The 112601-nt window shown below is 44.6% G+C and carries 119 protein-coding genes, 1 pseudogene and 1 riboswitch (2 of these 121 only partly in view); of the genes and pseudogenes, 30 read left to right on the top strand and 90 right to left on the bottom strand.

The window, feature by feature from the left end; all coding sequences use genetic code 11:
* Both ACTSEZ_RS04355 and ACTSEZ_RS04350 read right to left on the bottom strand, forming a co-directional pair.
* Window positions 1-404 carry the start of a SepM family pheromone-processing serine protease gene (locus ACTSEZ_RS04355; protein ID WP_369732960.1) on the bottom strand. Its footprint begins 619 nt before the window's first position, so 404 of the gene's 1023 nt are visible here — the first part of the coding sequence; the start codon lies at window positions 402-404; its stop codon lies off the left edge, out of view.
* The gene (locus ACTSEZ_RS04350; RefSeq protein ID WP_051827082.1) at window positions 388-1227 is read right to left on the bottom strand and encodes a patatin-like phospholipase family protein; all 840 of its coding nucleotides are present in this window, start codon (window positions 1225-1227) and stop codon (window positions 388-390) included. Before ACTSEZ_RS04350 ends, ACTSEZ_RS04355 begins: the two co-directional genes overlap by 17 nt.
* A 141-nt stretch (window positions 1228-1368) precedes the next feature.
* On the opposite strand from ACTSEZ_RS04350, the gene spoVV reads away from it, so the two are divergent.
* Window positions 1369-2583 (top strand): dipicolinic acid transporter SpoVV, encoded by a 1215-nt coding sequence (gene spoVV, locus ACTSEZ_RS04345; RefSeq protein WP_369732959.1) that lies wholly within the window; start codon window positions 1369-1371, stop codon window positions 2581-2583.
* Window positions 2584-2629: 46 nt separating this feature from the next.
* On the opposite strand, the gene coaD is transcribed toward spoVV, so the two are convergent.
* Window positions 2630-3112 carry a pantetheine-phosphate adenylyltransferase gene (gene coaD, locus ACTSEZ_RS04340; RefSeq protein ID WP_369732958.1) on the bottom strand — a complete coding sequence of 161 codons (483 nt, stop codon included), beginning with the start codon at window positions 3110-3112 and terminating at the stop codon, window positions 2630-2632.
* Window position 3113: 1 nt separating this feature from the next.
* Window positions 3114-3683, bottom strand: a complete 570-nt coding sequence (rsmD, locus tag ACTSEZ_RS04335; RefSeq protein ID WP_369732957.1) for a 16S rRNA (guanine(966)-N(2))-methyltransferase RsmD — start codon at window positions 3681-3683, stop codon at window positions 3114-3116.
* A gap of 380 nt (window positions 3684-4063) precedes the next feature.
* On the opposite strand from rsmD, the gene ACTSEZ_RS04330 reads away from it, so the two are divergent.
* Window positions 4064-4444, top strand: coding sequence for a DUF7147 family protein (locus ACTSEZ_RS04330; protein ID WP_369732956.1), 381 nt, complete (start codon window positions 4064-4066; stop codon window positions 4442-4444).
* A gap of 58 nt (window positions 4445-4502) precedes the next feature.
* Here ACTSEZ_RS04330 and ACTSEZ_RS04325 read toward each other — a convergent pair whose 3' ends face one another.
* The gene (locus ACTSEZ_RS04325) at window positions 4503-4775 is read right to left on the bottom strand and encodes a YlbG family protein (RefSeq protein WP_029285061.1); all 273 of its coding nucleotides are present in this window, start codon (window positions 4773-4775) and stop codon (window positions 4503-4505) included.
* Window positions 4776-4870: 95 nt separating this feature from the next.
* On the opposite strand from ACTSEZ_RS04325, the gene ACTSEZ_RS04320 reads away from it, so the two are divergent.
* Window positions 4871-5206, top strand: coding sequence for a hypothetical protein (locus tag ACTSEZ_RS04320; protein WP_369732955.1), 336 nt, complete (start codon window positions 4871-4873; stop codon window positions 5204-5206).
* Window positions 5207-5215: 9 nt separating this feature from the next.
* On the opposite strand, the gene ACTSEZ_RS04315 is transcribed toward ACTSEZ_RS04320, so the two are convergent.
* From ACTSEZ_RS04315 to ACTSEZ_RS04300, 4 genes are all read right to left on the bottom strand, one after another.
* Window positions 5216-5665 (bottom strand): YlbF/YmcA family competence regulator, encoded by a 450-nt coding sequence (locus tag ACTSEZ_RS04315; protein ID WP_369732954.1) that lies wholly within the window; start codon window positions 5663-5665, stop codon window positions 5216-5218.
* Between the two features lie 70 nt (window positions 5666-5735).
* Window positions 5736-6152: a hypothetical protein gene (locus ACTSEZ_RS04310; protein WP_369732952.1), complete on the bottom strand. Its 417-nt coding sequence runs from the start codon at window positions 6150-6152 to the stop codon at window positions 5736-5738.
* A gap of 102 nt (window positions 6153-6254) precedes the next feature.
* On the bottom strand, window positions 6255-6494 hold the full coding sequence (locus tag ACTSEZ_RS04305) for a YlbE-like family protein (protein WP_282033494.1): 240 nt from the start codon (window positions 6492-6494) through the stop codon (window positions 6255-6257).
* Between the two features lie 15 nt (window positions 6495-6509).
* Window positions 6510-6905 carry a YlbD family protein gene (locus ACTSEZ_RS04300; RefSeq protein WP_369732951.1) on the bottom strand — a complete coding sequence of 132 codons (396 nt, stop codon included), beginning with the start codon at window positions 6903-6905 and terminating at the stop codon, window positions 6510-6512.
* A gap of 171 nt (window positions 6906-7076) precedes the next feature.
* Here ACTSEZ_RS04300 and ACTSEZ_RS04295 point away from each other — a divergent pair, with 171 nt between their 5' ends.
* Window positions 7077-7559, top strand: coding sequence for a PaaI family thioesterase (locus ACTSEZ_RS04295; protein WP_369732950.1), 483 nt, complete (start codon window positions 7077-7079; stop codon window positions 7557-7559).
* Window positions 7560-7754: 195 nt separating this feature from the next.
* Here the strand turns inward: ACTSEZ_RS04295 and ACTSEZ_RS04290 are convergent, their stop codons facing one another.
* Together ACTSEZ_RS04290 and ACTSEZ_RS04285 are read right to left on the bottom strand one after the other, a co-directional pair.
* Window positions 7755-8792: a CAP domain-containing protein gene (locus tag ACTSEZ_RS04290; RefSeq protein ID WP_369733089.1), complete on the bottom strand. Its 1038-nt coding sequence runs from the start codon at window positions 8790-8792 to the stop codon at window positions 7755-7757.
* A 203-nt stretch (window positions 8793-8995) separates the two neighbouring features.
* Window positions 8996-9424: a CBS domain-containing protein gene (locus tag ACTSEZ_RS04285; RefSeq protein WP_369732949.1), complete on the bottom strand. Its 429-nt coding sequence runs from the start codon at window positions 9422-9424 to the stop codon at window positions 8996-8998.
* Window positions 9425-9620: 196 nt separating this feature from the next.
* Between ACTSEZ_RS04285 and ACTSEZ_RS04280 the strand changes: the two genes are divergently transcribed.
* Both ACTSEZ_RS04280 and ytvI read left to right on the top strand, forming a co-directional pair.
* Entirely contained in the window at window positions 9621-9977 is a 357-nt protein-coding gene (locus ACTSEZ_RS04280; RefSeq protein WP_029285077.1) for a YugN family protein, read from the top strand.
* 172 nt (window positions 9978-10149) lie between these two features.
* A complete protein-coding gene (gene ytvI / locus ACTSEZ_RS04275) occupies window positions 10150-11208 on the top strand; it encodes a sporulation integral membrane protein YtvI (protein WP_369732948.1) in 1059 nt (352 codons plus the stop codon).
* Between the two features lie 38 nt (window positions 11209-11246).
* Here ytvI and ACTSEZ_RS04270 read toward each other — a convergent pair whose 3' ends face one another.
* From ACTSEZ_RS04270 to cyoE, 9 genes are all read right to left on the bottom strand, one after another.
* Window positions 11247-12263 carry a sterol carrier protein domain-containing protein gene (locus ACTSEZ_RS04270; protein WP_369732947.1) on the bottom strand — a complete coding sequence of 339 codons (1017 nt, stop codon included), beginning with the start codon at window positions 12261-12263 and terminating at the stop codon, window positions 11247-11249.
* Window positions 12264-12300: 37 nt separating this feature from the next.
* Window positions 12301-12810, bottom strand: coding sequence for a GNAT family N-acetyltransferase (locus ACTSEZ_RS04265; RefSeq protein ID WP_369732946.1), 510 nt, complete (start codon window positions 12808-12810; stop codon window positions 12301-12303).
* Between the two features lie 324 nt (window positions 12811-13134).
* Window positions 13135-13596 (bottom strand): DUF420 domain-containing protein, encoded by a 462-nt coding sequence (locus tag ACTSEZ_RS04260; RefSeq protein ID WP_369732945.1) that lies wholly within the window; start codon window positions 13594-13596, stop codon window positions 13135-13137.
* A gap of 58 nt (window positions 13597-13654) precedes the next feature.
* Window positions 13655-14545 carry a cytochrome c oxidase assembly factor CtaG gene (gene ctaG / locus ACTSEZ_RS04255; RefSeq protein WP_369733088.1) on the bottom strand — a complete coding sequence of 297 codons (891 nt, stop codon included), beginning with the start codon at window positions 14543-14545 and terminating at the stop codon, window positions 13655-13657.
* Window positions 14546-14719: 174 nt separating this feature from the next.
* Window positions 14720-15049: a cytochrome c oxidase subunit IVB gene (gene ctaF, locus ACTSEZ_RS04250; RefSeq protein ID WP_369732944.1), complete on the bottom strand. Its 330-nt coding sequence runs from the start codon at window positions 15047-15049 to the stop codon at window positions 14720-14722.
* A 4-nt stretch (window positions 15050-15053) separates the two neighbouring features.
* The gene (ctaE, locus tag ACTSEZ_RS04245; protein ID WP_369732943.1) at window positions 15054-15677 is read right to left on the bottom strand and encodes a cytochrome c oxidase subunit III; all 624 of its coding nucleotides are present in this window, start codon (window positions 15675-15677) and stop codon (window positions 15054-15056) included.
* On the bottom strand, window positions 15677-17548 hold the full coding sequence (ctaD, locus tag ACTSEZ_RS04240) for a cytochrome c oxidase subunit I (protein ID WP_369732942.1): 1872 nt from the start codon (window positions 17546-17548) through the stop codon (window positions 15677-15679). Before ctaD ends, ctaE begins: the two co-directional genes overlap by 1 nt.
* Before the next feature lie 34 nt (window positions 17549-17582).
* Entirely contained in the window at window positions 17583-18662 is a 1080-nt protein-coding gene (coxB, locus tag ACTSEZ_RS04235; RefSeq protein ID WP_369732941.1) for a cytochrome c oxidase subunit II, read from the bottom strand.
* Between the two features lie 99 nt (window positions 18663-18761).
* On the bottom strand, window positions 18762-19679 hold the full coding sequence (gene cyoE, locus ACTSEZ_RS04230) for a heme o synthase (protein ID WP_369732940.1): 918 nt from the start codon (window positions 19677-19679) through the stop codon (window positions 18762-18764).
* 462 nt (window positions 19680-20141) lie between these two features.
* Here cyoE and ACTSEZ_RS04225 point away from each other — a divergent pair, with 462 nt between their 5' ends.
* Window positions 20142-21083 carry a COX15/CtaA family protein gene (locus ACTSEZ_RS04225; protein ID WP_369732939.1) on the top strand — a complete coding sequence of 314 codons (942 nt, stop codon included), beginning with the start codon at window positions 20142-20144 and terminating at the stop codon, window positions 21081-21083.
* A gap of 26 nt (window positions 21084-21109) precedes the next feature.
* Here the strand turns inward: ACTSEZ_RS04225 and ACTSEZ_RS04220 are convergent, their stop codons facing one another.
* The 5 genes from ACTSEZ_RS04220 to glsA all read right to left on the bottom strand — a co-directional run bounded on the left by ACTSEZ_RS04220 (window position 21110) and on the right by glsA (window position 29151).
* Window positions 21110-22534, bottom strand: a complete 1425-nt coding sequence (locus tag ACTSEZ_RS04220; RefSeq protein ID WP_369732938.1) for a cryptochrome/photolyase family protein — start codon at window positions 22532-22534, stop codon at window positions 21110-21112.
* 308 nt (window positions 22535-22842) lie between these two features.
* Entirely contained in the window at window positions 22843-26286 is a 3444-nt protein-coding gene (pyc, locus tag ACTSEZ_RS04215; protein WP_369732937.1) for a pyruvate carboxylase, read from the bottom strand.
* Between the two features lie 69 nt (window positions 26287-26355).
* Window positions 26356-27564, bottom strand: a complete 1209-nt coding sequence (locus ACTSEZ_RS04210; RefSeq protein ID WP_369732936.1) for an FtsW/RodA/SpoVE family cell cycle protein — start codon at window positions 27562-27564, stop codon at window positions 26356-26358.
* A gap of 263 nt (window positions 27565-27827) precedes the next feature.
* Complete coding sequence (locus tag ACTSEZ_RS04205; RefSeq protein ID WP_369732935.1) at window positions 27828-28109, bottom strand: Fpa/YlaN family protein; 282 nt, start codon at window positions 28107-28109, stop codon at window positions 27828-27830.
* A 112-nt stretch (window positions 28110-28221) separates the two neighbouring features.
* Window positions 28222-29151: a glutaminase A gene (glsA, locus tag ACTSEZ_RS04200; protein ID WP_369732934.1), complete on the bottom strand. Its 930-nt coding sequence runs from the start codon at window positions 29149-29151 to the stop codon at window positions 28222-28224.
* A gap of 134 nt (window positions 29152-29285) precedes the next feature.
* Between glsA and ACTSEZ_RS04195 the strand changes: the two genes are divergently transcribed.
* Entirely contained in the window at window positions 29286-29774 is a 489-nt protein-coding gene (locus tag ACTSEZ_RS04195; protein WP_369732933.1) for a peptidyl-prolyl cis-trans isomerase, read from the top strand.
* A gap of 58 nt (window positions 29775-29832) precedes the next feature.
* Here ACTSEZ_RS04195 and ACTSEZ_RS04190 read toward each other — a convergent pair whose 3' ends face one another.
* On the bottom strand, window positions 29833-31161 hold the full coding sequence (locus ACTSEZ_RS04190) for a PhoH family protein (RefSeq protein ID WP_369732932.1): 1329 nt from the start codon (window positions 31159-31161) through the stop codon (window positions 29833-29835).
* Between the two features lie 170 nt (window positions 31162-31331).
* Here ACTSEZ_RS04190 and ACTSEZ_RS04185 point away from each other — a divergent pair, with 170 nt between their 5' ends.
* Complete coding sequence (locus tag ACTSEZ_RS04185) at window positions 31332-31946, top strand: YhcN/YlaJ family sporulation lipoprotein (protein WP_369732931.1); 615 nt, start codon at window positions 31332-31334, stop codon at window positions 31944-31946.
* Window positions 31947-32143: 197 nt separating this feature from the next.
* Here ACTSEZ_RS04185 and ACTSEZ_RS04180 read toward each other — a convergent pair whose 3' ends face one another.
* Complete coding sequence (locus tag ACTSEZ_RS04180; RefSeq protein ID WP_369732930.1) at window positions 32144-32599, bottom strand: pyridoxamine 5'-phosphate oxidase family protein; 456 nt, start codon at window positions 32597-32599, stop codon at window positions 32144-32146.
* Between the two features lie 175 nt (window positions 32600-32774).
* Between ACTSEZ_RS04180 and ACTSEZ_RS04175 the strand changes: the two genes are divergently transcribed.
* Both ACTSEZ_RS04175 and ACTSEZ_RS04170 read left to right on the top strand, forming a co-directional pair.
* The gene (locus tag ACTSEZ_RS04175) at window positions 32775-32975 is read left to right on the top strand and encodes a YlaI family protein (RefSeq protein WP_369732929.1); all 201 of its coding nucleotides are present in this window, start codon (window positions 32775-32777) and stop codon (window positions 32973-32975) included.
* Window positions 32975-33397: a hypothetical protein gene (locus ACTSEZ_RS04170; RefSeq protein ID WP_369732928.1), complete on the top strand. Its 423-nt coding sequence runs from the start codon at window positions 32975-32977 to the stop codon at window positions 33395-33397. The genes ACTSEZ_RS04175 and ACTSEZ_RS04170 overlap by 1 nt, the downstream gene beginning before the upstream one ends.
* Window positions 33398-33406: 9 nt before the next feature.
* Here the strand turns inward: ACTSEZ_RS04170 and ACTSEZ_RS04165 are convergent, their stop codons facing one another.
* The 3 genes from ACTSEZ_RS04165 to typA are packed head-to-tail and all read right to left on the bottom strand — an operon-like array spanning window position 33407 to window position 35892.
* A complete protein-coding gene (locus ACTSEZ_RS04165) occupies window positions 33407-33688 on the bottom strand; it encodes a hypothetical protein (RefSeq protein ID WP_369732927.1) in 282 nt (93 codons plus the stop codon).
* Window positions 33685-33993: a YlaH-like family protein gene (locus tag ACTSEZ_RS04160; protein ID WP_369733087.1), complete on the bottom strand. Its 309-nt coding sequence runs from the start codon at window positions 33991-33993 to the stop codon at window positions 33685-33687. Before ACTSEZ_RS04160 ends, ACTSEZ_RS04165 begins: the two co-directional genes overlap by 4 nt.
* Before the next feature lie 54 nt (window positions 33994-34047).
* Window positions 34048-35892 (bottom strand): translational GTPase TypA, encoded by a 1845-nt coding sequence (gene typA / locus ACTSEZ_RS04155; protein WP_369732926.1) that lies wholly within the window; start codon window positions 35890-35892, stop codon window positions 34048-34050.
* 139 nt (window positions 35893-36031) lie between these two features.
* Between typA and ACTSEZ_RS04150 the strand changes: the two genes are divergently transcribed.
* Window positions 36032-36217 (top strand): YlaF family protein, encoded by a 186-nt coding sequence (locus tag ACTSEZ_RS04150; protein ID WP_029285124.1) that lies wholly within the window; start codon window positions 36032-36034, stop codon window positions 36215-36217.
* 59 nt (window positions 36218-36276) lie between these two features.
* Here ACTSEZ_RS04150 and ACTSEZ_RS04145 read toward each other — a convergent pair whose 3' ends face one another.
* From ACTSEZ_RS04145 to ACTSEZ_RS04135, 3 genes are all read right to left on the bottom strand, one after another.
* On the bottom strand, window positions 36277-36732 hold the full coding sequence (locus ACTSEZ_RS04145) for a GNAT family N-acetyltransferase (RefSeq protein WP_369732925.1): 456 nt from the start codon (window positions 36730-36732) through the stop codon (window positions 36277-36279).
* Window positions 36732-37523: an inositol monophosphatase family protein gene (locus tag ACTSEZ_RS04140; RefSeq protein ID WP_369732924.1), complete on the bottom strand. Its 792-nt coding sequence runs from the start codon at window positions 37521-37523 to the stop codon at window positions 36732-36734. Before ACTSEZ_RS04140 ends, ACTSEZ_RS04145 begins: the two co-directional genes overlap by 1 nt.
* 174 nt (window positions 37524-37697) lie before the next feature.
* Window positions 37698-37886: a YkzI domain-containing protein gene (locus ACTSEZ_RS04135; protein ID WP_369732923.1), complete on the bottom strand. Its 189-nt coding sequence runs from the start codon at window positions 37884-37886 to the stop codon at window positions 37698-37700.
* A 254-nt stretch (window positions 37887-38140) separates the two neighbouring features.
* Here ACTSEZ_RS04135 and ACTSEZ_RS04130 point away from each other — a divergent pair, with 254 nt between their 5' ends.
* The gene (locus tag ACTSEZ_RS04130) at window positions 38141-38782 is read left to right on the top strand and encodes a YktB family protein (protein ID WP_369732922.1); all 642 of its coding nucleotides are present in this window, start codon (window positions 38141-38143) and stop codon (window positions 38780-38782) included.
* An 84-nt stretch (window positions 38783-38866) separates the two neighbouring features.
* Here ACTSEZ_RS04130 and ACTSEZ_RS04125 read toward each other — a convergent pair whose 3' ends face one another.
* The 23 genes from ACTSEZ_RS04125 to ACTSEZ_RS04015 all read right to left on the bottom strand — a co-directional run bounded on the left by ACTSEZ_RS04125 (window position 38867) and on the right by ACTSEZ_RS04015 (window position 61536).
* Entirely contained in the window at window positions 38867-39136 is a 270-nt protein-coding gene (locus ACTSEZ_RS04125; protein ID WP_369733086.1) for a UPF0223 family protein, read from the bottom strand.
* Window positions 39137-39162: 26 nt separating this feature from the next.
* Window positions 39163-40119, bottom strand: coding sequence for an NAD(P)H-dependent flavin oxidoreductase (locus ACTSEZ_RS04120; protein ID WP_369732921.1), 957 nt, complete (start codon window positions 40117-40119; stop codon window positions 39163-39165).
* A gap of 704 nt (window positions 40120-40823) precedes the next feature.
* Complete coding sequence (locus ACTSEZ_RS04115) at window positions 40824-41825, bottom strand: phosphotriesterase family protein (protein WP_369733085.1); 1002 nt, start codon at window positions 41823-41825, stop codon at window positions 40824-40826.
* Between the two features lie 5 nt (window positions 41826-41830).
* Window positions 41831-43504 (bottom strand): long-chain fatty acid--CoA ligase, encoded by a 1674-nt coding sequence (locus ACTSEZ_RS04110; protein WP_369732920.1) that lies wholly within the window; start codon window positions 43502-43504, stop codon window positions 41831-41833.
* A 515-nt stretch (window positions 43505-44019) separates the two neighbouring features.
* Window positions 44020-45195, bottom strand: a complete 1176-nt coding sequence (locus ACTSEZ_RS04105; RefSeq protein ID WP_369732919.1) for an ABC transporter substrate-binding protein — start codon at window positions 45193-45195, stop codon at window positions 44020-44022.
* Between the two features lie 88 nt (window positions 45196-45283).
* Entirely contained in the window at window positions 45284-45991 is a 708-nt protein-coding gene (locus ACTSEZ_RS04100; RefSeq protein ID WP_369732918.1) for an ABC transporter ATP-binding protein, read from the bottom strand.
* Window positions 45969-46748 carry an ABC transporter ATP-binding protein gene (locus tag ACTSEZ_RS04095; protein WP_369732917.1) on the bottom strand — a complete coding sequence of 260 codons (780 nt, stop codon included), beginning with the start codon at window positions 46746-46748 and terminating at the stop codon, window positions 45969-45971. Before ACTSEZ_RS04095 ends, ACTSEZ_RS04100 begins: the two co-directional genes overlap by 23 nt.
* Complete coding sequence (locus tag ACTSEZ_RS04090) at window positions 46748-47728, bottom strand: branched-chain amino acid ABC transporter permease (RefSeq protein WP_369732916.1); 981 nt, start codon at window positions 47726-47728, stop codon at window positions 46748-46750. Before ACTSEZ_RS04090 ends, ACTSEZ_RS04095 begins: the two co-directional genes overlap by 1 nt.
* Window positions 47725-48591 carry a branched-chain amino acid ABC transporter permease gene (locus ACTSEZ_RS04085; protein ID WP_369732915.1) on the bottom strand — a complete coding sequence of 289 codons (867 nt, stop codon included), beginning with the start codon at window positions 48589-48591 and terminating at the stop codon, window positions 47725-47727. The genes ACTSEZ_RS04090 and ACTSEZ_RS04085 overlap by 4 nt, the downstream gene beginning before the upstream one ends.
* A gap of 170 nt (window positions 48592-48761) precedes the next feature.
* Window positions 48762-49745 (bottom strand): quinone oxidoreductase family protein, encoded by a 984-nt coding sequence (locus ACTSEZ_RS04080; protein ID WP_369733084.1) that lies wholly within the window; start codon window positions 49743-49745, stop codon window positions 48762-48764.
* Window positions 49746-49753: 8 nt separating this feature from the next.
* The gene (locus tag ACTSEZ_RS04075; RefSeq protein WP_369733083.1) at window positions 49754-50533 is read right to left on the bottom strand and encodes an enoyl-CoA hydratase/isomerase family protein; all 780 of its coding nucleotides are present in this window, start codon (window positions 50531-50533) and stop codon (window positions 49754-49756) included.
* Window positions 50534-50544: 11 nt separating this feature from the next.
* On the bottom strand, window positions 50545-51309 hold the full coding sequence (locus ACTSEZ_RS04070; RefSeq protein WP_369732914.1) for an SDR family NAD(P)-dependent oxidoreductase: 765 nt from the start codon (window positions 51307-51309) through the stop codon (window positions 50545-50547).
* Between the two features lie 16 nt (window positions 51310-51325).
* Window positions 51326-52069, bottom strand: a complete 744-nt coding sequence (locus ACTSEZ_RS04065) for a 2-phosphosulfolactate phosphatase (RefSeq protein WP_369732913.1) — start codon at window positions 52067-52069, stop codon at window positions 51326-51328.
* 2 nt (window positions 52070-52071) lie between these two features.
* A complete protein-coding gene (locus ACTSEZ_RS04060; protein ID WP_369732912.1) occupies window positions 52072-53127 on the bottom strand; it encodes a phosphotransferase family protein in 1056 nt (351 codons plus the stop codon).
* 22 nt (window positions 53128-53149) lie between these two features.
* Window positions 53150-53557 (bottom strand): acyl-CoA thioesterase, encoded by a 408-nt coding sequence (locus tag ACTSEZ_RS04055; RefSeq protein WP_369732911.1) that lies wholly within the window; start codon window positions 53555-53557, stop codon window positions 53150-53152.
* An 11-nt stretch (window positions 53558-53568) separates the two neighbouring features.
* The gene (locus ACTSEZ_RS04050; protein WP_369732910.1) at window positions 53569-54345 is read right to left on the bottom strand and encodes an enoyl-CoA hydratase; all 777 of its coding nucleotides are present in this window, start codon (window positions 54343-54345) and stop codon (window positions 53569-53571) included.
* Entirely contained in the window at window positions 54342-55226 is an 885-nt protein-coding gene (locus ACTSEZ_RS04045; protein WP_369732909.1) for a 3-hydroxyacyl-CoA dehydrogenase family protein, read from the bottom strand. The genes ACTSEZ_RS04050 and ACTSEZ_RS04045 overlap by 4 nt, the downstream gene beginning before the upstream one ends.
* A 78-nt stretch (window positions 55227-55304) precedes the next feature.
* Window positions 55305-55868, bottom strand: a complete 564-nt coding sequence (locus ACTSEZ_RS04040) for a TetR/AcrR family transcriptional regulator (protein ID WP_369732908.1) — start codon at window positions 55866-55868, stop codon at window positions 55305-55307.
* A 72-nt stretch (window positions 55869-55940) separates the two neighbouring features.
* Window positions 55941-57551, bottom strand: coding sequence for a long-chain-fatty-acid--CoA ligase (locus ACTSEZ_RS04035; RefSeq protein WP_369733082.1), 1611 nt, complete (start codon window positions 57549-57551; stop codon window positions 55941-55943).
* Between the two features lie 30 nt (window positions 57552-57581).
* Window positions 57582-58334, bottom strand: coding sequence for an SDR family NAD(P)-dependent oxidoreductase (locus ACTSEZ_RS04030; protein ID WP_369733081.1), 753 nt, complete (start codon window positions 58332-58334; stop codon window positions 57582-57584).
* Window positions 58334-59509: a thiolase family protein gene (locus ACTSEZ_RS04025; protein ID WP_369732907.1), complete on the bottom strand. Its 1176-nt coding sequence runs from the start codon at window positions 59507-59509 to the stop codon at window positions 58334-58336. Before ACTSEZ_RS04025 ends, ACTSEZ_RS04030 begins: the two co-directional genes overlap by 1 nt.
* Before the next feature lie 12 nt (window positions 59510-59521).
* Window positions 59522-60298, bottom strand: a complete 777-nt coding sequence (locus ACTSEZ_RS04020; RefSeq protein WP_369732906.1) for an SDR family oxidoreductase — start codon at window positions 60296-60298, stop codon at window positions 59522-59524.
* Window positions 60299-60309: 11 nt separating this feature from the next.
* On the bottom strand, window positions 60310-61536 hold the full coding sequence (locus ACTSEZ_RS04015; RefSeq protein ID WP_369732905.1) for an acyl-CoA dehydrogenase: 1227 nt from the start codon (window positions 61534-61536) through the stop codon (window positions 60310-60312).
* A 246-nt stretch (window positions 61537-61782) separates the two neighbouring features.
* On the opposite strand from ACTSEZ_RS04015, the gene ACTSEZ_RS04010 reads away from it, so the two are divergent.
* The gene (locus ACTSEZ_RS04010; RefSeq protein WP_369732904.1) at window positions 61783-63255 is read left to right on the top strand and encodes an aminotransferase class I/II-fold pyridoxal phosphate-dependent enzyme; all 1473 of its coding nucleotides are present in this window, start codon (window positions 61783-61785) and stop codon (window positions 63253-63255) included.
* Window positions 63256-63787: 532 nt separating this feature from the next.
* On the opposite strand, the gene ACTSEZ_RS04005 is transcribed toward ACTSEZ_RS04010, so the two are convergent.
* On the bottom strand, window positions 63788-63928 hold the full coding sequence (locus ACTSEZ_RS04005; RefSeq protein ID WP_081414065.1) for a GapA-binding peptide SR1P: 141 nt from the start codon (window positions 63926-63928) through the stop codon (window positions 63788-63790).
* A gap of 196 nt (window positions 63929-64124) precedes the next feature.
* Window positions 64125-64424 (bottom strand): DUF3055 domain-containing protein, encoded by a 300-nt coding sequence (locus ACTSEZ_RS04000; protein ID WP_369732903.1) that lies wholly within the window; start codon window positions 64422-64424, stop codon window positions 64125-64127.
* A 155-nt stretch (window positions 64425-64579) separates the two neighbouring features.
* On the opposite strand from ACTSEZ_RS04000, the gene ACTSEZ_RS03995 reads away from it, so the two are divergent.
* Complete coding sequence (locus ACTSEZ_RS03995) at window positions 64580-64978, top strand: DUF1885 family protein (RefSeq protein WP_369732902.1); 399 nt, start codon at window positions 64580-64582, stop codon at window positions 64976-64978.
* Window positions 64979-65011: 33 nt separating this feature from the next.
* Here ACTSEZ_RS03995 and ACTSEZ_RS03990 read toward each other — a convergent pair whose 3' ends face one another.
* The gene (locus ACTSEZ_RS03990; RefSeq protein ID WP_369732901.1) at window positions 65012-65845 is read right to left on the bottom strand and encodes a polysaccharide deacetylase family protein; all 834 of its coding nucleotides are present in this window, start codon (window positions 65843-65845) and stop codon (window positions 65012-65014) included.
* 117 nt (window positions 65846-65962) lie between these two features.
* Between ACTSEZ_RS03990 and ACTSEZ_RS03985 the strand changes: the two genes are divergently transcribed.
* Both ACTSEZ_RS03985 and ACTSEZ_RS03980 read left to right on the top strand, forming a co-directional pair.
* The gene (locus ACTSEZ_RS03985) at window positions 65963-67498 is read left to right on the top strand and encodes a glycine betaine uptake BCCT transporter (protein ID WP_369732900.1); all 1536 of its coding nucleotides are present in this window, start codon (window positions 65963-65965) and stop codon (window positions 67496-67498) included.
* 506 nt (window positions 67499-68004) lie between these two features.
* Complete coding sequence (locus ACTSEZ_RS03980) at window positions 68005-68391, top strand: hypothetical protein (protein ID WP_369732899.1); 387 nt, start codon at window positions 68005-68007, stop codon at window positions 68389-68391.
* A 69-nt stretch (window positions 68392-68460) separates the two neighbouring features.
* Here the strand turns inward: ACTSEZ_RS03980 and lpdA are convergent, their stop codons facing one another.
* From lpdA to ACTSEZ_RS03955, 5 genes are all read right to left on the bottom strand, one after another.
* On the bottom strand, window positions 68461-69873 hold the full coding sequence (gene lpdA / locus ACTSEZ_RS03975; protein ID WP_369732898.1) for a dihydrolipoyl dehydrogenase: 1413 nt from the start codon (window positions 69871-69873) through the stop codon (window positions 68461-68463).
* 4 nt (window positions 69874-69877) lie between these two features.
* A complete protein-coding gene (locus ACTSEZ_RS03970; RefSeq protein WP_369732897.1) occupies window positions 69878-71248 on the bottom strand; it encodes a dihydrolipoamide acetyltransferase family protein in 1371 nt (456 codons plus the stop codon).
* Between the two features lie 156 nt (window positions 71249-71404).
* On the bottom strand, window positions 71405-72382 hold the full coding sequence (locus ACTSEZ_RS03965; RefSeq protein WP_369732896.1) for an alpha-ketoacid dehydrogenase subunit beta: 978 nt from the start codon (window positions 72380-72382) through the stop codon (window positions 71405-71407).
* 3 nt (window positions 72383-72385) lie between these two features.
* Window positions 72386-73501 carry a pyruvate dehydrogenase (acetyl-transferring) E1 component subunit alpha gene (pdhA, locus tag ACTSEZ_RS03960; RefSeq protein WP_369732895.1) on the bottom strand — a complete coding sequence of 372 codons (1116 nt, stop codon included), beginning with the start codon at window positions 73499-73501 and terminating at the stop codon, window positions 72386-72388.
* Window positions 73502-73964: 463 nt separating this feature from the next.
* Window positions 73965-74633: a YkyA family protein gene (locus ACTSEZ_RS03955; RefSeq protein WP_369733080.1), complete on the bottom strand. Its 669-nt coding sequence runs from the start codon at window positions 74631-74633 to the stop codon at window positions 73965-73967.
* A 237-nt stretch (window positions 74634-74870) separates the two neighbouring features.
* Between ACTSEZ_RS03955 and ACTSEZ_RS03950 the strand changes: the two genes are divergently transcribed.
* Both ACTSEZ_RS03950 and def read left to right on the top strand, forming a co-directional pair.
* Window positions 74871-74999 carry a YjcZ family sporulation protein gene (locus tag ACTSEZ_RS03950; protein ID WP_081414064.1) on the top strand — a complete coding sequence of 43 codons (129 nt, stop codon included), beginning with the start codon at window positions 74871-74873 and terminating at the stop codon, window positions 74997-74999.
* 145 nt (window positions 75000-75144) lie between these two features.
* Window positions 75145-75699, top strand: coding sequence for a peptide deformylase (def, locus tag ACTSEZ_RS03945; protein WP_369732894.1), 555 nt, complete (start codon window positions 75145-75147; stop codon window positions 75697-75699).
* Window positions 75700-75744: 45 nt separating this feature from the next.
* Here the strand turns inward: def and ACTSEZ_RS03940 are convergent, their stop codons facing one another.
* A complete protein-coding gene (locus tag ACTSEZ_RS03940; RefSeq protein WP_369732893.1) occupies window positions 75745-76515 on the bottom strand; it encodes a Cof-type HAD-IIB family hydrolase in 771 nt (256 codons plus the stop codon).
* 432 nt (window positions 76516-76947) lie between these two features.
* On the opposite strand from ACTSEZ_RS03940, the gene ACTSEZ_RS03935 reads away from it, so the two are divergent.
* From ACTSEZ_RS03935 to ACTSEZ_RS03925, 3 genes are all read left to right on the top strand, one after another.
* Window positions 76948-77157 (top strand): DNA-dependent RNA polymerase subunit epsilon, encoded by a 210-nt coding sequence (locus tag ACTSEZ_RS03935; protein ID WP_369732892.1) that lies wholly within the window; start codon window positions 76948-76950, stop codon window positions 77155-77157.
* 4 nt (window positions 77158-77161) lie between these two features.
* A complete protein-coding gene (gene rnjA, locus ACTSEZ_RS03930) occupies window positions 77162-78829 on the top strand; it encodes a ribonuclease J1 (RefSeq protein ID WP_369732891.1) in 1668 nt (555 codons plus the stop codon).
* A gap of 222 nt (window positions 78830-79051) precedes the next feature.
* Window positions 79052-79189, top strand: a complete 138-nt coding sequence (locus tag ACTSEZ_RS03925) for a hypothetical protein (protein WP_158001607.1) — start codon at window positions 79052-79054, stop codon at window positions 79187-79189.
* A 203-nt stretch (window positions 79190-79392) separates the two neighbouring features.
* Here ACTSEZ_RS03925 and ade read toward each other — a convergent pair whose 3' ends face one another.
* From ade to ACTSEZ_RS03895, 6 genes are all read right to left on the bottom strand, one after another.
* The gene (gene ade / locus ACTSEZ_RS03920; RefSeq protein WP_369732890.1) at window positions 79393-81117 is read right to left on the bottom strand and encodes an adenine deaminase; all 1725 of its coding nucleotides are present in this window, start codon (window positions 81115-81117) and stop codon (window positions 79393-79395) included.
* Between the two features lie 65 nt (window positions 81118-81182).
* Window positions 81183-81284: riboswitch (purine riboswitch) on the bottom strand.
* A 212-nt stretch (window positions 81285-81496) separates the two neighbouring features.
* Window positions 81497-81580, bottom strand: a complete 84-nt coding sequence (locus ACTSEZ_RS03915; protein WP_369733079.1) for a putative holin-like toxin — start codon at window positions 81578-81580, stop codon at window positions 81497-81499.
* 167 nt (window positions 81581-81747) lie between these two features.
* Window positions 81748-82410, bottom strand: coding sequence for a potassium channel family protein (locus ACTSEZ_RS03910; RefSeq protein ID WP_369732889.1), 663 nt, complete (start codon window positions 82408-82410; stop codon window positions 81748-81750).
* 116 nt (window positions 82411-82526) lie between these two features.
* Window positions 82527-83381, bottom strand: a complete 855-nt coding sequence (locus ACTSEZ_RS03905; RefSeq protein WP_369732888.1) for a gamma-glutamylcyclotransferase family protein — start codon at window positions 83379-83381, stop codon at window positions 82527-82529.
* Between the two features lie 101 nt (window positions 83382-83482).
* The gene (locus ACTSEZ_RS03900) at window positions 83483-83938 is read right to left on the bottom strand and encodes a DUF6884 domain-containing protein (RefSeq protein WP_369732887.1); all 456 of its coding nucleotides are present in this window, start codon (window positions 83936-83938) and stop codon (window positions 83483-83485) included.
* Window positions 83939-84109: 171 nt separating this feature from the next.
* Entirely contained in the window at window positions 84110-84622 is a 513-nt protein-coding gene (locus ACTSEZ_RS03895) for an acyl-CoA thioesterase (protein ID WP_369732886.1), read from the bottom strand.
* Between the two features lie 154 nt (window positions 84623-84776).
* On the opposite strand from ACTSEZ_RS03895, the gene mreBH reads away from it, so the two are divergent.
* Window positions 84777-85784: a rod-share determining protein MreBH gene (mreBH, locus tag ACTSEZ_RS03890; protein WP_029285227.1), complete on the top strand. Its 1008-nt coding sequence runs from the start codon at window positions 84777-84779 to the stop codon at window positions 85782-85784.
* Between the two features lie 264 nt (window positions 85785-86048).
* A complete protein-coding gene (locus ACTSEZ_RS03885) occupies window positions 86049-86903 on the top strand; it encodes a VanW family protein (protein ID WP_369732885.1) in 855 nt (284 codons plus the stop codon).
* Window positions 86904-86945: 42 nt separating this feature from the next.
* Here the strand turns inward: ACTSEZ_RS03885 and abc-f are convergent, their stop codons facing one another.
* From abc-f to ACTSEZ_RS03870, 3 genes are all read right to left on the bottom strand, one after another.
* Window positions 86946-88706, bottom strand: coding sequence for a ribosomal protection-like ABC-F family protein (gene abc-f / locus ACTSEZ_RS03880; protein ID WP_369732884.1), 1761 nt, complete (start codon window positions 88704-88706; stop codon window positions 86946-86948).
* 281 nt (window positions 88707-88987) lie between these two features.
* On the bottom strand, window positions 88988-89863 hold the full coding sequence (locus tag ACTSEZ_RS03875) for an aminoglycoside phosphotransferase family protein (protein WP_369732883.1): 876 nt from the start codon (window positions 89861-89863) through the stop codon (window positions 88988-88990).
* Window positions 89860-91026, bottom strand: coding sequence for an acyl-CoA dehydrogenase family protein (locus tag ACTSEZ_RS03870; protein ID WP_029285234.1), 1167 nt, complete (start codon window positions 91024-91026; stop codon window positions 89860-89862). Before ACTSEZ_RS03870 ends, ACTSEZ_RS03875 begins: the two co-directional genes overlap by 4 nt.
* A gap of 162 nt (window positions 91027-91188) precedes the next feature.
* Between ACTSEZ_RS03870 and ACTSEZ_RS03865 the strand changes: the two genes are divergently transcribed.
* Window positions 91189-92418, top strand: a complete 1230-nt coding sequence (locus ACTSEZ_RS03865; RefSeq protein ID WP_369732882.1) for an aminopeptidase — start codon at window positions 91189-91191, stop codon at window positions 92416-92418.
* 119 nt (window positions 92419-92537) lie between these two features.
* Window positions 92538-93452 (top strand): CobW family GTP-binding protein, encoded by a 915-nt coding sequence (locus tag ACTSEZ_RS03860; protein WP_029565528.1) that lies wholly within the window; start codon window positions 92538-92540, stop codon window positions 93450-93452.
* A 92-nt stretch (window positions 93453-93544) separates the two neighbouring features.
* On the opposite strand, the gene ACTSEZ_RS03855 is transcribed toward ACTSEZ_RS03860, so the two are convergent.
* Window positions 93545-94387, bottom strand: coding sequence for an ABC transporter permease (locus ACTSEZ_RS03855; RefSeq protein WP_369732881.1), 843 nt, complete (start codon window positions 94385-94387; stop codon window positions 93545-93547).
* Entirely contained in the window at window positions 94380-95585 is a 1206-nt protein-coding gene (locus ACTSEZ_RS03850) for a quaternary amine ABC transporter ATP-binding protein (protein WP_369732880.1), read from the bottom strand. The genes ACTSEZ_RS03855 and ACTSEZ_RS03850 overlap by 8 nt, the downstream gene beginning before the upstream one ends.
* A gap of 219 nt (window positions 95586-95804) precedes the next feature.
* Here ACTSEZ_RS03850 and ACTSEZ_RS03845 point away from each other — a divergent pair, with 219 nt between their 5' ends.
* Complete coding sequence (locus ACTSEZ_RS03845) at window positions 95805-96674, top strand: glycine betaine ABC transporter substrate-binding protein (protein ID WP_369732879.1); 870 nt, start codon at window positions 95805-95807, stop codon at window positions 96672-96674.
* 82 nt (window positions 96675-96756) lie between these two features.
* Here ACTSEZ_RS03845 and ACTSEZ_RS03840 read toward each other — a convergent pair whose 3' ends face one another.
* Complete coding sequence (locus ACTSEZ_RS03840) at window positions 96757-98376, bottom strand: ABC-F family ATP-binding cassette domain-containing protein (RefSeq protein ID WP_029565524.1); 1620 nt, start codon at window positions 98374-98376, stop codon at window positions 96757-96759.
* A gap of 162 nt (window positions 98377-98538) precedes the next feature.
* On the opposite strand from ACTSEZ_RS03840, the gene ACTSEZ_RS03835 reads away from it, so the two are divergent.
* On the top strand, window positions 98539-98799 hold the full coding sequence (locus ACTSEZ_RS03835) for a hypothetical protein (RefSeq protein WP_369732878.1): 261 nt from the start codon (window positions 98539-98541) through the stop codon (window positions 98797-98799).
* 26 nt (window positions 98800-98825) lie between these two features.
* Here ACTSEZ_RS03835 and ACTSEZ_RS03830 read toward each other — a convergent pair whose 3' ends face one another.
* From ACTSEZ_RS03830 to lepB, 3 genes are all read right to left on the bottom strand, one after another.
* Window positions 98826-99188, bottom strand: a complete 363-nt coding sequence (locus tag ACTSEZ_RS03830) for a DUF1499 domain-containing protein (protein ID WP_369732877.1) — start codon at window positions 99186-99188, stop codon at window positions 98826-98828.
* Window positions 99189-99244: 56 nt separating this feature from the next.
* Window positions 99245-100168 carry a DUF4349 domain-containing protein gene (locus ACTSEZ_RS03825; protein WP_369732876.1) on the bottom strand — a complete coding sequence of 308 codons (924 nt, stop codon included), beginning with the start codon at window positions 100166-100168 and terminating at the stop codon, window positions 99245-99247.
* 69 nt (window positions 100169-100237) lie between these two features.
* Window positions 100238-100810: a signal peptidase I gene (lepB, locus tag ACTSEZ_RS03820; protein WP_369732875.1), complete on the bottom strand. Its 573-nt coding sequence runs from the start codon at window positions 100808-100810 to the stop codon at window positions 100238-100240.
* Window positions 100811-100970: 160 nt separating this feature from the next.
* Between lepB and ACTSEZ_RS03815 the strand changes: the two genes are divergently transcribed.
* Complete coding sequence (locus tag ACTSEZ_RS03815) at window positions 100971-101618, top strand: LysE family transporter (RefSeq protein ID WP_369732874.1); 648 nt, start codon at window positions 100971-100973, stop codon at window positions 101616-101618.
* A gap of 13 nt (window positions 101619-101631) precedes the next feature.
* Here the strand turns inward: ACTSEZ_RS03815 and ACTSEZ_RS03810 are convergent, their stop codons facing one another.
* From ACTSEZ_RS03810 to ACTSEZ_RS03765, 10 genes and pseudogenes are all read right to left on the bottom strand, one after another.
* Entirely contained in the window at window positions 101632-102255 is a 624-nt protein-coding gene (locus tag ACTSEZ_RS03810) for a YdcF family protein (protein ID WP_369732873.1), read from the bottom strand.
* Window positions 102256-102626: 371 nt separating this feature from the next.
* Entirely contained in the window at window positions 102627-103820 is a 1194-nt protein-coding gene (locus ACTSEZ_RS03805; protein ID WP_369732872.1) for an ABC transporter permease, read from the bottom strand.
* On the bottom strand, window positions 103817-104503 hold the full coding sequence (locus tag ACTSEZ_RS03800; protein ID WP_369732871.1) for an ABC transporter ATP-binding protein: 687 nt from the start codon (window positions 104501-104503) through the stop codon (window positions 103817-103819). Before ACTSEZ_RS03800 ends, ACTSEZ_RS03805 begins: the two co-directional genes overlap by 4 nt.
* A complete protein-coding gene (locus ACTSEZ_RS03795; protein WP_369732870.1) occupies window positions 104500-105624 on the bottom strand; it encodes an efflux RND transporter periplasmic adaptor subunit in 1125 nt (374 codons plus the stop codon). The genes ACTSEZ_RS03800 and ACTSEZ_RS03795 overlap by 4 nt, the downstream gene beginning before the upstream one ends.
* Window positions 105621-106328: a YknW family membrane protein gene (yknW, locus tag ACTSEZ_RS03790; protein ID WP_369732869.1), complete on the bottom strand. Its 708-nt coding sequence runs from the start codon at window positions 106326-106328 to the stop codon at window positions 105621-105623. Before yknW ends, ACTSEZ_RS03795 begins: the two co-directional genes overlap by 4 nt.
* A gap of 130 nt (window positions 106329-106458) precedes the next feature.
* On the bottom strand, window positions 106459-107004 hold the full coding sequence (locus ACTSEZ_RS03785) for a hypothetical protein (RefSeq protein ID WP_369732868.1): 546 nt from the start codon (window positions 107002-107004) through the stop codon (window positions 106459-106461).
* A 130-nt stretch (window positions 107005-107134) separates the two neighbouring features.
* Window positions 107135-108955, bottom strand: a complete 1821-nt coding sequence (locus ACTSEZ_RS03780) for an ABC transporter ATP-binding protein (protein ID WP_369732867.1) — start codon at window positions 108953-108955, stop codon at window positions 107135-107137.
* Window positions 108956-108963: 8 nt separating this feature from the next.
* The gene (locus tag ACTSEZ_RS03775; RefSeq protein ID WP_369732866.1) at window positions 108964-110718 is read right to left on the bottom strand and encodes an ABC transporter ATP-binding protein; all 1755 of its coding nucleotides are present in this window, start codon (window positions 110716-110718) and stop codon (window positions 108964-108966) included.
* 222 nt (window positions 110719-110940) lie between these two features.
* Window positions 110941-111488, bottom strand: a pseudogene (locus ACTSEZ_RS03770) (flavodoxin family protein).
* The gene (locus ACTSEZ_RS03765; protein ID WP_369732865.1) at window positions 111485-112078 is read right to left on the bottom strand and encodes a GrpB family protein; all 594 of its coding nucleotides are present in this window, start codon (window positions 112076-112078) and stop codon (window positions 111485-111487) included. The pseudogene ACTSEZ_RS03770 and the gene ACTSEZ_RS03765 overlap by 4 nt, the downstream one beginning before the upstream one ends.
* A 220-nt stretch (window positions 112079-112298) precedes the next feature.
* On the opposite strand from ACTSEZ_RS03765, the gene ymaG reads away from it, so the two are divergent.
* Window positions 112299-112601, top strand: partial view of an inner spore coat protein YmaG gene (ymaG, locus tag ACTSEZ_RS03760; RefSeq protein ID WP_369733078.1) — the 5' portion only. The gene runs 3 nt beyond the window's last position; the window shows 303 of its 306 coding nt (coding positions 1-303); its start codon is at window positions 112299-112301; its stop codon lies off the right edge, out of view.

Below are 112601 nucleotides of genomic sequence, written 5' to 3'. Positions count from 1 at the left end.
TGCATGACGTAAATTCCCCTGAACAGATAATCTACTTTTTTTCCGGCTTTTTCATAAGCCAGAGCAACTGCTGATTCCTGTGAAGATTCCATCATATGAAGCTGCCGGTCCAGATACTCATCATCTGATTCACCTTCCTGGACAACGTCCTCAAGAGGAAGGATTTCGTGATACGGGAACACAGAAGCTATGGCATAAGAGAAGATGTTGGCTCTTCCAAAACCTACGGTTGTAAGGGAAAAGCTGCCTTCCTCCTCATAGCCGCCCTCCACTTCAATAATCGGCTCAAGCTCCGTGGCCATTCCGGGCTTCGTTATATAAAAAGGAAGCTTTATAAAATTCAGCACCGCTGCCAGAATGATCCCTATAAGAATCGCTCTTACCAGTTTAGTATTCTTCTTCATCCTGCTGAGACCCCTTCCAGCTCTCTATAAGCAATTTTATTTCCTCTACATGCTTTTTTGCTTCGTTTTCACCAATTTCAATGATTTCTTTAATGTTTTTAAATGCTTTGGAACTGTACTGCTCGACATGCGGACGAATCATAATGTCAGAAGCAATTTTCCGGTGATGAACAAGTTCATCCTGCATAATATCAAGGCTTTGCAGAATAACATCAAAGATGGATGTAATTTCTTCTGTCTTTTTCACGCGGGAAACGTCCACAGCTATGACTAGATCAGCCCCCATTTCTTTGACCACCGATACGGGAATACGATCGACCACTCCGCCGTCGATGAGCAATTTGCCGTCAATTTTTTCAGGAACAAATATGCCTGGAATCGCAATGCTTGCCCTCACCGCATCTGCCACAGGCCCTTTTGTAAAGATGACTTTTTTTCCTTCGTACAAATCCGTTGCCACAATAGACAGCGGGATTTCGAGATCTTCGATATTCATCCCTCTTGTAAAAACGCGGATAAATTCCTTGACGCGGTTTCCGGCTATGAACCCCATTTTCGGCACAGTAAAGTCAAGATAGTATTTCCGTTTGAACATCACTGCAAGTTTATATAAATGCTCAAATCCGAGCCCCGTTGCATAAAAACTCCCGACAAGCGCGCCCATGCTGCTTCCGGCAATCATATTGACAGGTATTCCTTCATCGTTTAATACTTTCAGTACTCCGAGATGTGCAAATCCGCGCGCTCCCCCGGATCCCAGTGCAAGACCAATTTTAGGTTCTCTTTTCAAAGAGATACCCTCCTCTGATGTCAATTCGTTCATTAGTCAATTCTATGGTCTAAAACGGTCCCCTATTCTCGTATATTGAAGTATCAAAGAGTGTACAACCCTGCAGGAAGTCTGATTTTATTTTATCACTTCCCGCTTTCAAAAGTATAGAAAGAAGCTAGAGGGGGACGCATGTTGAATTCATCTAAAATGAAGACACTCGTGCTTGGATGCTCGCTTTTCATCCTTGCATTTGCCATGATTATAAGCCCGAAGGTTTCCTTTACTGCTTCTAAGGCAGGGCTTGAATTATGGTGGGGAGTTGTTTTTCCGTCGCTCCTTCCCTTTTTTATTCTCTCCCAGCTATTGACCGGCTTCGGTGTTGTCGCCTTTATCGGCGTACTTCTTGAACCCGTTATGCGGCCGCTGTTCAGAGTGCCCGGCATTGGCGGGTTTGTCTGGGCGATGGGATGGGCTTCAGGGTCTCCCGCAGGCGCCAAACTGACTGCAGAGATGAGGAAAAAGCAGCAGCTTACTGCAGGAGAAGCCGAGCGGCTCGTTTCCTTTACAAACTCCTCAAATCCCCTGTTCATATTCGGTGCTGTCGCGATCGGTTTCTTCAACAATCAGGCACTCGGTCTCCTGCTTGCAGCTGCCCACTACTCCGGAAATCTTGCAGTAGGTCTTACGATGAGGTTTCACGGCAGGGACAGCCAATCTGAAAATCAGGACAAATCAAGAAAGATTCCGTCCATTAAAGAAGCTTTTGATGAAATGCACAGAACACGGATGGAAGACCGGCGCCCAATCGGCAAAATGCTTGGCGATGCCGTTCTTTCATCCATCCATACGCTTTTAATGGTAGGCGGCTTTATTATCTTATTTTCTGTCATAAACAAACTATTATCCCTTTTATCTCTGACAGATGCAGCGGCTGCAGGATTCAGCCTTATTCTCGCTTCTGTTCATTTATCGGCTTCTCTTGGTCTTCCACTCGTTTCGGGGTTATTTGAGATGACTCTTGGCAGTCAGCTTGTGAGCACAGTTGACACTGACTTGCTTCAAAAGGCAATCGTCGTCAGCTTTATGCTCGGCTTCAGCGGTTTATCCATCCAGGCGCAGGTGGCAAGTATCCTTGCTGATACGGATATCCGTTTTCAACCGTTTTTTGCCGCAAGGATCCTGCAGGGCATTTATGCGGCATTTTTCGCCTGGCTCTTCTGGAAACCGCTGTATGTGGGAGTTTCAGGTTCAGAGGTTTCCGTCATTCCTGTATTTTTAAGAGAAGATGCGCCGGTTGTGCTTGGTTCCGCCTGGTCCGTGCTTATGGAAACAGGTCCGGTCATTACGCTTTTCTCTCTATCTACCTATATCATCATCTACGCTAAAAGAATGCTTCAGAAAAATTGAACTATCTGCATAAAAAAGAGGCCTCAAATCATGAGACCTCTTGATTTTATTTATTGAATTTTTGTTTAAGGGCGCGTTCAACCGCTTTTGGAACAAGCTCTGAAATATCTCCCCTGTACTTGGCCACTTCTTTTACAATGCTTGAGCTCAGGAACGAATACTGATTGTTCGTCATCATGAAAAGGGTCTCAACATTCTCATCAAGCACTCTGTTCATGGATGTGATCTGCATCTCATATTCAAAATCCGATACTGCGCGAAGCCCTCTTAAGATCGTGCTTGCTTTTTTGCTGTTGGCATATTCAATCAGAAGGCCTTTAAACGACTCCACCGTGACATTCGGCATATCCTTTGTCACTTCCTGCAAAAGCTCGATGCGCTCATCCACATTAAAGAGCGGATTTTTAGAAGAATTATTCAGGACGCACACATAAACATGATCAAAAACTTTTGCTCCCCGTTTAATAATATCCAAGTGTCCGTATGTCACAGGATCAAAGCTTCCCGGACAAACTGCAATGCTCGCCATCTTACTCCCCCGTCCCTTTTTCTGTGTGTGCAAAGATGGATACCCCGCTGATGCCGTATGTTTCTTTCCTCGTCATCACAAAGGATCCGATTGTTTCCGGCAATTCAACATCATGATCATGCTCAGCCACAATGATGCCGCCTGTCTTCACAAGATTAAGCTCGTCTATCAATTCGATAAGCGCTTTCAATTTTTGTTTCTTGTACGGCGGATCCAAAAACATGAGCTCACATGACAGCTCTCTTTTCGCCATCGCTTTCAGTGCTCTCTCTGCATCATTCCGGTATACCTCAGCCTGACCCTGAAAGCGGCAGGCTTCTAAATTTTTATGTATAGTTGCGACTGCTTTTGCTTCTCTGTCTACAAATATGCACGTATCCATTCCCCTGCTGAGCGCTTCGATCCCAAGACCTCCGCTTCCTCCAAACAGGTCAACAGCAAGACCTCCGTCAAAATAAGGCCCGATGATATTAAAAATGGATTCTTTCACTTTATCTGTTGTCGGGCGCGTTGACGTACCCGGTACAGCCTTAAGCGGGCGGCCCTTGCAGCTCCCAGAAACTACTCTCATCTTTTTCACCACTGTCATTTTATGTCTTTACTGCATGAAAACAGCCTGTTTTATCGTACCATAGAGAATGGGCAAATGCATTAAAAAAACCCCGCAGGCATCCTGCGGGGTCCTTCTGAACCAAAAAAAGCAAGCTTTTTTTGGGCAGAAGGCAAAGGGAGAGGAGAAACCGGAGGAAGAACTTATGGGGAAACGTAAGTCTTCTCCGCGGTTGGCAACAACATCTCGATCGATGTTGTTACTACCATTATCCACTAATCGTCCGCGCACTATACATCTCATCTGCGTTTTTTCTTCATAAAATAAAAGCTTGACCTACCGGGCACCTCAAAAAAGTGATACATTATGGGAAGAAAGCACGAACAGGAGGAAAAACACACATGATTCAGCGCTTTATTGAACTGGGAGCAGGATTTTCCGATCTTTATGAATTGATTGAGACAACTAAAGCAAATGCGCACCGCGTTTCAAGATTCTTACTATTGGAGACAACCATTGACGGACGGAGCATGTCTTCCTTTGCCGTTGTTATGGAACCAACTGATCCGGGCCAATTTCAGGCCATTTATTTATGCCTTGAAGGGATTCCTGCAGGAGAAACGAAACGCCGCCAATTATTTCAGGAACTCTCCGAATCTCTCGCAAAACCGATGATTGAACTTACTGTGAAATCTTCTGGTGAGTTTGCTGAAAAAGATTTATATTATCAGTATCTGACAGGCATTCTCAGAATGAACAGATACCTTCCTGCCTGGCAATAAACGCAGGACTTATCCCGTAAGATCAAAAAAAGCGCAGCCATCAGGACTGCGCTTTCTCTTACAAGCCAAGTTTATAGTCATATTCTTTTGCTTTATCAATCTTCGATTCAAACTCCAGTTTAAGAAAGGGCTTATATGACGGTTCAGCATGCTTGACGAATGAAAAGGAAGAAACCTTTTCAATTGTATGTTCAACTTGCTCCATGTCACAATATAAGACGACATACTTTAATTTTTTTGATACGTAGTGGATGTTGCCGAATTTGCGGAGCATTTTAATCTGCTTTAACGAATGCATCCATATAATTATGCCTTGACGCTTATCAAACATCGTTCATATTCTCCCTTTTTATATTCTCCACTTGAAGTGTAACAATTTTCTAATTTTTTTACAATACGCAGCTTACCCGAAAGGAGCTGGCCAATTTGGATCTTGAGCAGACGTTTCAGCTGTTCCTGCAGCTTATGAATGAGGACAGACGCCTTGCGTGCTCGGTTAAAAAAACAGCAGGCATCCCGTTTCTTTATATTGCGTGCAAGGGGAATGCATCAGCAGATGAGCTTGCCTTACTGATTGAGAAGTCGGCACGGACTGCCATGCGCGGCAAAAGGCTGACGGCTGAAACCGTTTTTGTCAGAGAGGATAAAAATCTTTATGTATTCCGCCACCGTTTTTATGTGCCCCAGGAAAAGATGTTTTGCTGCGGTAATTTATGCGATGACTGCATCCGTTTAAAAAACAGACATAAAAAACGAGGCTGAGCCTCGCTTTTATGATGCTTTGCAGCCGCACGACCCGCCGGAGCCGCATCCGCCCCCGCAGCTTGAACCGGAATCAAAGAAAGGATTGCCGGTCGGCACTTTAATATTCTGTGACACGGCTGTGCCAAGTTCAACGCTGATCTCATCGAGAAGATTCTGCAGTTCTTTCTCCGCTTTTTTGAAAGCAGCCACTGTATCATGGAGATCGAGCTCCCGTTTAGCATCTCTCATCGCTTTTGTTATTTCTTTATATTGGGGATGGTATTTTCCAAAACGCTGAACATCCTCATATAAATTCTTTATCTCAACAAAACGCGCAATCACTTTCTGTGCTGATTTGTCTTTTCTTAATGTATCTAAAGTGCGGCGGTAATCTTCCGCAATTTCTGATTGTACAACTAATGCACCAAGAAGCTCAGCTTCATCGAGCAATTGAACGCTTTCCATTGTAGCTAGCATAGAAACACCACCTCAATCTACATTCTACCATGTTTGCGCCTCAATGGTAAATGGAGCGGCTCGTCCTGAATCAGATTGTGACGTTCCACGTCTTTTTCAGATGATAACGGGAAGAATCGTTGTGGAGCACTTCTATATAAATCGTATGTGTTCCTTTGTCCAGTCCTTTAATGATAAAAGCAGCTGTATGAATATCATCTGTTTTTTTTCCGTCTATATACAGATTCAGATAGCCTTCTCCGTTAACCTTTTCCCCGCGCTTATCCGAAAAGGAAAAATTAGGGATGTAGCATTCTATGTATACATTGCTTCCCTTTACATGATGAGTGACATTCAGCTGCCTCGGCTGAACGGCTGTCTCAACCGCTTCATCGCCAAGCATGCTGACTTCCATAGGGACCGTTTCCTCCCCCTCAGGCCGGGGCTTTTCATTAGAACATGCAGATAGAGCCGCAGCCAATATCAACAGCCAAATAAAATGTTTCACAATAACATCGCCTCCTTCTCACGGTAGTTTCACCAGAAAGAAGCCAAATATGTCCGGGTAAAAGAAAATAGAAGAGAAAGTCTTTACCTGACCTCTCTTCTATTAATCCTGCTGCCTCATGGACTGAAGCATGCCGAGCATCATGGAAGCCATGTTTACGGAGTTAGAAAATTGGGCTACTTTGTGCGGGATGGTTTTTTGATAATAATTCATCATCGCAAGCTTCATCGATTCGGTGTCGCCCGGGTTTCTCGACAGCTTTCTGTACCACTGCGGCTGCTCGCGCAGGAACTTTTTTAATTCATTGTCTGCTGCAATCATGTCCTGAATTTCTTTTCTCATCTCACCCGCTCCTGCTTAATCTTTTCTAAACGAAAAAGGATTGTTTTGCGTTTTTGACTGGCCGGATGAAGCACCTTTTGTCAGCCCGAATGTTGAAAACAGATTTTGAATGGAAGAGATTGTGCTGTTCATGTTGTACAGATGCTGATTCATCTGATTTGCGTCCATGTTTTTAACAGCTGTCATCATCCGGGACATAAAATCGGATTTTTTATCCTCTGCACTTTCAGCCTCAGCCGCGTCCTCCCTGTATTTTTGCCAGGAAGCATCATCTTCTCCGAGCAGATACCAGTCTTCAAATAATTCCTGCCATTTTTTATCGCCTTTTCTGACTTCTGAAATCAATTTGGGATGTTTTTTTACAAATTCTTTAAATTGTGCAATAGATGGATGTTCTTTTTTCTCAGTCATTATGATCACCTCTGCTTACATTCGCCTGCTTTATTTTATTTTTAAACGGTCAATCGGTTCGCCCAATTTTATAAAGGCAGTGTATTTTCCATCCTTCACTGGAAAATCCTGATTGCGCTCAGTTTGCAGCAGCTGATAAGATAAAAGCAGCACAGAAAGGATGAGTGAGACATGGAAAAGGCAGAAATTGCGAAGCTTTTGGCCGAGATTAAGGAGGAGGATCTTCCAGCAGCCGAGTTGTTTCTTTTGGGACTGCAAAAGAAAGCGCAAAAAGAAAACGGTACATACATAGGAGCATTCCTTGCGCCAAGGGGTGAATACCGGGAAAATGAATTTATTTTAAAAATACCGAATACCCCTTTAATTCAAAATTCACTGGAGATTGTACACGGAGGCATCACCGCTACTCTGCTTGACTCTGCCATGGGTTCTCTTGTCCATCACGTCCTGCCGAGTCATCTTGCAGCCGTCACGTCTGAAATGAAGATTAACTATGTGGCTCCGGGCATCGGCTCAGAGCTCACGTGCACCGCAACTCTTATCCATAGGGGCAGCAAAACGCTTGTGACAGAAGGCAGAGTTGCCCGCGATGACGGAAAATTAATGGCCCATTGTACAGCAAGCTTTTTTATCATCGACAGACCAACTCCATAATAGGCGGGGATCCAATGTTTCCATTTTTTAAAAAGACCTGTTATTTCTGTAAAAAGAAAGTGAAGAATTCAGAGGTTTATCTTGGGGAAAAACAGAAGAAAATCCATGTGTGCAGGCTGTGTAAAGTCTATGCCGAACGAAGAGCATACCGCAAAGTATAAGAAAAGACATCCCTCCCGGATGTCTTTTCTGTCCTTATTCAAAAGGCCTGATAAAGTTTTGTGTATAGTAAAGCTCGTTGACACCTACACCAAGCTTTGTAAATTCAGGGTTCAGCAGGGCTTCTCTGTGGCCTTTGCTGTTAAGCCAGCCTTCAACAGCAGCAATGCCGTCAATGTACTGGGCAGCAATATTTTCACCCGCAAGCTGATAAGTGACTCCCCCTTCTTTCAGTCTGTCGCCAAGACTCCCTTCAGTCGGTGATTCATGAGAGAAGTAATTGTTGACGAGCATATCATTGCTGTGACCGAAAGCAACCTCTGAAGTCATTTGATCCCATTCTACAGGCGGTACGCCGTGCCTGTCGCGGATCACGTTTGTCAGATCCAGAATCTGTTTTTCTGCGCCTTCTTCGACCGCCTTCCACTGTTCATCTGTCAGTTCTGCGGGTTCAAGAAGTTCACCTCTGTAAACCACTTCGTATGGCCTCTGCTTGATGAGGGTCTCTTTATCCAGAGCCCGGATGCTCGACAGCTCTCCATCAAATTTATCCAGATAAAGCTGAACAAAAATATCACCAATCTGCACAATAGGCCTCGTGTTCATATCTTCCTCAGACATTTCAAAACGGTAGGAGCTGCCATTCAGATCAATGGAAATGCTTGAGGATATGGAGTTTGTTTTAAAAACATCCCCGGCAGGCTGTCCGAGCTTATAAGGATTCACGTTGACATCAGGTCCAATTGCATAAACGGTGACAACCTTATTTTCCTTTACTCCAACCTGCAGATATTGCCTGCCATTCTGATTATAAATCCACCATTCATAATCGTAGGAAGACGGATCAATTCTGACTGGTTCCCCGAGTGTATTCACGATTTCATCTGATGATTTTCCAATGAAGGATAATACCCCTTCTTCCGGCACGTTCAGCTGCTCTTCAGACTGCCCGGCGAGCTGTTCGCTCTCATCCTGCTGTCTGATCGGCTGCTCATGAGTTCCATACTGAATATATAAAAAATATGAACCTGCAATAATCAGCAAAAGAAAAAACGTCTTTAATATACCGCCCAGCTTTCATCCCTCCAGGTCTTTCGTTACTGCCATTATATGAAACAGCAAAATCTATATACTAGTAAACAGTATTTCACAAGATTGGCAGATAGTATATCCTTTTATACGTCATTTAATCAAAAAACAGGTTTTTTTTCAAATCGTAAGGTTCAGAAGTGCTTTATATTTAAAAAGGAGCATGCAGCTGCATGCTCCTTTCATCTTCAGTGCAAATGGCTGCCATGTTCGGAAATGTCTGAGAGCGCTGTTCCCGCTCTTTGATCTGTCAGATGATTAAGTGACAGGTCTCCCAGTGAAACCATCCCCAGCATTCGGCCATTTTCCACAACAGGAAGCCGTCTGATCTGATGCTCGGCCATGAGCCTTGCAGCTTCTTCCGCTGTTGCATCCGGGCCGATTGTACAGAGGTGATCACTCATCACGTTTGTCACCTTGTTGGATCCCGGATGTTTTTCAGCTATTCCCCGAATAACCAAATCACGGTCTGTAATCATGCCAATCAGCTTATCCTCTTCAACTACGGGAATCGAACCTACATCCCAGTCCCTCATCTTAACAGCAGCCTCATAAACATTATCAAGCGGTGTACATACCTGAATATCTTCAGACATAATATCTTTCACTTTTTGCATCTTTTATCCTCCCTGACAAACGATTTGTGAACGAAACCGTTCCAATACACCCAGTTTGTCCAAAAACAAGATAAAGATGTAAAATAAAAGGTAAAGATTGAAAGTTCGATGCATTCGTACTATGATTGAAGGGGAGTTCATTAAAGCGCTTTACTAATGAAAATGCCGCGACAAGGTTTTTAGGAGGGAATACATAATGAAAATGGAAAACACGGGACTTGACGGGCTTACAGTTGAACTGAACAGACTGGATGAAATCATGGATGATCTTGGAATTGTCCGTGCAGGCCAATGGGATTATGAGCGCGTTACATATGACCGCAAGTTTGAAAACAAAGGGGAAACGTTCTACCTGCGCATTCCGGGCTATGCCGCTGAAGGTGATATCGGATCAAGACATGCAGTGATTAAACTCATGACTCCTCTTCTTGGAAAGCACTATTATCCTCATGGTGTTGAATACGGAGAAGGCGAGGATTTTCCAAACGCTGTTTTAAACACAAGCAAAAATCTTCTGAAACAGCTGAAAGAAGAAATCGGCCGCATCGTATAAGATCTGTTCCTGTCCAGTGCAGAAGCAGGTGCAAAAAAGCAAAAGCTCCCGCAGCTTTTGTTTTTTTATTTTCTTATTTTTATAAACTTTTTTAAGAATTCCCAAAATTCCGTTCCTTAATTCCGTACTTTCGTACTATAATTTAGAGAGTAAGATTGAAAGGAGCAAAAGATTGTCTACTATATTTACTAAGCGGCGCCTCCTCACTGCACTATTCATAGTCCTGATCGGGCTGATCATTTATTTTCTTCTGCCGATCTCAGTTCCTCTCATTATGGCTTTTCTGACTGCGCTTTTGCTGGAGCCGCTTGTCAGGCTTTTGCAGAACCGGGCAAAACTGCAGCGGAAACTGAGTGTCCTTATCACCTTTTTGCTGTTTTTATGTCTCATTGCTGTAAGCGGTTATTTCATTACGACGAAGGTTGTCGGTGAAGCAATCGTTACGATTGAAAATGCGCCTGAGTACATAAATGAAATTACGGTTGCCTGGAATGAAATTGAAGACAGATTTACACACTCAGCAAAAGACCTTCCTCCTGAATTTGTAAATGAAATCAGCAATCAGGTAAAGGAATTTCTTGAGAAAACAAAAGCAGATCTTGCAAGCTCAGTTAACATCGAAAATGTAAAGACGATCATTACGAACATTCCCGATTATATGGTCAACATGCTCGTCTTTTTAATCGCACTGTTTCTTTTCATGCTTGAGCTGCCAAATCTGAAGATGCGCATGTATGCACATATGAAGGAAAATACTGCTCAAAAAGTGAACTTTATGATTAACCGCATGTCTTATGTTATTTTCGGCTTTGCCAAAGCTCAGTTTCTTGTCAGCATCATTATTTTTATCGCTTCCTTTATTGGACTGATGCTGATTATGCCAGAGGTTGCTCTTGTCATGGCCATCATTATATGGGTGATTGATGTGATCCCGATTATCGGCTCCATCATCATTATGGGTCCATGGACGCTGTATCACCTTATCTCCGGGGATACTATTCTTGCAGCAAAACTCGGTATCCTGACTGCGGTCCTTTTAATTATCAGAAGGACAGTTGAACCGAAAGTTATGGGAAGCCATATCGGTCTTTCCCCGCTCGCAACACTGATCTCCATGTATCTTGGACTGAAACTGTTCGGCGTCCTTGGATTTTTCATTGGCCCGATGATTTTAATTGTCTACAACTCTGCAAGAGAAGCAGGTATTATCCGCTTTACATTTAAAATTTAACAACAAGAGCCGGACTGAAAATTGTCCGGCTCTCTTCTTTATAAAAAACAATACGGTTTTTCACCCGGCAATGCCTTTTCAAGAAGTCTCACATCGTGCGCAGAGCCCTTTATATACCCGGCCTCATAAAGAATGCCCGGATTCAGGCTTTTAAAAAGGACCGCAGTGAGAATACCGCTGTCAACAGACACCACACTCCTGCAGCCGGCTGATTGAACAGCTCTTCCCGTCCCGTCATCGATGCAATATATGCCGCTGTTTGCAGGCAAGGATGAATCCGTTACGTGCAAGTACAGGGGACTCTCTGCGTTCTTAAAAGGAAACACAGCCATAAAATCAGGCAGATTCGTAATTTTCCCAATAAAAACAGGAAGTTGACGGCTTGATAAAAATGGATTTTTCAACTGATATGGAAATGAATCACTCTCTTGTACTGTCAAGATTAATTCATTCGCTGGAAGCGTCCTGATTTTGTTCCATAGGGCCGGTTTAGCTTTCGGGCTGATTGCGGCCCATTCTTTTATATGAAGCTTTTGATCAGCCAGGAAACATTTCATATAGCCAATGGCTTCACCTTTGTCATTATTCGCTACAAAAAGGGAGTTTTGCGCCACACTCATGTGATCAGTTAGGTCGCCAGAAGAAGAAATCAGACAGGTTTTATGCCCGGATAATTTCCTCACAATCTGTTTTGACAAGTATTCACCGCTGATTCCATCAGCTTCAAATACTTCACAGGTACTGTTAAATGACCGTAAATAAAGGCATTCCGCAGTCATTCTCCATTCCCTTGCACTTATTAAAGTTTCAACGCCATACTTCCGTTTGAAGGAAAGAGGCACGTGATCAAAAAAAACCAAGTGACATCCCTGATTTCTCCATTCTTCAAAAAGACCCTTCATTTGCCTGTCCAACTTGCGGGACCTCCAATTAATGAAAGGTGATGCGCTTACTTGAACGGCTTTAAGCTTATGACCCGAATAAGTTAACTCTCTGATGCGGACAATTAAATCTTCCCCGGGTGCACCTTGAAAAAATGGCAGATCTGCTTCCATCCTTTTTTCGGCTCCTCCTATGCTTAACACCTCTCTTCTATGCTTTCTTTTTCAGCTCCCAGGATAAAAAAACATCCTCTTTTTTCGTGCAGATCATACCGAGCTTTTCAAACAGTTTAATGGATTTGCTGTTCTCATCCAGACACTCCATCTGAATGCCGGCTACTTTTCGTTCACTTGTCAGCCATTCCATGACAGCATCAATTGCTTCATAGGTCAGACTTTCTTCATCAGCCGCTTCATGAATGTTGTAGCACAGCTCAACTGTCCCGCTGTCATCAGGCATTCCCTGAAGAAACAAATCGCCGATAATTCTTTTTTCATCGTATAAAATGATCAGCCAAAGGCCCCATCCGTACTCCTGATCGTTTTTCTCGAGCTTTTCAATATACAGCGGGAGCATCCCTCTTACAGCAGAAGAAGGCCAGGCACAGGGTATTCCAATCGGGGACCGGGTTTCCAGTTCCTTTCTGTGGAAAATCAGCGATTTTGCAATATCCAATGAACAAGGAATAATTAAAAGCCGGTCTGTTATAATTTCAATCATCTTCCCGACACTCCCTTTCAAGAACTCCCTCATACTTTCATTTTATGGCCATAATGAGCGTCCTATACTTCCTGCAGACCGTTTTTTCCGGTTCAGAGCAAAACAAAAGCGGAAGCGCCTTGCTCAGATCCGATAGGCAGATAAGAATCCGGCGGAAAAGTCCGGGTCCCGCCTTTTTTGACGGATTTGTTCTGACAGAGGATCTAGGCGCTTCCGCTTGCCGAAGATAACTTTGTTATATTATCCACAGCCTTTTATTCTTTGTCATTACGTTAAAAATAAAAAAAGAAGCAATAGAAATCTTTCATTCTATTGCTTCCTCGTTTAAAATCCCAATATCGCTTTAAATACAGATGTCGTTTCTCCGCCTTTATATTGAATATAAAGGAGAAAATAAACAGCAACTCCTGTGATTGCAGTAAAAAACCAGATGACGCTTGTTCCGGGTCCAAGCTTTCTGTGCCTTGCGAGCCTGTTTTTAAAACCTGAGACCAGCATGATGATTCCAAGCACTGCCCCTACAGTTGCAAGAGTGATATGGAAAATCAAAAATACAGTATAGTAGATTTTAATTGAATCAGGTCCGCCGAAAGCAGTGTTCCCGACAAAGATTGTCCGTGATGCATAAACAATAAAAAAGATTACCGCAAAAACAGCGGCCGTCATCATCGCCTTTTGATGCGCCTCTATTCTCCGCTGTTTGATAAGATACCATCCAACAGCAACGGCTGCAGCGCTGAGAACGATAAAGGCTGTACTGATAGTAGGTAAAAGAGGTACGTTCATATTGGCAGCTCCTAATATAGTAATCATAGATTGATAAGCAGAAAAACCGGAGCGTATCTTATTTTACCGGCTGAGGAGCAAGACGGCTGCGTTCTTCAAGTTCGTCTTTCTCTCTTTCTTTTCGGGCCCATTTAAAGAAAATAATCCCGAGCAGTCCCCCATAGACAAATTCCTGAATAATCTTCATCATGATGCCGCCAAGCTGCTGGTCTTCCACTAAAGGAAGGGTATTAAACATTTCCGGGCCGGTCAGATCAAGTCCTGCCAGCATGCTTGCAGGAACGCACAGTTCAAGAGCGCTCGCCCAGGCAGCTGGATTCGTGTAGGTGGAATACAAAGATGTATCTGCGAAGATAATCAGCGCACATGCCGGTGTAAGCAGCATTCCATTTGCAAATATGTAGCCAATCTTCTTAATTCCGCCAAGCTCTCTCCATTCAGGAAGCTCATTTAATAGAGGCCACCACATAAGCATAGCGGCAATAAAAATAAAGATGGTAACAGCCGCATGAAGGATATGGTCTGTTTTCACCGCATCAAAAACAAGGGGAATATGATAGAGCGAAAATACGCCATTAAATACAAAAAGGGCAATCAGCGGACGGGACAGGAAGGAAACCGTCTGTTTAATAACCGGTCTGTAAATGATGGCTCTCCACATCCATACGGGCACACCATAAATCATAAGCGGCGGAACGAGCAAATATAAGAGGGCCATTTGTGTCATATGTGCACTGAACATTAAATGCCCCATTAAATCCAGAGGACTGCCTTTTACCGTATAAAGAAGAAGAATAGACGCCGTGAACAGGGCTTTCTGTTTAAAAGTGACAGGTTCACTGTCTTTAAAACGGCTTCTAAGCGGCCCGGCTGCAAGGAAATAGACCACTAGAATACTTGCTGTAAACAGAAAAAAGTACGGGCTCCACATTGCTCTAAAGCCAAACATTTCTAAATTTAACAATGAGTTCAACTCCTATTTCTGCTAGTGTTCCCTGTCCTATTATACACCTTAGATGAAGCGCTATCAATGAACGTTCTATGACAAAGACACAGGACTTCCAGCATTGCCTGAACGAAGAACATAAAAATAATCCGGCTGAAAAATCAGCCGGATCAGAACTTACCACCAAATGATTGTGACAAAAGCTAGGACTGTTAAAAACGCAACGCCGATTCCTGAATAAAGGAAAAGCGCAGGCACCTCATGTCCTTTATGGCTCATGTGCATAAAGTAGTAAAGCTGGAAAATAACCTGTACGACAGCAAGAAGAAGAATAAATGGAATCTTAAACCATTCTGCAATGCCGTCATATCCAATTGCAACAAAGGCAATGACAGTCAGAAAGATCATCAGTGCAAAGGTTACGACCTGATATTTCATGTCTTCTTTGTTTTTCTTGCGGCGATATGCAAGATCTACTTTTGGGTTTCCTGAGTTTTGATTTGCCATCAGTTTATCCCACCATTCCCATTAAGTATACAACTGTGAAGATGAATACCCATACAACGTCAATGAAATGCCAGTAAAGACTTGCAACGTAGTATTTAGGTGCGTTGTATAAATTCAGTCCTCTTTTTGCATTGCGGACCATCAATGTTGTAATCCAAAGGAGACCGAATGCCACGTGGGCACCATGTGTTCCGACAAGCGTGTAAAAGGCAGAGCCAAGTGCACTGCTTGTCATAGTGAATTTGAATTCATGAATATAATGATTGAATTCATAAATCTCAAGTGCAAGGAAGGCAGCTCCTAAAAGAACCGTGATTCCCATCCATAGCTGCATTTTTTTAAATTGAAAGTTCTTCATGTGATACATTGCATATACACTCGTCAGAGAACTTGTCAAAAGAAGCATCGTTGCAGCAAATACGAGCGGAAGCTCAAACATCTCCTGGGTTGTTGCCCCTCCGTTGTCAGAATCCCTGAGTGCCAGGAACGTGGCAAATAAAGAAGCGAACAGGACTGTCTCTCCGCCCAGGAACAGCCAGAAACCCAAAAATTTATTTTTGCCTTCAAGGGTTGCCTTTTCAGGTGAGGCAGGGAACGTTTCAGCTGTCAATTTTTCCTCAACATGCATTATGCCTTTACCCCCTTATCGTTATCATCATTCATCAAATCTTCTTTGTGGATGTGATAACCGTGATCATCAATGACAGAACGCAGGAACATACAGCCAAGAGTAATGGCAAATCCGACGATAATAACCGGAATGCCCCATGCGTGTTCTGAATGATAAAGCAGTCCGAATGCAGCAACGAACAATCCAAAAGACATGATCAAAGGAAGGATCGATCCGTTAGGCATATGAATATCGCCAAGCGGCTCGGCTGGAGTCATTCCTTTATTGCCTTCCATTCTTTCTACCCACAGTGCATCAAGTCCGCGTACAAGCGGAGTTTGTTTGAAGTTGTATTCAGGTGCCGGCGATGAAACAGCCCACTCAAGGTTGCGCCCGTCTCCCCATGCATCTCCTGCAGCTTTTTCACCTTTAATTGATGAAATAATGATGTTCCAGAGCAATACGATTGTTCCGGCTGCCATCAGGAATGCACCGACTGTACTGATTAAGTTACCCATTTCAAGTCCCTGGCCGGGCAGGAATGTGAATATACGGCGCGGCATCCCCATCAGTCCAAGGAAATGCTGAATAAAGAAAGTTAAATGGAAACCTGTAAAGAACAGGACAAATGTAACGACGCCAAGCTTTTCGCCGAGCATTTTTCCAAACATTTTCGGCCACCAGTAGTGAAGGCCTGCAAATAATCCCATGACAACTCCGCCTACAATAACGTAGTGGAAATGGGCTACAACGAAATACGTGTCATGATACTGATAATCTGTAGGAGCAGCAGCAAGCATGATTCCTGTTACTCCGCCCATTACAAATGTCGGAATGAAGGCTACAGACCAGATCATCGGAACAGTAAAGCGGATGCTTCCGCCCCACATTGTAAACATCCAGTTGAAGATCTTAATGCCTGTAGGAACAGCAATTGCCATTGTGGCAACAGCGAAAATTGCATTTGCAATAGGTCCAAGACCGGTTGTAAACATGTGATGCGCCCATACCATGAATCCTAAAAAGCCGATAAGTACAGTTGCGAATACCATTGAAGAGTATCCGAAAAGACGCTTTTTAGAAAAATGAGGAAGGACATCAGAGAAAATTCCGAATGCAGGAAGAATCAGGATGTAAACCTCAGGATGTCCGAAGATCCAGAATAAATGCTCCCAGATAATCGTATTTCCGCCAAGTTCAGGAACGAAAAACCCTGTTCCGAATACACGGTCAAACATCATAATTGCAAGACCCACAGTAAGCGGCGGGAAAGCAAATAAGATAAGTGCAGATGCAACAAACGTTGTCCAGGTAAAAAGCGGCATGCGCATATAAGTCATACCAGGCGCACGCATGTTAATAATCGTTGCCAGGAAGTTAATCCCTGCAATAAGTGTTCCAAAACCTGATATCTGAAGACCGAGAAGATAAAAATCGATTCCGTGTCCCGGTGAATTGAGGGCAAGCGACGCATAGTTCGTCCAGCCTGCATCAGGTGCTCCCCCTAAAAACCAGCCCATGTTCAGGAACAATCCCCCAAAGAAGAAAAGCCAGAATCCAAGTGAGTTCAAGAAAGGAAATGCAACGTCGCGTGCTCCGATCTGAATCGGTACAACCGCGTTCATAAATCCAAAAATCAGCGGCATCGCTGCCAGGAATATCATGGTCGTACCATGCATAGTCAATACTTCATTATATAGTCCGGCTGAGATGAAATCATTATCCGGTACAGCGAGCTGAATACGGATCAGCATCGCTTCCAGACCTCCCACGAGGAAGAAGAAGCCGCCGGAAACCAGGTAAAGGATGGCGATTTTCTTATGGTCTACCGTTGTCAGGTAGTCCCAGAGAACTGCGCCGAACCCCTTTTTCTGAGTTAACGTACTCACAGTGTTACCTCCCTTTTATTCTGCTAAGACAATCTTATTTGGCTTCTACCTTCAAGCCGCTTAAGTATTCTGTAAGAGCATCAAGTTCCTGATCATTCAGTTCCGGGTATGTTTTTGTCATTTTATTGCCCGGTTTGTACTGTTCAGGATCTTTCAGCCAGTTTCTGATGTTCTCTTCATTATGAGGAAGAATTCCTGCAACTCGTGAACGCTCGCCGAAGCTTGCAAGGTTTGGAGCAGTTCTTGCCTGTTCAGGACGCTCATCCACCGGAGTGACAGCGTGACAGCCGATACAGCTTTTTTCCTGGAACAGCTTCTCTCCTTCTTTAGCAAGGTCAGAAGATGCAACAGCTTTGGCATTCTTCATTTCTTCAGCCCACTGAACAAAATCTTCCTTGGATTTTGTTTCAACTTTAAAATCCATCAAAGCGTGTGAAGGTCCGCAAAGCTCAGCACATTTTCCGTAGAAGTATTCTCCGGCCTGCTCAGCACGGTCACCGTCAAAATTAAGCCAGAATTTATTCACATTCTCCGTGTTTGTATCCATTTTTCCGCCTGCAGAAGGCACCCAGAATGAATGCTTGACATCGGAAGCAATCAGATTAAAGTAAACCCTTTCATCTGTCGGCACAACTAAATCCTGGCTCGTGATGATCCCGTAGTCAGGATACTCAAATTCCCACCAGTAAAGGTTTGCTCTTACATTTACAACGACTGCATCTTCAGGCTTGCGGTCTTTTTTATCCATTGCCTTGACGTCTGCAAGCTCAAATGTTGCAGATACTACAGGAACCGCCAGCACAAGCAGTAAAAGAATAGGAATAACAGTCCAAATGATTTCCAGTTTATGACTTCCCTCTACTTGCTCAGGAATTTTATTTTCCTCACCTTTGCGCTGTCTGAACTTCACAACTACATAAATGAAGATCACAGTTACGACTGCGATTACAATGACCATGATGAGTGTACTCAAAATCATAAGCGAGTACTGCATATCCGCTACTTCACCAGCTGGTTGAAGAGCGGAAAGATATGGTTCACCACAGCCGGCTAGGACAAGTGTCAGCATTGCAAATACGGCAACGAGACGAAATTTTGTCAGCCTCTTTTCCATAGCTAAATCAAACCCCTCTTTCAGTAAATTAATCCCCGCATGCTAAACAGGAATTGTCAATTCCTTCTATGTAAATTCCTAAAAGAAAGAATTTCTAACCTAGTTGATCGTGAAAAGTACCATCGCCACAAAAAGGATCGTTAAGTAGTTCAGCGAATAAATAAACATCCACTTTGCCCATTTCAGGTCATCCTTAGCCCTTATGCCGGACAGGGCAAGCACTAGCCAGCCGAGGTTCAGGGCAGTTGCCAGGATGATGAATGCTGCTCCAAGCTGAAACAAGTAAAACGGCAAAGGCAATAGACAGATTACCCAGACCATCATTTGCCTTTTGGTAACAGCAAATCCGTGAATGACAGGCAGCATCGGTATCCCGGCTGCCCGGTATTCCTCAACCCGCTTCATTGCGAGAGCGAGAAAATGCGGCGGCTGCCAGATAAACATGATCATGAACAATACCCATGCCGTCACACTGAGGTCTGCATCAACAGCTGCCCATCCAATGAGAGGAGGAACGGCACCGGAGATGCTGCCGACAACTGTATTCAGCGTATAGTGGCGTTTTGTCCACATTGTATATAAAAAGACGTATGTAATTACGCCGATCAACCCGATAAGCGTTGCTGCTGCCGTTGTCATGGAGAGCATGATAAATCCGAATGCAAGCAATAAAACACCAATCCACAGTGCCTGAACTGGATTCATTCTGCCTGTGACAGTCGGTCTCGTCTTTGTCCGCTCCATAATATGGTCTATGTCACGGTCATAAAAGTTGTTGATGGCACAAGATCCTGCAATCACAAGAGCGGATCCTGACAGCGCATACAGAACTGTGTCAATATTGCCGAGAAAACTCAGCCCGTTAAAATAGAGCGCAAGCCAGATGCCAGTGAACGCGGTGATTAAATTGGAATTGACGATTCCCATTTTAATAAGGCTCAAAAAGTCTTTTAAGACGGTTGTTTCATAAACTACCTCACCGAATCCTGTTTCTTTCGAGGTCCTTGAATCAGGCACGTATGACAGTCCCCCTTTTTACTCTGCTGCCGGCTGTGCAGCTTGCTATATCATACTAAATTAAGCAATATTTTCAAAATCGCTTCCTTCTTGATATTAAACCATAATCGGTTCTTTTTTTGTGAACAAAATATGAAGAAGTTTTGTCGAAATTGTGAAGCAGAACAGGAGAGCCGGCTAATTCATTGAAAAGCAATTCATTCACTGATACTCTAAAAATAAATGGCATACCTTTATGACTACGTTAACATTCTATCATACCTGTCAGGAATTTTTTATAGATAATGGAATCTTTTGCGAAAAAATGATTCTAATGGGATTTCTCCATATCATTCCTTTTCATTCATTCTGTTTTGCCAGTATAATAAACAGTAGATAGATATTGTCAATATTTGTTGCCTGCCGGACTTTAAAGTGTCCGGTTTTCATAAGCTCATTACTACGAATAAGAAGGTGAACATCTTGCATCGAGCATTAAAAGGAATAGGTGTGCTCACAACACTTGTGATGCTTCTTGTGCTTTTAGGGGGAGCACTCGTCACAAAAACGGAATCCGGGGCAGGATGCGGAGATTCCTGGCCGCTTTGCCACGGAGAACTGATTCCGTCTGAAATTACCCCGGAGCTTGTCATTGAGCTCAGCCACAGGGTTGTCAGCGGACTTGCGGGCATTCTTGTCCTGCTGTTGGCTGTAACGTCCTGGATTAAAATCGGACATAAGCGGGAAACGAAATTTCTGGCTGCTCTTTCTTTCTTTTTCCTGATTCTTCAGGCGCTTATTGGTGCAGCCGCAGTAAAATGGGGACAGTCTGATGCCGTACTTGCCCTGCATTTCGGTATTTCTCTTATCTCTTTTGCATCAGTTCTGCTGCTCACCCTGCTGATTTTTGAAGTGGACAAAAAGTTTGATACAGAGTCCCTTATTATTGATAAAAGGATGAAATTCCACAGCATCGGCATCATTTGCTACACATATATCGTGGTCTATACAGGTGCATTTGTCAGACATAAAGGTGCAAGCCTCGCATGTCCGGAATGGCCGATGTGCAGCAACAGACCATACGGGCTGCCTGCAACTCTGCATGAGTGGATTCAGATGGGACACAGATTTGCAGCTGCTCTGATTTTCGTTTGGGTGGCATATGCTGCTTATACCGCAGTTAAACACTATAAACATCAGAAAGTTGTCTATTATGGATGGATCATAGCGTTTGCCCTTATTTCCATGCAGGTCGCATCAGGCGCGCTTGTCGTATTAACCGGGCTGAACCTTGGCGTTGCCCTGGCCCACGCACTGATTATTTCCTGTCTGTTCGGCGTGCTGAGCTATTTCATTCTGCTGATCAGCCGCAACCGGATGAACCGTGAAGCTTTGAAGAACAAAGAAGATAAGAAAGCCATATAAAAAGAGAGGCGACTATGCCTCTCTTTTTATATACCCTGAAACATTTCAATTGCTTTTACCCGCTGTTCGCTGTGTATGACTGTTGGTTCCGGATAATCGTTTCCGATGATGCAGCCAGCTTCTTTCTGTTCCCCGCTGCTCATCTTCCACGGCTCATGGATCCTTTTAGCGTCTACGTCACGAAGCTCGGGCACATATTTTTTGATGTACTCTCCGTCAGGATCAAACTTTTTTGATTGTGTGACCGGATTAAACACTCTGAAGTACGGGACCGGGTCTGTTCCGACAGATGCTGCCCACTGCCATCCTCCAATGTTGGATCCAGGCTCATAATCGACAAGTTTTTCTGCAAAGTAAGCCTCCCCGAGCCTCCAGTCAAGCAGGTAATCTTTCGTTAAAAAGGAAGCTGTGATCATTCTTAGCCGGTTATGCATCCATCCTTCTGCATTCAGCTGCCTCATTCCCGCATCAACAATCGGATAGCCTGTTTTTCCTTCTTTCCACGCTTTCAGCCTCTCTTTATCCGTATTCCATTTGATTGTCCGGTAGCGCTGATCCGCTTCTTCATTCACGCTGTTTGGGAACTGAACGTACACCATATTATAAAAGTCCCGCCAGGCAAGCTCCTTGATGAATGTTTCTTTTCCCGTATCCTGAAAATGATCCTCACTCTGCATGATGTGGTGATAGACAGTGCGGATAGAGATGCTTCCAGTTTTTAAATATCTAGAGAGTCTGCTTGTCCCCGCTTCAGCAGGAAGGTCTCTTTTTTTATGGTAATCTTCCAATTTTTCGTCTGTAAACTCCTGCAGGGTTTTAAGAGCAGCTTCTTCCCCGACGTCCTCCCTTTCTTCAAGGCTGCCGATAATCTCCTTAAGCTTTTCAGCCCCATTACCAGGGAGGTCCTGCTTTGAAACGGTGCAGGCACTGAGTTTTTTCAGATCGATTTCGGCAGGCTGTTTTTTTTCAAGCTTGCTCCACGCTTTATAATAAGGCGTGTAGACTTTGTAAAAGGAGCCGTCCTGCTTTTTAACTTCCTGAGCCCCGTGAAGGAAATGATCCTGAAACGTCCAGTACTCGACCTCATTTTCTTTCAGAACCTTTTTCACCTTGTCATCGCGTTTTTTTCCGTAGCCTGTTTCATCTTCATTAAATAAAAACAGGGTGATCTCAGGTATTTTTTCAATAATCAATTCCATTATTTCTTCTGTCTCGCCATACATCAGATGAAAGGCAATTTTATGTTCCCCGCAATGATCCATAAACGCCTTTAATGTCTGAAAAAAATAGTGATGGCGGAAGTCTGCCGGATTTTCGAGAAAAGCCGGATTCAGCTGAAAAAACAAAAACAGCTTTCCGTTATGTTCTTCTGCCCATTTTACGGCCTCTGTCAGGGCTGTATGATCCTGCAGCCTTAAATCTCTTCTGAACCAGACTGCTGCTGTCTTCATGACAATCACCTCTTTCATGATTGTACTGTTTTCCCCCGGCGAATGAAAGAAATGATAGGCTCGCTAAAGAACAAAACGTAAGCGCCAAGGCCCGCTCCGATAGGCAGATAAAAATCCGTCGGAAAAGTCCGGGTCCCGCCTTTTTTGACGGATTTGTTCTGACAGAGGATTTAGGCTCTTCCGCTTGCCGAAGATAACTTTGTTATGTTATCCACAGCCTTTTGCTCTTTATAATTTCCTTAACAACGAAAAAGACAAGAGCCGGCTTCACACCGGGCTCTTGCCTTTGCAGTTTTTTCAAGTGAGAATTACTCAGTCATTTCAATCAGCAGATCACCAGTCTGAATGGCTTCACCGTTTGAAACATGAATCTCTTTTACGGTACCTGAGAATGGAGCCTGAACGGTCGTTTCCATTTTCATAGCCTCAGTTAAAAGAAGATGATCGCCTTTGCTTACTTTTTCGCCTTTTTCAACAAGTACTTTTATCACTGTGCCGGGCATTGTCGCACCAATGTGATCCTTGTTGCCTTTATCAGCTTTCATTTTGGCGGTAACCGTCGCCTTGACGTTTTCATCGCGGATGATGACTTCACGCGGCTGGCCGTTCAGTTCAAAATAAACGACCCGCGTACCGTCCGGCTGAGGTTCGCCTATTGATACTAGTTTTACGATCAAGGTTTTACCCTGTTCAATTTCAACTTCAATCTCTTCCCCAAGTCTCATTCCGTAAAGGAATGTAGGTGTATCAAGCACAGAAATATCACCGAATTGTTCAAACGTCTTTGCATAGTCAAGGAAGACTTTAGGGTAAAGAGCATGGGCAATCGCATCAAAACTTGTCACCTGACGGCCAAGCGTTTTAAACAGGTCTTCTTTTAAAGCAGGAAAATCAACCGGCTCAAGCAGTTCTCCCGGTCTTACCGAAATTGGATCTCTGCCTTTAAGAATGATTTTTTGCAGTTCTTCAGGAAATCCGCCATGCGGCTGGCCGAGATAGCCTTCAAACAGCTCTACAACTGAATCAGGAAAATCAAGCGATTCGCCGCGCTCAAAGATATCATCTTCAGTCAGGTTGTTTTGAACCATAAACAGCGCCATATCGCCGACTACTTTAGAAGAAGGCGTCACTTTCACCAAGTCTCCAAAAAGATCGTTGACGCGTCTGTACATTTCCTTTACTTCATTCCAGCGGTCATCAAGGCCGACTCCTTTGGCCTGCTGCTGAAGATTGCTGTACTGTCCGCCGGGCATTTCATGCATGTAAACTTCAGAGTGAGGGGCATTCATGCCGCTTTCAAAATCCCGGTAATAGTGACGCACTCCTTCCCAGTACTGCGAAAGCTCTTCGAGTGCTTCAATATCAATATTCGGACGCCGCTCCATTCCCTGCAGAGCATGATAAAGGGAATTGGCGCTCGGCTGTGAAGTCAGACCTGCCATCGAACTCACTGCTGTATCCACAACATCAACACCTGCTTCAATCGCTTTGGCATATGTAAACAGGCCGTTTCCGCTGGTATCATGTGTATGAAGATGAACAGGGATATCAATTGTTTCTTTCAAAGCGGAAATCAGATCATAGGCAGCCTGCGGTTTAAGAAGACCCGCCATATCTTTAATTCCCAGAATATGCGCCCCTGATGCTTCAAGTTCTTTCGCAAGGTTCGTATAGTAGGCAAGATCATATTTTCGGCGGGAAGGATCAAGAATGTCCCCTGTGTAGCAAATAGCCGCTTCTGCAAGCTTGTTTGATTTTCTTACCGCTTCAATGGCTGGCCGCATTCCCTCTACCCAGTTCAGGCTGTCAAAAATCCGGAAAACGTCAATGCCGGCATAGGCTGACTTTTCTACAAACTCTTCAATCACATTGTCAGGATAGTTCTTATACCCTACAGCATTTGAAGCACGGAGGAGCATCTGCAGCAAAACATTCGGGACTTGTTTTCTGACTGTCAGCAGTCTGTCCCACGGATCTTCTTTTAAGAATCTGTACGCTACATCAAATGTAGCGCCGCCCCACATTTCAAGAGAAAACAAGTTAGGAAGAAGTCTTGCTGTAGGCTCTGCAATATGTTTGATGTCATTTGTTCTCAGTCTTGTGGCAAGCAGAGACTGATGGGCGTCGCGGAATGTTGTATCCGTCAGCAGCACTTCGTTTTGCTCTTTCAGCCAGTTTACAAGACCTTCAGGTCCAAGCTTGTCCAGAATCTGTTTTGTTCCCTCAGGGACCGGTTCTGAATATTTGACTTTCGGAATATGAAGCTTGTCAAATACAGGTTTCTTTTTCTTCTCAATGCCGGGAAATCCATTCACGGTCACATTGCCGATATAGGAAAGCATCTTTGTTCCCCGGTCTTTTTTCTTCGGAAAAACAAACAGCTCCGGTGTCGAGTCGATAAAAGAAGTATCGTATTCACCTGACATAAACTTTTCATGCCTGATTACGTTCTCGAGGAACGGAATGTTTGTTTTAATTCCGCGGATGCGGAACTCCCTTAAGTTTCTGATCATTTTGGCAGCTGCCTGTTCGAAGGTAAGCGCCTGTGTTGAAAGCTTTACAAGCAAAGAATCATAGTGAGGTGTAATGACAGCCCCCTGGAATCCGTTGCCGGCATCAAGTCTGACCCCGAATCCGCCGCCTGAGCGGTAGGCCATAATTTTTCCTGTATCCGGCATAAAGCCGTTCAAAGGATCTTCTGTCGTCACCCTTGATTGAATGGCATAGCCTGTTACTCTGATCTCATCCTGCTGCGGTATGCCGATTTTACTGCTGTGTAGGGCATGTCCCTGTGCAACCATAATCTGCGTCTGCACAATGTCAATGCCAGTCACCATCTCAGTAATCGTGTGCTCTACCTGTACGCGGGGGTTGACTTCAATAAAGTAGAATTCTCCGCCTGCTACTAGAAACTCAACGGTCCCTGCATTTACATAGCTGACGTTGCTCATCAGTTTCACAGCTGCATCGCAAATCTCCCGTCTGAGTTCTTCGCTTACAGATACGCTTGGTGCAACTTCCACAACCTTCTGATGACGGCGCTGAACCGAACAGTCGCGCTCATAAAGGTGAACGATGTTTCCGTGGTCATCCCCGATAATCTGAACTTCAATGTGCTTTGGATTTTCTATCAGCTTTTCAACATACACTTCGTCATTGCCGAATGCAGCCTTCGCTTCAGATTTGGCGCGCTCATAGCTTTCTTTCACCTCAGAAGCACTTCTGACAATCCTCATGCCGCGTCCGCCTCCGCCAAGGGAAGCTTTGATAATGAACGGATATCCGTTTTTGCGTCCGAAATCAACTACATCCTCAAGGCTTGCAACAGGTCCGTCGCTGCCTGGGATGACAGGGATTTCTGCCAGTTCGGCCTGTTTTCTCGCTTTTACTTTGTCCCCGAACATATCGAGATGTGCGGATTTAGGCCCAATAAAAATAATGCCTTCTTCTTCGCATCTTCTTGCAAAGTGAATGTTTTCAGACAGGAATCCGTATCCGGGATGGATGGCGTCAACCCCGTTGTTTTTAGCAATTTCAATAATGCCTTCAATATCAAGATAGGCATCGATCGGTTTTTTCCCTTCACCGACTATGTATGCTTCATCTGCTTTATAACGGTGGAAAGAGCCAGAGTCCTCCTTGGAATATACAGCGACCGTTCTGATGTTCAGCTCCGTGCAGGCGCGGAACACGCGAATGGCAATTTCACCGCGGTTAGCTACAAGTATTTTCTGAATTTTTTTCTGCGTCATAGGAATCCCCCTTAGGCTTCATCAGTTGTTCGATTAATAGTATAACACATTAGAAATTAGTATATCACTTTAATTTTGCTGAAAAGGAACCGCGTTGCCTTTGAGCTCAGCCGTTTTTTTCACTTCATCCTTTTGATAGACAGAACGGTATTTAACAAACATCGAAATGTTTATGAGCAGCCCCATTGAAAGCATCAGCAGGATCATGGATGACCCCCCGTAGCTGATAAACGGCAGCGTAACTCCTGTTATCGGAAGAAGTCCGGTCAGACCGCCGACATTTATGGCTGTCTGAATGCCGATCATGCTTGAAATGCCAATGGCAAGAAGTGTGCCGAATGCATCATCGCAGCTGCGTGCAATATGAAATCCTTTAAGCACAATGAAGGCCAGGAGAACAAGGACAAATAACACGCCGAAAATGCCAAGCTCTTCAGAAATGATGGCAAGAATAAAATCCGTGTGTGCTTCGGGAAGATAACCGTACTTCTGAATGCTTTCTCCGAGTCCAAGGCCTGTAAGTCCGCCTGAACTTATGGCGTAATAGGAATTCACAAGCTGAAAGCCCGCTCCTCCGGCATTTTCAAATGGATCCATAAAGCCTGTAAACCTGCTCATTCTTACTGGTGTAAAAATATCATTCCATTTCCAGATTATTAAAGGACTGACTATGGCAAGCATCGACAATCCAAGCACAATAAGTTTGACAATATTTTTAAGTCCCAGACCTGAACAAAGAACCATTGTCAGTGCAATCATGGCGATGATGGATGCAGAGCCAATATCCGGCTGCAGAATAATTAGCACACAAATGAATCCAGTAAAAATAATTGGAGGAAGTACTCCCCGTCCGAAATGTTCAATGTACGACTGCTTTTTTTCATATACAGCTGCGAGATAGAGAATGACGCTTAGTTTCACGAACTCTGCCGGCTGAAGCTTAAATCCGAAGAGTGAAAACCAGCTTCTTGCACCTCCTGCGACAGATCCAAACACAAAAATGGCCAGCAGCATGCCTATAGAAATGAGAACCACGCTTCTGAGAAAGAATGGCTGCAGATAGGCCCGGTATGGAAAAATCATAGTCAGCAAAAGTACAATAAGCCCTGCCGCAATAAACAGCGCCTGCCTGTTAAAGAAGTGGTCACTGGTATATTCCCATCTTGCAACTGCTGAAATCATGCTGGAACTGTATACCATGACGAGTCCGAATCCGCATAGAAGAAGAACTGCCAGGATAAGGGAGTAGTCATATGATTTTAAGATTTTTTTTATCATTTTATCGCTTCCTATCGTTACAAGTTGCTGTTTTCATGATGAAGATCTTTTTCCTTTATTGTTCGAGATTGGCAGACGGAATTCCTTCTGAAATCTTGCTTTCAGGGGCACGACTTATGGTAACCCGCTAAACAAGCGGAAACAAGTTAAAAAAGTATGTAGGTCAAAAGCTCCGGGAATGATTTACCTTACAAAAAAACTCAAACTGCATTTTTCAGGCAGTTTGAGTTTTCATTTTCATTCTGTAAGCTTTACCGCGAAGCTTATTTTTTCGTAAAAGCTTCATGTAGTGCAGACATTTCTCTCTCAAGTGTATCGAGGATCGCCTTGCCTTCTCTTTCTTCAATGAGATCAAGCCTGACAGCAAAGTCAATCTCTCTTGAAAGTCCAAACATTTGTGTATCTAAAACCTCTTCGTAAAGAGGACATTGAGGCATCGTCAAATTGTCCATTTGGACTTGAATCAGCTTCGTAATTTTATCAGCATCCGCTTTTAAAAGAGCAAGTGCTTTTTCTCGATGATCAATTGCAATCTCAGACGCCAATTGAACCCCTCCGTTCCCGAGCGATTACCTTAATCTATCTATTAATATTATAGGGTAAGCGTGAAAAAATCAAGAAAAAACAGGGTGTTTCCCGCACGCCGGCCCTCTTTTGCTAAAAGATGCTCAATTCATATTTTTCTGACAAAAGATGAAGGAGTTTAATTCCTGCAATACTGTTCCCCTTTTCATCAAGAGACGGCCCAAAGATGCCGATTCCAAACTGATAGGGGACTATCCCCATAATTCCGCCTGAGACCCCGCTCTTTGCCGGAATGCCTACTTTTATTGCAAATTCGCCCGAAGCATTATACATTCCGCACGTTACCATAAAGGTTTTGCAGATCCGGGCAATATCCTTTGGAATTACCTGCTGTTCAGTTTCGGGGTGCCTGCCGTCGAGCGCAAAAACAGCCCCTATCTTTGCCAGGTCCAAACTGTGCATCTCAATAGCGCACTGATTGGAGTATAAATCAATCAGATCCTCAACGTCCCCTTCAATGATCCCGTCTTTTTTCATGAAATAACAGAGCGACCTGTTCAGCCAGGCGGTTTCAAATTCAGACGCGGCCACATTGTTGCAGATGGTTATTTTCTTGTTAAACGTAAGCTTTCTTATGAAATCAATATACCTCAGCAGTTTTTCTTCCTTTGTCGAGCCTTTAATCATATTTGTGACCGCGAGCGCGCCGGCATTGATCATCGGATTCAGAGGGCGCTGTTTTTCGTGTGTTTCGAGTTTGACGATGGAATTAAACGGGTCTCCGGTCGGTTCCATTCCAACTTTGCTGAAAACGTACGGCTCCCCGTGATCCATTAAAACAAGGGCAAGTGTCAGTACTTTTGATATACTCTGCAGAGTGAACGTCTTTTCAATATCCCCGGCAGACATACAGGAATTTTCCACATGGTAAATGGCAACGGACAAATCATCCGCTTCTACTTTTCCAAGCTCCGGTATATAATCCGCTACATTTCCTTCTGACGTCACCTTTTTCGCTTCGTTCACGAGTTCAGCAAGCTCTTCATTCGTCTTGCACGGCATTTCCGTTCACCTCATCTGCTCATCAATATGAAACGTAGTCTGCCCAATTAAAAGTATCAGCATGAGCGGCATGACAAAATACAGGAAAGCGCTTATACTTTACAAAGAGCTTACTAAAGGAAGGACGTGCAGCAATGGAAGCCATCATTACTCTTACAGGAAATGTAGCCTATCCAATTACACTCGACCCGGGGGTCTGGATTTTTGATGACCGCAAAGTGGATCTGAACACTTATTTTGAAGAAACCAGAGACTCCATTGACGAGCTTGAGGAATACACTAAAGCTGTTTCAAAACACTGGGATCAGGAAATAAAAGAAGGTGCAGCACTGCCGGAAGAAAGAAAAGTTACAAAAAAAGAAGCGCTGCTCAACGGAACGTTCGGGATCCCATTTTTCCCGTTTCTCCAAAATGCCGAGCCGAAAGCGGGTGCACGAAAAGTCATTTTCTTCACTGGCGAAGGAGAAATTGAACTGCCTCTAAAAGAAGCCTCAAACGCCGTACTCGGCTTCAGCAGAAACGGCAAACCCCTAACTGAAGATGGGCCTGCGACTCTTTACTATGGTGACGGAAGCAATAAAGACAATCCTGTTAAAAACATAAAAAAAATAATTGTTGAGTAGAAAGCATTCTCTGCTTTCCCATAAGAAAGCCGCTGAGATCAGCGGCTTTTCGTGTTATTTATAACAAATCAGCGGCCAGCTGGGCGAGGCCTGAGCGCTCCCCTTTTACAAGTCTGACATGCCCTGCAATCTGCTGGTCTTTAAATTTCTCCACAACATAGGTTAACCCGTTGTTGTATTCATCCAAGTAAGGATGATCAATCTGCTCGGGATCCCCCATGAGGACAATTTTGCTCTTTTCCCCAACCCTCGTCAGGATTGTTTTCACTTCATGCTTGGTTAAATTCTGAGCTTCATCAATGATAATGAACTGTTCAGGAATACTTCTTCCTCTTATATATGTGAGGGCTTCTACTTCTATTGAACCCATTCCTGCAAGAATGGCATCCAGTTCCCCCGGCTTTTTGGCATTAAATAAATATTCGAGGTTATCATAAATCGGCTGCATCCACGGTCTGAGCTTCTCCTGCTTTTCCCCCGGTAAATAGCCGATATCTTTTCCGACCGGCACAATCGGCCTTGCGACCAGCAGTTTTTTAAATGATCCCAGATCCTCTGTCTGCATAAGTCCAGCGGCCAAAGCAAGCAGTGTTTTGCCTGTTCCCGCTTTCCCGATCAGCGTCACAAGAGGCATATCGTTTCTCAGAAGCAGCTCCATCGCCATTGTCTGCTGAACGTTCCTCGGTTTTATCCCCCATATATGATCATGATCAAAGACAAGACGTTTTACCTTTTTCCCGGTTTTGTCCACAATTCCAATAGCAGATGACGAACCGCCGAGAGCATTTTTCATAATGACAAACTGATTCGGATAAAATGGATGATTTGTCACCTCTGACAGAATCAGCTCATTTTTTTCGTAAAACCTGTTGAGGTCATCCCCGCTTATATACAAATCAAGATAGCCCGTGTAGATCCGGTCAATCTCAACCACTCTGTCGCTCAGAAAATCTTCTGCAATCAATCCGATTGCATCAGCCTTAACTCTGACCAGCGTATCTTTGCTTACCAATATGACAGGTCTGCCGTTTTCGGTTGTCTCTTCTTCAATTGACAGATTTTTTGCCACCGCAAGGATCCGGTTATCATTTGTTTTTTCAATGAAAATCTCCTGCAGCTCGTGAAACGAGCGGTGATTCAGTTCAATTCTTAAAAAGCCTCCGCCCGGCAGCGGTATTTTTTCATGCAGCTTTCCGATGAGCCTTAGGCTATCAATGAGTTTGGAAACATGTCTTGCATTTCGTCCTATTTCATCCATATACCTTTTTTTTGAATCGACCTCTTCTAGAACAACTGCTGGAATGACTACTTCGTTCTCTTCAAATGAAAAAATGGAATTCGGATCTTGAAGTAAGACATTCGTATCCAAAACATAGATTTTACTCAACCTTCCGCCTCCTACCTTATACGGGTTTTTAGAGCGTGCTGCGCGTGCTCGCGGTCCTGAAATAATCAAGCTGTAATTGAAGCGTTGCTAAAATATATGAAATGGTGCATAAAGATAGAAGATTTATCGGACAATAAAATTAAAAAGCATGGTCTAAAAGGAGTGATTACATGCGCAGTATGACATTTTCAGCATTGGTCCTTGTGCTTATGCTTTCAGCCTGTTCTTTTAATCAGGGATCAGAACAAAACCGTTCTGAAGATCAAAACGGAAAGCCGATGAACGTCAGGAACTCTGTCAATGAACCGGTTGAAAAGAAAACGGGCCAGCAGATTTCACGCCGACTCGTTGATCTTGCAGGCCGCGTGCCTGGTGTAAATGATGCCAGCGCTGTTGTTCTCGGGAGATATGCCATTGTAGGGATTGATGTGAACTCAGAGCTAGACAGAAACAAGGCTGAATCCATTAAATATGCGGTAGCAGAAAGCATTCAGCATGACCCGTACGGTGCAAATGCTGTTATCATTGCAGATGCTGATACGACAGTGCGTCTAAAAGCAATCGGCAAAGACATTCAGCAGGGCAAACCGATTTCAGGCATTCTTGATGAGCTTGCTGCCATTGTAGGACGCGTGATGCCCGAAATCCCGAATGATGCCCTGAACAATCAAAACCGCCATAACAGACCGACTGAACAGGACAACAATCAGCTCAACTCAAAAGAGCAAAAAGAGCTTGACCGCGAACAGAATGATCAGTCGGAGAACCACTTAAACAGAAACTAACTCAAAAGCGCAAGCGCCTTGTTCAGGTCCAAAAGGCAGATAAGAATTCGGCATAAAAGTGCGGTTTTGACTTTTATGCCGGATTTGTTCTGACAGAGAACCTAGGCGCTGAAGCTGGACGACGAAAACTAATCGTAATATTTACCGGAATCATGAATAATTCCATAACAATCACAAAAAGCTTAGTTCATCCTGAACTAAGCTTTTTTCATGGCTTCAAGAACCTGGCCGTCAAGCTTAGCTGCTGCTTTTTCATCATATGTTTTTTCATATGCTGGTTCAGCCGAAATTTTCGAACCGTAAAACATCACATCTCTTACTTCAGAGATCACCAGTTCGATCAGGGCAAGCTTTAGAGGGACAGCTTCAAGTTTTTCTTCTTTTATATGTGCATTTCCGTTAATTGTATATGTAGACTCGTTTGCAAGCAGCGTCAGAGCTGCAGCAGGATGCTTTTTGACATTTTTGACAATTCGCGAGCGGTTATCAACGGCAAGGTACACCCGCTCCTCATCAGGTGCAAAAACCCAGGAGACGGCCGAAACATTTGGAGCACCTGTTTCAAAGTCAATTGTGGCAAAAACAGCAAAACGTTCTTTCTGGAGATTGTCAAACAAAGGCTGAATCAATTTGGTTTCTGACTTATTAGCCATTTTCTTCCCTCCATATTCGTTGTATAATGCTATCATACCTTTTTTTTCTAATGCTTGCTACATTCAAATTCGGACATCCTTTTTGCCGATATATCTCCGCTGCCTGCTGAACTTACGAATGGAACGGGCGGCTTAATCCATTCATTATCTCCAAAAAATAAGAATGAGGTGTCACATGAGAGTAAAATGCGTGCTGTGCGACAAAGTTGAAACGATCCATGATGAAACACTCCAGGCGAAGCGTCTGCGCAACAGGCCTATTCATACATATATGTGCAAAGAGTGTGAAATCAGAATTGAAAACCGGACAATTGAACGGGCCAATACGGGAAATTTCAAGCTTTACAGAGATAAAAAAACAGAGGACAGCTGGTAGTGGCACTGAGAGGCGCCATCGCCGGCCTGCTGAGCGGAATTCTTTTGGGGCTTTTTCTTAAATTTGCCGAACAAGTCAGCGGCGAAAAAGTATATGTTTTACTCCTTAATATTGACTTTATATACAGCAGGCCTCTCCCTGAACTGATTGAATTCATTCTTCATTTGGCGGTGGCTGTTGCAATCGGCATCGTCTGCAGCTGGATGACCCGTGCTTTCAGGCTGTCTGCCGGAAAAGTATGGGCTGCATCTTTCCTCCTTACCCTGCCTGCAGCCCTCCTTTATTTCCCTCTTACCATTCTTGCTGTTAAAGAAACACCCGGCATCTTTAATATTGAAGCGATCAGCTGGTGGATTGCCGGCCATATTCTGTTTGCCGCGGTGCTTGCAGCATGCTTATACAAAAAGACACCTCAGAATTGAGGTGTCTTTTTAATAGTTCTTATATTTTTCAGGTTCAGCTTCGATCTGCTCAATCATGCTGTCAATCAGTTCAACGGGAAATCTGGATGTTTTATGTTCCCCGTTCAGCTTATATGCGACCAGGTACATCACATCGTCCTTTTGGACAGAAATTTCCTGTATGTCATGATTTTCTTTCAGCAGCTGATCAAAAAGGCTGAATGTATCTGCTGCTGCCGTGTCTTCAGGACGGGCGTCTGCCACTGTTTTAATGGAGAGCCAATTGTAGAGGGAGTCCTGAATCGACTTCATGTTGCGGCATCCTGCTGCTCGGCTTTTTTTGCTCTGTGGAGTCTGATTTTATAAATAATCAAAATCAGAGCAGCCACAATGAGTCCTTCTGCAACAGGCAAAAACGCTCCTAAAAACGTCAGAACCGTACAGCCGAACATCAAAAACAAGTAGATGACAATTGTCTGAAGAAGGGGAAGCTTTTTAGCAAACCCCAGCTTGAATACGACAATTGACAGTCCGAGAATGACCAGATATAAGATATTTGCCCCTGTTTGTGTATCGGGTTCAGTTGCCGTATAAATGCTGTAGGCAACCGGCCACATACTTTCGTATACGTTCATCCCGCTATCCCCTCCATTGCACGTCCAGAGTCAGACTTAAAGCAATCCTGCAAGCTTTTTCTTTTTAGCCTGCTTTTCGCGTTCGTTCTTATCAAGAATTTTCTTTCTCAAACGGATTGAAGTAGGCGTAAGTTCGCAGTACTCATCTTCGTTCAAGTATTCAAGAGATTCTTCAAGTGACATGATGCGAGGTTTTTTCATCGTGCTCGTTTGATCTTTGTTTGCTGAACGGATGTTTGTCTGCTGCTTCATTTTGCAGATGTTGACAACAAGATCGTTTTCGCGGTTGTGCTCTCCTACGATCATTCCTTCATACACGTCTGTACCTGCATCAAGGAAGATGATTCCGCGGTCTTCAATTCCCTGGATACCGTAAGTCGTTGACTTTCCGTTTTCCATTGAAATCAGTACACCCTGACGGCGTCCGCCAACCTGGCCAGGCTGCATTGGCTGGTAGCTGTCAAATGTGTGGTTAATGATGCCGAAACCGCGTGTGATAGACATGAACTCGGTAGAGTATCCGATTAATCCGCGTGCAGGCACGTTGAAAATCAGACGGACTTGACCGTTGCCGTTGTTGATCATATCAAGCATTTCGCCTTTGCGGGCACCGATTGATTCCATAACAGAACCAGTATGCTCTTCAGGAACATCGATTTGAACACGCTCAACCGGCTCACAGCGTACTCCGTCAATTTCTTTTACGATAACTTCAGGTTTTGAAACCTGCAGCTCATAGCCCTCGCGGCGCATGTTTTCAATCAGGATAGAAAGGTGAAGCTCACCGCGTCCTGAAACGATCCACGCATCCGGAGATTCTGTGTTTTCAACACGAAGGCTGACATCTGTCTGAAGCTGAGCCATTAAACGCTCTTCAATTTTACGTGACGTCACATATTTTCCTTCGCGGCCTGCAAATGGGCTGTTGTTGACAACAAACGTCATTTGAAGGGTAGGCTCATCGATGCGTAGGATAGGCAATGCTTCCTGATGCTCAACCGGGCATACTGTTTCCCCAACGTTGATGTCTTCCATTCCGGAAACGGCAACAAGGTCCCCTGCCTTAGCGCTTTCGATTTCAACGCGTTTTAATCCCTGGAATCCGAATAATTTCGTTACACGGAAGTTTTTGATGCTTCCGTCGACTTTCATTAATGAAACCTGCTGGCCGACAGTCATCGTTCCGCGGAATACACGGCCGATTCCGATACGTCCTACATAGTCATTGTAGTCAAGAAGAGCTACCTGGAATTGAAGAGGCTCATCTGTGTTGTCAACTGGTGCAGGAATGTTCTCAACAATAGAATCAAATAATGCAACCATGTTTTCTTCCTGATCAGCAGGATCCGGACTTGTGCTTGCCGTTCCATTCATGGCAGATGCAAAGATAACCGGGAACTCAAGCTGTTCTTCCGTTGCATCAAGTTCGATGAATAGGTCAAGAACTTCATCCACCACTTCTTCAGGACGTGCAAAGTCGCGGTCAATTTTATTGACAACAACAATCGGCGTCAGCTTTTGCTCAAGTGCTTTTTTCAGCACGAAGCGTGTTTGGGGCATACATCCTTCATAAGCGTCAACAACAAGAAGTACGCCGTCAACCATTTTCATGATTCGCTCTACTTCTCCGCCAAAGTCGGCATGTCCTGGTGTATCCATAATGTTAATGCGTGTATCTTTATAGTTAATTGCCGTATTTTTTGCCAAGATCGTGATTCCGCGCTCGCGTTCGAGGTCGTTTGAATCCATCGCTCTTTCTGCAACTTGTTCGTTCGCACGGAACGTTCCTGCCTGGTGAAGCAATTTGTCTACAAGCGTCGTTTTCCCGTGGTCTACGTGGGCAATAATCGCAATGTTTCGAATATCATTTCGAAGTTTCACATTTTCATCTCCTAAAAATTTAAAATAACCTAGTGTATTATACCACAAACTTTTGTAGAAAAAAGAAATCATTTTATGTAAACTGATAAAAGGGGCAGTATTTTCTGTCCAAACCGCTTTAAAGGGGATGAAAACAACGATGAAATCCGGAAAATGGATTTTCTTTCTTTTAGCTTTTACAGCGGCAGCATCAATGGTTGCAGTCGGCATCGCTGTCGGGGAAAGAAGCATAATCGGAGTCGTTCTCTCGCTGCTTGCGCTTACCGGAGCAATGGGATTTGGCTTTGCCACAAAAAAGAAAATGCGCGATAAAGGAATGCTTTAGAGAGCCTGGATATATGTCCGGGCTTTATTTTTGTTTCTTCGCCGCATGAAAAAAACCTGCTAAGCAGGTTTCACTGTAATCATATACTCTTTACCCTCCGCATCCCGTTCAAGCTTCAGCTGCTCGAAGCCGCACGATGCGAGAAATTTCAGCCAGTCAAGTTTTCCAGCCGGACAGCCGGCAAAAACGGCTTTATGGCCTGCCTTCTTCAGATTGGCTGAGATGTGCGAAACGATTTCATGTCCGTACCCTTTGTTTCGCTGATCTTCTTTAACAAGTACCGTTCCAAGCCATGGTTTCTCGTTTGAAGGAGACCAGCTGATATGAAAGGAAATGCCGATTGCTTCGTGATTGCAGCTCCAAATCTGCCATTCCCCGTTATACATCTTTTGAGAGATCATGTACTCTGAAGCCTGCTCAGGGAGGCATTCTTCCTTTTGCCATGCAGGGCTTGAAGAAATGAGCTCCTTGAAAAAATTCAGATCTGCATCCTCGTATGGTCTGCTCTCGATCATTATTTAATTAGGTACTCATTCAATATCGTTTCATGAATCCCTTTTTTCGCTACGAAAATGCTGTTTTGTCCAAGCATATTGATTGGTTTTCCATCAAGAGTGGTTGCTTTTGCTCCGACTTCCTCAAGCAGCACAAGGCCGGCTGCAAAATCCCACGGGGCAAGCCTCAAAGTGATGTAGGCGTCAAGCCTTCCCGCTGCTACATATGCGCATTCAATCGTTGCTGAGCCATATGACCTCGTCCCTCTGACCGCTTTTGCAACAGGAACAAGCTTATTATGGTCAAATCGTTTATTCTCCATGACCCAGGTAGCGTTCAGGGCTATGACGGCTTCATTCAGCGGAACATCTTCAAGCTTAGGAAGCTCCGTATCATTCATAAAGGCGCCATTTCCCTTTACTGCATGGTAAAGCTCGTCATGCACGACATCATAGATCAGGCCGACCTGTCCGACGCCGTCCTCATAAATTCCAATTGAAATGGCAAAATTGCGCTGCTGGTGAACAAAGTTCATTGTTCCGTCGATCGGATCAACAATCCAGATGACGCCGTCCATTGACTCTGGCTTGTCCCCGAAGCCTTCTTCTCCAAGTATTTTATGCCCGGGATATGTATGGTTGATTTTAGAAATTAAATATTGTTCTGTTTCTTTGTCCATGTTCGTAACGAGATCATCGGGATTTGATTTTGCCTGAACAGACAGGACCTTCTGAAAAGACTGCCTGATTTTTTCTCCTGCCTCATAAATCCACGTTTTCGCATCCTGTTCAATCTTAGTCCAATTTTCCATGTATAAACCTTCTTTCTATGTAGGTAACCTAATTGCAGGGTTAAAGGCTGTGAACGACTTCTATATAGTAAGAATAACGCAATGAATTTAAGAAACGCAAGCGCTCTGCGGGGAGGATTTGTCTGCTCAGATAAAAACGAACCCTGTGCTGAGGTTCGCTTTTGTTTGCGGCTGCTATGCCTGAAGTCTGAGCCATTCTTTTCTGAGTCTCTCAAGCTTGCGTTTGCATTCATTCTTCTTCGTTTCATCATTTTCCGTCATGGCGTCGTAAAGGGTGGCCAATTCATAGTCCAGTTCGAGCTTTAGCACCCCTATGCGATGATCTGATTCCTTTTGTCCTGTCGTTCTGACGATTTGTTTCATCTTTCTACCGCCCCTTTCAAAAATTGTCTATAATTGTTAACCGGTGACTTTTAATCGATTGACTTAATTTTCTGATATTTTTATATATGATATGAGATATGGAAATAGGATGCAACTTGGAAGTGAAAATTGTGTATTTACCTATTATTTTTTAAATACCACATTGAAGGAGTGTCGAAACGTGCAAGTTCCTTTCGAATATGCGCACACCTGTGCTAAACTGATTCCATTACCTGCAAACGGGAGGCAATCATATGGAATTTAAAGGATTTACAAATGAGGATTTTGATGTTTTTAAAATAGATGGACTTGATCAGCGGATGGAGGCACTCATTTCAGCTGTCAGACCAAAGCTTGAAGTGCTCGGGGAAGTGTTCGCGGGTGAGCTGTCGGCTATGACGGGAGAAGAGATGTTCCCTCATGTTGCAAAACATGCCCGCCGGTCGGTTAACCCGCCGAGTGATACGTGGGTGGCATTTGCAGGCAGCAAGCGCGGCTACAAAATGCTGCCGCACTTCCAGATTGGACTTTGGGAGTCACATGCTTTTGCCTGGTTTGCTGTCATATACGAAGCACCGGTAAAAGAAGAATACGGTGAAGCGATTGAAAAAAACTGGAGCAAATTGAAAAAGAATATTCCTGATCACTTTGTCTGGTCAGGTGATCATACGAAACCTCAAACCCTTGTTCAGAAAGAGTTGAGCAATACGGATCTTCAAAACCTGTTCAAGCGTCTTCAAACCGTTAAAAAAGCTGAATTGCTCTGCGGCATCAGGATTGACCGCGATGACGCAGTAAAGATGAGCGGTGACGAATTTATCAGCACGGTACAAGATGCATTCAAAACACTTCTCCCGCTTTATAAGCTTTCTCAAAAAGCTGCGGTTAAGGCTTAAAACACAGACAAAACACAGACAGGGTGCCATCCTCTCAAGGATGGCACCCTGTCTTCATTTTTGAACGGAGCATACCGCCCCTTTTTACATCTTAATCATTTCAGCATCGCTGTTATCTTTGCTTTTTTTCACAGCCCTGTAGGTAGAATAGCCGCTAATTTCCTCAAAATCATCGCAAATGTTTTTTTCCTCTGCTTTGCTCGGGACAATTTCTTTAAACCTGCGGTATTTCTTCATAAAGTCTTCTCTGCTGATCCCCTTTTCATAGGCTTTCTCCACTGCCTGAAAAAACGAGATGACGTCGATGATTTCTGCTGTCGACCAATCCGGCTGTATTGGATATTGATAATCCACTCTGTTCACCTGCCTTTATCCTGCTGCTAGTTCCATTTCCCTCTGATTTCCGAGGCTTCTGATATGATTCTTGAAAACAGCTCATCCACACTCGGAACATCCCTGATCAGGCCTGTGACCTGGCCTGCCCAGGCAAAACCATTGTCTATCATACCATCATATATGTATCTTTTGTTAGCTTGTCCGCTAATATAATCTTTCAGCTGTTCATAATCTGCCTTTTTTTGCTCCATGTCAAGAATGGTGTCCGTCCACGTACCTGCAAGCGCCCTGGCAGGTGTGCCAATACTGCGTTTAATCACGACTGTATCTCTTTCAGAGCTGTTCACAAGGGCTGTCTTGTATGCCTCATGGGCATGGGTGCATTCCTTTGTAGCGATAAACCTTGTCCCCATCTCAATTCCTTCTGCACCAAGACTTAAAGCAGCCATGAGGCCTCTTCCATCTCCAATTCCGCCTGATGCAATGACCGGAATGGAAACAGCATCCACAACCTGCGGAATGAGGACAAATGTGCCTGTATCATCCCGTCCGAGATGTCCTCCGCCCTCCTGGCCGACAACCATAACAGCATCAGCTCCGAGTTCCTCAGCTTTTTCGGCCTGCCTTCTTGCAGCCACCAGCACAAGTTTTTTCACATTTACCCCTTTTAATTGATCAAAAATGGGTGCAGGATTTCCTCCTGTCATCGTAATCACGGGAACTTCTTCATCAATAGCCACCTGAAGCAGGTCAGAATAAGGTCTGCCGTGCTGGCCGACTGCGAAGTTGACGCCAAACGGCTTATCAGTCTTCATCCTGACTTTGGCGATCTCTTCTCTCAGCAGTTCAGGCTCTCCAAGCGACATCGCAGTGATCTGCCCAAGCCCCCCGGCATTCGACACTGCCGCAGCAAGTTCCGAATAAGCGAGGTACGCAAGACCTCCCTGTATAATCGGGTACTCAATATCAAGCATATCGGTTATTCTTGTTTTCCAGTTCATCATGATCCCCCTGCCATTAATAACTTCCTCTATATCCACTTCTCTTAAGACCGCCGTTCTCCTTCTTGCTGTGGCGAAAAAAGGGGTGAATAAATAGATATCCGGGAAAATCAAGTCATCTGGATTGACGACTTCCGAAGATTTTCAAGGAAAAAGTGGCAGGACTTTTTAGAAAGACGCCACTTTCAAGGATGCGTCAGCGGTAAAACTGGCAGCACTCAACTGAATAACGCCATTTTCGAAGATCCCTCAACGGTAAAAGTGGCACCACTATGAGGAATGACGCCACTTTCAAGGATGCGTCAGCGGTAAAACTGGCAGCACTCAACTGAATAACGCCATTTTCGAAGATCCCTCAACGGTAAAAGTGGCACCACTATGAGGAATGACGCCACTTTCAAGGATGCGTCAGCGGTAAAACTGGCAGCACTCAACTGAATAACGCCATTTTCGAAGATCCCTCAACGGTAAAAATGACACCACTATGTGGAATGGCGCCACTTCCGAAGATCCTTCAACATCAAAACTGGCAGCACTTAACGGAATAACGCCATTTCCGAAAACCCTTCAACGATAAAAGTGGCATCACCCAGGGAAACGGCGTGACTAACAAGTTATTCCCAGTCAGATTAACCCATTGGAACAGAAGAAATCCGAACAGCTTAAACTGTCCGGATTTCTTGTTGATTTCCTTATGCCCCGGCCTAAAATCTGACCTTTGCCCCCACACCGGCAAACAGTCTGGAAGGATTTTTTTCTGTCATGGTTCTGATGTCCTCTTCCTGCACTCCCTTATCCCGAAGAGCTGGAATGACATTTTCAAACAGGTGGGCAGGGTGCCAGTTCTTCATTTTCTCCTGAACCTGCTTTGGGAGGATCAGCGGTCTTCCCATCCAGTAGTTTACGGTATCGTGAGACATCATAATTTGATCTGCATACCCTTTTTCAAGTAATTCCATCAGCGTCTTTATTCTTATGTCATCGTCAGGTGCTCCTACCATGCCCTGAATGCCGAAACGGTCAAAAGCGATATAACCTCCGTGCTCCAGAACAGCTGAATGATAGTCAGGATCCGTATTGCCGCACATGTGTCCGATAACAATTTTTTTCGGATCACAGCCAAGTTCAATGAGCAGTCTGATTTGTTCCGGCCCCATTGTTCCTTCCTGGGTGTGGGTAAGAATGACCGTGCCTTCTTCGCGGTGAACCCTTGCAGCCGCTCTGAAAAACATTTGCTCATAAGGCGTAATTTCACCCTTGCTTGATGCAAGCTTAATGATTCCGGGCTTGATGCCCGTTGCCCGAATGCCTTCTGTCAGCTCTTTTTTAAACATTTCATAAATTTCTTCTTCTGCCGTACCGAGGCCCTGCCTGAATTTAAAGTAAGGGGTGGCTCCTTCCCCTTCATAATAATATCCTGTGGCGCAGATAATCTGGAGACCGGTTCTTTCAGATATTTCCTTCAGCAGCTCCGGATTTCTGCCGCACTCATTCGGTGTCGGATCTACTACTGTATCGACCCCGAAGCTAAGCAGCTGAAGAGCGACGGTAATGCCTGTTTCAAGGGCATCCTGCTCATCAAATCCTCCAAGGGAATCGTCACCGTGAAAACCCGGATACCCGAAAACAAAATGTTCATGAATCAGCGTTTTGCCGAGCTGATCAGCCGGGATCGGCCCTGTAACGGTTTCAACTGTGCCGGTCATTGGCTTCACCCCATCACCCTTTGTTTTTCTTCTTCCTGAAGCTTCCGCCATAGCAGCTTTCCGCTTGAAGTCATCGGCAGACTTTCTCTGAATTCGATCATTCTTGGATACTTGTAGGCTGCCATTTTTTCTTTTGCCCAGCTGATGATTTCCTCGCCGTCAATTTTCCCCTTATATTCCTGATTCAGAATAAGAAAGGCTTTGACTGTTTCTCCCCTGCGTTCATCCGGTACGCCGACCACGCATGCCTGCATGACGGCAGGATGCTGATAAAGCATGCCTTCAACCTCTGTCGGCCACACTTTAAAGCCAGATGCGTTGATCATTCGCTTTACTCTGTCCACGATAAAGTAATAGCCTTCTTCATCGCGCTTTCCAATATCGCCGGTCCTGAAGAATTTTTTCCCGTCAAGCTCGACAAACGATTTTTCATTTTCCTCCGGTCTTCTGTAATAGCCCAAAAAGACTTGCGGCCCGTTCACGACAATTTCTCCTTCTTCTCCATTTTCAAGCTCCCGGCATGTTACGGGATCAATAATCCTTGCATCTACATCAAAAGAAGGAATGCCAAGACATTGAAGCTTCGATCTGTCAGGCGGATTAAAATGTGTCTGGGCAATGGTTTCTGAAAGGCCGTAGCCCTCGATAAATCTCAGGCCGGACAATTGGTACAGCCTTTCTCCAACCGCTGCAGGAAGAGCTGCACCTCCTCCTGCAAGATTCATCAGGCTTGCCATGTCCTCTTTTTTCAGGGAAGGATTGGCCATAAAGTCAATCAGCATCGTGCTGATTGTTATCCAGTGCGTTACTTCTTTATCCCTGATGGTATTTCTCGCAAATTCCCTGTCCCACCTTGTCATCATGATCATGGTGGCACCGGAGAGAATCGGAATGTGCATGCTGTGTACCATGCCAGTTACATGAAACAGGGGCAGAGTCGCGAGACATACGGCATCAGACGTTGCATTCAGCCAATGATAGCCTCCAAATGTATTGGCCTGAACGGTGCGGTGAGTATGCATGCACCCCTTTGGAAGGCCTGTCGTTCCGGACGTGTACGGCAGGACAGCGAGATCATCTGCTGATGCCGTCATTTGTGAAGGCACTTCCAGACTCGACAGCGCATCCTTCCAGTGAATATGCCCGGTTTGAGCAAGTTCTACCGGACCCATTCGTACCTCTTCAGGTATTTCATGGCCGGCATTATCCGCCTGCAGATAATCAGAATAGGTTGATACAATGATATTCTTCAGCGGGACTGAATCAAGCAGCGGAAGCACCTTGGAGTACAGCTCCTGCCCTACAATACCCGTCTTTAACTCGCAGTCATTTATATAAAATCTCAGTTCTTCCGAGGTGTTCATCGGATTAATCGGCACAACCACGCCGCCGGCACGGAGGATGGCGTAATACCCGATGACAAACTGGGGCGAATTTTGAACAAACAGCAGAACATTTTCACCTCTTTGAACGCCCATTTTCTTTTCAAGGAATCCGGCAAGTGCTTCGGTTTCATTTAAAAGCTGCCTGTATGTAAGTTCTGCGCCGTAATAATGAATGGCTGTCTTGTCCGGGTATCTTCTTGCAGACAGTTCAAGGTTTTCGTACAGGGTTGTTTCAGGTACTGTCAGTGTGTAGGGCACCCTGACCGGCCAATGCTTGAAATGAGATTGAATCATGTGTATTCCACCTTCCCGACTCTTAATGATAGCGCTTACAGTAATATTTCTAACTTTTCTGATAAATACCTTTTCCCTTTGAGAAAATTTTTATTTGCATCATTTCATGTTCTGGTAAATGACTGTTTTTGTTTTTGGAAATCTTACCCGTTCCCTTGCGCTCCAGTCACAAGATTACCGCGGGGAGTGCCGGAAGCTTCCTCGCTGCGCTTGCGGGATCTTCCGTGCCCTCTTCTTCCCTTAGAAAAGCGGAAGCGCCCGTTTTGCTCCGGCAGTCAGATAAGAAATCACCCGAAAAGTCCGGGTCCCGCCTTCTTAGGGGATTTTGTTCTGACAGAGGAGCCTGAGCGCTGCAGCTAGACATGGAGTCAAGTGCCTTCCGCTTCAGTCCACTGGTGTCTTATTTAAATACTTTTCAGCAACCATAAGTACGAACACAGCCTTAATTAAAGACAGTTTCCAGCTGTATACAGCGGGAAACTGTTAGATTCGAACTCACAATCTGCAGTAGATCCTTACTTATCCAGTTTCACAAGCTTTCCGTCTTCTACAACATGAATGGACGTTTTCCAGTTAAAGCCGTTGTTTTCCATTCCGGTCAGATGCCATACCATTTGCTCATCTTCAAGTTCTTTAATTCCTTTTTCCATATTCTCCATGATTTTCACCGGGTCTGAGACAGTGCCTGCTGCCTGCATTGCTTTCACTGCAACGTGAAGGGCCTGGTAGTTAAATGCACTTTCGGCTGTCGGAATGCCGTCAGTCAGCTCTGCATATTTATCAACGAACGCCTTGCCTCCCGGTGCGTCGCTTTGACTGATCGGCAGTGTGCCGATCGCTCCTTCAAGCATTTCATATCCTCCGAGGACCGGTTCCATTTCTTCAAATTTCGCCTGGTCCATAATCATGATTCCGCCTTTAAACCCAAGCTCTCTCGCCTGTTTGATCAGCAGTGCCGTCGGCTGCGACGGTCCTCCGACAAACAACACGTCAGGCTTTTCTTTAAGAGCATTTGTCATGATGGTGAAAAAGTCGGTTTCTTTGCTGAAATCCACTGAACCGTCAAAAACGATCTCTCCGCCTTTTTCTTCCCATACCGGTTTAATGGTAGCCGTCCAGTCTTTCCCGTACTGTGTAGCAGTCGGAATCAGCGCGAGCTTTTTCCCGAAGCGTTCCATCTGATAATCAGCGTACGGCTCAGGATACGCGTCATATGCAGGAGGAATGCTTAATGTCAGCTTATTGCCCTGTTCCTGGATTTTCGGTTCGCTTGTATAGGCTCCGATGATGAAGTTTTCCTGCTGGTTAAAAACCTGAGTGGCGAAAACACCGCCGCTGTGCGGAACAAAAACGATCGGTGCTTTATTCTCTTGTACCAACCTGCGCGCATTCGTACCCGTTTCATTCGGAAGGTACTTGTCATCAAGGGATACAATTTTCACCTTGTATGTTTTTCCGTCGACTTCAAAGCCTTCTTTATTAATCTCGTCTGCTGCCATCGTCAGGCCTCTCAGCGTATTCTCCCCGTAAAAAGCAGCCGGACCGGAAAGCGGGCCGCTGTATCCGATATTGACTGTGCCGTCTCCGCCTGCATCTCCCCCACTTGACGCACCGCTTGAATTGCATGCCGCAAGACCAATTAACGACACCGAAAGTCCAAGAACCATCCCGATCTTTTTAAGCGATTTCACAGAAATTCCCCCTTGTTTTTCATCAAAATCGACTCGTGCCCCAACCTATTTGCGCAGCAGACCTGCCATTTGCGAAAAAAATGCTATGTCAGGCGCCAATATAAGCTCGTTTAACCTCATCGTTATCAAACAGCTCTTTTTTGGTCCCCTCCATCACCATCTGTCCGTTCTCCATCACATAGCCCCTTGTTGAGATGGACAAAGCGGCATGCGCGTTCTGTTCAGCGAGCAGCACCGTCGTTCCGTGCCTATGAATTTCCTGAATGACTTTAAACATCTGGTCTACGATCAGCGGTGCTAGTCCGAGAGAAGGTTCATCAAGCATCAAAATCTTCGGCTTCGCCATGAGAGCCCTGCCGATTGCAAGCATCTGCTGCTGTCCGCCGCTGAGTGATCCTGCAGCATCTTTCCGCTTTTCAAAAAGAATCGGAAACAGAGCATAAATGTCTTCCATCTGTTTTTGGACAGCCTTTTTATCTCTGCGCCGGGTATAGCTTCCCATTTTCAAGTTTTCATAAACAGTCATTTCAGAAAACAGCTTTCTGCCTTCGGCGCACTGGACAATACCTGCTCTGACCAATTTATATGGCGCCATATTTTGAACCTTCCTGTCTTCAAAAAGAATGTCGCCGGAAGAAACCTTATTCAGGCCTGACAGCGTATGAAAAAGCGTGCTTTTCCCTGCCCCATTTGCCCCGAGAATGGTGACAAGCTCTCCCTGCCCGATTTCCATGGATACGTTTTTCAATGCCTGAAACCGGCCGTAAAAAACATCAATATGTTGCAGCTTCAGCATAGGCATGTCCTCCAAGATAAGCTTCAATCACGTTTGGATCTGCCTGAATATCAGACGGCAGTCCTTCTGCAATTTTTTTGCCGTGATTGAGAACCATCACTTTATCAGCCAGACTCATGACCATCTTCATCTTATGTTCAATAAAACAGACTGTATATCCGCTGCGCTTCAATTTGAGAATCAGCTCGGACAGTCCGTCTGTTTCATCTGGATTAACCCCTGCTGCAGGTTCGTCAAGAAGGATGATCTGCGGTTCAGTTGCAAGAGCAAGCGCAATGGCCACCCGTTTTTGGGCTTCCTGTGAGATAACAGAAGCCAGTTCACCTTCTAAATGCTCAACCCCGCAAAAGGCAAGAGCTTCCATCGCTTTGTCATAGCAAAGCTGCTGCTCAGACCGTTCCCTTTTCGTTTTAAATATCCCGTCAAATAAGTTAGATTTCGTTCTGAGGCGATGGCCGATCAGCACATTGTCTATCACAGTTGCATCCGAAAAAAGACTTGTCGTCTGAAACGTCCTGCCAATTCCGAGCTTTGCCATTCTGGCAGGCTTTGCTGCTGTCACATCTGTCCCGTTGAATAGAATGGTCCCTGAAGTCGGGCGGTGAAAACCGCTGATCAGATTCAGAAATGTGGATTTTCCGGCTCCATTCGGCCCTATGATTGCGGTGATTTTCCCTTTTTCAATCCCAAGATCAACTTCATTTACAGCCGTCAATCCCCCGAAGGATTTTGTCAGCTGCCTGATTTCTATCAGCATCATCCAGCCTCCTTTATTTTTCTCTTTGCATCAGCAGGTCTGCGCTGCGAGAAATACATTTTCAGAGAGTGATAGCTTCCGACAAGCCCTTTCGGATAAAAAAGCATGATCAAAACGACAATCGGACCGAATATCAGCATTCTGTATTCTTCAAGAAACTGAAGGGACTGTGTGACAGTGACAATCAAAAATGTTCCAAGAACGGGTCCTGTCATTGTTCCGATTCCTCCGACAAGAAGATACATCAGCATTTCAAACGTGACAGTTATCGCTGAGATATCGGGTCCTAGAAAACGGATAAAACCCGCATACAGCACGCCTGAGAGACCTGCAAAAAAAGCGGAAAGGACAAAGGCAAGCAGCTGATTTTTCATAATATTGATCCCGATTGTCTTTGAAAGATCCTCACTCCCCCTGATGGCATAGAGCGTTCTGCCGAAAAGCGAGTCTCTGATTCTTTTAACAGCCATGATTGTCCCAAGCAAAAAGAACAAGATAAAATAGTACTGCGATTCAATCGTGTCAAATGTCAGTGGTCCGAGAGGCGATGGCACAGGGATACCGATCAGGCCCCTGACTCCACCTGTGACCTCATCCCACTTGTCGATGACCAGGTAAATAATGAACCCCACACACATGGTGTATATGGCGAAAAAATGGTGTCTTGTCCTTAGCGCGATCAGACCGATCACAAAACTCAGGGTTACTGTAACGGCAAGCGCCGCTGCAAATGCAAGCCAGAAATTCACCTGATAAGTGGATGTCAGAATGCCGAGTGTGTAGGCTCCTGCCGCAAAAAAACCGGCATGGGCTAAAGACAGCTGACCTGTAAACCCCGAAATAATGTTAAGTCCGTAGACAGCAATGGACCAGATCATGACAAGGATGAGGATTTGCTTATGATAATGATTTTGAGACAACAATGGAAACAGCACCGCAATCAGCAATATAACCGGCAGCAGTATTTTTTGAATCTTCACGTGCGTGCCCCCTTTGAAAAAAGACCGGTGGGCTTAATGGTTAAAATGGCCACGAGGAGAAGAAATGCAAAGATGTCTTTATAATCGTTTGAAAGATAAGTAGCCCCCATACTTTCAGTCAGTCCAAGAAGAAATCCGCCCGCTATTGCCCCGGGAATACTGCCCATCCCTCCGATAATGATGATGACGAAGGCTTTCATAATGACCAGGCTCCCCATCGTCGGAAAGACGAGATTGATAGGGGAAGCTAAAGTAGCTGCTGCAGAAGCAAGAGCCGCTGCAATGGCAAAGGTCAGCATGGCCACCATGTTGGCGTTGATGCCGACTAAAAAGGCGCCATCCCTGTTTTGCGACATCGCGACAATGGAAGCCCCAATCATCGTCTTTGTCAGGAAAAAATGCAGAGCAAGCATCAGGAGGACGGATGAACCCACTACCAGTATCCGCTGCTGTGTGATGGTGAGCCCGAATATTTCCACTACACCTGAAAAAGGCGTCGGCATCTGTTTGTAATCTGTTCCCCAAATCAGCTGCGCCAGCGCTTCAAAAAACAGCATCAGGCCGATTGCAGCAACCATGACCCTCATCGGATTGACATTTCCAAGATATTTAAACACAACTTGCTCGCAGAGAATGCCGAGACCAGCAACAATGAGGATCGACAAAATGAGTGCTGTCCAGTAGTTCATGCCATACTGAGTCATAAACAAGAGACTGACATAAGCGCCGATCATATAGAACGAACCGTGGGCAAAATTCGGAATATGCAGAATGCCGAACACAAGCGTCAGCCCTAAAGCCACAAGACTGTAAACGCTTCCAATTGTAATACCGTTAAATAATTGCTGAAGAAATAATTCCATAGCGGCCCCCTTACTCATGCTTATTTTCTTCAATTGCAGTCCATCTGGAAAATATTCATGGCAGGTATAGATCCGGGTATAAGAGAGGAGTTTTTGCAAAACAGCTGCTGGATAAGGATGGATATAGTAATAGATAAGAGGCAGGGGGACTAAAGCCCCCCGCATAAAAATCAAGGCACGAGAATCAGTTTTCCTTTCGTCTGTCTGCCCTGAAGCATTTCATGAACTTCGCCTGCCTGTTCCAGCGGATAAACGCCGCCGATCGTAAGCTTCAGTTCTCCTTTTTGAAGATAGCCCAGCAGGTCAGACAAACTTTGAAGATAGATTTCTTTCTTTCTCATAATCTGAGGAAGAAAGAATCCAATGACAGACAGGTTTTGAGCCATCAGCGATGACGGATAAAGCCTTGATTGCTCCCCGCTCGCCACACCGTAAATGACCAGGCGGCCAAATGGAGCCATACAGGAGAGGGTTTTCCTGAAAACATCTCCACCAGCCATCTCAAGAGCAACATCTACACCTTTGCCGTCCGTCAGCTGAAGCACTTCCTTCTCCCAGCCTTCAAGCGTATAGTCAACAGCTTCATCTGCACCCATTTCAAGGGCAAGCCTTCTTTTTTCAGCCGTACTGGCTGTTGCTATGACTTTGCCTGCTCCAAATAATTTGGCAAGCTGGACGGCAATGGTCCCGACTCCGCCTGCAGCCGCATGAACAAGGACCGTTTCGCCCTTTTCAACACGCCCCATTGTTTTTAAGATATGATAAGCGCTCAGTCCCTGCAGAGGCAGAGAGACAGCCTGCTTAAGGTCTACTTTTCCAGGAACGGGAATCAGTCCGCGTTCTTCTGCAACGGTATATTCTGCATAGCCTGTAGCCCTGCTTGATCCAAGAAGAGTAACGACTTTGTCTCCCTTTTTAAAACGGGTAACCCCGTTTCCCGTCTCAGCGACCGTTCCTGCCACCTCTGCTCCGGGAACAAATGGAAGCGGCGTATCAATCACATACTGCCCTTCCCTTCTTGCCGTATCTGCATAATTGACGCCAATTGCTTCAATTTTAATCAGCACTTCGTTTTCAGCAGGCTTAGGGACATCTAGTTCAACTACTTTCAATACTTCCGGTCCGCCGTATTCTTTTAATTGAATCGCTCTCATCATCATCTTCACTTCCCCTGAAAGACTGGCTTGCGTTTTTCTTTAAATGCGTGTATGCCTTCCTGATGATCTTCTGTTGAGATCATCAGTGTCTGTGCAATCCGTTCCTGCTCCAGAATTTCTTCAAGTGTGCTCACCGCTGAGGCATTGATGATTTTTTTCATCATGCCATACGCTTTTACAGGTCCCTGGGAGAGCTTATGAGCATAGGAGACAGCTTCATCCTTAAGCTGCTCAAGCGGGACTACTTTGTTTACAATGCCATATTCTTCAGCCTGAACAGCAGTAATCGGTTCAGCATTGAAGAACAATTGCTTCGCCTTATAAGGTCCAATGATCCTCGGCAGAAAATAAAGGCCGCCCCCGTCTGAAATCAGCCCAACCTGTGAAAAGCTCATCACAAATTTGCTGTCTTCCGCAGCGAGAATCTGATCGCACGCCAATGCCAGATTGAAGGCTGCACCTGCGGCAAATCCATGTACGGCGGCAATGACAGGTTTATCAAGTTCTTTAAAAGCCTTGATGCATTCATTCAGGCGGCCAATATGATCATAAACCTGCTGCCCGTCAGCCTCTCCCATCGTTTTGACGTCCCCGCCTGCACTGAACGACCGTCCTGATCCTGACAGGACAACGGCTCTGATGCTGTCATCTGTTTTTGCCGCGGCAAGTTCATTCGTCAGTGATAAGATCATCTCTGCGCTGAAAGCATTCAGTCTTTCTGGACGGTTCAGTGTTAAAAACAGTACATTTCCGCTTTTTTCTACTAATAGATCGCTCATTTTTATTCCTCCCTGGTTTATGTAATCAGCCAGCCGCCGTCTGCAAGCAAATCGGAACCGGTCATATATGATGCCTCGTGAGAAGCAGCAAATGCGATAATATTCGCAATTTCTTCAGGCTTGCCGACACGCTTCAGTGCGGTATTCCGCTTAATCGCTTCTGTGAATCTTGCGTTTTGCAGACCCTGCTCTGTCAGAGGTGTTTCAACAAAACCCGGTGATACCGAGTTGACTCTGATCCCATTTCGCGCGAACTCATGCGCAAGCGCCCTCGTAAAATGAATGACGGCTGCTTTAGCTGCACTGTAATGAGGAATTTCAGCGCCCGCTTTATGTCCTGAAAGAGAAGCCACGTTGACAATTGCCCTGTTCTCATTACCCGCACCGCTGCACTCAGCCATATAGCCGCCAAGCACTTTTGAAACAAGAAAAACACTTTTCAGATTGACATTCTGTACAAAATCCCATTGTTCGGCTGTTGTATCCATAATTCGCGAGTGTACAGATCCACCCGCGTTGTTGACGAGAATATGCAAATCTCCGAATTCTTCTTTTACAAAGGAGAGAAGCGAGAGAACATCCTCTTCCTTCGTAACATCAGCCGCAAAAGGAAACGCAGCTTGCTCAGAATGATTCAGCTGCTCTGCCGCGGCCTTCAGTTTTTCCTCGCTTCTTCCTGCAAGAATGACTTTTGCGCCTTCTGATGCAAGCTTTCTTGCCGTCTCAAGCCCGATACCGCTCCCTCCGCCTGTCACAACAGCGATTTGGTTATGAAATCTCATTTTTTTCACTCTCCTTTCACGACGACTTGACCTTCAGATGGCGGTAATCGATCAATTCATCTCCATATAGGACCGGCACACATGAAAATCTGTCTCTAGTGGAAATAAAGGTGATTTCCTCCTGAAAGCCGTATTTTTTCAGCATTTTTCCAACTTTGGATTCGGCAAGAACGACGGCCGGTTCTTCTTTGCAGCCTTCATAAAACAGCTTCGCTGTCCGGGCGGCATCACTCAGTTCATAGCACCCCGCTTCAGCCAGATGCTGAATCAGGCAGCCTGCCCCGTAAAAATCCTCCAAACTGAAATGCCCGGATGAACCGGAGCAGACAAGGATGATTGTATCCTCGCGGTGGTCTTGAGCAAGGGCATCTGCCACTGCTTTGGCATTCAAGAGCGAGCAGGCGAAAATCCTTCTGGCAGGGCTGCTTTTATGGACGGCAACCGTTCCGTTTGTCGTAGATAAAATGATTTTTTTCCCTTTGGCTGAGGCCTTCAAAGCGGAGGGGTTAGGATCCAGAAACCCATCAATCGTCCTTCCCTCATATTCACCGACAAGCATGCAGTCATCCTTGTTCATTTCCGCTGCACGGCTTCGGGCCTGTTCACCGTCCAGCACAGGGATGACGGAACGGGCACCATGCTCAAGGACAGTGGCAATGGTTGAAGTAGCAAGCAGCACATCAAAGACTACCGCTATTTTGCCTTTCATTTTGGCACCATCTATTTCTTCTTTTCTGGTCACAACATGTATTTTCCCCATAGTCAGCCCTTCTGTGCCAGCCGCAGTGCATGCTGGATCAGGATTTCAGTATATGGCCCAAAGCGGGCAAAGCGCTGGTCATGTGTCTGCCCCTTTTTAAAGCGGTAATAAATCTGCTGGCAGATAACGGCAAGCTTAAAGGTGGCAAACGTAGTGTAGTAATGGATGTTTGAGACATCCCTGCCGCTTTTCATGGCATAGCTTTCTATAAATTGCTTTCTGGTATAGAAGATGCCGCTCGCAGTAACAGAAGGCCTGCCCATTCCTTTTTTCAAAGGCTCCGGATCATCCTCCTCCATCCAGTAGCTCATGGCGGCCCCAAGGTCTGCGAGAGGATCCCCGATCGTGGTCATCTCCCAGTCAAAAAGGCCGGTCATTTCTTTCAGATCACTTGAGAACAGCGAATTATTTAATTTGAAATCATAATGAATAACGGTCGGGTCAGGTGAAACAGGCAGGTTTTTCTCAAGCCACTCTGTCAGCAGACTGACTTCCGGTATATCATCTGTTTTTGCCCTGTGATAGCGGCCGATCCAGCCGTGTACCTGACGCTCCATAAACCCTTCAGGCCTGCTCAGTTTTTCAAGCGCCGTACCCTTATAAGGAACATCATGAAGGCGGACAAGCGTATCGACCATGAGTTCAGACAGCGAGCTGCCAAGTTCCCCGGTTGCTTCCATCCCTTCTGGAAGCTCAGTGTCAACCAATACTCCGTGCCGTCTTTCCATAATGAAAAAAGGGCTGCCTGCAATCGAGTCATCACTGTTGAAAACATAGGGTTTTGGCGCCAGAGGAAACAATGGGTGCAAGTCTTTTAAAATGACAAACTCCCGTTCCATATCATGCGCTTTAGGAGCCACTGGTCCAAGCGGCGGCCTTCTGAGCACCCCTTCCCAGCTCCCGATCTTAAGGGCATACGTTAAATTTGAAGCACCTGTCCCGAACTGTTTGATTTGAAGGGGACCTTCCGGCAGCTCATCTATTTCCGTTCTTAAGTATGTCTCAAGAACCCCTGCATTCAGTTCTTCTCCTGTTCTTACCGGAATAAGCTGAGACATCACGCCACCTCTTTTTGAAAATTCAGATATTTATTTTTAAAGCATGGTTCTTTAACTGTTCTATTAGATTGTCCGGCATCTCTTCTGTTTCCTGGGTTTTAAAGTTAAAGGTCACAATGACCGCTTCCCCTTCTGCAATCAGCCTTCCGGATTCCTGTTCTGTAATTTCATGATGAACGGTAAAGCTTTTTTTTCCGATTTTCATAACGGACGTTTTTATGATCAGATGTTCATTGAAGTAAGCCTGACCGCGAAAATCGCATGTTGCTCTGGCAAGGATAAACGGCCAGTCGCCTGATGACATGCAATATCCCAATGCTTCAAAAAACTGGACCCTCGCATCTTCGAGGTAAATGAAGTAGCTTGTATTGTTCACATGCCCAAGCGCATCTGTTTCACAAAACCTGACTCTCATCCGTGCTTCATGCATGGAGCATCTCCTTACTTGTGGCTGAAAGCAGGCTTTCTTTTTTCAATAAATGCCTGTACGCCCTCTTTGATATCTTCTGTCTGAAAAACCTCTTCAAACAGTCCCGCTTCAAGATCCAGGCCTTCTTCAAGCGTGCTGCTCATGCCCTCATCTACCGCTTTTTTAATTTTGGACAAGGCGGGAAGAGAGTGGCGCGTCATGCGGCCCGCAAGTTCAAGGGCTTTTTGAAGTCCTTCTCCCTTTGGTACCACATACGAGACGAGACCGATTCTTTTCGCTTCAGCTGCATCAATCGGATCTCCCGTGAACATCAGCTCTTTTGCTTTAGCTGCACCAACCGTTCTAGGAAGTCTTTGAGTGCCGCCTCCTCCGGGAAATAACCCGAGCTTAATTTCCGGAAGTCCGACCTGGGCATGCTCCTCAGCTATTCTGAGATCGCATGTTAAAGCGAGTTCACACCCTCCGCCGAAGGTCATTCCGTTTAAAACCGCAATCACCGGTTTAGGGAACTGTTCAATTTCATTTAAAAATGCATGCCCTTCAAGGAAATTGGCTTTGATGCCTTTTTTTCCGATGAGGTTCGGAAATTCCTTAATATCAGCTCCAGCCATAAACGCCCTGTCACCCGCTCCTCTCAGAATGACCGCAAGTGTCTCATTGTCTTCTCTGAGACTTGCAAAGGCTTCTTTCAGCTCTCTTGTGACCTGCTGGTTCATGACATTTAAAGGTGGATTGCTGATTGTGACAACGGCAGCTGCTCCATGTTTTTCGTATGATACAACGCTCATTTTTTCACCTCTTCTTTTTGATAGGTGTACCATCCCTTGCCCGTTTTCCGTCCAAGATCACCTTGACGCACCTTCTGCTCAATGCAGGCAAACGGCTTATCAGCAGGGTCTCCAGACTCCGCATACCTCTGCTGCATGACATAGTAGCCGACATCAATTCCGGACAGATCCATTAATTCAAACGGGCCGATCGGGTGATTCAGTGCTTTTCGGCAGATGGTGTCGATATCCTGAAAACTTGCATACCCTTCTTCATACAGGTAAACGGCTTCTCTTTGCAGGGCACCTAAAATCCGGTTGGCGATAAAGCCTGAAATCTCTTTATTCAGAAGGACGGCTGTGCGGTTGATCGTTTTACAGACATCCATCGTCAGATCAGCCGTTTCTTTTGACGTGTCCTCACTCATGACAACTTCCACACAGTCCATGACAAGCGGCGGAAAAAAGAAATGCATGTTGACAACTTTGTCTGCACGATTCGTTGCGGATGCGATCAATGAATTGACAATGGTTGAGCTGTTGGATGCAAAAATGGCATGAGGCTTTGCCATCTGATCAAGCTTTGCAAACAATTCTCTTTTAACATCCAGCTTTTCAACGACTGCTTCAATGATAAAATCAGCGTGGGCAGCAGCCTGTTCGAGTGACGTTGTAAAGGTGAGCCTTCCAAAGGCCGCTTCTTTTTGCTCCTCCGTCAGCTTCGATTTTGTTACCCATTTGTCCATCAAGTTGCGGAGAGATGCTTCCGCTTTTTCTAAAGCGCTTTCCTGAACGTCCTGAATCACCGTTTCATAACCGCCAAGGGAGCACAGCATGGCAATCTGATGGCCCATCTGACCCGCCCCAATAACTGAAATCTGCTGAATATCTTCCTTTTTCATCATCATCTCTCCTTTTAACTACTGACCAGTCGGTATAATGGGGTCGTGGAGAGCTCCGGGACGAACCCGGAACCCCCTTTACCCTGTCAGTCCTTCAAGCACCATCTTCAGAAAAATATCCGATACTTCAGCATCAGACACCCTTCCGTTTGGATCAAACCAGAAGTAGCTCCAGTTTGTCATGCCGAGAATCCCGAAGGTGACAATATCCATCGGCAAGTCAGAGCGGAATTCCCCTTCTCCGATTCCTGCTTCAAGCAGCTGCTGAATGTTCAGTCTGAACTGGTCGCGTTTTTTAATGACCTCAGCCATATCCTCTTCCGTTAAATTTCTCATTTCTCTGAAAAACACTTTTGCGCTTAAGCCTTCTTTTTCAATATCGTGAATCAGCATATAAACAATTTCATGCAGCTTTTGCTTATATGGCTTTGAACTGTCATGGATGATTTCCTCCTGTTTTCTCAGAAGCTCATCGATGTATTTTAAATGGATGGCCATAAGCAGCTCAGTTTTGCTTTTGTAATAGTAATAGAATGTGCCTTTAGTGACACTGAGTGCATCGACGATGTCCTGAATGGACGTTTCCTTAAAGCCTTTTTCTCCAAACAGCTGAATGCTTTCCTGGATGATTTTTTCCTTCATATTGGCTAATCCTCTCTAGCTTAGATTAAAAAAAGTATACCATAAGCACTTTAAGAGATTCATAGTTTCCTGTTATCTTTGAAGGGTTTCTTCCCGCAATGCCCTGCGGAGGATTTTTCCCACGCTTGTTTTTGGAAGTTCGTTTCTGAATTCAATTATCGCCGGCACTTTGTAGGCCGCAAGATTGGACCTGCAAAAAGCAATTATCTCTTCTTCTGACGCCTGCTTCCCTGCTTTTAAGACAACAAATGCTTTGACCGTCTCTCCCCTGTATGGATCAGGCACCCCGATAACGACTGCCTCCTGCACCGCTTCATGTTCATAGAGAACTTCTTCTATGTCTCTCGGGTACACATTGTAGCCGCTTGCGATAATCAGGTCTTTTTTCCGGTCAACGATGTAAAGGTATCCCTCTTCATCAACCTTTGCGATATCGCCTGTAAACAGCCAGCCGTCCCGAAGCGTATTGGCCGTCTCCTCCGGCATGTTCCAGTAGCCCTTCATCACCTGGGGGCCTTTAAGGATGACTTCTCCAAGTTCCCCGGCAGGAACTTCTTCTTTGCCTGTTGCCACATCAACAATTTTATAAGCCGTGCCCGGCACTCCGATTCCGACGCTCCCAGGCTTCCGCTTGGCAAAAGGCGGGTTGCAGTGAGTTGTCGGAGCAGCCTCTGATAATCCGTAGCCCTCAAGAATTTTAGCACCCGTTTTTCGCTCGAATTCATTCAGCAGCTCAACAGGCATCGGTGCACTGCCGCTGTTGCAGATGCGGATGCTGCTGATCCCGTACTCCTCAGCTTTAGGATGGTTGGTAATGGCCACATACATTGTCGGTACACCCGGAAAAATGGTCGGCTGTTCACGTTTGATGGTCTGCATCACTTCCTCAAGATCAAAGCGCGGAAGCAGAATCATAGAATTTCCTCTCAGGACGGTCAAATTCATGCATGAGGTCATTCCGAAGACGTGAAAGAGCGGGATTACTGTCAGGCAGCGTTCTGAGCCGGTCTGAACTTCATGCTTGAAAAATTCGAAAGACTGATAAATATTGGCGATCAAATTTCTGTGTGTAAGCATCGCCCCTTTTGGGCGCCCGGTCGTTCCTCCTGTATACTGAAGCACTGCGATATCGTGCTCAGGTTCAATTTGCACGGGAAGAACCTCTCCTGTTGAAAAAGAAAGAAACTGCGAAAACGTAAAATCTCCCTCTTCAGGTGTCATTTCCTCCTGCAGACTGACGGTAATAATCTGCTTTAAAGCCGTGCCTGCGCGGACCGCCTTTATTCGCGGATAAAGCGCATCATACACGACAATCGTTTCCGCGCCGGAATCATTCAGAATATAATCAAGCTCCCGTTCAACGAGCATCGGATTCACCTGGGTGATAATGGCTCCTGCTTTTAGGGCTCCGTAATAGGCTGCCGGATACTGCGGACAGTTTGGCAGCATAATAGCCACCCTGTCCCCTTTTTGAACGCCTTTTTTCTGAAGCGCCGATGCAAAGGCAATGGTCATCCCGTACAGCTGACTGTAGGAGATGGATTTTCCGTAAAATGAAATCGCCTCTTTATCGCCGTAATTCTCAACGGTTTCTTCAAGCATCTGCGGAATGGAAATATAGGGAATGCCGATCTCGTGACTGACAGTATCCGGATAATTAGCTAGCCATTGATCCAATTGAATTCCTCCTTATGCTAAAAAAGATATACTTTTTCAAAAGGTAATCGTTCCTCCATCTGCCAATAGAGCAGCAGCTGTGACGTATGAGGAATCATCGCTTGCCAAAAACAGCACAGCCTTAGCGATTTCTTCAGGCTGGCCGATTCTGCCGAGCGCATTGGATGTTGTATAAATTCCCCATCTTCGTTCATCATTCCGCCATTCATCCACAATGGCTGTATCAATCACACCCGGAGCAATGGCATTGACCCGGATCCCGTCTTTCCCATAATCAAGCGCGGCATTTTTAGTGAGAGCGATGACTCCGGCTTTCGAGGCGTTATAAGGAGCCATTCGCTTTTTTCCTTTAATGCCAAGCACGCTCGATGTATTTATAATCGATCCGCCTCCGCTCTGTTTCATATGCGGAACAGCATATTTCATGCCGAGGAAAACACCCTTCAAGTTAATATCAACGACTCTGTCCCATTCCATTTCTTCCATATCATGAAGCTTTACACTCTGATTTGAAACACCGGCGTTGTTAAACAGGATGTGAAGACCCCCGTATTCGGCAACAGCCTGATCCATCAGTCTTTCTACATCTTCAGCCTTTGCTGCATCTGTATGGACAAAAAGACAGGAGAAGCCTTTTTCTCTCACACCTGCAGCTGTTTTTTCCCCGGCCTCCTGATCGGCATCTCCAATCACGACATTTGCTCCATGTTCAGCAAAGAGGAACGCCGTTGCTTTGCCGATTCCTCCCGCACCCCCGGTTATGACAGCTGTTTTCCCCTCAAGCCTCATCACTCAGACTCTCTTTCAATGATGGCGGCGATTCCCTGGCCTCCTCCGATGCAGGCCGTAATCAATGCAAAGCGGCCGCCTGACCGCTGCAGTTCATAGACGGCTTTCGTCATAAGAATCGCGCCTGTCGCACCTAATGGATGTCCATGGGCAATAGCCCCGCCGTTTACATTCAATTTGCTGTGGTCAAACTGCAGTTCACGGTCACATGCCAGAACTTGAGCGGCGAACGCCTCGTTCAATTCAATCAAATCCATGTCGCTGAGTGAAAGGCCTGATTTCTCAAGTGCAAGCTTTACAGCAGGGACAGGACCTATCCCCATAATGTTCGGGTCTACTCCTGCGACTGCATACTGTCTGACTGTGCACAGCGGTTTTAGTCCAAGCTCAGCTGCTTTTTCGCGGGACATGACCACAACAGCAGATGCCGCGTCATTTAAGCCTGAACTGCTTCCTGCTGTAACGGTTCCGCCTTCTTTAAACGCAGGCCCGAGCGCTCTTAAGCCTTCAATCGTCGTATTCGGACGCGGATGCTCGTCTTTTTCAAATAGAAGCGGCTCCCCTTTTCGCTGAGGGACCGGGACGGGCACAATCTGTTCGTCAAATCTGCCTTCTTCGACAGCTGCAGCCATCCGCTGCTGGCTTCTAAGTGCATATTCATCCTGTTCTTCCCTGCTTATTTCGTATTTGTCCGCCAGATTTTCAGCCGTTATGCCCATTGGCGGATTGCCGATTTCCTTCGGTGAAAGAACGGCTGACTTAAATCTCGGTGGCGCCGGACTATATGCTTTTTTCGGCTTTTCCATTAAATATGGCGCAAGGGACATGCTTTCTGTTCCACCGGCAATGTAGACATCTCCGTCACCGGCTTTGATGGCCTGGGCAGCAAGACAGACTGCATTGATGCCTGAGCCGCACTGCCGGTCTACTGTCAGTCCCGGAATGCTGATGGAAAGGCCGGTTGTCAAGGCAGTGAGTCTTGCAATATTGCCTCCGCCTGACAGGACGTTTCCAAAAATAACGTCATCAACCATATCTGCCGTAACGCCTGCACGGTTCATGGCTTCTTTTATCACGATCGCCCCGAACTCATTCGGTTCCATGGCGGAGAGCGCACCGCCCTGCCGTCCGATGGGTGTTCTGACTGCCGCTACAATGACAGGATCTCTGTTCATTCTTCTTCCTCCTTACATGGCATGTGTTCCGCCATCAACGACGAGAACATCACCAGTCATAAAGTCTGATGCTTTAGCTGCAAGGAACAATGCAGCTCCTTTTAAATCCTGGTCCGTCCCAAATCTCTTTAGCGGCGTCATGTTAAGGAAATGGTCTTTTCCATTTTCGATAATGACCTGGGACATTTTTGTCGGGAAGAATCCCGGGGCAATGGCGTTGACATTGATGTTGTACTGCCCCCATTTCACAGCTAAATCCTTTGTAAAGGTAATAACCGCTCCTTTACTGGTGTTATAGGCAATGGTGTCCATGTAGCGCGGGTCTGTCCCGCCAAGGCCTGCAACGGATGCAATGTTGATGATTTTTCCGCTCTTTTGCCGGATCATGTGCCTTCCTGCTTCCTGTGACATCAGGAAGGTGCCCGTTACATTCACATTCATGACTTTGTTCCACGCATCAAGGGGCATGTCCTGAACGGATGCTCCCCAAGAAGCACCGCTGTTATTGACGAGAATATCAATTTTTCCGAATGTGTCCACAGCTGTCTGAACCACTTTTTTTACATCTTCCTGATTTGTCACATCACATCCAAGTGCGATTGCCTCGACGCCGTATTCACTGCTCAGCTTTTGGGCTGTATCCTCACATGCAGAGGCCTTTCTGGAGCAGAGCACAAGCGATGCGCCTGCCTGGGCAAAGCCTTCTGCCATCTGGGCACCAAGACCCCTGCCGCCGCCTGTTATGATGGCGACCTTGTCTTTCAGATCAAACAGTTCCTTGACGTGCATGATACCCCTCCTTATACAGTCTGCAGATTCACATCGTATTTTTTCAGTTCAAGTCTTGCCAGCTGTGCACGGTGAACCTCATCCGGACCGTCGGCGATTCTGAGCGTTCTTGCACCTGCCCACTGAGCCGCAAGCGGTGTATCTTCGCTTACCCCAGCTGCTCCGAATGCCTGGATGGCGCGGTCAATGACTTTCAATGCCATGTTTGGAGCAATCACTTTAATCATGGCAATTTCCGTTTTCGCCTGTTTGTTTCCAACTGTATCCATCATATAGGCGGCTTTCAGCGTCAGCAGCCTTGCCTGCTCAATCTCAATGCGGGAATCAGCGATCCATTCTCTGACAACACCCTGGCTTGAAATCGGTTTGCCGAAGGCTTCTCTCATTTGTACACGCTTACATAATTCTTCAAGAGCACGCTCTGCAGCTCCTATTAAGCGCATGCAGTGATGGATGCGGCCCGGGCCAAGACGTCCCTGTGCAATCTCAAATCCTCTTCCTTCGCCAAGAAGCATATTCTCTGCCGGAACGCGGACATTCTCAAATGTAATTTCAGCGTGGCCGTGCGGAGCGTGATCATAGCCGAACACGGGAAGAACTCTTTCTATGGTAACTCCCGGAGTATCAAGCGGTACTAGAATCATTGACTGCTGTTCATACTTTGGGGCATGAAAGTCCGATTTCCCCATAAAAATTGCAATCTTGCAGCGCGGATCGCCTGCACCAGATGACCACCATTTTCTCCCGTTGATGACATACTCATCTCCGTCACGAACAATGCTTGCCTCAATATTTGTCGCATCGGCTGAAGCCACATCCGGTTCTGTCATGGAGAAGCAAGAGCGGATCTCACCAGCCAGAAGCGGTTTCAGCCATTTTTCTTTTTGTTCATCCGATCCATACCTCACAAGCACTTCCATGTTTCCAGTGTCAGGTGCAGCGCAGTTGAACACTTCAGGAGCGAGCAGCGAACGGCCCATAATCTCACATAGCGGGGCGTACTCAAGATTCGTCAGCCCGGCACCATACTCGCTTTCAGGCAGGAACAAGTTCCACAGTCCCCGTTCCTTTGCTTTGGCTTTCAACTCCTCCATAATTGGAGGAATAGCAGCCCATCTCGTTTCCTGTTCATTTAATTGCTCTTCATATTTCTTTTCATTCGGATAGACGAATTCTTCCATAAAAGAGATTACCTGCTTCTGCAGCTCAACTACCTTTTCTGAATACGAGAAATTCAACTCTCATCACCCTTTCATCCACCTTACTAACCGGTTGGTATGTAGTTCTGTTTCTATCATAATATGATTCTGCCAAAAAAGACAACTATTATTCTAAAAATTCTGTTAAATATTCACTGTCCCTCGTATATCTGCCCGCTAAAAACTCCTTTCCAATCCTTGAAGAAAGTGATATAATTCACTTGTTTTATGTGTAAATGAACGTGATGAAAATAGATTACGCACTAAAGAAGGTGGGAATACAAATTGTCGCAATATGAAACACCGTTATTTACAGGGCTTAAAGAACACGCAAAAAAAGATCCTGTACAATTCCATATTCCTGGACATAAAAAAGGAGCAGGCATTGACCCTGAATTCAGATCTTTTATCGGGGAATCTGCTTTATCTATAGATTTGATCAACATCGGCCCACTGGATGATCTCCACTCTCCTAAAGGCATGATAAAAAAAGCCCAGGAACTCGCAGCAGAAGCATTTGGAGCTGATTATACATTCTTCTCTGTGCAGGGCACGAGCGGAGCCATCATGACCATGGTAATGGCCGTCTGCGGACCTGGAGATAAAATTCTTGTCCCGCGCAATGTTCATAAATCTGTTATGTCCGCCGTTGTTTTCTCAGGTGCAACACCGATCTTTATCCACCCTGAAATCGACAAAGACCTCGGCATTTCACACGGCATAACAACTGAATCTGTCGAACATGCGCTTGAGCAGCACCCTGATGCAAAAGGGCTGCTCGTCATCAACCCTACGTACTTTGGCGTTTCAGCTGATTTGAAAAAAATCGTAGACATTTCTCATTCTTATAACGTGCCGGTCCTTGTCGATGAAGCACACGGCGTGCACATTCATTTTCATGATGACCTGCCGCTTTCAGCGATGCAGGCCGGCGCTGATATGGCTGCTACAAGTGTTCATAAGCTCGGCGGCTCAATGACCCAAAGCTCGATCCTCAATGTACGGGAAGGACTTGTTTCGGTTCAGAGAGTCCAGACAATCCTGAGCATGCTGACAACAACGTCCACTTCCTATCTGCTTCTTGCATCACTTGACGTTGCAAGGAAGAGGCTGGCCACAGAAGGACGCGCTCTTGCTGAAAGAGCGATACAGCTTGCCAATGAGACAAGAAACAGAATCAACGCGATTGATAAAATTGAATGCATCGGAGAAGAAATCATCGGCACAAAGGCTGCTTATGACTACGATCCGACGAAATTAATTATTTCCATTAAAGAACTCGGACTGAACGGCTACGATGTAGAAAATTGGCTGCGCGAAAACTATAACATCGAAGTGGAAATGTCCGATTTATACAACATTCTCTGCATCATCACACCTGGTGACACAGAAAGAGAAACCGGAATCCTCGTTGAAGCGCTGCAGGCGCTGTCCGCGCAGTTTGCACACGCATCAGCTGATAAAGCAAAGCCGGAGGTCATGCTGCCGGATATTCCAGTATTAGCTTTAACGCCGCGTGACGCTTTCTACGCTGACACAGAAATTGTTCCGTTTTCAGAATCTGCAGGCCGGATCATTGCAGAGTTTATCATGGTGTATCCTCCGGGGATTCCAATTTTCATTCCAGGAGAAATCATTTCAGAAGAGAATCTTTCATATGTGCGCAAAAATCTTGAAGTCGGTCTTCCCGTCCAGGGGCCGGAAGATCCGGAACTCCATTACCTGCGCGTAATCAAAGAGCATAGGGCAATTAAATAAAAGAAGTATGGCGCAGGCTAAAACCCCCGGGATTCAGTTCCCGGGGGTTTGTTTTGTTTTTAAATGAGTAGTTCTGCAATTGTGCTGAAGATAACAGCGGGTGTGTGATGCTGGGCAAGCTTATATTTTGTTCATTCTGATTTATAGGGTACCATTTTTCCTTTTTGATACCCTATAATTTGCTCCGTCTGATTTATGGGGTACTATTCTCGCTTTTTGCTTACCTATTATTTGTGCCTTCTGATTTATGGGGTACCATTCTCGCTTTTTGCTTCCCTATAACTTGCTTCGCCTGTTATATAGGGTAACATTCTGGCTTTTTACTTCCCTATAATTTGCTCCGTCTGATTTATAGGGTACCATTTCCGCTTTTTGCATACCTATAATATGCTTCGCCTGATTCATGGGGTACCATTTTGACGCTTCTCTTCTCTTTCTTTTGTTTCGGCTGCTTTACAGGTTTCCATTCACCTTGTCTTTTAAACAGCAAAAAAAGCATGCAGGCCCCCCTGCATGCTTTTTAATCCTCTATTTAAACCCCTTGAATAACTGTCATTTCTCTCTCTAGTACTTGGCAATCGCAGCTTGTGCATTTACCATACAAAACACTGACCTTTTCATCCTCAAAATGATCGATCGTTCCGTTGCAGGTTTGACAGACGATTGTTCCCATTTCCATACCCCTTTTTGAATGGATTAGCACTATTTGAAAGCGCTTAATACTTTGTAAGTTTATAATAATATAACACATTTAATCCGTCAAGCCTAAATTGTATAACACATTTAATCTTTTTATCTCTAAAAGTATTCATTTTTTGAAAAGGCATAAAAAAACTGGCGAACGGATCTGTTCGCCAGTTTTTAGTTCACTATTCATATTGAGTGGTTAATTGGGCGGAAGGGATGACGTCACGGAAGAAATCTGACAGTTCTGCTGCCTGCTGCAGTGTTTCAATCCGAAAGGTGCGCATGAGGAATTCGAGGTCTTCGATATCTGATGAGTCAAGGAGAACTGATTTTCCGGTCTGAAGGCAGATGACGAGAGGTTTGCCAAAAAACATGCCTGAATACACGATGGCCATATCGTACCTTAAATCACTGGAAGCAAAACCAACATACCTGACATTCGCCTGTTCGGTATCATCATAAAACTTTTCCAATGTGTTCATGATGGCCTCCTTATTTTTATCAGATTATTCAGATTAATTATACTGCATAATTCAAGAGAGCACAATCATTTCCCCTTGAACTTGCAAGCAGGCGGATAATATGTAATATTTTAAATAATCGGACAGTTATAAAATTGTGCTTAGGAGTTGACGCAATGGCCTCACACGCTTTTATTCATTTAGTTGATGGTTCTGCTCAGCAGACAATATCCCTTGATCAGGTTGAGGAGCTCTTTCTTTATTACAAAGAGATAACAGGCAAAACGGGCGAACAGCTGCAGTTTGACTATGACCAGTCCGCTTTTCCATACGAGTGTACTCAAAAGGAAGGGTATCTCTCCCTAACTTCTGAGGAGCGCGGCTATGCGAAAATGTATATTGGCGCAGGTCCCGTAAATGAAGAGGCCTTTTCATTTCTGCAAATTACCCTGCCGGCAGATTCGAAATACGGCGACAGAAATAAAGCAAATGAATTTTCGAAGTTTCTGGCAAAAAAACTAAAAGGGGAACTGACCTTATTCAATGGAAGGAAGATGTACTATTATAAACGATGAAAAAAGCGATCATCAAAGATCGCTTTTTTTGTTCTAAAGAGGAGTTTCAATTGCATCAGGGTCAGCAATTTCATACCCTTTTTTCTTAAGTCCTGTCACAATGGCGCTTAATGCTTCGCTTGTCCACTTGCGGTCATGCATCAGCAAGTTTGCACCATTAGTCAAGTATGGAGTATTGATCATGATTTCTGTCAGTGCTTCTTTTGTCTGGTAATCACTTTCCCAGTCGTAGCCGTACGTCCAGTTCATCAGCACCATCTTTTCCTCTTCCGCAATTTTTCTGCTTTCATCTGTGTTGCTTCCAAACGGAGCTCTGAAAAAACGGGGACGTTCACCCGTTATTTGCTCAACAAGATCATTCAGACCGGCAATTTCGCTTTTCTGTTCTGAAGGGGTCAGGTCCTTAAGATTGGCATGGGTCATTGTATGATTTCCAATAGGGAAACCAAGCTGATTAATCTCTTTTAGTCTTGCTTTTTCCTCTTCCGTATCCAGAAAATGACCATTTACAAAGAAGATTGCCTTTACTCCCATCTTTTTCAATGTCTGTGCCATCCCCACACTGTACTGATCTGGAGCATCGTCGATAGTCAGAAGCACCGCTTTCGGGCTGACGTCAGGACTCAAAGGCTTAATTGACCAATTTGCCGGATCAAGTTTATATTTTGGTGTTCTATCCAATATGGCTGGCTGTTCTGCCTTTTTATCTGATTCCAAATCCGCTGCAGGCTTTGGTTTTTCCTTCCCTGCTTCATGTACCGTTTTCTTTTCCGCAGGAGGATTTTCTTCTTTATTGCCGCCGGTCCCTGATGCAGTGCATCCTGCAAGCAAAAAAGCTGCTGCCGTCATACAAAGTGCTTTTCTCACGTTCTTTCCTCCCCGGTATATTCTTTTTAGAATAATATGCCGCCGATTGCTTCACTATATAGGAAGAGGAATTAATTAACAACACTTCTTATTTCCTATTTTGAAGGAGGTCTGAATATGAAAAGACTGACACCTGTTTTTGTCCTTTCTCTCATCGTTTCTGTTCTTTTTATTGTATGGGGAGCCATTCCAAAGAGCATAATCGGAAGTGCCAATCTGGCAAACGTAACGACACTTATCCACGGATTTATTATTGAAAAATTCGGCTGGTTTTATATGCTGACCGCTTCCTTTTTTCTCATTTTTGCCATCGGATTAATATTTACAAAATACGGAAATATCAAGCTTGGAAATGATGATGATGAACCGAAGTATTCTTACCTCAGCTGGTTTGCGATGCTTTTCAGTGCCGGCATGGGAATCGGGCTTGTGTTCTGGGGAGTATCTGAGCCGATGAATCATTACAGCGCACCTCCTTCCGGTGAAGGGTTTACGGATGAATCTGCCCGTGCTGCAATGCGCTACTCCTTTTTCCATTGGGGGCTTCATCCATGGGCCATTTACTCGGTCATCGCTTTATCACTTGCATATTTTACGTTCAGGAAAAATCAAAACGGAGTCATCAGCAATATTCTCAGACCGCTTATTGGAGACCATGCAGATGGAAAGGCTGGCGTACTTGTAGACTTCCTTGCAGTGTTTGCCACCATTTTTGGAGTCGCAACGTCACTTGGACTCGGCGCCATTCAAATTGGTGCAGGTGTCTCCTACTTGTTTGATGGAATCAGCAATTCGTTTTCAACCCAGCTGATTATTATTGTGATTGTAACCTTTCTTTTCATGCTGTCTGCTCAAACAGGGCTTGATAAAGGAATTAAAATTCTCAGTAATGTAAATATTATTTTGGCTATTGCCCTCATGCTCTTTCTGCTTTTTGCAGGGCCGACAAATTTCATCATGGATTTGTTCACGACAACCATTGGCGGATATTTGCAGAATTTAACCTACATGAGCTTCCGCCTTACGCCATTTAACGAGGAAAGCACATGGGTTCAGGATTGGACAATCTTTTACTGGGCATGGTGGATTTCGTGGGCTCCGTTCGTGGGGACATTTATCGCGCGGATTTCCAGAGGAAGAACGATCAGAGAATTCCTGATTGGTGTTCTTGCTGTTCCAACCATTTTCGGGGCATTGTGGTTCTCAGTATTCGGAGGTTCTGCTTTATACCTGCAGCACTTTATGAAAAAGCCCATAATGGATATTGTCAATGACAAGGGAATGGAAGTCGCCCTGTTTGCTGTCCTTGAACAATTCCCGTTTGGCATGTTTATGTCTCTGCTTGCTATTCTTTTGATCAGCACATTCTTTATTACTTCAGCCGATTCAGCCACTTTTGTGCTTGGCATGCAGACAACAGACGGAGACTTAAATCCATCTGGCAAAATCAAATTTGTATGGGGCATCATCCAATCTGCTGCAGCTGCCGTTCTATTATGGATTGGCGGTCTTGAAGCTCTTCAGAGGGCATCGATTATTGCTGCACTTCCGTTTGCTGTCATCATGATTTTGATGGTCATTTCATTGATGAAATCATTGAGACGCGAAAAATTCCCTGTCATGAATCGGACTGAGACTAAAAAAGACACTTGATAATAAAGTGTCTTTATCTTTGTTCTTTCTTACCCTCTCATATCGTTTTTCAGTTTTCGAGGGTACGCATTCTCCTCTTTCTTACCCTCCGATATCGTTTTTCAGTTTTCGAGGGTACGCATTTTCCTCTTTCTTACCCTTTCATATCGTTTTTCAGTTTTCGAGGGTACGCATTTTCTTCTTTCTTACCCTCCGATATCGTTTTTCAGTTTTCGTGGTACGCATTCTCCTCTTTCTTACCCTCCGATATCGTTTTTCAGTTTTGAAGGGTATGCATTCTTCCGTCTCCCTCCCACCAATCCACCATGTTTTAAAGTTAATTGTTAATTTTAGCGACAAACTGTCTTTCTATTTTTCATTTTTGTGACAAATAGGTAACATTCAGGGGAATATTCGGAAAACATGATAAAATAGCATTAATTTAAATTAACGGAAACTGTAAAATAGGTACGAAGTAGGACTTAGTTCGGACCGTTACGACCATTTCATTAAAAGGGGTGGACAATATGGCAAAGTCGGTCATTGTCGCCTTCATCATGCCAGTTTTTCTTCTTTCATCTTGCAGTCTGAATATATCCTCTGAATCGCTGCGTCCAGAAGACGATGATAAAAAACTGCTGTTTTTTTCAGATGAACAAGATGAACACCGGGAATCTGTTTATTTTGATGCTCTGATTGATCTGAAACAGGATTTCCCCGACGAAGTGGAAGACTTGGAATTTGTTGAAACGAGCAGTGATGAGGACTATCCGGTAGATATTGATACATTTCCTTCGCTTGTGGTTGTAGACGATAATCGCGTCCTCTTCCAGATTGAAGGCCACGTAGGAACAAAGGAAGAAATTATTAATCCTGTTGTTAAAGCACTTTCAGGCAGCAGCGGAGATCGATAGACGGCTTTCACACCGTCTTTTTTTTATGCATAAAAACCCCCTGATGCATGCCATCAGGGGGTTTGGTAGTTATTTAATAATGTGGATTGGGCTTCCGATTGCAACTTCAGCAGCTTCCATTGTGATTTCTCCCAATGTTGGATGCGCATGAATCGTCATTGCGATATCTTCAGCAGTCATGCCAGCTTCAATTGCAAGGCTAAGTTCTGAAATCATATCAGAAGCAGCCGCACCTGCAATCTGCGCTCCGATGACAAGTCCGTCTTCTTTGCGTGTAACAAGTTTCAAGAAGCCGTCTGTTTCGTTAAGAGAAAGAGCACGTCCGTTAGCAGCAAATGGGAACTTCGCTGCAACAACTTCGATTCCTTCTTCTTTAGCCTGTGTTTCAGTGTATCCAACTGTAGCCAGTTCAGGCTCAGAGAATACAACTGCAGGAATTCCGAGGTAGTCGATTTCAGCATGCTCGCCGGCAATTGCTTCAGCAGCAATTTTACCTTCGTATGAAGCTTTATGAGCAAGCGGAGGACCTTCAACGATGTCACCGATTGCGTAGATGTTAGAAACGCTTGTACGGCACTGCTTATCAATTTTGATCACGCCGCGGTCTGACATTTCAACGCCTACTTGCTCAAGTCCAAGCTCATCTGTGTTCGCACGGCGGCCAACAGTTACAAGAAGGTAATCTGCTTCAACTGTCTGCTCTTCGCCTTTAACTTCAAAGGTTACTTTTACGCCGTTTTCTGTTTCTTCAACAGATTTTGCTTTTGCTTTTGTATGAATTTCAACGTTGCCTTTTTTCTTAAGGTTACGCTTAACAAGAGAGCTCATTTGCTTTTCAAAGCCCATAAGGATTTCATCCATTGCCTCAATGAAGACAACTTCAGAACCAAAGTTGGCATAAGCTGTGCCAAGCTCAGTGCCTATGTAGCCTGCACCGATGACAACAATTTTCTTTGGAATTTCGTTCAAGCTTAGAGCACCAGTTGAATCAAGCACTCTTTTAGAGTATTTGAATCCTGGAATTTCAATTGGACGGGATCCAGTAGCAATGATTGCGTTTTTGAATTTGTACGTTTGAGATGAGTTGTCATCCATAACTTTAATAGATTCGCTGTCAACAAAGTAAGCTTCTCCGCGGACAATCTCAACTTTGTTTCCTTTAAGAAGACCTTCAACTCCGCCGACAAGTTTCTTTACAACGCCAGCTTTGAATTCCTGCACTTTTGTAAAGTCAACTGTTACGTTTTCGGCTTTAATTCCCATGTCTTCAGAATGCTTGGCATTCTCAAAGCGGTGACCTGCAGCAATTAAAGCTTTTGAAGGAATACATCCTACGTTAAGGCAAACGCCGCCAAGGTTTGCTTTTTCTACGATTGTTACTTTTTGTCCGAGCTGTGCAGCGCGGATGGCAGCTACATAGCCGCCAGGTCCCGCACCAATGACAAGAGTATCTGTTTCAATAGGGAAATCTCCTACTACCATTGAATTACGCCTCCATTAAAATAAGTTGTGGGTCGTTCAATAAACGCTTGATGTGATTTAGAGCATTTTGTGCTGTAGCACCATCAATCATGCGGTGGTCAAAGCTAAGTGACAGCGCAAGTACTGGAGCAGCAACAATTTCTCCGTCAACAACGATTGCTTTTTCAGCGATGCGGCCGATTCCAAGAATCGCAACCTCTGGATGGTTGATAACCGGAGTGAACCACTGTCCGCCTGCAGAACCGATGTTTGTAATCGTGCAAGAAGCGCCTTTCATTTCCGCAGCAGAAAGTTTACCGTCGCGGGCTTTAGTTGCCAGGCCGTTAATTTCATCAGAAATTTCAAAGACTGATTTGCGTTCTGCGTTTTTAACAACAGGAACCATAAGTCCTTTTTCTGTGTCAGCAGCAATACCGATGTTGTAGTAATGCTTTTGAACAACTTCTTCGGTTTTGTCATCGATTGAAGTATTAAGAACCGGGTATTTCTTAAGCGCTGATGTAAGAGCTTTCACTACGTACGGTAAATATGTTAACTTAATACCCTGCTCGGCTGCAACACCTTTGAACTGTTTTCTGTGAGCAACAAGTTTTGTTACGTCCACTTCGTCCATCAATGTTACGTGAGGAGCTGTATGCTTGGAGTTAACCATTGCTTTAGCGATAGCTTTTCTCATCGGGCTCATTTTTTCGCGTGTTTCAGGGAAGTCGCCTTCTGGAACAGCTTGTTTAGCAGGTGCTTTTTGCTCTGCTTTTTCTTCCTTAGCTTCTGCTTGCGGAGCTTCAGCCTGAGTTTCAGCAGCAGGTTTCGAACCGCCTTCAAGGAATGCGTCGATATCTTCTTTGCTTACGCGGCCGTTTTTGCCTGAACCTGATACCTGGCGGATTTCAACGCCTTTTTCACGGGCATATTTACGTACTGAAGGCATTGCGATTACTCGCTTGTTAGGATCTGCATCAGCCTGATCTTGTGCACCTGCACCAGTTGCTGCTTCTGCTTCCTGTTTAGGAGCTTCTTCTTTTTTCACGTCCTGGCCGGCTTCAGCTGTAGCCTGAACTTGAGCTTCCTCTTTTTTAGGCTCTTCTTTAGCAGGCTCATCGCCATGGTCGTCACCTTTGAATTTAAGGTTTTCATAACCTGGTGCATCAAATGTGATCAGGGTTTGTCCAACTGTAGCAACAGTTCCCTCTTCTACTTTAACCTCAATTACTTTTCCTTTAACAGGAGAAGGAATTTCTACGACTGCTTTATCATTCTGAATCTCAGCCAGAACATCATCTTCGTTTACTTCATCGCCAGGCTTGATAAACCACTTTACAATCTCACCTTCGTGGATACCTTCACCGATATCCGGCATTTTAAATTCGAAAGACACGGTATACTACCTCCTATTTTTCATATGGAAAAGAAACCAGGTATCAGGTTTCGGAAGAAATTTGTTCGTTCAAATGCTTTTGCGCCTTCGATGCGCTCCATCATGAAACAATAACACTCTGCCCGGACCAACTGATTTCTTTTCATAAATGTATAATTAGAAATTCATTACTTTCTTAGCTGTTTCAATGACATCCTTGAAGTTAGGAAGCCATACGCCCTCTGCTTGAGAGAATGGGAAAACAGTGTCAGGAGCAGCTACGCGAAGCACAGGTGCTTCAAGGCTTAAAATAGCGCGGTCGTTGATTTCAGCCACTACATTAGCTGCAATGCCGGCTTGCTTTTGAGCTTCCTGTACAACGATTGCACGTCCTGTTTTTTCAACAGATGCAATAATTGCGTCAATATCAAGCGGGCTGATTGTGCGAAGGTCGATAACTTCTGCAGAAACGCCTTCTTTTTCAAGCTCTTCAGCTGCTTTTAAAGATTCATGAACCATTGCTCCGTAAGTGATGATGGAAAGGTCTGAGCCTTCGCGCTTCACTTCTGCTTTGCCGATTTCAATTGTGTACTCTTCTTCCGGAACTTCCTGGCGGAATGAACGGTAAAGCTTCATGTGCTCAAGGAAAACGACCGGGTCGTTGTCGCGGATAGCAGAGATTAAAAGTCCTTTAGCATCATATGGAGTTGAAGGAATAACAACCTTCACACCAGGCTGCTGCGCCATAAGACCCTCTAAGCTGTCAGCATGCATCTCAGGAGTATGAACGCCTCCGCCAAACGGTGAACGGATTGTTACAGGAGAATTCCAGCGGCCGCCTGAACGGTAGCGCATACGTGCCATTTGTCCTGAAATGGAATCCATTACTTCGTAAACGAAACCGAAGAACTGGATTTCAGCAACCGGACGGAAACCTGTCAGGCCAAGACCGATCGCAAGACCGCCGATTCCTGATTCAGCAAGCGGCGTGTCAAACACGCGGTCTTCGCCGAATTCTTTTTGAAGTCCTTCTGTAGCACGGAATACTCCTCCGTTTACGCCAACGTCTTCTCCGAATAGAAGAACGTTTGAATCGTTTTTAAGTTCTGTGCGGAGAGCATCCGTAATTGCTTGAATCATTGTCATTTGAGCCATGGCTTACTTCGACTCCTTTGCTTTGTAGATTTCATATTGCTCTTTCAGATTGAATGGCATTTCTTCATACATGATATCCATTAGATCTGTTACTTTTTGTTTTGGATATTCATCCGCTTTTTTGATTGCTTCTTTAATATCTTCTTTCGCCTGTTCGATCACTTTGTTCTCTTCTTCTTCGCTCCAGATGCCTTTTGTTTCAAGGAATTTGCGGAAGCGTACAAGAGGATCTTTTTCTTCCCACTCAGTGTCAAGCTCTTTTGTGCGGTAACGTGTCGGATCATCGCCGGCCATTGTATGCGGGCCATAGCGGTAAGTAAGTGTTTCAACAAGTGTCGGGCCTTCTCCGTTTACAGCGCGCTCGCGTGCATCACGCACAGCAGCGTATACAGCAAGTGCATCCATGCCGTCAACTTGAATACCTACGATACCTGCAGCAGCCGCTTTTTGAGCGATTGTCTGTGCAGCTGATTGTTTTTCAACCGGAGTTGAGATTGCAAAACGGTTGTTTTGCACAACGAAGATAGCCGGTGCTTTATAAGCGCCTGCAAAGTTGATTCCTTCGTAGAAATCGCCCTGAGATGCTCCGCCGTCACCTGTGTAAGTAATTGCAACTGCTTTTTTATCTTTCTTTTTAAGACCAAGTGCAACACCCGCTGTCTGGATGATTTGCGCACCGATGATAATTTGAGGAGACAATGCATTTACTTCCTCAGGGAACTGGTTTCCGTGGAAATGTCCGCGTGAGAAAAGGAATGCCTGGTACAAAGGAAGTCCGTGCCAGATAATCTGAGGCACATCACGGTATCCAGGAAGAACGAAATCTTCTTTTTCAAGTGCAAAATGAGAAGCGATCTGTGAAGCTTCCTGTCCTGCTGTCGGTGCATAAAAGCCTAAACGGCCCTGGCGGTTCAATGAAATTGAGCGCTGGTCCAAAATACGCGTATACACCATACGGCGCATTAATTCTTTTAATTGGTCATCTGACAAGTCAGGCATTGCAGCTTCATTTACTACCTCGCCCTGCTCATTCAGAATTTGGAACGTTTCAAACTGCTTTGCAATTCCTTCGAATTGCTTTTTGCTGTCAACTACAGCATTTTTCGTTTTAGCAGCCATCTAAGTCACCTGTCCTTTCTCTTATAAAAAATAATTCTTGATTATATGACACATACAGCATTAGCCTTCCCAAAATGACATCTTATGACACATTCTTTTAGGCTTCACTCTACATATCTTTATACCACTTTAGAGAATGCCGAAACGTTCTCTATGTATTGGACAGTACAAAAATCTGTACTAATTAAAGGGAAGAAAAAAATTAATACAATTCATTTCAACATGTTTTAGTGTACACTATTAAAAATGTATACGTCAATTGATTTTTACTGATATTCTTTCAACCTTTTTGCTGTATTTTATTTTACTTTTATTTCCTTTTGAACAATCTGTACTATAACTATTTGATATTCTGTACTATAAAAATCGATACAGTATTGATTCTTCTTGCAGTTCCAAACACATCCTTCGGCAGCATACAAAAAATGCAGGGGCGGCTGCTCCCTGCATTCACTGAACTTGATTATGATGTTTTTCCTTTATCATCTGACTGCTCAACTTCAATTCCGGCTTTTTTGTAAAAATCCATCTTAGCCTTGTTGTACTTTTCAGTATGATCGTTGAATTCTTTATTCAGAGCCGCCACTTTTTCGTAGCTGCTGTTAATTTCCGTAACTTTTGCTTCCAGTTCCTCAAGCTTCAGATCTTTTTTCTGAAAAAGCTGATACAGCTCTTTATCAAGAGCGATTGCTTCATTATATGCTGCAGAAAGCGCATCGTAAGCATCGTAGCGCTGCTTCATCAATGTTTGCAGGTCAGAAGCTTTGCTTTTCAGCGCCTGATCATCAAGGTGCTTTGAAATGTCCTCAACTGCTTTGAATTCTTCTTTTGAATCCATGATGCTCTCTTTTTCATCTTTCGCTCTTTTTTCTCTTTCTTCAACGACAGAAAGCGCTTCTTCTGAAAGTGAAACAATTTTTTCATACTCTTTCATGCCGAGTGAAATAATTTCTTCGTAAAGTTCGTTTTCTTTATTCTCAAGTTCCACCAATGGCTCCTGCTGATCTTCGAACGAACTTTCCGCCGCAACGGCTTTTTCAAGAGCATTATACATTTCTTCTTCTGCAGAAGGTCCGCTGCACCCTGCCAGAAATAACGCTCCGGCAAGCAGCGCTGCAGAAGCTGCAACCATTTTTTTCACCGCGAGTCCCCCTAACCCATTCAACATATTTACTATAAAAGGTTCTGGTTATTTTTACAATATTTTTATTTGTTTCAAAACTCCGGTGTTTAAAAAATCACATTCATTTTTGGGGAACTGGGCTATCGTCTATACACATTCAACCAAAAAACATAGGTTATATTAGACGCTGAAGGCTGATGCACAGGCTGCAAAGGTTTAGGCGTTACATTCAAAGGAGGTTTTCTCATGTACGGTTATCCTGGATACGGTTATGGCGGCTGCGGCTATCCTGGTTATGGACGCACGTTTGCTCTGATTGTTGTATTGTTTATTCTTTTAATTATCGTAGGAGCAGCGTTTGTAGGCCACTGCTAATAATGGCTTGCGGCAGCAGAGCCCACATTCAATGTGGGCCGCCGCATCCAAAAATGATACTGGTGGACAAGCAGGACTTTTCGTTTGATCTAAGTTCCATTATACTTAGTAAGATAATTCAGCAGGAAAAGGAGTGTGAGTCCGGGTGATTACTATGGAGGATATTATCAGGGAAGGTCATCCAACCTTGCGTAAAGCTGCAGAAGAAGTGCCGATGCCGCCTTCTGATGAAGATAAAAAAACGCTGCAGGAGCTGCTTGAATATGTCCAGAACAGCCAGAATCCCGAGATGATCGAAAAATACGGCCTGAGACCCGGGATTGGCCTTGCAGCCCCTCAAATAAATGTCTCCAAACGAATGATTGCCATCCGGTTAACAGATGAAAAGGGCCAATTGCACAGTTACGCTCTGTTTAACCCTAAAATTGTAAGCCATTCAGTTGAGAAAAGCTACTTAACAAGCGGAGAAGGATGTCTTTCAGTTGACAGACCTGTTCCGGGATACGTTCCGCGCTATGCGAGAATCCGGGTAAAAGCAATATCCCTTGAAGGAGAAAATGTGGACCTCAGACTTCGCGGGCTGCTTGCCATCGTCTTTCAGCATGAAATTGACCATTTAAACGGTGTAATGTTCTACGATCACATCAGCAGCGAAGATCCTTTGAAAGAACCTGAGGGCGCCGTTGCAATCGAACGGTAAAAGTAAGCATGAAAAAACCTGTCTGCTGAGCAGACAGGTTTTTTCTTATAGAAGACCGGTTTTCTTCAAGCCGTTCAAGATGCCGTCTTCATCTACATTCGTTGTGATTTCATCTGCAATTTCTTTTAATTCGGCAACGGCATTCCCCATAGCCACACCAGTTCCGGCAAATTTAATCATTTCAAGGTCATTCAGCCCGTCACCAAACGCATATACATTTTCCTTGCTGATATCGAGGCGTTCGATAAGCTTTTTTATTCCCTCTGCCTTTGATCCGCCAAATGGAAGAATATCTGTCGCAAGCTCATGCCAGCGGATGATGTGAAAATCCTCGTATTTTTTATAAGCCTCTTCTTCGCCTTCTTTGCAGAACAGCAGCGTCTGATATATCTCATGATTCCGGTAGAACTCGGGATCATGCTCAGGGTGCATGAATTTCAGGCTTCCCATGCTTTCATGTATGTACGGATGATCTGTTTCTGTAGACATCATCGTTTCATTGCTCATAAAGACAAGCGGATGATCGGAAGTTTTTGCGTACTCATATAATTCTTCCAGACGTTCTGTATGAAGCGGGTTCTTATAAATCACATCACCTTCGAAAACAACATACTGCCCGTTGAAGCTGACAAAGGAATCGATTCCAAGCTCGCGGCGGAGGTCTTCAAACATGAACGGAGCTCTCCCTGTTGCAATTGCAACATGGTGTCCCGCTTTTTTCAAATCATCTATCGCTTTTCTAGTTGAATCAGGAATTTCCTTATCATGATTAAGCAATGTTCCGTCTATATCAAAAAAGATTACGTTTCCGGTCATAATATAGGTCTCCTTACTTTTTCGTAGTTTGGACAGCTTTTACATGACTCATCATAGCTGAAAATAAATGGAGCCACAACCAAAACACCTGTATTTTTTCACGCAGCCTCACCTTCCATAAATACCCATGTTATCTTTTCCGATATTCACATATACTAAGTCTGGCAGATTCGAACGGTAAACATTCCGAAAAATGGACAAGATGGGAGTGTGGAAGATCATGATGAAAAAACTCAGACGCAGATTGCGGTCTCAATGGAATAGCATTCTTGGCAGAAAATCAATAGCGTAATGAAACCTTTCTGCCCGCAGAAAGGTTTTTTCTTTCCTCCAAAAACGCCCCGGGACCGGGTGAGGGTTGGCTTAGAGGCCATTATCGAATATAATAGAACAAGTTAGTCTAACATACGGCAGTTAAGGAGAGATTTGGCAATGCTATACAAAGTTTATTTTCAGGAAAAACTCGGAGAGGTTCCTGTTCGCGAAAAAACACAAACCCTTTATATTGAAGCGAAAACAGAAGGCGATGCACGCAATAAACTGAAGGAACGCAATCACAACATTGAATTTATTCAATCTGTTGAAGGTGCTTACTTAGAATACGAAAAACAAAACGAAAACTTTAAAGTATTGGAGATTTGATTTTATGAAATTTGTTAAAAATGACCAGGTAGCGGTTTTCGCTCTTGGTGGACTTGGAGAAATCGGGAAAAACACGTACGGTGTCCAGTTCCAGGATGAGATCATCATGATTGATGCGGGCATTAAGTTTCCTGAAGAGGAACTGCTTGGAATTGATTATGTTATTCCCGATTATACGTACTTAGTAAAAAACGAGGATAAAATTAAGGGACTTTTCATCACGCACGGCCATGAAGATCATATTGGGGGAATTCCCTACCTTTTAAAGCAAGTGAACATTCCGATCTACGGAGGAAAGCTTGCCCTCGGACTTATCCGCAACAAATTAGAAGAGCACGGTTTGCTTCGCCAGGCTAAACTCATTGAAATTAAAGAAGATGACATCATTAAGTTCAGAAAAACGTCTGTTACTTTCTTCCGTACAACTCACAGCATTCCGGATTCTTATGGAATCGTTGTCAAAACACCGCCGGGAAATATCGTTCATACAGGCGACTTCAAATTTGATTTCACACCTGTCGGCGAACCTGCCAACCTGACGAAAATGGCTGAGATCGGCAAAGAAGGCGTACTGTGCCTGTTATCAGACAGCACAAACAGCGAAATTCCCCATTTCACAATGTCAGAGCGCCGCGTTGGCGAAAGCATCCAGGAAATTTTCAGGAAAGTCGACGGACGCGTTATTTTTGCTACCTTTGCATCTAACATTCACAGGCTTCAGCAAGTAGTAGAAGCTGCGGTTCAGCATGGCAGAAAAATTGCCGTATTTGGCCGGAGCATGGAATCTGCCATTTCAATCGGCCAGGACCTTGGCTACATTCAGTGTCCGAAAGATACATTCGTTGAGCCTCATGAAATTAACCGCCTTCCTGCTAACAGAGTCACCATACTCTGCACAGGAAGCCAGGGTGAACCAATGGCTGCTCTGTCCCGTATCGCGAACGGAACACACCGCCAGATTCAGATTATTCCAGGCGATACTGTTGTTTTCTCATCTTCACCGATTCCGGGCAACACAATCAGCGTCAGCCGGACCATTAACCAGCTCTATCGTGCAGGAGCAGAAGTCATTCACGGTTCATTGAGTGACGTTCATACTTCAGGCCACGGCGGCCAGGAAGAACAAAAGCTGATGCTGCGCCTTATGAAACCTGAATACTTTATGCCAATTCACGGTGAATACCGCATGCAGATTATGCACTCCAAGCTCGCAAAGGATTGCGGAGTAGCTGCAGAAAACTGCTTTATCATGGACAACGGCGAAGTGCTTGCATTAAGCGACCGCGAAGTGTCCGTAGCAGGCAAAATCCCTTCAGGCTCTGTTTACATTGACGGAAGCGGAATTGGCGATATCGGGAACATCGTTCTCAGAGACCGCCGCATTCTTTCTGAAGAAGGCCTTGTGATTGTAGTCGTGAGCATTAATATGAAAGAATTTAAAATTTCAGCCGGTCCAGACATCATCTCGCGCGGGTTTGTCTATATGAGAGAATCCGGCGACCTGATCAATGACGCCCAGGTTCTGATTACAAAACATTTAAATAAAGTGATGGAACGCCGTACAAGCCAGTGGTCTGAAATCAAAAATGAAATAACAGACACACTGGCACCTTTCCTGTATGAAAAAACAAAACGCCGCCCGATGATCCTGCCGATCATCATGGAGGTTTAATCTAACTGGCCGCTAATCCGGAATTCTTCCCGGACGCACCATCTTATATTCTTTGACGAAGACTGCCCGGCTAGCGGCAGTCTTTTTCATTCTCCGAAGTTATTTTGCTTTTACCGGCACATTCTCCTCCTTAAACCATCTTGAAGCTGAGTGTTATTTACGGTATAATGAACTGACCGTTCAGTCAAGTACTTTTAGATTCAGAAAGGTAGTGCCTAAGCGATGAAAAAGCCATCCTCTCTTGAAAAATTTGTACAGCGTTTAAAAGAAAAAGGTGTCAAGGCGGACGTGATCAGCCCTGCCACTAAAAAGGCGGTCACTCTTTTGCAGATCGACAGAAAGACTCAGTTTGAAAATTAGAGCAGCATTGCATTCTTACATACATGAACAAAAGCACAAGCGCCTTGCTCAGATCCGACAGCCGGATTTGTTCTGACAGAGGATCCAGGCGCTGGAGCTAACGTGGATAAACTTGAATTGTTATCCAAAGCAGCCTTTTATTCTTTATTATTTCATTTAACAAAAAACCGGTCTCAGAAAATTTCTGAGACCGGTTTTTTCTGTTAAATATGTCTGAATTGAGTAACATCAAATATCCCTTCACACGTTATTTTCAGCTCAGGAATAACCGGAAGGCCGAGAAACGACAATGTCAGAAATGGATTAAAGCTGTCCGGAAGTCCGGTTTCAGCAAGGGCAGCATGAATCTTTTGCAGGCCATCAAGAACTTTTTCATAAGGCTGATCTGACAGCAGACCTGATACAGGAAGAGGCAGCTGTGCGAGGATTTCCCCGTCAGCCGCAACTGCAAGTCCTCCCCCCATTTCTTTAATTGCTGCTGCAGCGAGGATGAGATCATCATCACTCATTCCAGCTGCAATGAGGTTGTGGGAGTCATGTGCAATCGTCGCTGCAATGGCGCCGCGCTTCATGGGGAACCCTTTCAGAATTCCTTTGCCGATCAGCCCGGTTCCTTTATGACGTTCAGCCATAATCAGCTTTGCGTGCCCAAGGTCTGCCGATGGCACGAAAAATCCGTTTACAGTATGAACGATCTCCTCGGCTCTTCGTGTAACAAGCTGATTCGGCACTGCTTCGATCATGGTCATCAGCTGATTTTCGTCTGCACGTACAGCAAGCATGGAGGAATCGATTTCAGGAAGAACGACAGAGCCCAGCAGCATGCCGGGAACCTTTATCCGGTCTGCAGCTTTTTTCACCGTTTTTCCATGGATTGCGGCAAGCACCCCTCGCTTGTACACAGAATCAACTTTAAAACTGCTTAAATCATCTACCAGCACAAGATCTGCATCATATCCCGGCGCTACGGCCCCCTTGCTTTTAAGACCGTAGCATTCTGCAGCATTCAAAGTCGCCATCTGAATGGCTGTTACAGGATTCAGTCCATGTTTGGCTGCAAGTCTGATATGATGGTCTACACTTCCCTCTTTTACAAGATCATCAAGGTGTTTATCATCTGTGCAGAATAAAAATCTTCGTGCATTTTTCTCATTGACCGCCCCAATAACACGGTGGAAGTCTTTTGCCGCAGAACCTTGCCTGATCTGCACATACATTCCCCGCTGCACCCGTTCAATTGCCTCCTGGACAGTCGTCACTTCGTGATCCGTACTTATTCCGGCCGATCTGTAAACATTGGCCATATCCACAGGGAGCCCTGCCATATGGCCATCAAGCAAGCTGGTATGCTTCTGCGCCATTTTAAGTTTATCCATCATACTGTCCGACGTATTTTTCACAGCCACATAATCCATCACTTCCGCAAGGCCAATAACACGTTCATGCTGAAAAAAAGGTTCAAGGTCCTCCGCTTCAAGTTTTGCTCCAGAATGCTCAAAACTTGTCGCAGGTACACAAGAAGGCAGCATGATAAAAACATCAAGCAGTATGTCCTCTGAACTGTCAAGCATGTACTGTATGCCGGCCGCACCCGAAACATTGGCGATCTCATGAGGATCTGCTATCACGGCAGTTACTCCGTGCGGAAGCACAGCTTCAGCAAATTCGTGAGGAGGAACCATGGAGGATTCAATGTGGACATGAGCGTCAATCAGGCCGGGACAGATGAATTTGTCTGACGCATCGATCTCATCATGCCCCTCATAGTCCCCGATGCCGACTATTTTCCCCGCTGAAACGGCAACATCGCCATGGATGATGTCCAAATTAAACACATCCACGATACGGGCATTTTTAAAAACAAGCTCTGCTTTTTCTTTTTTTGATGCAGCCCGGATCTTGTATTTCAATAGTTCTTTTTCAGTCATAAAAAAACCCCTCGCTTTTATAGGATTGCGAAGAGGATGCAAAAGAAAGACGCATGTGTTTGCGCCTGTTCTAATATAATCCCCGCAGTCAAACTTTTTACGGCAGTTCGGTAGAAACTTTTGGACCTTATTTCCAAAATTATACGAGAAAAGATGTTTAATTAGTTTCATATACTAAGGCACATCAGCCTTGCAGTCAATCTTTTTTTCTGCTTATAAAAAGCGCCTCCTGAGGAAGGCTAAAAAGGAAGGCAATAGATAAAGCCGCAGGTGCCTGACAGCCTGCGGCCTGCATACAAGGGTCCCGAATCTGGGGCCGGCCTGAAAGAAAAAGTCAAAGAACATTCCAGACCTCGCCTGCAGCCGAACAGCCGGGGGTCTATTTTTTTTGGTCAAATGACAGGATGGCAATGATAAGCGTGGCGAAAGAGATAGCTAACGTCAAGCTTTCAAAGACTGTCATCCGGGCATCACCCCCTTCCTTTGCTTCAAAAGAAAAGAGACAGGGGCTCAGCCGACCGCCCAGCTGGAATCCAGCATGTATACATTATCAAGTATGCCACTTTTCCAAAAACACAAACGGACAGACAGTGCAGGAACTAAGAAAAAAAAGACACGCAATGTGTCTTTTTAAGCTTCCAGAACCCGCTTTTCAAACCGGTCTATATCTGTATCTGCACCGATGACGATCAGAATATCGCCTTTTTGGATAATTTCATCTGCCTGGGGAGAAACAAAAATTTCTTTATCTCTTTTAATGGCAACAATGTTAATGCCGTATTTGGCACGAATATCAAGATCAATCAGCGTATTTCCATCGAGCTTGCTGTTTGCCACAATCTCAACGATGCTGTGTTCATCAGAAAGCTCAAGATAATCAAGCACATTGTTTGAAATAAGATTATGGGCAATCCGTCTTCCCATATCCCTCTCTGGATGGACTATCTGATCGGCGCCTATTTTGGAAAGCACCTTTTCGTGATAATCATTCTGGGCTTTGACTGTAATAAACTTCACTCCAAGCTCTTTAAGCATCAGCGTTGTAAGAATGCTCGACTGAATGTTATCCCCAATCGCAACAATGACATGATCAAAGTTACGGATTCCAAGACTTTTCAATACAGCTTCATCTGTTGTATCTCCTACTACGGCATGTGAAGCTATATTAGCATATTCGTTTACTTTATCTTCATCAAGGTCAATCGCCATTACTTCCATGCCCTCTTCGCTGAGCTCGCGGCAAATGCTCCCGCCAAAACGACCAAGGCCGATAACTGCAAAATCTTTTTTCATATGTATTTCCTCCAGCTATCATTCTTTAAACAAATGTTACCATTACTTTAAACCCAATGAACCAAAATGGCAAGCATCTGCCGCTTAATCAAGATGTCTTTTCCAAAAGTGGAATACTACATTTCAGGCAGCTCATCCATATAGCGTTTCATTCGCTTCACATACTCCGGACTCAGTCTGCCTTCAGCACCTTTTAAAATCTCTGACGAATAATGACCCGGTGGCCGAAACTCTTCTTTCTTGTCGATGACTGTAAAAGTCAGACACTGCTCGTATACCCGGCCATTCACCTCCACTTTTACAAATGCAGGCCGGTACATACCTGTTCCTACCCCTTCTCTCACATAAAGATACTCGACAGCTTCTTTTGGAACTCTGTACAGAATTCCTTCCGCTCCCCCGCGCTCCTCTACAAGATCAGCACGGCCGCCATCATGTACGGAAATCGTGAATTTCACCGTATACCGCTCTGTTTTCCCTGCCCCTATTACTTCAGCAAAGTGATGATCGACTCCTGCAAGTTTGAAGCGTTCTGTATCCATGCAGGATCCGTATGCGAAATACAGCGTCTCATCTGGTATTTCGGAAGCAAACAAATATTCTTTCCAGTCGCCGCTCTGAATCTGTTTCATACCGTTTGTTCTGCTTTCGTTCATCACATAGGTTAGAGCCTGGAATTCTGCAGTATCTGTCATAACAGTGATTTCTTTAAGGTCGAATAAGTTATCCTGATGGTTTTCAGCAATGTAGCCCTCTAGCCCATGAATCTGTTCGAGATGTTCTTTGTCCATTATATACAGCTCACCATATACGGCTCCGGATTCAGCTGTCATTGCGGGATATCCTTCCCCTGTGTCATAAAGTTTTCCTGACGTCCGCCCCTGTTCAGCTATACATGACGCCTCTTTCATATATGTAAAATTGCTTTCCCCTTTGCGGAGTGTTCCATAAACAAACAAGTGAACGTTCATGATGCTTCCTTGCTCCTTTCATGCTTGTCATTCTGCAAGACCAGCGGATGATTTACCCAAGTATACCATTTTTGCCGGTATATTCAGACTCAACCGGCAATTCAGCAGTGAATCCTTCTTTTTTCTGCAATGGCCTTTTTCAGTTTTTGCTGCATATAGCCGATTCCCCTGCACCCGCTTAAAGGAAAAACAGCTTCACCTTCAAACACCGCAGCTGCTATAGGTCTGAATTTTTTTCCGCCAAGGACTATTTGCCGCTCATACTGCAACAGATTTTTTTCTGCTGCCTGTTTCTTCAAGTCTTCCAGTTTTATAATCTCGTCTGATTTCATGCTGAAAGAAAGGTTATACGAACCGGGCACGGGGTCTTCCGGCAGCAGGAAACCATGTTTAGCCGAAAGAATCACCCATTGATCACTATAGAAAAGATCTGCATACTGTCTGCAAAGCAAATGAAACGTTCCAGTATAGGCGTATTTTGCTTCCACTTCGCCAATATGCGGCTCCTTATCCCATATTTTCCTGTTCCCGCACGGTATGATACAAAGCTCTTTCATCCCAATATCCATCCTCCTGGAAGTTTGTTCTTGTTCATTTCAGCGGTTCATGCATGCTAAACTCTAAGTAAAGAAACAAACAATATATAAAGCCAGTATACTTATAATCTATCTCAGAGAACATGTATGCTGATTTTCTGGAAAAAAACGCGTGGTCCTGCAGCTTTCGCTTCAGCACCACGGATAGTCCGTTCCAAATGCAGCTGCCATGCCAGCAGCTTCTTCTTTGCGTTTTTTTCTGATTGCTGCCCTCTTCAGCGCGGAATCATGCAGCATTTTCTCTGTTTCTGATTCAGGCACCACCTGCGGAACAGGAGTAGGCTTGTTATGTTTGTCTACGGCAACCATTGTTAAAAACGACATTGCACAAAGGTTTCTGTTGCCGTTCAGGAGATCTTCGGAAATGACTTTCACAAATACTTCCATTGACGTTCTTCCTGTAAACGTCACAAATGCTTCAAGACAGACTGAATTCCCTTCATAAATAGGATGAAGAAAATCAACAGAATCTGTGGATGCCGTGACCACCGGCGTCCTTGCATGCCTGATTGCTGCAATTGCTGCAACATCGTCAATATACGACATCAGCCTTCCACCGAATAACGTACCATAGTTATTTGTATCTGACGGAAGGACAATGCTCGTTTTCACAACAAAAGAGTGCCGGCAGAACTTTATTTCCACTTACATTCACTTCCTTTTTTCGGTCCTTTACTTTGTATGCCCATAAAAACCGAAAAAATTCATGAGGAAATAGTTGATCCTGCCCCCATAAATCGACACTCTTTGCAGAATACTTATGAAAGACTCGAAATCTATGAGGATTGGGTGAAGATAAATGTTTTCTACTTCTGAAATTGGAATTGATTTAGGCACAGCAAACATTCTTGTCTACAGCAAGGATAAAGGAATTGCTCTAAATGAACCGTCCGTAGTGGCGATTGATACTGTTACAAAAAATGTACTCGCCGTCGGCACGGAAGCAAAAAGCATGATCGGCAAAACGCCTGGTAAAATAGTGGCTGTACGCCCTCTTAAAGACGGTGTCATTGCCGATTATGATGTAACCACCGAAATGCTTAAGCAGATCATGAAAAAAGCGTCGAAGAAACTTGGATTTTCAATCAGAAAACCAACTGTTGTCGTGTGCACGCCTTCTGGCGCTACAAGCGTTGAGCGCCGCGCCATCCACGATGCTGTTAAGAATTCAGGCGCAAAAATTGTTCATTTAATTGAAGAGCCGGTTGCTGCTGCAATTGGCGCTGATCTGCCTGTTGATGAACCGATCGCAAATGTGATTGTTGATATCGGCGGCGGTACGACTGAAGTTGCCATTATTTCATTCGGCGGTGTCGTATCGTGCCACTCTATCAGAATCGGAGGCGATCAGCTTGATGAAGATATTATCGGCTACGTCCGCAAAAATTACAACCTGCTGATTGGCGAACGCACAGCAGAGAACATTAAAATGGAAATCGGCTATGCCCTGGTCAAACATGAAGAGCTTCATATGGATGTCAGAGGCCGTGATCTTGTGACAGGACTTCCAAAAACGATTACACTGTCATCTGCAGAAATGCAAAACGCGATGAGAGAATCCCTGCTTCACATTCTTGAAGCGATACGCGCTACTCTTGAAGACTGCCCGCCTGAGCTGAGCGGTGATATCGTAGACCGCGGTGTGATTCTGACAGGAGGAGGGGCTTTAATGAAAGGCATGCAGGAGTGGCTGAGCGAAGAGATTGTCGTTCCTGTTCACCTTGCACCAAACCCTCTGGAATCTGTGGCGATTGGAACAGGAAGATCTCTGCAGGTTATTCATAAACTTCAAAAAGTCTCTAAATAACCGGAAATGGACCGCTCCCTGAGCGGTTCTTTTTCTCGTTAAAAACAGAACATACGTTCCTTCTTTTTTATTTTATCAGCTAATACTATGAAATTCAACCTTAGCAAAATATTCTTTTTTTCTCCAAATTTTTGAAACTTTATCTCTTTCCTTTTCGTCTTATCTATTGTATGATTCACAATAAATGATAGATAACTGGGGGAGAACACCATTAAACGCTTTTTAATTGCTGTATGTATTGTTGCAGGTTTAAGCGGATGCGGATTGGGAGAAAAAGAGGTGCTGCTGACAGCTAAAAATGCCGTCAGCGCCAAAGCGGTCTCGGCAAAAGCTGCTGAAATCAGCCGGGAGTTTGCCTTAATCGATCCAAGAGACGGCAAAGCGGTCAAAACCATTGAAGCTGCTCCTCTGTCAGATAAAGCAGCCCACGCAGAAAATATGCAAAAGCTTGTGAAAGAGCTTGCCGGACAGTATGACAGGCCAATGACACCTTCAAAGATAAGAAACGGCAAGCTAGAACCTGGTCAAAGCAGAGTAATTCTGGATGAAAAAGCATTGCTCCAGCAGCTGATGTCGCTGCCTGCTTTTGACAGGGATATTATCCTTCCGATCACAGAAACATCACCAAACGTTACGGCAGAATCATTGACCGGTGCTTCTCAGAAAGTGATTGGAACCTACAGAACGACATTTAATGCTTCAGTAAAGGGCAGGAGCATGAATATCGCTTTGTCTGCAAATGCGATTGACCAGATTGTACTTGGTCCTGGAGACAGATTTTATTTCAATCAGACAGTTGGTGAACGGACTCCGGCACGCGGTTACCAAAAAGCGATGGAGATCGTCAACAAGGAATTTGTAGAAGGCATAGGCGGCGGAATTTGCCAGACTTCAAGCACCCTGTACAACGCAGTGGCACAGGCGGGACTTGAAATCATTGAGCTTCACCACCATTCCAAAGAAGTCGGCTATGTGCCGATCAATAAGGATGCTACGGTTTCATGGAACGGATATGATTTTAAGTTTATGAACAGCAAAGACCATCCTGTTATTATTAAAACAATGACAGATCTAACAAACGGCAGCCTTCAAGTTCAGATTATAGAAGCAGTAAAATAAAATAGGGAGCTGCATGGAAAAAAGCTGAGACGGAATTCCGTCTCAGCCTTTTTTGCGTTTCTCAAGAAGATTTTTCTCGCGGATAAGCCTTGCAAATTCATTGTCATATTCCTGAAATTCCGGATGATCCCTGTTTATAAGGCTGAGCTTGCCTATTACTGCTGTCAGACGGTTATTCACTTTCAGCAGTTCTTCCTCATCGTCATTAGGCACGGTATTTTCATTCTTTAATGCAGAATAATACTCACCAATTCTCATCTCGGCTCTTCTAATCCTCCCGTTCTCAAAAACCAGCAGTTTATCGCACAGTTTTTCAACAAGATATCTGTCGTGGGAGATGATGATGAGGGTTCCTTTAAACTGACTGAGCGTCTCCTCCAGCTGCTCCCTGCTTGGCAGATCGAGATGGTTCGTCGGTTCATCCAGAATCAGACAATCGTATTCGTTTAAGATGAGCCCGGCAAGTTTCACTCTGGTTCTCTCGCCAAGACTCAAGCAGCCAATCTTCTGCTCTATTTTGTCTTCTTTAAGCCCCATATTGGCAAGCAGTGTCCTTGCTTTAAGCGACTTATCCCTGTCGGCTGCCTGCATGGCTTCGAGAACACTTTCATCTGCATTTAAGTCACCCACATCCTGGCTCAGACAAGCGATTTTCAGTGTAGGGCTCCTCCATAATTCTCCGCCGGACAATCCTTCAATTCCTTGAAGCATCCTTATAAGAGTCGTCTTTCCTGCACCGTTTCTCCCGATGACTCCTATTCTTTCTCCATGTTTCATATAAAAATGGCTGCTGCTGATCAGAGTGCGGCCTGCAAATGATTTCTGAAGACCTTTCGCTTCAAAAATACGTTTTCCCCTCTTCCCTGCAGCATCAAATTCAAACTGTACAGCCGTATCCTCAAGAGGCTTTTCAATTTTATTTTTTTCAAGCTCTGCTTCAAGCCTTTTCATTTTAGAACGAACTTGCACATCCATCTTTTTTGCTTTTGCCCGGTGATACTCTTTAAAGCCCATTTGCCTGCGCTCAGACAGACTTCCCTGTTTTGTTGAATTCCGGTGTGCCTTTTCAGACCAGCTGCGCAGGTTCTCCATTTGTCCCTCAATTTTCGCTTTATGCCTCTGCTGCATTTCAAAATCATGCTTTTGTTCCTCAAGCTGCCGCTTTTTTTCCTGCCTGTAGGCAGTATAATTTCCTTTGTACTCCTTTAGCTTTTTGTTCTCAAGTTCAAAAATGTGTGAAACAGTCCGGTCCAGAAAATGCCGGTCATGGGAGATGATCAGTACTGCTCCCCTGAATGTTTGGAGCCAGTCTGCCAGCCATTCAATGCCATGATAATCCAGATGATTGGTCGGTTCATCCAGAATCAGCAGGTCGGGATTTGTTGAAATGACCTGAGCAAGAGCAAGCTTCAGCTTTTCTCCCCCGCTCAAGTGCAGAAGCCGATCTTCTTCCCAGTCAGCCACCTTTTCAAGTCCAAGCCGGCCTGCTGCTTCAAGCACCGTTTGATCCCCTTCACTGCTCAATGCGTCTTTAAAGTTCTGTACGGAATAATCTACCGACTGAAGAAGATAGCCAATTTTAAGGCCGGCTTTCCTTGTCAAGCTGCCTTTGTCAGGTTCCATTGTGCCAAACAGCAAATTCGCAAGTGTTGTCTTTCCCGTACCGTTATAGCCTGCCAGTCCGGCACGATCACCTTCTCTGATGTCAAAACTGACATCCTCAAAAACCAATTTATCTCCAAAATTCTTTGTCAGTCCATTTATTTTTACAATTGCTTTTTCGTTTCGACTATTTTTAGCCATAAAAAAACCTCCCAGTTTGCCCTAGAGAGGATTTTCAACCATATGAAAGAAACCGAAAGAACCTGGCATACAGATGCACAGAAAAATCCTTTCAATTCGGAAATGGTATGAAAAATGAGCGCACTCATCCTATTCTCTAGGTCCCGTTTTTTCTTTATTCAAAAAACGTTTAGAAAATAAGATTAGTTCCACATTGTTTCAAGCACCTTTTCCTTTCCAAAAATAGACTATACTTCAGTATATTCAGTATTCTGATTAGAAGTCAACAAAAAATGGCATTTTCAAAGCAGTTTTTCATACAGATCAGCGAGTATCAGATTTTCATCAGCGCACGGCATATGATCTTCTTTGCACCAGCAGGCGCTTAAAACGGCCCCGCAGTATCCCCACCGGATCATTTTATGGAGGTTAAGTCCAGTCTCTTTCTCAAATAAAGACAATCTGGTTTGAAGAGCATCGAATGGCTTTTGCTTACTAAAAAGATTGTTTCTGCAAAAACTGGTCACCTCAAACTCCTTCTCACCGATCACGCCTTTGGGGTCAATCGCTTTCCATTCCCCGTGATGGCTGATGATATTATTCTGATGCAGGTCTCCATGCAAGAGAGTGGGATGACTCATTTCAGACAGCAGCTCTTTTACGACCGCAGATGCCTTTTTGAGGTATCTTTCGGGAATATCTTCTGCACGGTCCAAACCTTTAAACCAGTCCGATAAATGAGGAAAATGCGTGCTGCCCCAGTCATCCGCACGAATTTTCCCTATAACAGCCGCTGCAGCAGCGACTGCATTTTCATCCTCCATGCTGTCTGAGAGGACCGTCCCCGGAACTGCCTTTTCAAGCAGCAAAAATCCTTCATCGGTATGATCCTCAAGCAGCTTGATCATTCCCGCGCCTTTTCCAAAAACAGCAAGGGCGTTTTTTTCGTTAATAAGCTCTTTATTAGCAGGCAATCCCGCTTTAATAACCGCTTCTACGCCGCCATTAAGCGTAACTTCAGCAACAAAATGAAAGGTCATTGGATAAAATCTTCCAATCCTGATGCCGTATTTCTGCTCCCACCCAGCCAGCCTGGCAGGAAGTTCCCGAAGCCAGACATCTCCATTCTCACCATGAACGCCGCGGATTGTCTGCTTGAACGTTTCAGGAAGCATCATGATCCTTCACTGAATGCCTGGTCGGCCAGAAGCTTATAGGTAATGTCATCTGCCGGGGGGTTATGAAGTCCGGCTCTTACATCCCTGTAATAACGTTCAATTGGATGAGAACGGAATATACTTTGTCCGCCGACAATTCTCATTGCAAGATCAACGACTTCTACGGCCGTGTTTGTTGCAACCGTTTTGGAAGCCGCCAGTTCTGCTGAAAGTGTGTGACGCGTATCAGGACTCTCATCCCACTTTTCTGCCGTGCCGTACAAAAGGTGCCTTGCCGTCATAAGCTTTAAATCCATTTCTGCTGTCTTTCTTCTGACTTCAGGAAGCTCAGAAATCGGATGGTCCAAACTGTTTGGCTGATGTTTCTTCGCAAACTCCACGGCGAAATTTCTTGCGGCAATCGCGATTCCAAGATAACAGGCCGGAATGTGAAGGAGCCAGCCCTGCGGCATCGGTTTTTTGGCAGGTTTTGAACGGTAAGAAGCAAGCGCCTGATTTTCGAGCACGACATCATCCAGAATGAGATCATCGCTCCTGGTCCCTCTCATGCCAAGCGTATCCCACGTCTCCATAATGGAAAGTCCTTTTGATTTCTTCGGAATAATAAATTCTCCCACTTCACCGGATTCTTCTATTGTTGCTGTAATTAAAAAATAATCAAGGGCAGGGGCAAGCGATGTAAAGATCTTCTTCCCGTTGATGACCCACTTATCCCCCCTGCGGACAGCCGTTGTTTCCGGTTTTCCCCCTCTTGCAGGACTGCCGCTGTTCGGCTCGGAAGCAGCGCTGTTGATGATTTTGTCGAACTGTATGATTTCTCGGGAAATCTGAGCGTACAATTCTTCAGGCCATCTATTGGTTTCTCTTATATTCATTAAAATGCCGAGATGCCAGCCAAGCGAAAGCGCTGTCGGTCCGTCTCCCTGCGCCAGGGTTTCCTGAACCATGACAAAGTCATAAAGTGACAGTCCGGATCCTCCGTATGCATCCGGAATGGACAATGTCAAAAAACCGGCTTTTTTCAAGTCATCAAAGTTTTCAAATGGAAAGAGCGCATGGCGGTCATAATATTCCGCACGCTCAGAAAAGGTTTCAGCAAGCTTCTCCGCCTTTGCGGCAAGCTGTTTTTGTTTATCGGTCTTGATAAAAGATGAATTCTGCATACACTCACCCGCTTTCTGACTATATTTTATCTCTTTCAAACATGGTTGAAAAGAATTCCGGTCTGAGCAGCTTCAGAAAATAGAATACTCAGTCTTTTTTATTTCCTAAAACCGCCAGTTCTGATAAAATAGAACCAATCTTAAATATAAGGAGCTAAACAAATGACTTCTTTTCAAACAAACTTAGAAAAGTATGCCGAGCTTGCTGTTAAAGTCGGCGTAAATATTCAAAAAGGACAGACGCTTGTCATTAACGCTTCGCTTGATGCAGCGGAATTCGTCCGCCTTGTCGTCAGAAAAGCATATGAGACAGGAGCAAAGCACGTTCAGGTTGACTGGGCGGACGATGAAGTGACGCGCGCCCGTTTTGAGCTTGCTCCGATGGAAGCGTTCAGTGAATTTCCTGAGTGGCGCGCGAAAGGGCTTGAAGCACTGGCTGAAGGCGGAGCTGCTTTCATGTCCATCGTTTCATCATCACCGGATTTGCTGAAAGGCATTGATTCAAAACGCATCGCGGCCAATTCAAAAGCTGCAGGAACGGCGCTTTCAACCTACAAAAATTACATACAGGCAGACAAAGTCAGCTGGTCTGTCATTGCTGTTCCTTCTGAAAAGTGGGCTGCAAAAGTGTTTCCTGATGCAGAAGACCAGGCTGTAGATCTGCTGTGGGATGCTATTTTTAAAGCAACACGCACTGACCTTGAAGATCCTGTTTCGGCATGGAAAGAACATGACCAGTCACTGAACAGCAAAGTCGAGTATTTAAACGGCAAGAAATATAAAAAGCTTCACTACCGTGCAAAAGGAACCGATTTAACGATTGAGCTTCCCGAAAAACATCTGTGGATCGGCGCAGGCAGCACAAATGAACAAGGTCATGACTTTATGGCCAATATGCCGACAGAGGAAGTCTTTACTGTCCCTGCAAAAGAAGGTGTAAACGGCACAGTAGCCAGCACAAAGCCGTTAAGCTATGGCGGGAATCTGATCGACAACTTCTCCATCACGTTTGAAAACGGGAGAATCACAGATGTGAAAGCAGAAGAGGGCGAAGAGATTTTGAAGGAGCTTGTCGCTACTGATGAGGGATCTCACTACCTTGGCGAAGTTGCTCTCGTACCTCATGACTCCCCGATCTCCATGTCAAATGTTCTTTTCTATAATACGCTGTTTGATGAAAACGCGTCGAACCATCTGGCAATCGGCAATGCATATGCATTCTGCATTGAAGGCGGAAAGAAAATGTCCCGCGAAGAGCTTGAGAAAAACGGCGTCAATTCAAGCATCACTCATGTTGACTTTATGATTGGCTCTGAAGAAATGGATATTGACGGCATTCTTGAAGACGGCACAAGCGAACCGATTTTCAGAAAAGGAACATGGGCTATTTAATTTAAGCGGCTTTTCCCAAACCTGCATGATATTCGTGCAGGTTTTTCTATTGGAATTGACGCTGCATACAGCCTTCATGTACGATAGAAAAATAGCTTATAGAACGGAGCGTACATGATATGAAATCAGTAGAAGTCTACATTCTGTCCGGATTTTTAGGGGCAGGGAAAACCACTCTATTAAAAAATATCCTAAAACAGGAACAAGAAAACGGAAGAAAAATTGCCGTCGTGATGAACGAGCTCGGTAAAATATCCATAGATTCGGATGCTGTTTCTGATGATATTCCGCTGAAAGAACTGCTCAACGGGTGTGTCTGCTGCACGATGCAGGGACAGCTCGAAGCACAGCTTCAAGGCATGCTTTCGCAGTATGAGCTTGATGCCATCTATATTGAAACAACAGGTGCAGCACATCCAATTGAAGTCCTTGACGCCTGTTTGTCTCCTGTTTTTGCAGACAAACTTGCGATTGGAGCCATTGTCACCCTTGTCGACGGCCCACGCTATCACGACCGTACCGGTCTCAGCATTCAGCTTCAGAAACTGCTTCAGGAGCAGATTCATCATGCAGATGTTGTGCTTCTTAATAAAATCGATGCCTTATCAGACTCTGAGCAGGCGTCCCTTGTAATGGATATTCAGAACATAGCTCCTGCATCCAAGGTACTGCTTACCCAGTTTGCATCCGTCCGCCTGAGTGATTTTCAGCAGGTGTCACGCATGAAGAGACGTGAGCACGAGCAGACACATGTCGAGCATCATCTGCATTTAAAAACGTATGTTCATACCTTTACAGGTCCAATTGATTTTGACTCATTTGAGAACTTCCTGCGAACGATGCCTGATACGATCTACCGGGTAAAAGGCTATGTTGCTTTTACCCGCTCGGCGGAAACGTATCTTTTTCAGTATTCCTACGGGATGCCGCTTTATATGAAAGAACCTGTTAAAATGAAAAAAACCCTTGTCTTTATTGGAGAAAACCTGGATCATGACTGGCTGAAGCAAGAGCTTACCAGTCTGCAGCACTGAAAAACCTTCCTGCACACCTGCTGCAGGAAGGTTTTTTAACGTCTATACTGAGCTGCACAGTCTTCAGTATTTCATACTTGTGCAAAGTCTCTTTATACCTCTTTTTTACGAGTGCCCAAATGCTGTGTGATACGGTCCAAAATAATGGCAAGGATAACGATTGATATTCCTGCTTCGAATCCTCTTCCTACTTCAATACGTGTGACCGCCCGGTAAACGTCGACTCCAAGTCCCGGTGCACCGACCAGAGAAGCGATGACCACCATGGACAGCGCAAGCATAATGCTCTGGTTGACACCTGCCATAATGGTTTTTGTAGCAAGCGGCAGTTCTACCTTCATCAATTTCTGAGCGGTAGTCGATCCGAAAGCGTTCGCCGCTTCAACGAGGTCCTCCGGAACCTGTCTGATTCCAAGGTTAGTAAGCCTGATGGTAGGCGGCATGGCAAAAATGACAGAAGCAATAATGCCAGGCACAACGCCGATTCCAAAAAAGAGAATGGCTGGAATTAAGTAAACAAAAGCGGGCATAGTCTGCATCAGGTCAAGTATTGGCGTTAAAATCTTTGAAAAGGCATCGTTTTGTGAAGCGATGATACCAAGAGGCACTCCAATAATAACGGATATGATTACAGAAGTAAGGACCAGTGAGAGTGTGTCTATCATTTGCTCCCAGTATCCAAGATTCAAAATAAACAGAAGCCCTGCCAGTGACAGTAAAGGAAGGGACCAGCTTCTGCTGACAAACCAGGCTATCGCTGCGACAATCAATATCAGCAGCAGTGCAGGTATGGCCATCAGACCGTAAACAATGAAATCTGTAAATCCTTCAATGCCATTTGAAAGCCATCCGAAGAACTCTTCAAAGCTTTCATTTAAATAGGTAACAAATCCATCAACCCATTTTCCAACAGGTATTTTGGGGATATTATTCATGCGGCTGCACCTCCTTTGATTCTGTTCCCGCCAGTGCCTGAATGACTTTCTCGCGTTTTATTACACCTTTGATTCTTCTGTTTTCATCTACTACCGGCAGAGGGTACTTGCTCGCAGCCATCTTTTCATATAGATCCTCAAGCACTGTGTCAAGCTCCACATAAGGCATTTCTCTTTTCACATATGTTTCAGTCGGCACGTTTTCTTTAATCGCTTTTACCGCATCGTCAGCTGTGATCAGGCCAATCAGTGTCTGCTTTTTATCTACGGCATACACACTCGAATAGCCTGCATCTCGCATAAGCGTCAGTGCTACACGAGGTCCTCTGTCGATCTGGATGGTTTCCGCCCGGTTCATGATGGATCCTGCCGTTATGACCTTGGACAGATTCACATCTTCTACGAACCGCTCAACATATTCATCAGCCGGATGAGTCATAATTTCCTCAGGAGTCCCTATCTGGACGATTGATCCGTCCTTCATCAGAGCAATCCTGTCCCCAATGCGAAGGGCTTCATCAAGATCATGGGTAATAAAGATAATTGTTTTCTCCATTTTTTCCTGAAGCTCAAGCAGTTCATCCTGCATATCTTTTCTAATCAGCGGATCAAGTGCGCTGAAGGCTTCATCCATTAAAAGAACATCCGGTGCGTTTGCCAGTGCACGGGCAAGACCCACCCGCTGCTGCATGCCCCCGCTCAGTTCACCCGGATAGCTGTCTGCGTACCCTTTTAATCCTACGAGCTCAAGAGATTCTCTGGCCCGCTGATAACGCTCTTTTTTCTTCCAGCCCTGAATTTCAAGACCATACTCAACGTTTTCAACGACCGTTCGGTGGGGAAATAAAGCAAATCGCTGAAAAACCATGCTCATTTTCTTTCTCCGAATTTCTCTGAGAGCATCTCCCTTCAGCTTCATAATGTCCTCATCATCTATAAAAATATGGCCGGATGTAGGATCAATAAGCTTATTCAGCAGCCTGACCAACGTTGATTTCCCGCTGCCTGACAGACCCATAATGACGAAGATCTCTCCCGAATAGACCTCAAAGCTCGCCCGGTTAACACCAACGGTCATTCCGGTTTCTTTAAGAATATCCGCCTTTGAGCTCCCTTTTTTAAGCATAGCAACTGCTTTTTGCGGGTTCTTTCCGAATACTTTTGTGACTTCATCAACTTTCAACTTCACCTTTTTCATCAAAACACCTCTCGCTAGCGACTTCTTTGTATCAGTTTTCACTTCATAAAAATGAAATATGTAAGTTTTCCGTTCTAATTGGCAGAATAAAGAAAGACGGATGTTTGGGACCTAATAGATAGTACCCGATCCTAAGAAAAACAAAACAATTTTATGTTTCTAGAAAAGTTTTTAAGGGAATATAACGTGATATACATATATCCTTTGGAGGTTCAATACGTGAAAAAATATTTTTATGCACTATCTTCAATTATTCTTTTATCAGCATTACTTGCATCCTGTGCCCCGGCAAATTCAGACAAGAAGATAAAAATCGGCATGGTGAACTGGATTGATAACATTTCTACTGCTTACTTGTGGAAAATCATCCTGGAAGAGAAAGGCTATGATACAGAAATTATCGAACTTGAAAAAATTGCTCTATGGACCGGTATATCCAGAGGGGACATTGATGTCACCGGACAAGTATGGCTCCCTCTTACAGACAAGCCCCTGTACGATAAGTTTAAAGAAGATGTGGAAATCGGGGAACCTTGGTTCGAGGGTACAAAAATGGGGATTGCTGTACCGGCATATGTAAAAGATATTAACAGCATCGAAGATCTGAATTCAAAAAAAGGGCAGGTAAACGGGGAAATCATCGGAATCGACCCGGGATCAAGCTTGATGCAGCTGACATCGAAAGCCAAAAAAGCGTACGGGCTTGAACTTGAACTTGTCGAGTCTTCGGAAGCTGCCATGCTGACTGAATTTAAAAAAGCGTATGAAAAGAAACAGCCAATTGCAGTCACTCTCTGGAATCCTCATTGGGTTTTTGCAGATTATGAAATAAAGTATCTGAAGGATTCTAAAAACGTATTTGGTGCGCCTGATAAAATACATTCTATGTCACGAACAGGATTCGAAAAGGACCATCCTGAAATCGGCAAATGGATGTCTGAATGGGAAATGAATGATGAACAGCTGAATTCGCTCATTAAAGAAGTACAGGAAGAATCACTGACTCAGGAACCTGATGCCTATGAAAAAGGGGCAAAAAAATGGATCGAAAAAAACAGGGAACTTGTTGACAGCTGGACCGAAGAGTAACGGCCCGCTAGATTACTTCAAGCTTAAAATAAGAAGCAAAAACAAAGGACCGCCAAATGAATTGGCGGTCCTTTGTTTTAAATTAAGCGTACAACCCCTGTACTTGCTTTTGAACATCTTCATTTTCAAGGTACTCATCATACGTCATTTGCTTGTCGACAACGCCGTTTGGAGTCACCTCAATGATGCGGTTGGCAATCGTCTGTACAAACTGATGGTCATGTGACGTAAAGATCATAGCGCCTTTGAAAGCAATAAGACCGTTGTTCAGTGCTGTAATTGACTCAAGGTCCAAGTGGTTCGTCGGTTCGTCAAGAAGCAGAATGTTTGAGCTGCTGAGCATCATTTTTGAAAGCATGCAGCGTACTTTTTCTCCTCCGGACAGAACGCTTGCTTTTTTAAGCACTTCTTCACCTGAGAACAGCATTCTGCCAAGGAAACCGCGAAGGAAGCTCTCGCTTTGGTCATTCGGCGAATACTGGCGGAGCCAGTCAACAAGGTTCATGTCGACACCTTCAAAGAACTCGCTGTTGTCTTTCGGGAAATAGGCCTGGGAAGTTGTAATTCCCCATTTGAACGTTCCGCTGTCAGGCTCCATTTCACCCATCAGAATTTTGAAGAGCGTTGTAATCGCAATTTCGTCGCGGCCGACTAAGGCAATTTTGTCCTCTTTGTTCATGATAAAGCTGACATTATCAAGCACTTTCACGCCGTCAATCGTTTTAGAAATGCCGTCTACGCGGAGAACATCATTCCCGATTTCGCGCTCAGGTGAAAATCCGACATACGGATAGCGTCTGGAAGAAGGCCTGATGTCATCAAGCGATATTTTATCAAGCAGTTTCTTTCTTGAAGTGGCCTGCTTGGATTTTGATGCATTCGCACTGAAGCGTGCAATGAACGCCTGAAGCTCTTTGATTTTTTCTTCTTTTTTCTTGTTCGCATCCGAAGCCATTCGGGATGCAAGCTGGCTTGATTCGTACCAGAAGTCGTAGTTTCCGACATAAAGCTGGATTTTACCGTAGTCAAGGTCAGCGATATGAGTACATACTTTGTTCAGGAAATGACGGTCATGGGATACAACGATGACGGTATTCTCAAAGTTGATCAGGAATTCTTCAAGCCATTGAATCGCCTTGATGTCAAGGTGGTTGGTAGGCTCATCCAGAAGAAGAACATCCGGTTTGCCGAACAGAGCCTGTGCAAGAAGAACCTTCACTTTGTCTCCGCCCGTAAGATCTGCCATTTTCTTCGCATGAAGATCTTCAGTGATGCCAAGTCCTTTTAAAAGAATGGCAGCCTCACTTTCTGCTTCCCATCCGTTAAGCTCTGCAAATTCACCTTCAAGCTCAGCCGCACGCATGCCGTCTTCATCTGAGAAATCAGCTTTCATATAGATTGCATCCTTCTCCTGCATGACTTCATACAGACGTGCATGGCCCATAATAACGACCTGCATCACTTCAATTTCCTCGTACTCGAAGTGGTTCTGTTTCAGGACAGCAAGACGCTCTCCAGGTCCCATGCTTACATTGCCGGACTGTGCTTCAATTTCTCCAGAGAGAATTTTAATAAATGTTGATTTGCCTGCACCGTTTGCCCCGATTAATCCGTAGCAGTTTCCCGGTGTGAATTTTATATTAACATCTTCAAAAAGTTTGCGGTCACCATAGCGCAATCCTACATTGCTTACTGTTATCATTAAAGTTAAGCCTCCATCTATACAATATCTACAAAATTATAACACGAACCGGAAGAAAAAAATATGCATACAGGAACTGATTTCAATGTTCACAGTCCTGACATGTTGAATCTCCGGTTTTTATGGTAGGATTATGTTCAGTACATCACGGAGGTATCTGCTATGAAATTACTGACTTTAATGGAATATTCTCTGTATATCTTCTTTACGGGGCTCTTTCTCGCTTATACAGGATTTAAAACAAGCAATATGACCTTTTTCATTGGTCTTGTGATTATATATCTGCTTGTGCATTACTTCAGCAAAAAGATTCTCACCCGGCTTGGAAAAATAGATGAAAGAGTTTCGTTTCCAAAAACAATCCTTGGGATAATTGGTTCTGTCTTTATCACCATGCTGATCTTAACCCTCATCTATACGTAAAAAAAATCAGACACCTGTCTGATTTTTTACGTTCCGGATTCTTTTTTAAATCTCTCCTCAATCTCCTCCATGCGCCTGCGGTTAACACCGAAGTCATAATAGCCGGTTCGGGAAGCCGATCTAAAATGAATTTTTTTTGCTTTGTCATTCATTTCAAATTCCACATCATCTTTAAATTTCATTTTATCCGACGTAAATACCGCATGAAGACGGGTACCGCTCTGCTCGGCAATTTCAGCGCCCTTCATGGAATAAAGAACATTGCGCAGGTGATTCATTGCTTCAGATGCACTGCATGAATACGTGATGGGATTCATGCTCCGCCCGCCTTTTTCATTTGCCGTTGACACACAATTTTTTGTAAGCTTTGAACATGCTTTTATTGTCATTATTCATCCCGCCTTTTCCTTCTTTTTCCCAATCTGAGAAAAAAGAAAACACAGAATCAGTCACCCATATCAGCCGGGGGTGCCGGATCGTTCCTGTTCATACGTTTTTTTACAGCAAGCCATATGGCAAAGCCGGCAAGGAAGAGCACGGCAAGTACAGGCAAATTTCCTGCTGTAAAGACGATGATGGCTGAACCTGCTGACAAAAGGGTATTTAAGCTTTCCATGAACTTCTGTTTTGTTTTCTGCCATGTATTCAGGTTTTCATTCTCAAGGCCGGGAACATTGATTTTATTTTCTGATAGATGTATGGAAACAGTGGCGAAAGATGTTTGATTGTTTAAGTAATTGATTCTTCCTGTAAGCTGTTCAATTTCTTCCTGAACAGCACTTAAATCATTTGAAATTTTCAAAAGGTCCTCCGTTTTTTGAGCTTCTTTCATAAAGCTCAGGAGCCTCTCCTCAACAGTCTTTTTTGATTTAAGCCTTGATTCTAAATCCACATATTCCTCCGTTACATCCTGTCCTGAAACTGTTTGGTTTTCAACCTTGATGCTTCCCTTTTCAACCGTATTCAGGAATGACTGAAAGGCTTCCTGAGGGACTTTTACGGTCAGCGTCCCTTCCTGGGGCTGGTCTTCTTCCCCTGAATATGTATTTGATTCCATGATATATCCGCCTAGTGAAGCAAGTGTTTTCTGTATGGATAACACAGCTTCCTGATAGCTTTTCACCCTCACGGACATGTCAGCCGTGTAGATCACTTTGCGGTCTTGCGGAATAGGTGCTGCTGTTTTGCTGTCATTTTGCATCGTCGTTTCTTCAGGAGCCGGTTTTTCGGATTTCTCCGCAAAGTCAGCATTGGACATTTCTTCTGATGAACTTCCTGAGCTGTCCATTTTTGAATTCTCTGAACTGCTGCAGGCTGAGACGATCAGGATTAAAATAATCATGAATAAAGATACCGCGAATTTTCTCATGTATTGACACTCCCCTTTTTCTTTACACGATTAGACGAGAGTGTTTTCCATTTCGTTACATTCTTTCTATTATTTTGTTGACCTTATTTTTTCAAAGGGATAAAAAATGAATGCTGCTTTTCCCTCGATGCGGCTGATTTTAATGCTGCCGAGTCCATTTCGTGAATCCATGCTGTTCGCGCGGTTATCACCCATGACAAACACCTCGTCTTTTGGAACTTTGACTGGCGGAAAGTCTTCCATAATGTATGTGCCAAGTTCCGCTGCCTTCTGTTCGTTCGATTTGATATACGGTTCATGTGACGGCAGTCCATTTACACGCACTTTATGGTCTCTTACTTCTACTTTGTCCCCCGGTAATCCAATTACCCGCTTGACATAATGAATCCCTTTCTCTTGTCCGCTGATAATCACAATATCACCATGCCTTATGCCACCGAAAACAAACAGGGCTTTGTTTACAAACAGTCTCTCTCCGTCATGAAGCGTCGGATCCATCGAGGACCCCTCCACCATGTAGGGTTCAAATAAGAACAGTCTGATTAAAAGAGCCAGTCCTGCAGCAAAGAGAACTGCCTTTCCCCATTCAATAAAAGAATGCCGCTTCATTCTACTAATCAACCTCCTCTGCAGTCCTTCCATACATCCTATTTGTGAAATTCCAAAAATCAGGCGTTTGTAATTAAGTTTGCCGAAAACAAGTAAAATTCCTCTAAAGTAAAAAAATTCCTCTCCCCCAAAAATTGAAGGACGAAATAGACAGCCATCTGAATACACTTTAGGGACAAGGATGGAAAGGCAGTTGAACAAATTGGATATGATTTTGTTTATTATAAAACCGCTTGTGCTTGGGATCAGTCTTGCTGCTCCGGTCGGCCCGATAAAGCTCGAGATGATCAGAAGGGGGATTAGAGGAGGGTTTTGGCCTTCCATGTTCGTCGGACTCGGTGCAGTCACGATCGATATGGTCCTTATGTTTCTTATATTTCTCGGACTTGCCGTTTATCTTACTCATTCGTTCTTTTCATATGTTCTTTGCGCTGCCGGTTTTTTATTGCTGGCGAGGCTTGGCATAAAAAGCATGAAGAGCGCGCTGTCTGATGAAAACATGCTGGACCGCGCAAGTGAAACTCCTGCTGAAAAGAGTTCCTACTGGACAGGGTTTTTCATTGCTCTTGCCAATCCGTTTATCTTTATTTTCTGGCTTGGTGTTTACGGTTCAAGTTTAACAACTCTTGGCCCTGGACATTCTTTCATGTACCTTTTCCTCTTCAGCATGCTGATTATTGCAGGAATAATATTATGGAACATCAATGTTGCGATGACGGTTCATTTTCTAAGAAATTATTTGAAAGATTGGATTCTTAAAGCTGTATCGTTTGCTGCCGGAGCTTATCTCCTTGGGTACAGTTTTTATTTGCTTTCACATTTGTTCACGCTGCTTATTTAAACAAAAAAGAGGATTACCCGCTGGGCAATTCCTCTTTTTTGTTCATCATTTCAAATGGAAGCGTCACAAGATACCCTGCATAGAACAGCACTTCCTTTGAGTAAACGGGAAGTTTCGTTTCCCATGTTCTGTATGCGGATGTGGTGGTTGGAGATGAGTAAACGTTCATCCCGATTTTTTCTGCCAGCAGCACCGATCGCTTCATATGGTAAGGGTCACTCACAATGGTATATGATTCAATGCCTGCTTTTTTCCCTTTTTCATAGGCAAATTTCAAATTGTCTTCTGTCAGTCTGGAACTTGTCTCAACTAAAATATCTGATTCGCGGACACCATGATCGACTGCATAGTTTTTACCGACTACAGATTCAGGCAGATCGGTCTGAATCGCTTTTCCGCCTGTAAAAATAATTTTCTCCACCTTTTTTTCCTTGTACAGTTTAATGGCATGATTGATGCGTTCTTTGAAAACAGGAGACGGATCTTCTCCCCAGGCGGCTGCTCCAAGAACTACCGCTGCATCTGTTTTAACTGAATCATGTTTGTTTCCATAGAACCATATGCTTGCTGAAGCATAAAGGAACAATCCGATAACCGCTATCATTGTCAGTTTTATAAGCGTTCCTGCAAGTTTCATCTTACATCATTCCAATCTCGTGGCACATAAAATCTCTATTCCCTTTGTATCATCATCACAACCGCGTAGCAAGGGTTTTTTGGGATTTTCCTGTTTATGGATTTTTAAAGGTTGGTATTTTTTGCGTTAGTGATACCGTTCCCTTTCGCTACAGTCACTATCTTTCCGCGGGGAGGGATGGGAGCCTCCTCGGCCAGCCTGCGGGGTCTCCCATTCCCTCTTCATTCCGCAGGAATCAAGTGCCTTCCGCTGCAGTCCACTAGCAGTCATTCGGACAAGTACTCAAAATAAAAACACACCGATTGCTGAAGCTCGTCGGTGTGTCTAAAAACTTTTTCAGTACCTGAACCAAATCCGTCCAGAAAAATTGTTTATTCATAACGCAGGGAATCGATAGGATCAAGGCGGGCTGCTTTGTTTGCCGGCAGCATGCCGAAAATGATGCCGATGACCATTGAGAATGCGAGGCCTCCTAAAATGACTTGCCAGGAAACCAGTGACGGCCAGCCTGCAAAGACGGAAACAAGGGAAGCTCCTCCTGCACCGAGCAGAATTCCAATGATGCCTCCGATAAGAGTAAGTGTGATGGATTCAATAAGAAACTGGGTCAGTATTTGGCGCTTTGTCGCTCCAAGCGCTTTTCTTATGCCGATTTCCCGGGTTCTTTCTGTGACTGAAACGAGCATAATGTTCATGACGCCAATTCCGCCGACAAAGAGAGAAATACCTGCAATCGAACCGATGATCAATGTCATGATCCTTGTTACCTGACCAATTCCTTCAGCGATTTCCTCCATATTAAACACCTGGTAGGACTCTTCTGTGTCATGCTTTTTGTTCAGCATGGCCGTCGCTTTTTTTCCTGCTTCCTGCAGGCTTTCTGCATCTTTTGCCTGCAATGTCACCTGATTGAAATCCGATTTTCCGAACGATGCACGGTAAGTGTTTGAGGGAAGGTAGATTTCCAGTGAGCCGAAGGAGAAGAGGCCCTCCGGTTTTTCGAGCACCCCGACAATTTCAAATGGCTGCCCGTTGACCCAGACAATTTGGCCGACAGGGTCTGTATCTTTAAAAAGCTCTTTTTTTGTCTCCTGACTGATAATACCGGCTCTGTTTCCTCCGATAAAATCGGCTTCCATCAGATTTCTTCCAGATTCAATTTTCAGCTCGTTCACTTCTATGTATGCCTGATTGATGCTGTAAATGGACGTGTCCGCCACTTCCTCTTTATGGCGCACCTGCATAAACTCAGAGCTTGAAGCCACAACCTTTTCAACCTCCGGAATTCCTGACAGATCGTTAATATCGGACTGGTCGAAAGCAGACTTCATGTATGCATTGGGGTCTGACTGCAGTTCTTCCTCACTTGGCTGGTAAAAAACTTCAACTGTATTGCTCGAACCTGTGAACTGCGATTTAAGCATCTGTTCACCGCCCTGGCCGATTGCCACAACAAGAATGACTGAGGCAACGCCAATGATGATACCGAGCATTGTTAAGATGGATCTGAGTTTATGTGCAAGGACAGAGGAGAACGCCATTCTGATGTTTTCAATAAAGCTCATGCGTTTCTCCTTTCTGCACCCTCTGAGGTGATTACTCCGTCTCTGACCATAATAATTCTCTTCGTATAGTCGGCTACTTCCTGTTCATGGGTGACGATAATAACGGTTGTTCCTTCCAAATTAAGAGCAGAAAATTGCTCCATGATTGATACACTTGTTTTCGTGTCCAGAGCGCCTGTCGGCTCGTCGGCAAGAATCAGTCGGGGCTGGTTGACGATGGCCCGGGCAATGGCAACTCGCTGCTTTTGTCCTCCGGAGAGTTCATTCGGCAGGTGATTGATCCGCTCAGCAAGACCGACCTTTTCAAGTGCAAGCCTTGCTCTTTCCTCCCGCTCTTTCTTTTTAATGCCCGCATAAACCATAGGCAGTTCAACGTTTTTAATCGCTGTCAGTCTCGGAAGAAGCTGAAACTGCTGAAATACAAAGCCGATGGAGAGATTCCGGACGCCTGCAAGCTCTGTATCCTGATACCCTGCTACATCGGTTCCATCAAGGTAGTAATGTCCGGCGGACGGACGGTCAAGGCAGCCGATAATATTCATCAATGTGGATTTGCCGGAACCGGAAGGCCCCATGATCGAGATGAATTCTCCCTCTTCAATGTCAAGATCAATATTCTTCAGCACATCAAAGGAATCTTTTCCGACCTTATAGCTCTTTGTGATGCCGGAAAGCCTGATCATTTGACCGTCACTTCCGTCCCGCTCAGAAGATCGTCCTGTGGTTTTGCCACCACTTGATCTTTGTCTGTCAGCCCTTCTTTAATTTCCATATAATCAGAGGAAGCTGTTCCGATCTCAACTGTTTTCTTCTTTGTTTTGCCGTCTTCAACTGTATAGACGTAATAGTCTTCTCCGTCCTGTTTGACCGCATCAGAAGGCACTGTCTGCACATTCCGCTTTTCCGTTTCAATTTCCATAATCAGCTTAAAGCCGGGTTTAGCTTTCATATCACTACCTTCAATGATAACTTCAACCGGATATTGAACAGCGGTGTTCTCTGTGCCCATGGTGCCTGCAGAAACTTCCGGCAATAGTCCGATTTCACCGACCTTCCCCTTCCATTCCGCATCTGTCACGACATCAGAACGCAGTGTTACAGGCTGGTCTTTGGCAACTTTAAGAGAATCATATTCTGACAGAACTCCGCTCACAATATAGGAATCTGTTTTTGCAATATGTATAACCGCTTTCAGCGTGCCGTCTGCAGACTGTGCATACTGATCTTCAACGGCAATAACGGTGCCTGCCATCTCGCTTTTTACTTCTAGATTGTTCAGCTGCTTTTCAAGTGTTTCTTTCTGCAGATTCAGCTGGCGCAATTCGATGTCTGCCATCTTCAGCTCCATCTTAAGCTGATCACGCTCTGGTTCAACGGTTTTTTCTGCTTCTTTTTTACCTGCCTGCTTTGCTAATTCTTTTTCTTTTTCATCAAGATCATCAAGCTGATCTTTCAGCTGGCTGATCTTTAGATAGCTTGATTCAATAGAAAGCATGTTTTGTTCTTTTTCAAGTGCAGCCTGTTCATTTTCATACCGGAGAAGAGGCGTACCCTCTTTAACGGCATCCCCTTGTTTGACAAGAATTTCGGCAATTCCGCCTTTTTCCGGCTCCTGATAAATATATTGTTCGCTTTGGAACTTAAGGGTGCCGGGAACCATTACCTTTGAAACGATTTCCCGGTCTGATAGATTCACTGTGCTGACTTTAACCTCTTCTGTATTCATGGCACGGTATACATTCACACCTGCAAGTAATACGATAATGGCAGCAACTCCGATGGATATCCAGATTTTTTTCTTCATGCTGCCGGTACAAGTCCTTGCAGCACTCCGCCGGCTACAGCAAGAACAGCTCCAAGTGCAAAGAAGATAAGGGCGATTGTCCATGAAGCTGCTTTAGATAGACCTGCCACTTTCTGAAGACCCAGCGCCGTCAGAACAACACCCCAGATTGTGAAAACTTCAACCGTCATTAAAAGACCGCCAAGGCCGCCCTCAGCGCCGACAATGCTGTTCACACTAGTATAAGGATTCACATAATTTTCATCTTTAATGAAGAAAGCAATAAGTCCATTTAAAAGAGTGCCGATTGACGTAACAAAAGAAATATAGATTGTCATAGAAAGAATTTGTTTGAACTTTACAGCCGAACCGGTCATTTTCACGATAGCTAAAGTGATAGCAGCCATAATAATAAGAACAACAATGCTTCCGATTGCTCCTACAGCCATGCCGACAATAGTCATTACAGTAGTGAACATGGCCGCTTCTTCTGATGACATTCCGATATCAGACGGCATATCCTCAGTTAGCGCCGGCGTATGAAAAACGGTAAGCACCGTCCCGATTAAAATCATGAGTGTAACAAGCAGAAAACCCGCAAGCACTTTAGGGTTTTGGCGGATGCGGTCAAATTGCTCACCCGGGTTCATAATCATACCGAATAATGATGGTTTATTCGGCGGCGGTGTGTTTCCTTCCAAAACAGGATTCGTTTGATGTTCCATATCCATATACCTCCACTTTTTATGTATTCTGTAAGTAATACGTCCAGTTTAGCAGAAGGTTTCAGTTTTTCTTAAAACTCCCAAAATATTTTGCAGTTAATGAGTTTTCATACGGCTGATTCCTGGCTTATTAGGCCTCTCTCAAATCTTCTGCCAGTCCATCGTCATCCAGGTTCTGAAATCCCTGGATCTTTTCTTTTTCCTGCGTTGAGAATAATGCTTCCCCTTCTACATTTGCCGTTATTTCTTCTCCATTTTTATGCTGATAGCCGACCTCTGCACTGAACATATAAAGCGCGGATTGGTTCTCATCCTGTTTTACCGTCAGATTTTTAAGACTCAGCGTGTATCCATTTTCGTATGCCAGTATTGTGTATTGAGCACCAATCGTCGACAGGAACGTATTTAAGTAATCTTCTGTCATGTACGGCCCATATTCTTTTTTTATGTATGCATCCAATTTCTCATTCTTTTCCTCGCCATTAACTACCTTCCTGTATTTAGGATTCAGCATTAAATCTGCAAATGTTTCATCAGGACCTGTGAAAAGACGGTTCAGTACTTCGTTGACTGCTGTCTCTTCCTGCTTCCTATCTTCTTCACCGCTGCATGCTGCTGTAAAAAGTGCTGCCAAAATCAAAATCACACCTATCAGAAGCGATTTTTTCTTCACCATAAAATATCACTCTCCTTTCTTAGAAAATACAATTCAATTGACTAAACGTTTCATTTTAATAGAATCTTCCCTCAAAATAAGCATTAAGACTTAAAAAAATGAGCCAGCCGAAACGGCTGACTCTTTGCTGTTATCCTGCATCAAGCATTTTAAACTGTGACTTTACCAGTTCAAAATAAATTCCCTGATGTTTCATTAATGCATCATGATTGCCCTGCTCCATAATGTTTCCGTGGTCGAGGACGATGATGTTGTCTGCCTCGCGGATGGTTGACAGGCGATGGGCGATCATAATGGCGGTTCTGCCCTTCAGCAGCGTTTTCAATGCCTGCTGAATTTTCATTTCAGACTCCGTATCAATGCTTGCTGTTGCTTCATCAAGTATGAGAATTTTGGGGTCTGCAAGAATGGCTCTTGCAAAAGAAAGAAGCTGGCGCTCACCGACAGACAGAACATTCCCCCGCTCTTCCACTTCTGTCGCGTAACCGTTCGCCAAATCTTTTATAAATTCATCAGCACCTACCGCTTCGGCTGCTGCAATCACCTCTTCATCTGACGCTGACGGTCTGCCGAAACGGATATTTTCCATTATTGTGCCGGAAAAGATAAACGTATCCTGCAGAACCACACTGATTTGTGAACGGAGACTTCCTATTGAAAGATCTTTAATGTTGTAGCCGTCGATTTTCACTTCGCCCCCGGTAGCATCGTAGAACCTGCTGATCAGACTCGCAATCGTTGTTTTTCCTGAGCCGGTATGTCCGACAAGTGCTACAGTCTGGCCGGACTTGATTTCAAGAGAAACGCTGTTTAATGCCTTTCGGGTGCCGTCATAGGAAAATTCGACTTCATCAAAGGCGATGTTTCCTTTCATATCCGGCAGGACAACAGGGTCATCCTTTTCAGAAACAATTGGCTTTTCATCAAGAAATTCAAAAATCCGTTCAGAGGAAGCCATCCCCATCAGCAGCTGATTGTACACCTGCCCAAGTCTTGAAATCGGCTCCCAGAACATGCCCAGATAAAAAGCAAACGAAACAAATTCTCCAATTGTAATCGATTCATTTGCAATGAGAGAAGCGCCAAACCAGATAAGAATCGCTGTTCCGATCGCATTAGTCATTTCAACGAATGGACGGAACACGGCATTCTTCTGGGTCGCATCCTGCCAGCTGCTGAAGTTCTCTGTGTTGATTCCGTCAAAGAACTCGATGTTCTCTTTTTCCTGCGTATACGCCTGCGTCACGCGAATTCCCTGAATACTCTCGTTCAAATGCGAATTCAGCATGGACTGCTTGAGCCGTACTGTCTGCCAGGACCTTCTGATTTTTTTCCGCAGGCTTGTTGAGATAAAAAACATCACCGGCAGAATAATCATAATCGCGAGGGCCAGCGGCGGACTTATAGTAAAGAGAATGACGATAACGCCGATCAGCAGCAGGAAATCCATTAATAGATTGATAACCCCGCTTGTGAACAGCTCCTGAAGGGAATTGATGTCATTCATGATCCTTACCAGAATGGACCCCGCCGACCTTGAGTCAAAGAAACGGTGGGAAAGGGACTGTACATGGGTGAACAAATGCTTGCGCAAATCATAGATCACGTTTTGCCCGAGCATATTCATCCACCTGATCCGGAGGGTATTCGCAACATAGGAAACGAGATACAGTCCGAAAATCGAACCTACAAGCACCCACAGCAGATCAAGGTCTTTTTGGACGATCGCTTTGTCAAGGGTATAGACGCCAATCAGGATCGGCACAATCAGCCTGACGATCGTTGTCAGAATGACCGTTAAAAAAGACAGCGGCAGAAGATTCTTTGAATAAGGCTTAATATAGCCCATCAGACGCCCCATCTGCTTCCAGTTAAAAGGTTTTTCAATAATCTGGTCCGTTGAATAATAGAACCTCTGTTTAATCAAATTTTGTTTTTCATCCGTTTTCATGTTCCCACCTACCCTGCGTTTGACTGAACTACGGCTTGCTGATCTTTGTACTGGATATCATAGATTCGTCTGTATGGGCCTTCAGCCTGAAGCAGCTGTTCGTGCGTCCCTCTCTCTGCGACCCCGCCGTCTTCAAGGACAATAATTTCATCTGCATGTTTTAATGAAGAAATGCGGTGGGCAATGATGATCGTTGTACGGTCCTTCATCACCATTTTTAAATCCTTTTGAATCCGGAATTCTGTTTCCATGTCAACAGCACTCGTTGAGTCATCCAGAATCAGAATGCTCGGATCAACACATATAGCCCGCGCTATCGAAATCCGCTGTTTTTGACCGCCTGAAAGTCCCATTCCCCGCTCACCGAGCATCGTGTCGTAGCCTTCAGGAAGCTCCATAATAAAATCATGCGCCTGGGCCCGTTTTGCCGCATTTACAATCTCATCCATCGTGGCATTTGGTTTCCCGTAAGCAATATTAGACTTGATTGTCGTAGAAAAAAGGAATGATTCCTGGAGGACAACTCCAATACTGCCCCGCAGTGTTTTAATTGTATGATCTTTTATATCTTTGCCGTCCAAAAGGATTTGTCCTGAAGTGGCTTCGTAAAAACGTGTCATCAGCTGGGTGACCGTCGTCTTTCCTGAACCTGTGGCGCCTATCAGCCCGATTGTTTTCCCTGGAGGCGCATCAAATGACACATTTGTAAGGGCAGGAACATCTTGATCATTGTATGATAAGGAGACATTCTTAAAGGTGACATGCCCTGACAGCTTTTCTCTGGAAAGCTGTTCATCCCTGTCCGTAATTTCTTCATCTGCTTCCAGAATTTCGAGCAGCCTTTCCCCGGATGCCTTTGACTGGGAAAATAAGTTAATGACAAATCCAAGGTTCATAATCGGCCACATGATGTACCAGACGAGACTGTAAAAGGCTACAAGTTCCCCGGGCTGAAGACTTTCGTTTATGACCATATATCCTCCAAAGCCCAATAGAGCAACAACTGAGATGTTGCCGATAAACTCCATCAGCGGAAAGTATTTTGCCCAGACATCAGAAGTATCCAAATATTTTTGTCTGTATTCATTGTTGGAGGAATTAAACTTTGAAATTTCAAAATCTTCTCTGGATAATGATTTTACAGTATGAATGCCGCTGATGTTTTCCTGCACGTTTGTGTTCAGCTTTCCAAACGATTTTCTGATGCTTCTGAATGCCGGATGAACCCGCTTGTCAAAACGGTAGACCGCTACGGCAAGAAACGGAAGAGCCGCAATTGTAACAAAAGTGAGCGGCACAGAGTAATAGAACATGACGCACAGACTGATGGCAATAAGAATAATGAAGCGGATAAGTTCAGCAATCCCGAATGAAAGAAAAAACCGGAAGCCTTCTACATCTGCTGTCAGCCGTGACATCAAGTCGCCTGTTTTCGCATTATCATAGTAGCGGAACGGCAGCCTCTGCAGTTTTTCATATAGTTCATTTCTCAATCTGTAAACAGATTTGATGCCGAACATGTCGCCAAGATACTGATGAAAGTATGTCGCAACTCCTTTAACCACCATAATTCCGACAAAGCCCAGGGCAATCCACGGCACAAGCGAAAATTGCTTTTTCAGCACCACATCATCAATCGTAAACTGAAGCACCATTGGATACACAACAGTAATCCCCGTCATAATGAGCAAAAAAGCCATTGACCATAAAAAATCATTTTTGTAAGGCATATAGAAGGCCTTAAGCTTCTTAAATGTTTCCACTTCTTATCCCTCCTCCGGCCTCAACCGTTTCCTCAACTGTTTAAAATTTACAACGTATTACTTAATATATCGGGTTTCGAAATATATTTCTAGTCATTTTACTCAATTTTTTAAAAATTAATGCTAATTAATGAAACAGGTTTAAAACTTTATCATGAAACGCCTCCATACATGGTCTTACATGAAAAAAACATGGATGAACTCATCCATGTTTTCTGAACATTACCTATTCATATGCTTAATCTGCGCGTTCATGACTTTTGCTTCTGCAGCTGCTTTTTTGTCTTTTTCCATATCTCCGGGCGCATTGGCTTCCCCAATAATGTAGCCGCAAAATTCCATGCCGACGAAATCAAAGATATACTGAAACTGCTGGATCAGCGGCAATGCCTTTATTCTAGGGGAGTCTCCGCCAGCAATGACTACATAGGCTTTTTTCCCTTTAACTGTTTCTTTAAAAGATAATTTTTCATCCCGTAATGCCTGTGACCACCGGTCGAAAAAGTCCTTCATTGAACCAGACATTCCGTACCAGTACAGCGGGGTTGAAAAGACAACCGTGTCCGCCTTCAGAAAGGCGTCAATGACAGAATCAAAATCATCTTCAACCGGCTGAAAGCCCCCTTCCTCATGCCGCTTATCAGCAATCGGCAGGATGGTTTTTTACGGAGATAGATAGCCGTATGCTCTGTTCCCTCTAACACCCAATCTGCCAGTTTTTCTGAATTACCGTTCTCCCGGCTGCTTCCGTATATGGCTAATACACTCATTCCGACACTTCCTCTTGATTTGTTTTCAGCTGTTTTGCTTTGTTTAGTATGTGCATGACACAATCTGATTTTGCAGATGCATAGTCATTGCCGCTTTCCCACTCTTTTTCAGAGAGGGATCTTTTTGTTTCTTCATAGTATTTGAGGTCATTGGGACTCGCTCGAAGATGATCACGGAACAAAAGATGATCCTCCCACCACTGATGCGTAACCGGCACAGCATGAATATGAGCGGTTCTGTGCTCCCTGGCAACCGTAAGACCCTCATCTTCAACAGGATTTGGATAGAGGTCAAGCACATCCTCTTTTACCCCAATAAAAAACCGCCTGAAGGGGAGTGCCTGATCGTAAACTTTCTTGTATATGTATGGCTCTCCTGCAAGAGCTGAAACCACATCGGGCAAGTCCTTTTCACCAGGGACGCCGATCAGAATATCGATTATCGGCTTGGCAGACAGACCTTCAACAGATGTGCTTCCGATATGCTCAATTTTAAAATCCGCATTTTTAAAACAGTTTTCAAGCTTTTTTTTATGCTGCTGGAACAGTGTTTTCCAAACCGGATCATATGCCGCAAGCTCAATTTTCATATGCAGTACTCCTTTATAAAAATTCACCTTGACTATCGTACCATTTCCTGTAAGCTTTTTTAAAGCATTTTGCATGACTTAGTTACGAACGAATTTTCTCCAAAGATGCCCACCCGGCAAAGCTTTTCCCTGCATATACTTTTTTTGTGGAGGCATTGATGAAATGCTTATCCCTGTTCAAGGAGATGTTAATATGGAAAATCAGCAGGAACTGCTTGATATGAATGATGTCAGAAGGCCGTTTGGATTTGGCGGTTTTGGAAGACCGGGATTTGGGTTTGGAAGACCGGGGTTTGGTTTCGGGAGACCGGGATTTGGATTTGGCAGACCGGGGTTCGGGTTTGGCTTCGGACGTCCGTTTGGGTTTGGATTTGGCAGACCGTTTGGATTTTATCCGTTTGGATTTGGTTTTCCGTTCTTTGGCGGACTTCTCGGAGGACTCGCGCTGAGCTCGCTTTACAATCCATATTATTATGGATACGGATATCCTTATTATCCTTATTATCCTTATTACGGCTATTAT

Origin of the sequence: Metabacillus mesotrionivorans (assembly GCF_052171315.1) — a bacterium.
Lineage (GTDB): Bacteria > Bacillota > Bacilli > Bacillales > Bacillaceae > Bacillus_P.
Note: the sequence above shows the minus strand (reverse complement) of the source record. Positions and strands in the feature narration are given on the sequence as shown.

Excerpts from the sequence above, each read along its gene's own strand:
- ACTSEZ_RS04175 (WP_369732929.1), top strand. The coding sequence starts at position 32,775 with ATGAGAGTAAAATGCGTGCTGTGCGACAAAGTTGAAACGATCCATGAT.
- ACTSEZ_RS04160 (WP_369733087.1), bottom strand. The coding sequence starts at position 33,993 with ATGTGGCCGGTTGCCTACAGCATTTATACGGCAACTGAACCCGATACA.
- ACTSEZ_RS04080 (WP_369733084.1), bottom strand. The coding sequence starts at position 49,745 with ATGAGAGCGATTCAATTAAAAGAATACGGCGGACCGGAAGTATTGAAA.
- glsA (WP_369732934.1), bottom strand. The coding sequence starts at position 29,151 with ATGCCGTGCAAGACGAATGAAGAGCTTGCTGAACTCGTGAACGAAGCG.
- ACTSEZ_RS03995 (WP_369732902.1), top strand. The coding sequence starts at position 64,580 with ATGGCCTCACACGCTTTTATTCATTTAGTTGATGGTTCTGCTCAGCAG.
- abc-f (WP_369732884.1), bottom strand. The coding sequence starts at position 88,706 with ATGGCTAAAAATAGTCGAAACGAAAAAGCAATTGTAAAAATAAATGGA.
- rnjA (WP_369732891.1), top strand. The coding sequence starts at position 77,162 with ATGAAATTTGTTAAAAATGACCAGGTAGCGGTTTTCGCTCTTGGTGGA.
- ACTSEZ_RS03765 (WP_369732865.1), bottom strand. The coding sequence starts at position 112,078 with ATGAAAATTGAGCTTGCGGCATATGATCCGGTTTGGAAAACACTGTTC.
- ACTSEZ_RS03855 (WP_369732881.1), bottom strand. The coding sequence starts at position 94,387 with ATGAATAATATCCCCAAAATACCTGTTGGAAAATGGGTTGATGGATTT.
- ACTSEZ_RS04220 (WP_369732938.1), bottom strand. The coding sequence starts at position 22,534 with ATGAAGACAGCAGCAGTCTGGTTCAGAAGAGATTTAAGGCTGCAGGAT.
- ACTSEZ_RS04285 (WP_369732949.1), bottom strand. The coding sequence starts at position 9,424 with ATGCAAAAAGTGAAAGATATTATGTCTGAAGATATTCAGGTATGTACA.
- ACTSEZ_RS03910 (WP_369732889.1), bottom strand. The coding sequence starts at position 82,410 with ATGAAAAAAGATTTTGCAGTTATCGGCCTTGGTCGTTTTGGCGGGAGC.
- mreBH (WP_029285227.1), top strand. The coding sequence starts at position 84,777 with ATGTTTTCTACTTCTGAAATTGGAATTGATTTAGGCACAGCAAACATT.
- ACTSEZ_RS04040 (WP_369732908.1), bottom strand. The coding sequence starts at position 55,868 with ATGAAGGAAAAAATCATCCAGGAAAGCATTCAGCTGTTTGGAGAAAAA.
- ACTSEZ_RS04110 (WP_369732920.1), bottom strand. The coding sequence starts at position 43,504 with ATGATTCAATCTCATTTCAAGCATTGGCCGGTCAGGGTGCCCTACACA.
- ACTSEZ_RS03955 (WP_369733080.1), bottom strand. The coding sequence starts at position 74,633 with ATGGTTGCAGCTTCTGCAGCGCTGCTTGCCGGAGCGTTATTTCTGGCA.
- ACTSEZ_RS04140 (WP_369732924.1), bottom strand. The coding sequence starts at position 37,523 with ATGGAAAATTGGACTAAGATTGAACAGGATGCGAAAACGTGGATTTAT.
- ACTSEZ_RS04000 (WP_369732903.1), bottom strand. The coding sequence starts at position 64,424 with ATGAACACATTGGAAAAGTTTTATGATGATACCGAACAGGCGAATGTC.
- ACTSEZ_RS04315 (WP_369732954.1), bottom strand. The coding sequence starts at position 5,665 with ATGCTAGCTACAATGGAAAGCGTTCAATTGCTCGATGAAGCTGAGCTT.
- ACTSEZ_RS03940 (WP_369732893.1), bottom strand. The coding sequence starts at position 76,515 with ATGACCGGAAACGTAATCTTTTTTGATATAGACGGAACATTGCTTAAT.
- ACTSEZ_RS03795 (WP_369732870.1), bottom strand. The coding sequence starts at position 105,624 with ATGAAGAAAAAAATCTGGATATCCATCGGAGTTGCTGCCATTATCGTA.
- ACTSEZ_RS04020 (WP_369732906.1), bottom strand. The coding sequence starts at position 60,298 with ATGCACGTCAAGGAACTGTTTGATCTGAAAGACAAGGTCGCCATCATA.
- ade (WP_369732890.1), bottom strand. The coding sequence starts at position 81,117 with ATGACTGAAAAAGAACTATTGAAATACAAGATCCGGGCTGCATCAAAA.
- ACTSEZ_RS04350 (WP_051827082.1), bottom strand. The coding sequence starts at position 1,227 with ATGAACGAATTGACATCAGAGGAGGGTATCTCTTTGAAAAGAGAACCT.
- rsmD (WP_369732957.1), bottom strand. The coding sequence starts at position 3,683 with ATGAGAGTAGTTTCTGGGAGCTGCAAGGGCCGCCCGCTTAAGGCTGTA.
- ACTSEZ_RS04145 (WP_369732925.1), bottom strand. The coding sequence starts at position 36,732 with ATGATCGAGAGCAGACCATACGAGGATGCAGATCTGAATTTTTTCAAG.
- ACTSEZ_RS03805 (WP_369732872.1), bottom strand. The coding sequence starts at position 103,820 with ATGAGCTTTATTGAAAACATCAGAATGGCGTTCTCCTCTGTCCTTGCA.
- lepB (WP_369732875.1), bottom strand. The coding sequence starts at position 100,810 with ATGGAAGGACTGCAGAGGAGGTTGATTAGTAGAATGAAGCGGCATTCT.
- ACTSEZ_RS04325 (WP_029285061.1), bottom strand. The coding sequence starts at position 4,775 with ATGTTTGATAAGCGTCAAGGCATAATTATATGGATGCATTCGTTAAAG.
- ACTSEZ_RS04030 (WP_369733081.1), bottom strand. The coding sequence starts at position 58,334 with ATGAGGCTTGAGGGGAAAACAGCTGTCATAACCGGGGGTGCGGGAGGA.
- ACTSEZ_RS04265 (WP_369732946.1), bottom strand. The coding sequence starts at position 12,810 with ATGATTGAAATTATAACAGACCGGCTTTTAATTATTCCTTGTTCATTG.
- ACTSEZ_RS04050 (WP_369732910.1), bottom strand. The coding sequence starts at position 54,345 with ATGAGCGTTGTATCATACGAAAAACATGGAGCAGCTGCCGTTGTCACA.
- yknW (WP_369732869.1), bottom strand. The coding sequence starts at position 106,328 with ATGGAACATCAAACGAATCCTGTTTTGGAAGGAAACACACCGCCGCCG.
- coaD (WP_369732958.1), bottom strand. The coding sequence starts at position 3,112 with ATGGCGAGCATTGCAGTTTGTCCGGGAAGCTTTGATCCTGTGACATAC.
- ACTSEZ_RS04130 (WP_369732922.1), top strand. The coding sequence starts at position 38,141 with ATGGAATTTAAAGGATTTACAAATGAGGATTTTGATGTTTTTAAAATA.
- ACTSEZ_RS03830 (WP_369732877.1), bottom strand. The coding sequence starts at position 99,188 with ATGACAATAAAAGCATGTTCAAAGCTTACAAAAAATTGTGTGTCAACG.
- ACTSEZ_RS04165 (WP_369732927.1), bottom strand. The coding sequence starts at position 33,688 with ATGAAGTCGATTCAGGACTCCCTCTACAATTGGCTCTCCATTAAAACA.
- ACTSEZ_RS03965 (WP_369732896.1), bottom strand. The coding sequence starts at position 72,382 with ATGGCTCAAATGACAATGATTCAAGCAATTACGGATGCTCTCCGCACA.
- ACTSEZ_RS04305 (WP_282033494.1), bottom strand. The coding sequence starts at position 6,494 with ATGAGAAAAGAAATTCAGGACATGATTGCAGCAGACAATGAATTAAAA.
- ACTSEZ_RS04100 (WP_369732918.1), bottom strand. The coding sequence starts at position 45,991 with ATGCTGAAGCTGCAACATATTGATGTTTTTTACGGCCGGTTTCAGGCA.
- ACTSEZ_RS04270 (WP_369732947.1), bottom strand. The coding sequence starts at position 12,263 with ATGGAAGCAGATCTGCCATTTTTTCAAGGTGCACCCGGGGAAGATTTA.
- ACTSEZ_RS03950 (WP_081414064.1), top strand. The coding sequence starts at position 74,871 with ATGTACGGTTATCCTGGATACGGTTATGGCGGCTGCGGCTATCCTGGT.
- ACTSEZ_RS04150 (WP_029285124.1), top strand. The coding sequence starts at position 36,032 with ATGAAATCCGGAAAATGGATTTTCTTTCTTTTAGCTTTTACAGCGGCA.
- ACTSEZ_RS03980 (WP_369732899.1), top strand. The coding sequence starts at position 68,005 with ATGGCAAAGTCGGTCATTGTCGCCTTCATCATGCCAGTTTTTCTTCTT.
- ACTSEZ_RS04300 (WP_369732951.1), bottom strand. The coding sequence starts at position 6,905 with ATGACTGAGAAAAAAGAACATCCATCTATTGCACAATTTAAAGAATTT.
- ACTSEZ_RS03870 (WP_029285234.1), bottom strand. The coding sequence starts at position 91,026 with ATGCAGAATTCATCTTTTATCAAGACCGATAAACAAAAACAGCTTGCC.
- ACTSEZ_RS04195 (WP_369732933.1), top strand. The coding sequence starts at position 29,286 with ATGGAAGCCATCATTACTCTTACAGGAAATGTAGCCTATCCAATTACA.
- ACTSEZ_RS04045 (WP_369732909.1), bottom strand. The coding sequence starts at position 55,226 with ATGAAAAAGGAAGATATTCAGCAGATTTCAGTTATTGGGGCGGGTCAG.
- ACTSEZ_RS03785 (WP_369732868.1), bottom strand. The coding sequence starts at position 107,004 with ATGGTGAAGAAAAAATCGCTTCTGATAGGTGTGATTTTGATTTTGGCA.
- ACTSEZ_RS03985 (WP_369732900.1), top strand. The coding sequence starts at position 65,963 with ATGAAAAGACTGACACCTGTTTTTGTCCTTTCTCTCATCGTTTCTGTT.
- ctaG (WP_369733088.1), bottom strand. The coding sequence starts at position 14,545 with ATGTTTGGCTTTAGAGCAATGTGGAGCCCGTACTTTTTTCTGTTTACA.
- ACTSEZ_RS04065 (WP_369732913.1), bottom strand. The coding sequence starts at position 52,069 with ATGGGGAAAATACATGTTGTGACCAGAAAAGAAGAAATAGATGGTGCC.
- ACTSEZ_RS04295 (WP_369732950.1), top strand. The coding sequence starts at position 7,077 with ATGGAAAAGGCAGAAATTGCGAAGCTTTTGGCCGAGATTAAGGAGGAG.
- ACTSEZ_RS03780 (WP_369732867.1), bottom strand. The coding sequence starts at position 108,955 with ATGAAAACGGATGAAAAACAAAATTTGATTAAACAGAGGTTCTATTAT.
- ACTSEZ_RS03905 (WP_369732888.1), bottom strand. The coding sequence starts at position 83,381 with ATGAACGTTCACTTGTTTGTTTATGGAACACTCCGCAAAGGGGAAAGC.
- ACTSEZ_RS03865 (WP_369732882.1), top strand. The coding sequence starts at position 91,189 with ATGACTTCTTTTCAAACAAACTTAGAAAAGTATGCCGAGCTTGCTGTT.
- ACTSEZ_RS04025 (WP_369732907.1), bottom strand. The coding sequence starts at position 59,509 with ATGAACAGAGATCCTGTCATTGTAGCGGCAGTCAGAACACCCATCGGA.
- ACTSEZ_RS04115 (WP_369733085.1), bottom strand. The coding sequence starts at position 41,825 with ATGACCGGCACAGTTGAAACCGTTACAGGGCCGATCCCGGCTGATCAG.
- ACTSEZ_RS03915 (WP_369733079.1), bottom strand. The coding sequence starts at position 81,580 with ATGACAGTCTTTGAAAGCTTGACGTTAGCTATCTCTTTCGCCACGCTT.
- ACTSEZ_RS04135 (WP_369732923.1), bottom strand. The coding sequence starts at position 37,886 with ATGAAACAAATCGTCAGAACGACAGGACAAAAGGAATCAGATCATCGC.
- ACTSEZ_RS03935 (WP_369732892.1), top strand. The coding sequence starts at position 76,948 with ATGCTATACAAAGTTTATTTTCAGGAAAAACTCGGAGAGGTTCCTGTT.
- ACTSEZ_RS04055 (WP_369732911.1), bottom strand. The coding sequence starts at position 53,557 with ATGCATGAAGCACGGATGAGAGTCAGGTTTTGTGAAACAGATGCGCTT.
- ACTSEZ_RS04060 (WP_369732912.1), bottom strand. The coding sequence starts at position 53,127 with ATGTCTCAGCTTATTCCGGTAAGAACAGGAGAAGAACTGAATGCAGGG.
- ACTSEZ_RS04095 (WP_369732917.1), bottom strand. The coding sequence starts at position 46,748 with ATGCTGATAGAAATCAGGCAGCTGACAAAATCCTTCGGGGGATTGACG.
- ACTSEZ_RS04180 (WP_369732930.1), bottom strand. The coding sequence starts at position 32,599 with ATGGCTAATAAGTCAGAAACCAAATTGATTCAGCCTTTGTTTGACAAT.
- ACTSEZ_RS04005 (WP_081414065.1), bottom strand. The coding sequence starts at position 63,928 with ATGGGAACAATCGTCTGTCAAACCTGCAACGGAACGATCGATCATTTT.
- lpdA (WP_369732898.1), bottom strand. The coding sequence starts at position 69,873 with ATGGTAGTAGGAGATTTCCCTATTGAAACAGATACTCTTGTCATTGGT.
- ACTSEZ_RS04280 (WP_029285077.1), top strand. The coding sequence starts at position 9,621 with ATGAAAATGGAAAACACGGGACTTGACGGGCTTACAGTTGAACTGAAC.
- ACTSEZ_RS03925 (WP_158001607.1), top strand. The coding sequence starts at position 79,052 with ATGAAAAAGCCATCCTCTCTTGAAAAATTTGTACAGCGTTTAAAAGAA.
- ACTSEZ_RS04085 (WP_369732915.1), bottom strand. The coding sequence starts at position 48,591 with ATGGAATTATTTCTTCAGCAATTATTTAACGGTATTACAATTGGAAGC.
- coxB (WP_369732941.1), bottom strand. The coding sequence starts at position 18,662 with ATGGAAAAGAGGCTGACAAAATTTCGTCTCGTTGCCGTATTTGCAATG.
- ACTSEZ_RS03900 (WP_369732887.1), bottom strand. The coding sequence starts at position 83,938 with ATGAAAGAGCTTTGTATCATACCGTGCGGGAACAGGAAAATATGGGAT.
- ACTSEZ_RS04210 (WP_369732936.1), bottom strand. The coding sequence starts at position 27,564 with ATGATAAAAAAAATCTTAAAATCATATGACTACTCCCTTATCCTGGCA.
- ACTSEZ_RS03835 (WP_369732878.1), top strand. The coding sequence starts at position 98,539 with ATGAAATTACTGACTTTAATGGAATATTCTCTGTATATCTTCTTTACG.
- ctaF (WP_369732944.1), bottom strand. The coding sequence starts at position 15,049 with ATGGCAAATCAAAACTCAGGAAACCCAAAAGTAGATCTTGCATATCGC.
- ACTSEZ_RS04330 (WP_369732956.1), top strand. The coding sequence starts at position 4,064 with ATGATTCAGCGCTTTATTGAACTGGGAGCAGGATTTTCCGATCTTTAT.
- ACTSEZ_RS03875 (WP_369732883.1), bottom strand. The coding sequence starts at position 89,863 with ATGATGCTTCCTGAAACGTTCAAGCAGACAATCCGCGGCGTTCATGGT.
- ACTSEZ_RS03800 (WP_369732871.1), bottom strand. The coding sequence starts at position 104,503 with ATGATCAGGCTTTCCGGCATCACAAAGAGCTATAAGGTCGGAAAAGAT.
- ACTSEZ_RS03840 (WP_029565524.1), bottom strand. The coding sequence starts at position 98,376 with ATGATAACAGTAAGCAATGTAGGATTGCGCTATGGTGACCGCAAACTT.
- pyc (WP_369732937.1), bottom strand. The coding sequence starts at position 26,286 with ATGACGCAGAAAAAAATTCAGAAAATACTTGTAGCTAACCGCGGTGAA.
- ACTSEZ_RS03810 (WP_369732873.1), bottom strand. The coding sequence starts at position 102,255 with ATGAAACTTGCAGGAACGCTTATAAAACTGACAATGATAGCGGTTATC.
- ctaE (WP_369732943.1), bottom strand. The coding sequence starts at position 15,677 with ATGCATGTTGAGGAAAAATTGACAGCTGAAACGTTCCCTGCCTCACCT.
- ACTSEZ_RS04120 (WP_369732921.1), bottom strand. The coding sequence starts at position 40,119 with ATGAACTGGAAAACAAGAATAACCGATATGCTTGATATTGAGTACCCG.
- ACTSEZ_RS03860 (WP_029565528.1), top strand. The coding sequence starts at position 92,538 with ATGAAATCAGTAGAAGTCTACATTCTGTCCGGATTTTTAGGGGCAGGG.
- pdhA (WP_369732895.1), bottom strand. The coding sequence starts at position 73,501 with ATGGCTGCTAAAACGAAAAATGCTGTAGTTGACAGCAAAAAGCAATTC.
- ACTSEZ_RS04260 (WP_369732945.1), bottom strand. The coding sequence starts at position 13,596 with ATGAACGTACCTCTTTTACCTACTATCAGTACAGCCTTTATCGTTCTC.
- ACTSEZ_RS03825 (WP_369732876.1), bottom strand. The coding sequence starts at position 100,168 with ATGAGAAAATTCGCGGTATCTTTATTCATGATTATTTTAATCCTGATC.
- ACTSEZ_RS04070 (WP_369732914.1), bottom strand. The coding sequence starts at position 51,309 with ATGAGATTTCATAACCAAATCGCTGTTGTGACAGGCGGAGGGAGCGGT.
- ACTSEZ_RS03850 (WP_369732880.1), bottom strand. The coding sequence starts at position 95,585 with ATGAAAAAGGTGAAGTTGAAAGTTGATGAAGTCACAAAAGTATTCGGA.
- ACTSEZ_RS04185 (WP_369732931.1), top strand. The coding sequence starts at position 31,332 with ATGCGCAGTATGACATTTTCAGCATTGGTCCTTGTGCTTATGCTTTCA.